The sequence below is a fragment of the Algoriphagus lacus genome, assembly GCF_003583985.1.
GTDB classification, from domain to species: Bacteria; Bacteroidota; Bacteroidia; order Cytophagales; family Cyclobacteriaceae; genus Algoriphagus; species Algoriphagus lacus.
The window spans coordinates 1-115,343 of sequence record NZ_QXML01000009.1 but is presented as its reverse complement, the minus strand read 5'-3'; the positions used below and the strand labels follow the sequence as shown (position 1 = coordinate 115,343).

Sequence of the window (115,343 nt, the reverse complement as noted above, 5' to 3'; positions counted from 1 at the left end):
CATACTTACAAACAATTACGAAAAAACGCATTACCAAATCATTGACTGCTTTTTACGCTACCAATTAGTCTTGCCGGTTTTTCCCAAAGTCGTCAAGCTATTCCCGGGAGGAGGGAATTTAAAATGAGTACGATATAGGTATCCATTGTTCCTGTGGAGATGGGAAGGAGTCGGATCATTGACAGTAAGGTAATCCTAAAATTTAATGAATTAATAACCTAAAACACTGATATTAAAAGTGATACACCGCAGGAAATAAAACCAAACATTGAAAGACAAACCAAATCGAAAAAACAGCATGGTTCAACTTTTATAGTTTGCCTTGCATCCATATTGGAAACTTAGCCTCAACTGATGCCGGCTAGGATCTAAATCCAACAACCTTTTAACTAAGGGATGGACCTTTCACATGATCGCTTCAGGCGAAAAAAGTGATTTAGGAAAGGTTACTGGGATAGGAATCTTAATCACAAGATTATTTTCAGTAGGACGTTATAAACTCTCCCGACTGGAATGCCTCAGGTTTCTGGGCTTGTTTCTTTTCTGGAAGATTGGCCATCAATGTAAAAACCAAAATGAATCATTTTTCCCAAATGGATATGTAGCGATTTAATGTTCAGAGTACGTTTTAAAATAAACTAAACCACTATTATGTCGACCCTAAAAATTTCAGTGGTCCTGCCCAATTTCAACGGCAAGGACCTGTTAGAATCTTTTTTGCCCTACACTTTTGAAGCGCTTCGTAACAGTCAGGTTGACTTTGAATTCATTTTGGTGGATGATGCCTCAACCGACGAATCAGTACCATGGACAAAATCAAGCTATCCCGAAATAAAAATCATTCAAAATTCCTCCAACAGAGGATTTTCCAATTCCTGCAATTGCGGAATTGAAGCCAGTCAGGGAGATCTGGTTTTGCTTTTAAATTCAGACATCCGGTTATCTCCGGATTATTTTCAAAACCAGCTCAAATACTTTGACGATGAAGACACTTTTGGGGTGATGGGTAAAATCCTGAATTCCCATAACCGTGAGTTGGAGATAGGCGCCAAAATTCCGAGAAGAAGCGGCATTTTTCTAAAGTCAGACATTCAGTATATCCCAAAAACCGCTGAAAGTTGGGCACCAACTCTTTTTCTATCCGGGGCAAACGCATTGATTGACAGAAAAAAGCTGATTGCCCTAGGAGGATTGGACGAGGTTTTCAGTCCTTTTTACGCTGAAGACCTTGACTTATCGGTAAGAGCCTGGAGAATGGGATGGAAGTGCTATTTCGAAAAAGAATCTGTTTGCTACCATTTGGGATCCAAAACCATCAAATCAAACAATCCCAACCCCAGAATAAAAGCCACCTATTTCAGAAACCGGATGATCTTTCATGCCATTCATCTGGAACCTAACCAGCTCAACAGCTGGAAGCTGCAAACCTTAGTTTTGGATGTTTTGCCAAAACTGCTCCTGGGAAAATTCTGGATTTTAACGAGTTACCGGGAGATGATCAAACTTTGGCCCCAGATCAAAAAATCCAGGCAACAACTTTCGGAAATACTCCAGGTCCAATCCAATCATCCCCTGACTTTGGAAGATGTGGAGCAGGAAATTCTTTACATGCTTCCAAAATCCTTAGAACTCCAAAGCATCTGAAATGAGTACCTATTTCCGCATTCTGGGTTTTGCAAAACCCATCTCCAACTATGCGCTGCCTTATTTTGTGCTGATTGCATTGGCAACTTTGTTCGGAACCTTAAACCTGGCGCTTTTGGCACCACTCCTAACAGCGCTTTTTTCACCTCCCGGAACCAAGACCATAGCCGCTCCGGAATCTTCGGTGGATATCATGGCCTGGTTTGAATATCTGACTTATCGAATTCAGTCTGAAACAAGCCAGGAGCAAACCTTGCTTTGGATTTGTGTCTCCATTTTGGTTTCGGTTTTCCTCAGTAATCTTTTTCGGTATGCTTCATTTCGGGTCATGGAAAACTTCAGAATCCATACCCTCCTAAATCTCAGGAAAGCCCTTTTTAACCGGGTAATGGAAAAGGATTTAACCTACTTTACCAATCAGCGAAAAGGTGATATCATTTCCAAAATTGCTTCCGATGTTCAGATAGTCCAGTTTTCGGTTACCTCATCGCTTCAGGTTTTGATAAAAGAGCCTTTGCAGTTGGGCGCATACTTGCTGGTATTGTTCAGTATTTCGGTCAAACTGACTTTGTTTTCGGTTTTGGTTATTCCGGTTTCTGCCTGGGTCATTTCCAAAATTGTTCGAAGGCTCAAATCCCAGGCAAAAGACGCTCAGGAGCGATTCGGGAATATGATCAGTTATTTGGATGAGGCACTCAGCGGCATGAGGATTATAAAAGCTTTCAATGCCACCGAAAGAATCAAAAGCAAATTCCACCAGGAGAACATTGCATTTTCCGAACTGGGTAAAAAAATGGCCTATCGCCAACAATTGGCCTCTCCAGTTTCAGAATTTTTGGGAGTTGCCATGGTTGCCATACTGGTTTTGTATGGAGGAAATCTTGTATTGCAGCAAAGGGAAGGGCTTTCAGCCTCTGCTTTTATCACCTACATCGCCATATTTTCTCAAATCATGCGGCCGGCCAAGGCTATCACGGAATCCTATAGTCAACTTCAATCCGGCCTGGCCGCAGGGGAACGTGTCTTGGAAGTTTTGGATGAGAAAGATCCTTTCAAGGAGCCGGAAAACTGTGTTGAGCTAAAAGAATTCAAAAATAGGATAAGCTTCCAGGAGGTTTCTTTCGCCTATGAAGAACGAAGAGTACTCCGGGATATAGACTTAAGCATTGAGAAAGGAAAAACCATAGCCTTGGTTGGTCCATCCGGAGGCGGGAAATCGACACTGATGGATATGGTTCCCCGGTTTCTTCGACCGACGTTGGGGAAAGTTCTGATTGACGACCTGGACCTGAATCTAGTTCGGTCCACTTCCCTGCGCTCTCTGATAGGATTTGTAAATCAGGACAGCATCCTGTTTCATGATTCCATTCGGAATAACATAGCCTTCGGAAAACCGGATGCCAGTTTGGAAGAAATTCAACAAGCGGCACGAATAGCCAATGCCCATGATTTCATTCTTGAAACCGCTCAGGGATATGACACCTTGATAGGTGAAAGAGGAACAAAACTCTCAGGGGGACAAAGGCAACGACTTTGCATCGCCCGTGCGGTACTCCAAAATCCACCCATTCTGCTTCTGGATGAAGCCACCTCAGCGCTGGATACCGAATCTGAGCACTTGGTTCAGGATGCCCTTCAAAACCTGATGAAAAACAGGACTACCCTGGTGATTGCTCACAGACTGAGTACAATTCAAAAGGCTGATGAAATAATCGTCCTGGACCAGGGAGAAATCAAGGAACGCGGAACGCATTATGAACTTCTGTTTAAGGAAGGGATATACAGCCGGTTAATTGACAAACAAAGTTTTCATACCGCATGAAATCACCCCTTATCTCTGTTGCTGTATGCACCTATCAGGGTGAAAAATTTTTGAAGGAACAGTTGGATTCACTGATTTCACAAACCTATCATCCCTTTGAAATCGTCATTCATGATGACCATTCGAATGATGGCACCTGGGAAATTATTGAATTGTACCAATCCAAGTTTCCAAACTTGATCCGAACCCATCGGAACAGAACCCGACTTGGGATCAAAACCAATTTCCAACTGGCATTTAACGATTGCAAGGGTGAGCTGATTGCTCCATGTGATCAGGATGATCTTTGGCATCCCAAAAAGTTGGAACTGATGTCAACACGGATAAAGAATCATCTGTTGATTTATCATGATTCTGAGCTGATTGATGCTTCGGGAAACCGGCTAGGAACAAAAATTTCCGACAAATTCCGGTTCATCAAGGGTAGCGACCCGACTCCATTTCTTCTTTTTAACTGTGTTTCGGGTCACAGCATGCTCTTCCATCAATCCCTGCTAAAAGATGCTCTTCCATTTCCACAGGTGGGATACCACGACCATTGGCTGGTTTATATGGCAGCAGAGAAAGGAAGTATTGATTACATGGAGGAATCCCTTGTTTTTTTTCGACAGCACGACAGAAATGCTTCAGGTTATGGAAAAAGAAGAAAATATAAAAACAGGTTCACGGGAGCAAAAAACCGGATGGTAAGAGAAAATCTCTGGCTTCAAGCCTGCAGTGAACTGCCAAAACGAAAATCCAGCAATTCCCTGGAATCCCGGATCTTCGATTTAGCCTACTCCAGGGAAAAAAGCTATGTAGTTCCAAAACTGGGATGGACAATATGGAAAAACAGAAAACGCTTGTTTGCCATGTTTCCTTACAAGTTACTAAAGCATCTGGCCATGTCATTTAGATACTCCTGGGGACTAAAAATTAAAAAACTGATATACCTGAGTGCATGAAAGTATCTGTTATTATTCCCTGCCACAATTACGGCCACTTTCTTCCGGAAACCCTGAATTCACTGGTACTGCAGACCTATCCGAATTGGGAAGCCCTGATCATTGATGACGGTTCGGATGACTGCACTCCCCATGTAGCTTCCAACTGGATGAAGAAAGATCCCAGGATTAACTACTTCAGACTGGAAAAAGGAGGAGTTTCCAGAGCAAGAAACCATGGATTATCCTTATGCCAGGGAGACTTTATTCAGTTTTTGGACGCTGATGATCTTTTAAGCCCTGAAAAAATCGAACTCCAACTCGCAGCGTTCAGAAAATTTCCTGACTTGGATCTCACCTACACGGAGAATTACTATTTCCCTGACGAAGAGCCTCAACTGCGCTACCTGGATCAGGAATTCACCAACCGAATTTGGTTGAGGAAATTCTCCGGATCTGCTGCCTACGCATTGGAAAACCTAATTCAAAACAACCTTGCCGTAGTCAGCAGCCCAATGATCCGAAAGGATTTGGCTCTTGCTACCGGAGGATTTTCGGAAGATTTTGCTTTTTGTGAGGATTGGAAATTTTGGTTTCAATGTGTGCTTTTAGGTGCCAAAATCCGATTTGTCTCCCACCCCGATGCCTACACCCTCATTCGGGTACACAAAAAAAGTGTGAGTCAAAACCTTAGGTCCATGCAATACGGAGAAATGAAACTACGGGCATGGTTGGAAGATCAACTTAAGCAGAATCAATACCTCTCCCAAAGGGAAAAAAGACACCTCCTTCAACTCAATAAAAGCAGGAAGTCACTTTTAGTAAAGCACATGATTTATCTGAGCCCCCTTTCAGATCTCGATCATTTGATCGAAATAGGAAAGTTGATCCCTTGGTATCAGGTTCTCCTTTATTACCTCAAAGCACTGAATCGTAAACGAAAAAACAACAGAAAAACCCATGCAATTCATCGACATAATCATTCTGTCCAACGCACAAAATGAATCACTTCGGAAATTGACCATGGATTGCCTTGAATCGCTTATTTCCTCAGAAGATGAAGACGCTATCCGGTTCAATATCCTTGTCATTGAATCGGCGAATACAAGTCCATATGACTTTCCAAACTGCCGTACCCTTTTTCCGAAAATGTCTTTCGGATATAACAAATACATGAATTTAGGAATAAGGAAAAGCAGCTCACCGCTTGTTTGTCTTTGTAACAATGACTTATTGTTTCAGCAAGGTTGGGCTTCAGCAATTCTTAAGGCATTTGAAGAAACCCCGGGTCTAAAAAGTGCTTCCCCCTACTGTAGGCTCAATCACCCGGCCCGAAATATTCCATCCCACTCCGGAATCAAGTTTGGTTATGGTGTAAGAGATGAAATTTCAGGCTGGTGCATTCTTTTTAAGCGGGAAATACTTAAAACAACAGGACCATTGGATGAACGCCTGACATTCTGGTATTCTGACAACGACTATGCAAAAACTCTTGAAAAATACGGAATACTACATGCATTGGTGACTGACTCATTTGTTGACCACTTGGAGAGTCAAACATTGGCCATCCGAAGCAAGAAGGAAAGGCTAATGATGACAGGAGGAGAACGGTATTACTTTGAATACAAATGGGGAACAAGAAGTTACTTCTCCTTCCTAAACCATAAACGAAAACAATTTTTTAAAAGCCTCTAATTTCCCACTAAATGAACCCTTTAATTTCAGTTGTTATCCCGGTATTTAACTGCGATAAATTTTTGGAAGACACCATTTCTTCAGTTTTAAACAGTGACTATAAAAACCTGGAAGTGGTCCTGGTTAATGATGGGAGCACCGACAATTCGCTTAGCTGCTGCAAAAAGTGGAAGGAACTGTTTCCGGCAAAGGTTCAAGTAGTTGACCAAAGAAATCAAGGTCCCTCTGTTGCCAGAAATACAGGCATTTATCAGGCTAAAGGAAAATACATTCTGCCTTTGGACGGAGACGACCTAATTCATCCCCAATACATTTCTGAGGCTGTTCGGGTTTTAGAATCAGATTCAAGCATTAAAGTGGTGTATTGTAAGGCTGAAAAATTCGGTAAAAAAACAGGTGTCTGGAATTTGAAACCCTTTTCCTTACAAAGTCTGGCAAAAGACAACATGATCTTTGTTTCAGGGATATACAGAAAATCTGACTGGGCCAGTATTGGAGGTTACGATCACAGATTTATTTGGGGTTGGGAAGACTGGGAATTCTGGATTAATATGTTGAAAAAAGGAGGAAAAGTAGTTCAACTGCCTTTGACAGGTTTTTTTTACCGGATCAGGGATAACTCCCGAAGAAAGTCAACGAACAGGCAGGGCAAAAAAATGACCTTATTTCTTCTGAATAAAAAACATCCAGAATTTTTCCAAAGGTATTTGAGAGGGCCTATAAGAAATCCCCGTGGCGTATCGATCCCTCTCAATGCAACACTGCACTTAATTAAACACATGAAAATGCGTTGTCAGGTTGAAACGAAACTGCTTCAGAAGCTTATAAAATCATCAGAGGGAAAAATCAAAAACTAAATCTGCAAGTTTTTATTCTTTCCAACATCTTTTATTCAATTTCTCCTGGATCAAAGAATTTTAACTCGAGAAAGACTATCCAATCCAAAATTCAAAAAAGATCAGGGTCTCTTCTTTAAAAACGGACTTTAAAGCTCAAAACCGAAAAACAATACCTGATTCATTCTTATGGATTCAAGATTCCAATAACTAAAAAAACATTTTTGAGGGCTAAATCAAATCTGCCATTTTCCCCGGAACTTCTTCCAAGTGACAGGTAATGAGCGTTTTGATGCAAATGGAATCATGTTACCAATAACTCCCTTCGCATGAATTACAAAAAAGTCAGGGAGAATCAGTAGAATAAATCAAAACCAGTGTAACAAACTGAGTAGAACGGCATCTAAAGGGAAAACTCCAGAATGAAACTAAAAAAGATTTTCCTATTGCTCCTAATCAGTCTGAGTTCCCCCTTTATTTTCGCTCAGCAATCCTATAAAGTCTCTGTTACAGGATCCGGTAAACCAGTTTTGTTTTTCCCTGGGATAGGTTGCCCCGGAGAGGTTTGGGAAGAAACTGTTTCCGAATTATCCAAGACATACGAATGCCATGTATTTACTTTTGCGGGATTTGGAGAAGTTCCTCCTGTGGGTACCCCATGGTTGTCAAGAATCAAAGAGGAAATCCTGGAATACGCGGATTCCAATAACTTGGTTGCCCCAACCCTTATCGGCCATAGCCTTGGTGGCACCTTATCACTTTGGATGGCCACAACAGATACCACCCTATTTGAGCAGGTGATTGTTGTGGATGCACTACCGGCAACAGCTGCCTTAATGATTCCCAATTATCAGGGACAGGAACTAAAGTATGACAGCCCACAAAATAAAATGATGGTGGAAATGGATCAGAAATCATTTGAGGAGCTTACTTCAAGGAACTCTTCTTTTCTCAGTTTAAACAAAGAAAAGCATAGCCAAATTACCAAGTGGATCACCGAGGCCGACAGAAAAACCTATGTCTATGGATATACCGAAATGTTGAACTTGGATTTAAGGGACCAAATAGCTCAAATAAAAACACTTGTGACCGTAATAGCCGCAACATTCCCGGATAAGGCAACGATTCAAAAAAACTACTTGGACCAATACAGGAAACTCCCTTCCACCGAATTTATATATGCTGAAAATTCCGCACACTTTATCATGTTTGACCAAAGGGATTGGTTTATTGAGCAATTAAAAAAACTACTGGAGAAAGGTGAATAGCAGAGCGGAGTTTATCAGGATCTATGAACAATTTCACCCCAAGGTATTCAGACTTTGCAAAGGTTTCTTCAATGGAAATGAGGATTTGGCTGCAGATTATACCCAGGAAATATTCATTAAAATCTGGGAAAAAAAAGACTCCTTTAAAAAAGACTCCAATGTAGGGACATGGATCTACAGGATTTCAGTGAATATGTGCTTAATGCAGATCAGAAAAGAAGCACGAGAGAAAAAGAAAAGTTATTCCACCTATTTTGAGTCCGTCACAGAGACATATGACCCAGAGCATGAACATCGACTTAAAACGATGTACGAGTGCATTCATCAACTCAAGGAGAAAGACCGACTTATCATATTGATGGTACTGGAGAAGGTACCCTATTCCCAAATCACAGAAGTTATTGGAATTTCTGAGGAATCATTAAGAGTCACTATTCATCGAATTAAGAAAAAACTCACATCCTGTGCTCAACATGGAAAACTTTGAAGAATTCAATCAGCTTTGGGAAAGTCAACCTATCCTAACTCAAACTGCAAATCCGAATGAGACTCTGGAAAAGGCTGAGAATCATCTTCGGTATTTAAAGAGAGGAAAAATCTGGACTATTCTGATTTTGGGTTCACTGATGGTCGGTCTTTTCCTTTATTTAGGGTGGGCTATATCCCATGATTTTACCGGGATGATTTCCGGTTTGGGGTTGATGATCTCAGCCATCAGTATACGACTGGGCTTGGAATTTATAAGTACTTATCGGTTTAATACCATTAGTCTGGAAAGCTCTCTTACTGCATTCCACGACCGGGTAGTTGCTTTTTATGTTTGGCAAAATGTGGTCAACAAAATTTTCATCCCCATACTGTATTTGCTGTACCTTGTTGGGTTTACCATGCTACTCCCCTATTTCAAACAAAGTCTTTCATCCGGGATGTATTGGTACGTTTTGTTCAGTGGCTACGGTTTTCTATTGGGTTTCACCTGGGTGATCTGGAGAAAAATAAAAATGGAAAATCGGATTTTGGAAACCCTAAAGAAAATCTCAAGCGAAGAAGGAACAGGTTGAATTCCATTTCTGTAAAATTCAATGCTGTAACTCCTTTCATTAAGGAGAGATCCAAACTCATCTTTACAGGAAAAATATACTCCCAACAACTTAAGATCCTATTCAAGAATCTCCCTGAGAAGCATCCTCCATAGAACAAGACGGTTATTCTCTTTAAATATGCCGAAATGGCCAATGCTTTTATATCCAAAGTCATAAGGATCTAAATGGACCCGTTTAATCTGAGCCTTTGAGAACCGATCAGCCAACCAATTCACAGCATCAATTGGGGCAAATTTATCATCCTCAATACTTATGCAAGTAACCCGAGTGACAATGGATTTAAAGTAAAGGACATCTTCATTAAATTCCTCCAAAAAATAATCAGGACTTCTGCACCATTTACTCCATTGCAATCCAACCTCTTTCGGTAAATCCTCCATTCTTGAAAAAGATTTGGCAGGAAAATACCGATAGATTTTAAGTAAAGCCGGGAATAGAACATGCCAGGTTGCCCACATTTTCAATTTTTCACTCCCTTTCCAAAACCCCCAATAGCCCGATTGGCTGCCTATTAAAATAATTTTTTCCAAATCGACTGAAGATTTTGCAAATCCCAGAAGTTGGCCTCCTATGCTATGTCCTAAGACAAAAATCTTGGACAAAGAAAATCGGACTTTGGAAAACTCAATAACGGATTCCAGATCATGAACTCCCCATTCGGAGGCACTGGTGGAGACAGTTTTTATTGAATCCGCCAATGATTCACCTATACCGTGAAAATCAAAAGTAATGACGGTGATTCCATTTTCATTTAGGTAGTTGGCGAAAGGATGGTAAAAAGACTGCTTAACTCCCGTTGCCGGGGAAATAATCAAAACCAAAAAAGAATCCTGAGGAAAAACAGAAGCTGAGATCCAATACTCTTTTCGGGTTTTCAGTTTAATTAACTCCATTTTTCATATACAATTCACCAGTTCAATTAAATTAAACTTTACACCATGGTACCCATGAATCCCATATCCTTCAGTTACTGAAATAATTTAAAGACATAATCAATTAAACCACTTAAACACCTTTGGTTTTAATTAAAAATTGGACATAAGTCATTGAATTGAACATCCTTCTTGAAAGTGTATTTTCAAATCACTCACGATTGACATCTAAAGGCATCTTAGAATATCACAACGGATCGGGCAGGATAACAAATTATTCCCTTAAACTTAGGATCAATTAAAGCCATTTAAGGAAAAGGTTAGGTGTATTGAAAATTCAATGAGGCAAATTTAATTGAAACCAGAAGGACGGACTCCCTAACCTCTTCAATGCTCAATTTTATCCCCTACCTTGGTTCCTAAACCTTCCTTATACCTGATCTGAATTCCATCTTCAGTCTTTTTAAAGGAAACTGAAACATCTTCTCTAGGTATAAAAAAGGAAGTTTCAGATTCTGGGTAGAAAGTTTCCATTACTCCATCGTTGATTTGAAGCAATAGATTCCCTCCTTCTTCAGAAATAGTAATTTGGAGTTTATCGGATATTTGATAAATACCTACCCAACGATTCAAAATTTCCGCATCAACGGTGACTCTAGCCTTTTCCTTTGGGAATTCCGGAAGTTTATTGTTTAAAATAGAATATATATTCCATGATATTCTTTCCAGCATAGTGGATGTGGTGTTGCTCAATAGAATTATACAGATATCATTTACAGGGTCCCAGGCAAAAAAGCTAGTTGCCCCTTCAAGATTCCCCCCATGGTTAATCACTGAGACTCCTAATTTATCCTCAACAAACCAACCGTAGCCATAGGAATCGTTCTTTTTGGTAAAGGAAACACTTGCCAAATCTTTTGAAAGCAACTTGTTGTATTTCAACCCTTGGTAAAACTTAAACAAATCTGCCAGGGAACTGTGAAGACCACCATCAGCTAGGGTAAGTTTAAAATTCCACGAAGGTGCAAGCTGTGTTTTTCGGGGAGAAAGCATGGAATAAAGCACCGACTTATTTTCATCCAAGAGATTTGAGAAGTCAAATCCAGAATTCCTCATCTCAAGAGGATCCAAAATATAGTCCTGCATTGCCTTTTGAAATGGGACTTGCCTCAAATTTTCAACAATAGCGCCCAGCAAAATAAAATTGGAATTAGAGTAAGAAAACTTCGTCCCCGGTTTGAACTTAAGATCAGCTTTTTCAAAAAGCCGGATCACCTGAAGGATATTTACTGGAGTATCCGTAAATAACCAGTTAATATATTCCTCGTATTCCAGGGCATCCGGAATTCCGGAGCTATGGGAGAGCAGGTGGGAAACGGTAATTTCTTCTGAAATTTCCACGCCATTTAAATAGTTTTTGGCAGGTGCATCCAGATCAATTAATCCCTCCTGATGAAGTTGCAAAATCAAAATTCCGGTAAAAGATTTGGTAAGTGAGCCAATGGGAAAAATACTTTCCGGGGTATGCAATTCACCTAACTCCTTATTTTTAAATCCATATCCTGCCAGATGAACAATTTGTTCATTTTTCGAGATCAAAACGGATCCATTAAACTGATTTAAGTCTATATACGCGCTAAGTAGACTGTCAACCAGGTCATGACGTTGGGCCGAAAGGGGATTGGAAATCAAAAAAATCATTGAGCCTATCAAGAAACTGAAATACTTGAGCATGGGTAGTGAATTTGTTAATGGTACATATAAAGTAATTCGTTAGTCACAGAGCTATGACCCTTAGGAACTGGCAAGAAGTCCATCCCTTCCCATGTGATTTTACAAGAATTAAACCGTGGACGATCCAGTCCTTAGGATAGCCTCCAGAAAAGCACTTTATGGACAAATGTCCATTAAACAGTCCAAAAAAAGATTCCTTCTGCAAGTTACCCAGTTAAAGGACTGTTCAATATTGATCAAAAATTATAAGGAACGTCCAAAAACAAAACAGTTCCAAAATTTAAATAAAATTAAATTTTCAAACTCAATATACAGGATATACAAAACAAAAGACTGACTTACATTATTTTTATTTCATCCCACCTCTTAAACTGTAAGCTATATTTATTTAAGGATTATACTGAAGAGAAAAAATACTTTTTTGGACCTATGTCTAAACCATCAAATGCAACTCCAAAATCACAAGAAGAACAGCAAAAATAAGTAGCATTAAGCATGAGCATCCCGTCATATAAAAAAACAAAAATTATATGAATCAAATAAATTCAAGAACAATTCTATTTATTACAGCTCTGTTGTTTTTTTTCAGTGGATGTGTTGAAGATAACGAATTCAAACCCATCAAATCAGGCCCCTTAACCTTGGTCAATCATGAACTGAACGGCATATCAGTTAATGAGTTGGTAATTGCCGGAGACTGGATTTTTGCGGCAACTACCGATGGGGTATATGGTAAGCAACTGAATGTACCCAGTTCAAAATTCCTTCCATTGGGACTTCAGAAAAATGATGTAAGGGACATTCATCCTTTTACAGTCTCTGAAATTCTTGCTTCGGTGGTCAATTTCACTACAGCGGCAACGGAAGTCAAAATTTACAGAACCTCGAACAGGGGAACCAACTGGAATGTATTTGATACGAATTTTGGAGGGTCTGATGAGCGGTTTAAAGACGGATTAAGTGATTTTGAAGCCGTTCCCGGCGAGCCTAATCAGTTATATGCCAGTGGTCAATTAGTAGTTGCCAAATCGCTGGACAAAGGAAAAACATGGACTCCTATTTGGGGAGATTGGGGAATGACTGCCCAACCACTTATGACTTTGTCAGTAAATCCATTAAAAACTGATGAAATCTGGGTCGGAGGTCAGGGATCAATAGAAAATGGCTATTTGATTAAATTGAAAAATGAACAAGAAGAAAAATCGTGGTATGACTTAGTACCGAATCCGACTACGGTTAAGGAAATAGTATTTGACCGGGATAATCCACAATCCATCTATGTGGGCTGGGAAGGAGAATTATCTAAATCCATTGATAATGGGAAAACTTGGCAGACTTTGATTAACGCTCAAGAAAACTCAGATTTCTTCCATGGAATAGGAATAAGTCCAACTAAATCTTCAAGGGTTTATGCCGGTAGATGGATAAAAGCTCGCGAAGTACAGAAACTTGAAGTATACTACAGTGAGGACAGAGGTGCCACTTGGAAGACAGAAGAGTTTCCCCAAATCGCTCAAGGTGGTGTATGGGACCTCAAAGTCATCAAATTAGGCAACAAGGACAGGATATTCATGGGTTTAGACAAAGGGGGAATTGTCGAGTTGGTCAACGATGAAAATGCCGTTACCACCAATCAATAAATCGATCCAAGTCACAATTCGATCATCTCTCAGGAATAAAAAAGGAAGTCAATTGACTTCCTTTTTTATTCCTTTTCCAGTCCGATTCTTAGAATTTGATTTTCGGGAAACCTTGTTGAAATTCAGGAAAACAGCCAGTAAATAGTCAAAATCAGGCTTATTCCTGTATCCCCGAGAATTGAAATAACAATATCCTTTGTAACACTCTTTTCTTTTCATCAACATAGTTTCATATCCCTCTCGCAATGAGAGCGACTCCGGTAAAGCCGGATCAAATCGAAGCATCAGTCGGTCACCACTTACACAAATACCCGTTTTTCCGTTAACCAGGAAATTCAGAACGGCAAACATCTCTTTTTCTACGACCGCAATACCTTCTAATTCAGCCAAATAGATTCTCACTCCATTGGCAAGTGTTGCGTTGTAAGCCATGAAAAACCTGAGGATTAATTTCTGGAATGTAAACCAAAGGTACTGCCCTCGCTGTCAAGGAAAATTGCCACGAATCCAAATTCCCCTATATTCATTTTAGGCTATACCATCTTTACACCGGCCATTTCAATTCTCAGTTCAAGCAAAGATCAATCTTCCGTTTCAAAGTATACAATGGTATTGCTCGAACATGGCTTCCAATCGGTTTTTTCTACAATGGCCCCGGAACTATTTGGGCCATGCGGCTTAAAAGGAAATGCGGCTTGCCTCCCCCATTCAACTGGCAAGTCTGACAGTTGAACTTCAAACACTTTTTCTTAGAATTGTTTTGCTCTTTCGAAGCTGTTGACAAATGTACAATTCAATCTTAATCCTCTCAGGTTAAGATACCCAATACTAATGGATCCGCTTTTTCCGTGATTGGCAAAGGAAGTTGTCCAAGTTAAATTCTTCCATTGAAGGGTTTCCTATTCAGTCAGCACTTCAATTTCAGAATCAATGTGGAATTTCGAAATGAAATTTATTTTTAACTAAGTTCTGAACTGGAGGTAGATAAAAAAGATCAAAAATGTTCTTAAAATCAAATTAGCGAGGTCTTTTTTCAAACGCGTTGGCGATTTGAAATAAAAACCTCTGGGATAGTATCCCAGAGGAGTAATGAATTCCTATTCAAAATAAACTTCGATAGGCAGGTTGGTTTTTGGAATTTTCAACCAAAGATTAGGATTGGTTATTACCGTCAGCGTAACTCCTGACTCGACTTTTTCTTTAATTCCGACGACCAGCTTTCCATTTGACTCCCAAATTTTGGTTACCTCAAGGGTATACCCTGAATTGGAGCGGATACCGCTGAATACAGCAATTACCGTTTCCGATTCCAGGTTGACCTGAGGAAAATCCAAGGGATTTGTTGAGTGCTGGGCCCAAATAGCGTTCAACTCCGGGGAACTGTTAGCTGTCATCACGCTTCGCTTTTCGACCAAGGTATACAGCCCATTTTGAATGACTGTATGAGTTATTAAACGGGCATTGGAACCCACCCCGACTGAAGTTGGAATTGGAACGCCTGAGGAATTAGAGAAACTTTTACCCATCAATTCCAGTGCTCTGGGAGTGTCAGGCGTCTGTTCTTCTTCACAAGAAGCCAAAATTAAGGTGGCAAAAAGTGCCAGGATGAAAGATAATGTTACTTTTTTCATAGAGTTTTTATGGTTTTAAAATTTAAGATCAAAACGGTGCTGTATTTCACCTTGCTACAGGAAAAAATGTGAATAGGTCACAATTCAACATATATTAGACATAGGTCTAATAAATTGATCAATACTAAAGGCGTTTTTCAAGGACCAATCAGTTTCTGCAAATTCGCAACAAAAAAAAGACATCCAGACACCATTAATTTTAATCATTATCAGATCCCTAGTTCTAATTTTTATTCAAGCTACTATCAGTCTGAATTTGTTTGCTCAGGCTTTAGATCAGCATTTCGAAAATGCTATGTTAAAATCAAACTATAAGTTGATCCTCAACGAAACATTTGAAGAACCTCAGCTGAATGAGCAAGTATGGATTCCTTATTATTTATCCCATTGGAGTTCACGAGAAAAAACAAAAGCCAGGTATGAGCTCAAAGATGGATTACTGCATCTAAAAATAGACCACAATCAGGAACCCTGGTCGAAAGAATTTAATGGAGACATCAGGGTTTCTTCTTTCCAAACCGGAATTTTTTCAGGTCCGCTAAACAGCAAAATTGGCCAACATCGGGTTCATCCTACCTGCGTGGTAAGGGAGGAGCAGGTAAGCGAAAGGAAATTCCTAATGCATCACGGCTACATTGAAATTCGGGCCAAAGCCTCTGCCCACCCTACCAATGTTTCAGCACTGTGGATGATAGGCTTTGAAGACAAACCGGAAAATTCCAGTGAGCTTTGTATTGTTGAAATTAAGGGCTGGAACATTGAAAGCAATAAGGCAATCATTGGATACGGAATCCGGAAATTTCAGGATCCCAAGCTAAAGGATGAGTTCTATGAAGATCCTTTTGAACTTGATGTCACTGAATTTCACACCTATGGAGCAGAATGGAGTCCGGAAAAAGTAACGTTCTTTCTTGATGGGAAAGTAATCAGAACGATTAATCAATCCCCTGACTACCCAATGCAAATGATGTTGAACATCTATGAAATACCAAAGGCTGAAAAAACTCGGAATCCGGAACATTATCCTCAGGAATTCATAGTGGATTACATTCGAGTCTTTGATCTGAAAAACAGCAATAACTAAGTGATGAAAAATAAAAAATGGCCGATTTTGTAAATCGGCCATTTGATTTATTGATTGTTCGATTTTAAGGCATTGTGCTCAAGTAGCGTTTTACCTTCCTTATCCTCTGCTTTTAGCCCAACAAAATCTTCCTTTGAATTAAAGACCCAGCCATTTTTCGGCCCGGAACCCAGCAGTAATCTTCCCCCGGGGTGGGCGATTTGCAATCCTCTGGAACCGTCTTCCAAGATGAACATGTGCATGGACTCTCCCACTTCAGGATCATCCATTCCCAATACTGTTCGATATTTTCCCTCTTTGGTTTTGGAAAGTCCGAAGCCTGCATATTCATGGCCTTTTTCGTCAAAGACTGCAATACCGGCAGACTCAAATTGTCTTACTCCGGCACTGGGGTCAGGCAATCTTTCTCCGATCGCCATCCGGTCATATCCCGCTTCATTAAGGAAAACTATTCCTTCCGCCTTGTTATAAAAATCATTTTTATACCGATCAGCGAATTCTGCACCTCCCCTTTCAGCAGCCCATTCCTTAATGACTCTTTCCGGATTATCCCTGAAGCGATGCTTTGATTCAGGAATTGGATAGCCGATCAACATCCTTTCCCTACCGGATTCATCCACTATCACCAGACCTCTCACTCTTAAAAGGTCATCCACCGATGGTTTGAAAGAGGAAAAGAAGACAAAGCCCAGGAGTAAAAGATTGACCGTTAAAAGCAATTTCATCCAATGGAGCTGATTTTTTAATTCTTTTGTTTCGTTTTGCATAATGATTGTTTTATTAAAGATTCATCTGGAGGGATGCACCTGTGAAAAAAATGGTTGCTTGAGAAAATGCAGAAAACCATTGTCAGTAAGAGAATTAGACCTGTGTCCATTATTTGGGAGATGGGACTTTTGGATGGCATGAGTTCAAAGGGAATTCAGAAAAATTTTTCAGCAAGATCATATCCCCCATTTTGCGGTATAACAAAAAACCTTATTATCCAGTAAGTTGCATTGTAAATCAGATGAAAATGGAATTTCAAAAACGGGTAGTATTAATTGAAGATGATCGGGAATTAAGAGACTGTTACAAACTGATGATCAAATCAGTTGATAAATACCTGTTCATAAATGCCTATGATAGCTGTGAAGAGGCATTTGCCAACATTTCAAAAGACCGCCCTGAAATCATCTTGATGGATATTCAGCTTTCCGGAAAAATTTCGGGAATTGAAGGGACCAAATACATCAAATTAAAACACCCACACATTGAAGTGGTGATCATTACGGTCTACGATGATTCTGAACTGGTTTTCGAAGCATTAAGAGCTGGAGCCAGTGGCTATTTGACAAAAAGTTACAATTACCTTGAACTGGTCAATTCACTGGATGAACTTACCAAGGGTGGGGCACCGATGAGCGCAAAAATCGCCCGTATGGTCATAAACAATTTCCACTCCAATCCCAACTCTCCTTTGTCGGAAAGAGAAAAAGATGTGCTTAAACTGATAGCAGAAGGGAAGTCCTATTCCCAGATTGCCGATCTTCTTTTTATTTCCAAAGAGACCTCCAAGACCCATATCAAAAACATCTATTCAAAGCTCCAGGTAAATTCCAAATCCGAAGCCATCGAACTGGCCAAGTCTAAAAGATACATTTAAACCCTTTCGGGGATTTCCCAATTCATCCCCAAATTCCTGTAATCATTTTAACACCACAAGGCCAATCCCCTTCTTTAAGGGGTACTTTTTTATCATTATTCCCCCAAATCAAGTGATAAATTAACTTAGGTTAATTTTTCTCAGACTTTCAACCCATAGTTTTGATTTATATGGAAACAGAATCAACAATGTGATTCAAAAGTCCACTTTTATCAATCTTCCAATTAATTCAACTATGCAGACTTTTCAAAAACCAAAACTTTTTCCCCTCCATCAGGAAACTAACCTCCTGTTCAGAGCCGCTTGAAGAAGACTCCTGATCCTATTTGTAAAGGTAAGGGAACCTTACTTTCGGATTTACTCCTGTAAGCAGTTCTGTTTTCATTTGATTGTAAAAGGATCAGGTTGGCCTGAGCCAGGAACTTAAGGAGGAAAACGCAGGCCTTTTCCTGTTCCATCTATTTAAACTAAACCACTATGAAAGAATCAATTAATCTCCAATTCCAACAAGGATTTGAAACAGAAATTCTGTTTTTCAGAAAATCTCCCGGATTCAATCCGGCCAAGCAAAATTTTTCTTCCAACCAAAACGAATCCAACCATGCTGACGGCTCCCATAAACCAACTGGATTTGAACTTAAAGAAGGTTATTTAGGCATAAATGAAATTCTGGTATTGGTACTTGTTTCCAAATCAATTTCTACACAAACAGAGCGGCTGAAATTTTCAAGAAACAGGAAAAGAATCAGGGTATTTTCAGGAATAAAGAACCTAAATCCAAGAATTGAAACTAAATCAGAGATTGCTTTTTCTGGAATAGTTATCAGAAAGGGTAAACAGGTAATTGAATTTCAAATTGGCGATGAAGTCCTAGGCTTTGTGAAGATTTCCAAAACCTCTTCCGGATCCCATTTAAAAATCGGCGATTTGGAACAGGTTTTCCACAAACCTTCAGATTTAACTTTCCAGGACTCGGTTTCTATTTTGGCTAAGGCAAGTCTGCTTGTTGACCTGTTCAAAAAAGCAGGGAAACTGACTTACCCAAATTCCAAAACCTTGATTCTTTTTGGGGAAAAGCTACAAACACTTTTACTGTTGAAAATCTGTGGACAGTATCATAAGCAAGTTTGGACAAATTTCCCATTGGAAGAACTTGATCCGGAAGATCTGCTCAGGGAATCAAAGACCATATTCTTAGGATCGATTGAAAACGATTTGTACGCAGAAAAATTCAATTTCATTTTTGATTTAAATGGAATCCTCCCAAACCAAAAAGTAAAGGAATTACTGGAGACCCCAGGAGTCTATAGCTGTCCTTAAGAAACTAAGGAAAAACTTCTGGAATGGTCGACCAAAAATAGAAGTGGCAACACAAGCATTCAATTCTCAATTTGATCAAGCTGCCTCAATAAGATTGAACAACCCTTAATTTTTAATCCGAAGAGGAGACCGGGTTAATTCCAGCTCGATGAGTCCGATTAATCAATAGGAATCAGGATTCCAATCAGGGTCCCACGCTCCTTTTCCCGAAAGACAATTGTTCCACCGGACCGTTGTGATCTAAACTGAATATTTCTGAGTCCCCGGCCTTTTCCAAAATCAGACCGCGACAAACCAATCCCGTTATCCAAAATCAGGAAATAGATGTTCCTACCTTGTTTTCTTACAAAAAAATCACATTGGCTTGCTTCAGAATGCTTTAAAACATTAGTCATCAGCTCTTTCACCACTAGCAAAATGTCCCGAACCCGATTGGGCTTGATGGGAATCGGAGAAAGGTTACTGGAAAAATAATTAAAGGAAATGGCCGATCCATCAAAGAGTTGCTCTCCAAAATCTCTGATCTGAATACTCAATTCATCCAGATTATTGTTGGTTTCGTCCAGTGACCAGATGAAGTCTCTGGTGTCCCGATAGAGATTTTTTGCGGTGACTTCCACTTTTTGAATGGTGGTTTCAATTTCAGACTTAGAGGATAATTGGATTTTGGCCATGGAGACCAAGGCAATAATCCTGGCAAGTTTATTCCCGACCTCATCATGAAAATCTCGGTAAATATTTCTGTATACACCGACAAGTTCATTTTTCAGACTTTCCCTCTCCGTGACATTTCTAAGATTTAAAACATATCCGGAAAGGTGAGAGCGTTCATAATCGAATACTTTTTTACCGACAATTTCCACTGATATCTCTTCATTCGTCTCCGCATGCTGGAAGGGAAGTAATATTGACGGATTACCGGATTTTTCAGAATCGGATTGATTTAAATAATCAATCAATTTACCCACTTCAAGTTTGTCACTAAAAATTTCATGTATACTCTTCCCTTGAACTTCCCTGGCGGATATCCCCAAAAAATCCTTGATGCTATCTGAAATGAGGTTTATTCTAAAGGAGGTGTCAATGAGGCAAACGATATCATAGGTATTTGAAGAAATTATTTGCTCATTCCGTTGAAACCGATTCTTTTCCCCAATGGTCTTGAGCAACTCCAGATTTTTGTTTTCCAAATCAAAAGTTCTTGACTTGATTATATTTTCGAGGTTCTGGTTTATTTCCGCAATGTCTTTTGTTCGATCTGCTACAAGTTGGGCCAGTTTTTTGTTTTTCTGAATATTCCTTCTTTCAAAAAAGTGAAGCAGGAAAAAGAAAAATGCCCAAATCGTTAGAAACGCAAGTATTAAACCTACTGGAGACCTCCAAAACGGCACTTTGATTTGAACTTTCAGGGGCAGTTTTTGCTCCAATAGTTCACCGTCCAAATACCTTACCCTAACGGACAGGGAATAATCTCCGGGCGGAATATTTGTAAACTGAACTGACTCTCCGGATTGCCAGGGTCCCCAGGCATCTGAAAAGCCATTTAATTTAAAACTGTATTCAACTTCCTTTCCGTTTTGAAACACCACATGATTGATGGTAAAAAGCAAGTTGTTCATTTCCGGCTCCAGAGTTAATGTGGAATTGGCGATACCACCCAACTCCGGTCTGGCTGTAGGTAACTGATCATTTACCTGTAGCGACTCCAAGAATGGCATTGACTTTTTTCTTGGCCTATAGGAGTCTTTTACCAAAAACAGCTCGTTTATGGTGCCCAACAAATAATCTCCGTTTTTAAAGAAACGGAAGGAGTTAAAGGGAACTTCGTAAGCTTGAAGTCTTTCATCATATACTCTGTATGAACTGTCCTGAAAATACAACTGAGGTCCAATTTCAGTTGCAAGAAGAAGCTGCTTTTGCGGTCCAAAACCAATGGATAAAATAAGTTCTCCAATTCGGGAGGGAATTTTCATGAGAACCTTTTCCTGAATGAGATCATATAAAAGTGCTTCACCGTTTGAATTTCCCAACCAAATCTCTCTGGAATTAAATGGGGTATGGTAAACAATTTGTCCCTGAATTTCCGGATTTGAAAATTTATAGATTTGCCCATTTTTCCAAAGGAAAAGATCCACCGAATTTCCGAATAGAATCAAGTCTTCATTTAGATAGGATATTTGTGAGATGTTGGTGGGCCTGATTAGGTCATTTTTGAATACTTTCCTGATATTCAGTTTACTGTCCAGCAAGAACATCCCGTTCAGTGATCCAACCAAAAGCTCTTGATTTGGTAAAGGGACAATTCTTAGGACTGAACCAAACAATAGCCCATCAACCTCTACCTTTTTAAATTTAGGATCTCCAAACTTACCGGTATAAAAAACCTGCCGGCCTCCCAAATAAATCTTTCCTTCTTTTGTAACGGCTCCTGCTTCAAAATTTGGGAACCAGGGCTTATCCGGTATCTCAAATTCTTTAAGTGATCCTGATTCATACATCCAAGCTGAATTCATGGTCACTACAACGGTAGAGTTTTCTTTAGCCGGATTTGCAAGAAGGTTGGTGACATACCCTAAACTCTGTCCATTATTTCGGATTTTCAGAATGTCCTGATCATACAATTTAAACAGCCCCTCTTGATAGGATCCCATCCAAATGGTACCATCGGGAGTTTTTAGGATTTTAGTAATCTGAGAATTTGCCAAGTCCGACAATCCGGGAACCTCAAAAACACCTTCATCTTTAAGTTGAAAAAGGCCTTTTGGACCTGACATCCAAATCCTGTCATTTTCTTCAAGAAAGGCATAAAAGCGCTGATCCGGTGTTAAGGAAAAGCTTTTAATGGGATTCAAGTTCAAATCGGTAAACTCAATTTTGCCAAATCCATAAAAAATGAGCTGTTTATTAAAAAAAAATGCCTTATCGACCGAAAAGCCTAGATCAATGGGTTTATCCAAAACTTTTGTCTTGGGATTATAAAAATAAACTTTCCCCTCCATATCAATCCCTAACCACATCGAGTCTGAAATTTCCAGGAACTCCTTAAGCGGAAAGGGAAAAGGTTGAGTCGCTTTGGAATATTCACCCTCCTCATCTTTTTCCAAAAGAAGAGATTGTTCACTATTTGACAGGATAACCCTTTCTCCCGACAATTCTCTGAGCAAATACACCATGAAATTTCCTGAAAAGGCTTCTTTCGGGTACTCCCAACCGTATTTATAGTGCCATACCCCAGTATGATGAACGAAGAGAACCTCATCATCAAAGGCCACAATACGTCTTACAACCGGAAAGTCTGAGACAGAATCCGGTAAAAGGGGTTTAAATCGCTTACCATTATAGACCAAAATCCCCGATCCATAGGAAGCCAAAATTAATTGACCCTGATTGTCGTAAGCAAGGTCATAGATGTAACTGGGGATCAAACCCTGGCTTCTGTCCAAACGGATAATCGAGTTCAGTTCAGGTTTGGTATCCGACTGAAAAGCGGAAGCCGTCAGGACTAACAGGGAAAATAGAATTCCGAAAAGTACTATAGATTTTTTCATCGCAGCAGGCAGGTTACAAAGTAAGGGGAATAAACCTTTCCATCAGATCACCCAATTTAAGGTATTGAAACTCACCAATCAGGCCTCATCAAATTAACCAGACATTGCATTTGGTCACCGATTGTTCCTTGGGGTTTTCGAATAGCTAAAAAAAAGACGTGAAAGCTGATACAATTGGCAATCTCTCAAAAAGAAGGTGGAATTTAAAAGCATAAAAGGGTGAAAAAGTAAGTAAATCCTATCAGGAAATCCTCTTGGAAAAACTGATATCTCTTTAAAATTTAACCCAATTTGGGGGTTTTGAGCCCTGATTGCTCAACCTACTTTTACCCTCTCAATCCTGGCTAAGCCGAATTTAAGAATAGTTCGAAAGCTTTTCAACAACGTCCGAAACCAGGCAACTCTTTTATGGAAACGAACCACTATGATAAAAGCTAATCATTTGAAGCTTTTTGAGACCTATCTAAGAAGTCTTAACCTTTTCAAGGAAGAGGAAATTCAATTTCTTAGCGAAAGAACCAGACTTAAAAGATTCAAAAAGAATGAATTTTTTATCAAGGAAGGAGAAAAGTGCGAGGACTTTCTATTCGTTACAAAAGGCATCTTCAGATCCTTCTTTTCCCCAAATCAAAGTACATCCATAACCCATGGCTTTACTTTCGAGAATAATTTTCTCACTTCCCTATCCTCCTATTTAACGGGGGAAGAATCAGAGGAAAACATTCAGTCCATTGTCAACTCAGAGGCAATCGTATTATCAAAGGCTGAATTAACCATTCTGGAAGAACAACATTTAAGCTGGAATAAATTTTTAAAGATTTACTCCGAAAAGCAGTTTTCCCGGATGGAAAAAATTATCCGGATAATATACCAGGAGGATGCCGAAACACGGTATATGAACTTAATCAAGCATCAACCGCACTATTTCCAGCATTTACCACTAAACCACATTGCCTCCTATTTAGGCATTACCCAGAGACATTTGAGCCGAATTAGAAAAGGCATAATGACAAAGGAGAAAAAAATGATCCTGGTAGAAAAACAGGCTCAAAAAACAATAAACTAAACACTAATTAATTAAACCAATTTACTACTCAAATGAAAAAAGCAACTTTTGTATTAATCCTGTTTTTCAGCGCAATTTCTTTTGGAAAAGCTCAAGATTTAGGACACCCTAGATTCGGTGTCGGATTCCAATCGAGCTTCCCATCTTTTGGACTAAGTGGAAAATATGATTTCACTGAAAAACATTCTGCCCAGGCGGTCTTAGGTTTTTCAGGGCCTTTTACCTCGATCTATGGTCGATACCTTTATAATTTCCAGGAAAAAGGAGATTCATTTGTATACAAGCCTTATTTACTTGGACAACTAGGGACTTACTCATACAAATACACCACATTTGATGATCAAGGTAATCCGAGAAGTGAAAGGGAAAATCATATCGGATTTGGTGTGGGTGCCGGCATTGAATTTCATGTACCGGAAATCACAGATGCAGTTAGACTAAATATTGAACTTGGATTTAATCAGGTGGGATTCGAATTCTACGATTACAGCGGCTTTTTAATAGGTATAGGCGGCCACTATTATTTCAATACAAAGTGATCAAAAAAAAGGGCTTAGGCCCTTTTTTTATGGTATTTTATCAATAAACAAGTCTTCGGCATAACAAAAAAAGAAGACTCTAAATCCTATGACACAAGGTATTCATACCTTCAAAGGAAAAATAGATTATCCCAATATCATATCTGTCTTATTTGACTTAATCAAAACCATATAAAATGCTTCAACACCATAGTTTTCTTTGTGAAGAAGAGAAAACAAGAAGAAGCACCAATAAAATGGTCAACCAAATTGGCTCAGGAGAAAAAAAATAAAAAAAGAAGTACATAAATTAATATTGCTCCGAATGCTGATTGTCCCAGTTTTTTTATACTCGGTTTATACATAAACTGCTGTTCTTCAGATTAATTTACTTTACCTAAAAAAATCAAAAGGAACAATTCCTATTCGTTTTGAAGAAATTCCTATTTAAAATTAAAGTCTCAAGGAATAAATTCAATGGACCAGTGACAAAGAGGAAATATAATTAGACATAGGTCTTAGTGATTGACATAATTTTTTCTCCAAAAAGAAAGCTGTCTTTGGAAACAGGAATAGAAGCTTTAATAAACTGGATGATAATTGAATGGTAATAACATGAAAATTCCAAAGTCCCGTTCAATCCGGCATTGTTAATTGGAATTGAATTTATTTTTCTTTCCTCTAAGCTTAAATCCAGATGGATGGCCTGACCTCACTCCTATCCAAAAAATGGAGGGATCTCTGGGTTTGGGGGGCTAATTCTCGCAGGACATTTGGACATGGCGATAATGGATTTTAACCCATTGGGCAGAATCCTCCCAAAAGCTTTTGACTCCATAAAAAAACAGGCTTAAATTCTCATTCAGGTAAACTGAAAGTGGTATTCAAAGGACCTAAATTGGATCCTTGTCCCTATGCTACAAAACCAATACAAAGAATAAACCGCCTCAATTTCATTATCCATTTATTGCACGCCCTTTACCTGATTGTTTCTTGCATGGACAGGAATCTTGAAAATTTTAATCCTGCAGTTAACAAAGAATGGATAGAACTGGCAATAAGAAACCAGGAAATGAGATCCCGAAACGTGAATGGAGTCCATTCAAGAATACCTTTGAATACCGAAAAAAAACAATTGTTTTCTCAGCTGGGAGAGAAATAAAATCCCCTAAAGGAATGTTCAATGCTTTCGTGATTCCCAAGAAAACCCTTTTTCCCTATTGTGAAAAGATTGATCTGCGAAAGTGCATAGAAGTATGATTCAGTAAATGTTCTATCCCAAATGGCCTGAAAGGAAGGTTATTTGGAATCTGAACCAACAAGGGCTGCGAACTTGGATAAGAATATCTGAAAAATAAAGAGATCTAAAAAACAGTACTTAGAACGTGTGCCTCAAAGAAGTAGAAGTCTTAATTGGGTACAGACTGAGAGGTTTGGATAAAGGAGTAGAAAAAGATCCCTATGGATTGGCTACACCTGAAGAACTTTTAAAAGAAACTGCCATCAAATCCAATTCCTTGGAAAATCTTCCATGATGTTTACCAAAAAGATATCCGCTCCAAACCTCTGAAGTAAGAATTTGGAGCGGAAAATTAGCAATACCGGAAAATCAAGGTTTAATTAATCTATCGGCAAACGGAATGAACCCTCAGTAATGACAATCGATTGATTGGAGTTATTTTCTCTAATCAGAGTACCACTAAAAGTACCCTGAGCAATATTATTGCTTAAAGAGGTAATCGTAATAACAAAATCAGGGTTTGTACCGATTTGAGAATTGTAAATTTCTGTTCCGGATAAAGTATATCGGAACACCATGTCGATCCCTGGATCAGTCTCCTTAAACTCCCCGGTAGCAATTGCCACATCCTCTATTCCGAAAGAAAATGACGGATACTCGGAAGAAGGGGTGTTACCTGCAAAACCAATGAATAATCTAGGCTCCCGAACACTTGTGGCTGATTGGGAAAATAAAATTTCCTGACCGGATATCTTTCCTTTGACAAAAAACTCTCCCGTAGGTTCTTCATCCTTTTTTTCGGAACAGGAACTAAACAACCCCACAACAAGTACCATTAAAAACAAGGAACCCAAGGTTGCCATACCTAGGTTCTTAAACTTCTGAATTTTTATAATTGTCTTCATAAGACAAATATCAACAGGCCTAGATTCTTTAAGAAGTCAAACCCGAATCCAGTGTATTTTTTTGGACCTGTGTCTAAAAGGCTTCGCTTCAAGAAGAAGTAGGGAATTTTAGTGGTTTTTTTAAGTGAAGAATATGATACCTTCCAAAAAATATCCGGTCCTCATGAAATCAACCAAGGTATTCTTTTTCGTCTTTCTTGGATATCTGTTTCTATTGCCTGATGCATTCTCTCAGGAACAGCCAGCGTTGTCAATTTTGGATTCCATGGTGAGTAAACTCAAGTCTCTGAATTACTTTGAATACCAGGCAAAACACCAGCAAAAATACTTCGACAGCAAGGACACCCTAAGAACAGATTGGTACAGCATCAAGCTGCAGAAAGTACCAAACGATTCAACCTTAAACTTCAATTTAAAGATGACTCATTCCAATGAGAGTCGCATCTACGATGGAGAAAAACTAAGTTTAGTTTGGCCACAGGAAGAACTTGTTCAACAATTCCCTGTCTCAAACACTAAAAAAAATTTCTTTACCAATAATATCCGAAGAGAGCTAATTCCCAGATTTTTTTATGAAGAGTTACCGTTTCAATCTTACTTGGAAAGGGGAACCCTTACTCAATTTTCGGAAACTGAAAATCAGGGTAAAAAGTATTACAAGCTCCAGTTCGACTTCCCTGTGGACGAAGAAATCACACGTTTACAACGAACGGTATATATCAATTCAAAGACCTACCTCCCTGAGGTAATCGAAGGATATGCCGAATTCATGAAAATTCAGCAAGAATGGTCTTTACTCGAAATCAATTATGAAAAAACATCACCTGGAAAAGAGAAATGGGAAGTAGAAAGCTATCCGTTTGCATACAAAATTGAATATCCCAACATTAACCAGAATCCAACGGTGAACTCCCTTTCAGTTGGTGCACCAATTTCTGAGATCAGAACATTCAAACTAAATGGAAAGGAATTCCTTCTCAACTTTCCTCAATCAGACAGTACGCTTTATCTGGTCGACTTTTGGTTTGTTGGCTGTGCTCCTTGTATAAAGGCCATGCCCGAGCTGGAAAAACTGCATCAAAAATACCAGGCATCCGGACTACAAGTAGTGGGGTTAAACCATTTAGACCAAGGACGGTCAGAAATGGTTACTCAGTTCAAGGAAAGACTTCAAGTAACCTATGATTTATTTTTTGTTCCCCAGGAGATCCCCGAACAGTGGCAGGTAAGAATATTCCCCACCATCTATTTAATAAAGGGAGGAAAGGTTGTTTATTCCAAAGTTGGCCATAGGGATGAGGATATTCCTGTTTTGGAGGAACAAATCCTAACCCATATACCAAAACATTAAATACAATTCCAGAAGAACAAAATCCACCGGGTATTCACTAGTAAGAAATTCAATTTTCCGATGAATACTAATCCTTAAATCAAGCTAAATCAATTCTTTCCAAAGCAATTGTCATTGCTGCCCTTATTTTCTAAGGATGGACTCCAGCATCTTCTTGGAATCCAGTCTATCATACTCCATCATAAGGTCAGGCTTCACCGGATCCAATGGACTCGAACCACTTGGCCTAACCAAGTAGAAACGAGGAGCAATCATAGGTAGACCGGAGTGAGGCATGGATGAGAATTGAATCGCTCCTGTTTGACCACTCTTTCCACCAGTAGGTTCTCCAACGAGTCTTCCGAAACCATAATCCTGGACTGTATTTGCAAATAAAATTGCAGAGGAGTAAGTATAGGGGCCAACAAGAACAGACACGTCACCTAAAAATCTATTGTCAAGTTTTGGCGCAGGCTGAATCAATGTATCAATTTCCCCTTCTATTACAGTACCGATTACCTCTCCGGGGTCTCTAAATCTTCCCAAGATTTTCTTTTTATAGCTAGAACCCCATCGGTAAGGTTGATCAGCGATGTACTTCAGGATTCCATTCATCCAATATTCATCATCTCCTCCCCCATTTTCTCTAACATCAATAATTAAATGATCAATCTTTCTTTGGGTGAGTGTGGTAAATACAGAATCCATGAAATCATAATAATCTTTTGAGTTTTCCCACCCAAATTCATTAACAGTCACTACTGCATTTTTTTCATCAAGAATTTCAAAAGAAAAAACCTGATCGAACGTCGCAGAATGGTAGAATTTGGGAAGAGCGGAAATTCCATTGGCCTTGATCATTTTCACGTCACCGCCTTTTCTCAATTCAACCTCATAAAGCTTACTTTCTCCATAAAAGAGCATATGAAGGAGTGCAAACTTTCTTTGAAGAAGAACTTGCCTATGTTTTTCAGAATCACCGTTAATTCGTGGAGTCAATTCATTAAGAATATCTGTTATAGGCAGGTTATTGATTCTTGTAATGGTATAGCCGGCAAACTCGGTAGGCTCACCAGCCAGCTTACTTTCAATCACTAAGTCTCCCTTGTCAAAAACAACTTCAAAAGGAAAGAAAACACCACCTTTTGAAAGGTAATCCTTTACGACACCACCGGTGATATGTCCCACAATTAAATGACCATCTGATAACTGACTGTTAAGGGAAGAAATTTCCCTCCAAAATTCCAACACGGTCATTGGAGCGGTAATACCACTTTTTATCCGTTCAACTTCCTCGTAAAAGTGGTCAATGTCTTTAACGGTATAAGATAGATCAGGATGAGTAGCATGAAGCCAATCCATCCACACATCCACATCATTCTTTAGCTGCTCAGCCTGGATTTCCTTACCCAATTTTTCAAAAGGACTTGTTTGAGCCAAGGAATCGGATAGTATGCTTAGGAATAAGGATACAATTAATATGCTTTTTTTCATTTTCTCTTGATTGTTTTACACGTTTTCTAAAAACTCAGTTCACAAAAAATCCTAGAACAAAAGTGCTTCAACAGAAGAACATGATTGCGGGAAACTCTTACGATACCTTTGTGATTCAATTACGGACGAATCTTCAAAAACTTCTAAAGATCGACCCCGGCGGATTTAAATAAGGACTTTTACAAGAAGCACCTCTCACTTACTGCTGCAAATATCCCGAAGATCTCTTGATCAAAATTCCCCCAAATTGCGGTATAATAAAATCAATGCGGAACCTGCAATCAAAAATCACTTTACTTGTAAATAAGTCAAACGTTTAATCCATGACTTCACAGGGACATCCTTATTGTTCAAAACTCTTTTCTGATAAACAAGCCATGTGCATCTATCCATTCAGTACTGGTATTGACCCCTTCACTATAGGTATATTGGCCAAGGTCCAATCCATAACCAAATTGAAAGGATCTGTAATCCAATCCTATGCGTAAGGACTGCTCACTTACATTATGACGCTTAAAATTAAAATTTGAGGAAGCGATTAATTGGATAAAGACACCAATTTTATCATTGACTTTAGGACGGAATTGGATAAAAGCAAAAAGATCAGCATTAGGACTGTCTTGTACCTGAATACCAGGAAACAAACCAATCAAACATTTCTCAGACAGGTAAAAATAATTGAGGGCAATAAGTGGAGCGAATCCATACTGGGTAAGGAATCCTCCACCCGAAATCCCCAGATTCTTCCCCAAGGTATAATTTACAGTAGAATAATTCAGGAATTGGGAATTGGCTGAATTTTCGAAATTGATCCGAAATCTGTTGAAACTAAAGAAACTGAACCGGGAACTATCTGCAAATGGTTTTGACCACCAGACTTCATGGTTCATGTAGTTCTCAGTGGCGAAAAACTCACCAACAACTTGGGCATGGCTTGAGGAAACTGAAAAGGCAAAGAAGACAAGAAACAGGTAGTTTCGCATAGGATAGCTTAAGGTAATTTTTATTGCAAATCTACCTGTCCAGGGACCGAAGGTTCATTGAACTAATTCAATAATGTAGATTGAAGTAGTTTAAAAACGCGCGAAAAGTTCTAGACAACACCTCCCCTGCGTTGCCTTATTTTGCTCAAAAATTCCGGGCTGACACCCAGGTAAGCCGCGATTTGGTATTGAGGAACCCGTTGGGCAAGATCCGGGAATCTGAAGACAAATTCCTCATACCGCTGTTCAACCGTATTACTAAGACTTTCAAAAAGGCGGTGCTGAAGAGATGAATAGGATTTCTGAAGATAGATTCGAAAGCTTCTTTCAAACGCAGGAAAGGTCTCAAGTAACATGTTGGCATCCTCCTGATAAATTGAAAAAACCACTAAATCCTCCAAAGCTTCAATCGTTAAGGATGCTGGATTTCCTGACAAAAAACTTTCGTAGTCGCTGGTCCATTCGTTCTCCTTCACAAACCTAAAAACAAATTCTTTCCCGCTTAAATCGGTAAAATATTCCCTGACCAATCCAGAAACAATAAAAAAATCAAATCTGCAAGGTTCTTTTGCCTGAATCAAAAATTGCTTTTTCTTAAAACGCTTGATTTTCAAAAATTTGGAAAAATAATCGGCCTCTTCAGAAGTAAGCGGAGCAAATTTTCTTAAGCTTTCTAATACAGGTGAGTAATCCATGTCACATAAATAATTAAAATGCGAAAAACAATCTCTAGTGAAAGATTACTTCTAACCCACGCGAATTGGTCAAAAGTTCATACTGGGTCTGCCTACTTTAACCATCGCTAATTTATTTATCCTACTCTCAATAGCGTTTTTAGCCTGCATAATATAAACTACTGCCAGCTTATTAGTGCAGTATTAATTGAAACACTTATTCGACACACCCATTCCGATCGGGAAATCTTCAGAGAAGGGATCAACGGGGCAGCATCTGATTTCTCATGGCAAACAATGCACCTACCACATATTGATTCAAGGATTAGGATTTCAAACCTCCCTATATTACAACGTGGGCTATTGAAGAACAGACAAAATAGCTACCATCGCGGAGAGAATCACTAACCAATGAATGATTATATTAACTGTAAGTGATTTAAGCCATAAAAATAAAACTCCGAAAACGAGCCCCCACACGAAAAACCACCAGAATTGATCCAAAGATTTCAACCCATGCTGAAAAATAAAAGGGATACTAGCCAGCAAAACAGCTAACCATTTGTTCAATTTCTGACTGATCAGGGATTGAATTGCATAGCCCCGGTAAACCAGTTCCTCCGCTATGCCGGCAAACAGCCCCATAAAAATGAAAATCACTCTTGCTGTGGTGGTCTTTGGGCTCAGCGATATTATGGAATTCAATTTCTCTATATCTACAGCAGAATTAGCCAAAGCCAATTCAATAAATCCCATCAGGGAAAAAGCAAAAACCAAATATCCCAAAACCAAATAAATGGTTTGCTTTTTGGAAAGGGTGTAGCCGATATCCGACCAAGTCCAACCAGAGGATCTTAAAACTCTTGAAATCAAGAAAATCTGAATGGCGTACCATCCGGTAATGATCAACCAAAAGGCATTAAAAAAATCAAATCCCAGATCTGTAATTAATGTACGCTTCAATAACAACAGCGAAATTAATGTAGCGATCAAGGGAAAACCTAGAAGTACGCTTAGAATATTAGGGTAAGAAATTCGTTGGGCTGATAAAGAAATCTTCATGGTACAGTAGTGTTGGATAGTTTGTCGGCAAAATTATCCAACCTTACTGCAATTCGAGTTACCAAAGGGTAATTCTCAAATTTTTCCTGCCCGGATCCTACTTAGACTCTGGGGTGTAATTCCCAAAAATGAGGCTAGGTATTTTAAAGGAATTCGATCCAGGCCAGGCCTTTTCTCGAGCATTTCCAAATATCTGGTTTTGGCTGATTTGGTTAACAGATCGATTTGTTGCTGCTGCTTATCATTAATTGCCTCTTCACTTGCCAAAAGGGACACCTTAAGTCCAAAATTTCCAGACAGCATTGTTTTCTGAAAATTCTGATAGGAAACCCTAAAAATTTGGGAGTCTTCAAAAAGTCGAACCTCAATTGGACTGGGCTTTTGTGAGGTAAAAGACAAGTAATCATTCAAAAATTCGTTTTCCAAGGCGATGTCTACACAAACTGAATTTCTTTCAGTCGAGAGAATAGCCCCTCCACTACCTTTCAGGATCAAATTAAAATACCCTTCTACCGAATTTGACTGCTTTAGTATGCTTTCTTTGGGTAAATCACTAACTGAACCAAGATTTTCAAAATTCTTCCAAACCTGGAGATCCAGTTCAATAATGGGGTCAAATACCTTCTTTAAAATAGGTGCAACCATTGAAATCTACTCATCATTCCTTTTTTCAGTCAACCAAGCCAATGCTGAAAAGTAACCAAGAATAGGAGAAATCCCATACCCCATGATCAATACGGGGAAATTTCCAAAGGAAGCACTGACCAGTAGAATTAAAAAATAAACTCCTATGGCATACGAAAGTACTGGTAAATCCCTTCTTGGAACCAAGAAGAAAGGAAGAGGCACAAAAATAAGAGAAACCAAGGCCAACCCCATCCAAAGCGGATGCAAGGAATAAGCCATCCCCAGGATGCCCTCCACATAATCCACTGGGGCAAGTTCATCTAAATAAATCCAGGAGTAGGCAGAAGCAGCTAGACTTAAACCAACAAATAATAAAACAAGGGATTTGTGTTTAGCTTGAGCATGGAGTACCATCAATGATGCCCCTCCAAAGGCAGTGACTTGGGATGCATCAGGCTGGAATAAAAATATCAACAACACGAATCCAACCGTAAAAAATGAAATCAAAGGCCGTTTAAGTTTTTCTATCGCTATCAAAATCATGGGACCGAAAGCCAAACCGATGTTCAGCTGAAAACCAAGTACATTAATCCATCGATTCACGCCTGAAAAACTATCCTCCACTAAGGTTAATCCCAGCAATAAGAACCCAACAACAAGAAAGAGCAAAGGATTAACTCGATCAAACAGCTTTCCCTTTTGATTCCAAAATATCAGGCTCAAACCTAAAACTAACCCAACCCAGTTGGTAATTGCAAAAACAGAAGCAACGGAAAAATAGGCCATGGTAATGGACCCCATCAGCGAGAGCCAAATTATTCCAAGCAATAAAATCAAAATAAGACTAGTTGGAGTTCTTGACTTGGAGATCATTTTACCGGAGAAGCTAAACATAAATCAAAAACCTTGGAGGTAGAAAATGACTTAAGGAGACGAAACTGTTAAACTACTCCCTATCAAACCTTCTCATCTTCAAATTCCTTTTCCGGCAATTTAGAAAATCCACTTCCAACATAAGCTCATAAAACGATTCCTGGCAACTTACTTCAAGCTTTTCAGCATTTTTTTAACCTCAGCCAAAAAGGAAATTAAAATCAATGAGGTAGCCATGCCAAAACCAAAGACTCCGATATTAATTCCCAAAACAGTTTTCTCCGTTCCATCCTCATACCTCATATCCCCACCGTAAGTATCCTGTAAAAGAAAGGCGATTAAAAATCCACCCATAACCAAAATGCTTAAAAAAGCACTCAGTTTAGTTTCGTTCTTACCCCAAACCAAAAACAAACAAAACAATCCGATCGTGGAATTAGTGATTAGCTGCCAAACCTCATGGATCCTTGCATGAGGAGTCCAATCCGGACTAAAAACATGAGTGTCATTAATCTCCAAATACGGCACAATTACAGCATATAATATCACAGATAGGGAGATTGCAATTTTTTTCATGGGATATTTAGAACAAAGACATTTATCAACAAAGAATACAGATAGGAAAACCAGTAGAAAAAGTGACTAACTTCTCTCTTGCGTGTAAATTAAAGATGATTAAGCATCTCTAAATGCCAAACAGCATCTAAACTACGAGATACAGGAATAATTAGACTTATGTCTCAATGTCTAGCTTGACCTTTCCCAATCGCTACTGTCATTCAATAGAATTAGCTTTACATATAGGCTATTTTTTTTAAACCGAGAATTACCTGAGTTTGCTTGAGTACTTAGGCATTGTTTTTAGTTTTTCGAATTTGCGTAGAAGTCATAAGTGACTTTAGCTATATCTGCAATGATCATTTCATTGACTTCGAAGCTTTCTTTGGACTCAGTAACAAAGACACTAATGATAAAGTACTCTCCATTGGGCAGAAAAACGATTCCGATATTATTCACAGCAGCTGTAATACCGGTCTCTTCATTGGTTCCTGACCAACCTGTCTTGTGGGCTACAATGGTTCCCTTTGGTAGCTTACCTTTAATCCTATTCTCACCGGTTGAGGTTTCTACATTTGTTCTCCAAAAAAACTCATGGCTGCTTTCTGACAGTAAGTTATCCGTATTTTCATAAAACAGGGCCAGGGTCTCACTCGCAGCTATGGGGGTAGTCCAATTTTTGAACATGTTGTCCCAGTTTGCTTGCATTTCCTTTTCATTAAAAGTAATCTCGATATCCTGGATGCCGTTTTTCTTAAAATAAGTTTCCACATCCTTTGGCGTTCCGATAAGACCAATTAATAGATCACAAGCGGTATTATCGCTATGAGAGACCGTGTATTGAATTAATTGCTTAATGGTAAAGCTTCCGCCTTCTGGATTTTCATCCCTCAAAGGACTCCAAAAATCCTGGTTTAAAAGCTCCTCTTTTTTGATTAAAACTTCCTGATCTAAGGACAAGTTACCCTTATCTACTTCCGATAAAACTGCCAATGCAATGTGAAACTTAAATACACTTTGCATTGGGAACCGCCTTTCACCATTTATTGAAAGCGTATCCTTTCCATCATTTCCAATAATTGAAACCCCGACTAGCGCATTTTTTTCGGCCAAATATTCGACTATTGTTTCTCGTAGCGCATCAGTCCTATTCGTTTTAACCGGGGCTTGGCAACTCGCCAAAAGGACTGAAATTACTCCGATGAATTGTACCAATTTTGGAATTTTAAACATAAAATCAATCTTATTATTGCTTTTATCTGCTTTGCCCTATTCCGATGATCCTTGTCCAATTTGAGCTTATTAAGCAAATAGGCCAAATAAATCATGGCCATACGGAATTCCCAAAACATCCTGACAGAAGTTGTTGTCTGAATTCAAGGGAAGCGAACTGTGGTTTTGACATGTTTACTGAACATTTACAGAGAAAAATCCAATAAGAAATCAAGATCCAGGGAAATACTGCTCACGGGCTACTTGTTCCTATTGCGGAAAACGCGCCTACATCTCGCAAATAAAACCCATTCTTAATCTTTGAACTATTTCTACTTGGGGGATTATTAGGGGGATTTCAAACCAATAAAAGAATAAAATTAACTACATGTTACCGGAGACTTTCCAATTTTTTATGCTGCTCACTCTACTCGGGATTTCTGTTCCGAATCAATGGAATTCAAAGTCCCCTTTCTAATTCTACTCAAAGCTTGAGGAGTAATTCCAATGTAGGAAGCAATCGATCTTAGGAAGAGAAAAATGAATTAGCAACTCCAGCTGTATAAAAGTAAATAAACAGAACCGAACTTACATAATTGGACTTACGTCTATCCTAAAGTCTCTCAATTCATGAAGAAATACTTATCCCGAACAATATAGTACAATAAATTGCACTATTGAGACAAGAGAATCACAGAAATCTATATTGAAGAAAAGACCAGACAAACCATTTCTCAGATCTAGTGAATCAATTATTCTTCCCTTCAAGTAAACTCTGGGGTAAAGGAAATCGACTCTAGAATTTGTTTATCCTGTAGGTAAGAAAAGTACAACCTGTAATTAATTGACTTCCTTTTAGCTAGAAAAAAATACAAAGACAACAAATCGTTTAAACCTGATAATATATAAAAAACTACAGGCATTGAACACCTATAGCTTTTTATATTTGACTCAAGATAGAAGGAAAACCTATTATTGTCAGTTCCTTCACTTACTCAACACTTATTTTTTATAAATTTTTATAATCAATTTATTCCATTAAGGATTTCCTCAGCTTTATCTGTAAGTAAACCCTTATAGATTAACTCCTGTAGTATCAATTTAGCTTTAGCCTTCTCTTCTACTTTAAGATATGCTTTTGCAGTTTCCATTGCCAGATGTTCATTGAAAAAATATGGGGAAACCAATTCAATTACGGAAAGCCCTCTTTTGATCACTTCTTTATTTTCCATGGAATGAAGCAATTCATAATAACCATAAACAGCAATCAATTCCAAGTCATAGGCAGATTGATTTTTTGAAATTTCATTTTTTACCCATTCATATTCTCCATTCAGGGCTCTCCTGACCAGAAACATACTTTTAACGTCGAAATATTCATCTCTTGCAGCAACTTCCACCCCCAAAGACTTTAAAAAATCTTCAACCACAAGAGAAGTAGAATATGGATTCTGGCCTGTTACGAAATGAGTATCCGTCACTGCAAAAGGAAGCATGTCAAATCCTTTTTCATATACTGCACCTCGTTCTAAAAGTTTATTCTCTAAGAGAAACTGAAATTCACCGACCCATTTTTTACCGAATTTCTCTTCTTCCGAATTACAGTAACCAGTTAATTTTTGATCCGCTATAATATATTTATCATCTACTTTGATGTTGACAAATGCTGCGGCCCCATGACAAACTGCGCCAATTTTTCCACTTTCTTTAAAGGTTTTGGCAATTAGATCCTGAAGAGAAGGATCCACAGGCAAATCGAACATGGCACCTTTACCTCCGATTACAAAGATTCCATCGTAGCTTTTTTGGACCAATTCAGCAGTTGAACGAGTATTTTCAAGGAGTCCCATAGCCTCTTTATCCTCCAAAAACCTCAAGTTGTAAGGCTTTTTTGGATTGAATTCATCCGGAGTTACTTTTCCTCCTTTTGGACTTGCTAAATCAATGGAAACATTATTATCCTTTAAGATCCAATAAGCCTGACTTAATTCATCCAATTCGAAGCCAGGCCTCGATTCTCCCCCATCTTTGCCATAACTGCTCACTACCAACAGAATCCTAAGCTTTTCATTATTTAACTTTTGACCATATCCGTCCAAGGTCAAAAGAGCTAGAAGTATTAGAATAAGAATTTTTTTCATGATATTTATTTTAATTATTTAATTTTTCAAACTTAATTACACACTGTTCCCCGTTCGCTACTAAATATTTTTTTCTCTAATGCTAAACCATAAATAGAATATATGGATTATATATAATATAGTGCTTTGCCATGTATAAATCAGCCTATAATGATAATTGCGCGGGAGGAATTATAAATTGGATCATTAAATATTTTAATTCAGATCCCTAGCCTGAGACTTTCAGGTATAACACCTATTTGTGATTACAAGAATATTCGAATAGTCCACTTTTTTTCACCTAAGCCTATGGGGAAAGCTTACTATTTACATCCTTTTAGAAGATCATTCAAATTAGGAAAACCAAGGACTTTAAATACTTACAGGGACCTATCATTTAAGACATTGATGCCAAATTCTAGAATCCGATCCTCTGATGTTAAAGTAGAGTCAGAATTTAGGATGATAAAATCAGGGACTACAGGATGTATAGATTTGTCCCCGTTAACTCTTACAAATTTCCTAGAAGGCACATAGACTGTTAATTTGGAGTTTGGTAATTGAAAGGACTCAATATTTCCGGTTTGATTCGCAAAACCACCCGTGGGCCGTCCAACCGTTTTTGCGATTTTATGATCCTGAACTATGGTGATAAAAATAATTCCTGCAGAGTAGGTCATCTCATCAAAGAGCACTACTGTTTCTCCTTTGAATTGCTTTTCAGGCCTATTAGGCTTGATCAACTCACCTGAACCCATGCTTACTTCTTTTAGATCACCTGGGTTTCCCCTGTAGTTAAATATTCCGGCATTCTCCTCATGGATTCTGTCAAACATTTGAGATACCTGAGATAATTTTTTATCGGTCAAGTACTTAAGCACCAGTTCACCTGCTCCAGATTGTCCTCCGGTATTTCCTCTAACATCAATAACAAGTTTTTTAACACCCAAACTCGAAAGGCTATCAAAGGAATTCTCTATAAAATCTTCGTACTGATTTTTGTGCTCATCGACATCAAAACTTCCTAGTCTCAAATAACCAACGTTATTATCCAATATTTCCAAGCGATTAAATTGGACTACGTTACGTTCCAAGCTATTCCAAATATCATCTGAATCAATTCGTAAAGATTTAAAATCCTGATTGAACGTGATTTCAAAATCCCCAGACCATCCAAAAATTGAGAACAGCCAGTCCGAAAACAGCAAAGTCGTCATATGCCTTCTCAGAGTTTCGGTTTCCCCATGACTATAGTTTGCAATTGAGTCTATTAAATCCTCAGCTTTCACACCATTTATGGAAGAGATGCTCCAGGATTTATCAACAAAGGCGCCATCTGATGCTCTTTTATAGCTTCTCTCAGGTCTCAAAATCCAATTCTCATCTAAAATTACATGAAACGGAAAAACAGAAAAGCCTGCTTCTTTTTGAAAAGACGCCTCCTCTCTTAGAGGGAAAACAAGGCAATGTGCATCATTGAAATAGGGGTTTATCCGTGCTATGATCTTATAAAACTGATTTCGATTCAAATCTTCGGTAATCGAATTAAGAATTTGATTTTTAATCAGCAAAAGGGAATCCTTGTTAGCACGTTCATATAGATCGACATGTCGTTTTTCGACTTCTTCTATCAAATAATTCAGATCTTCAATCAATAATTCTTTTGCAATATTTTTTGATACCATCTCTTCTGTTATTCCTGAATTACAGGAAGCAAAAAGGAACGATGAAAACAATGTAATCACTTGAATTAGGTAAGTGTTCGGATTATTTCTCATTGGAAAATATGTAATGTAGTTTGGTTATGTTGACAAGAAATACCGTACCATAAATTTAATAACCAATTTGACAACCGATAATTGCATCAAATAAGATCTATTTAAAGCTAGGGCTCCAGAAATTATAGACATATGTCCAAAAAAAATAAAATATTCACTCTAAGGTTTTTCTAACTTGTAACCAATAGGGATAAAACAATCCGTAATCCAGTTTAAAAATGAACAGTAAGTGTTCAAAAAAAGAACAATGATGTATCAAATATTAAAATTCAGAACTTTCGATTTGTGGTTTGATAAAACACTAAGTTAAAGTTTGCTATCACAAATAGCCTTAAAAAAATCATTTGATCAAAGCTCAAAAAAATTGGGGTAATCCTCATCAAGTTAAAGACGAATATCATCATCTCACTTCATTTTTCCATCCGGTTAATCCTGAAAATGCAAATTGGAGATTATAAGAAGGCTTGTGAGCGTATCACCACATCAAAAAACACCGGCAAAATCCCCGATTTTTTTAAGGGTTTTCTGGGGCGTATAGTTTTTCAAAAATTCTGTCTGCCAAATGACCAAGATCCGTTTGAGCGGTGGTATCAGCTTCATTTGTAAGGAGAACAATAGCAATACCAAGCTCAGGATAAAGTACACCATAACTGGAAAACCCAAAGGTCCCTCCGCTTTGCCAGATTTTCTTGTGATTTCCAGGAGTGAGTACTTCTTGCCAATTTAAGCCAATTGCATACCGAGTAAGATCTCCAACTGTCACTTGATGAGATAGTGAAACCACTTCATTTTCTTCATCCAAATGGAACTTCAAGTATTCCAACATATCCGAAACAGTAGAAAATATTCCACCTGCAGCATCAAGATTCTCGGGAATGTAGGGAGTCAACCTTCCCTTACTATTATATCCTTCTGCCAAATTCTTTAAATCTACCCTTTCGAAACTTGAAGTGGTAGCCTTCATCTTTAGCGGCTTTAAAAGGAACCGCTTTAGAAGATCATTAAAGGACATTTGATACACATCTTCAAGAATATATTTTAACAACTGGGGACCTGAATTGGAATAGTTAAACTTATAACCCGGAATGGTATCGAGTTTAACTTGATTCAAATCATTCAGAAAATCTTGTTTGGTATACTCATTCAGCACTCTGGAAAGGACAAAAGGCAAACTGTCCTGACTGGTATTTTGGAGCAGGCTTGGATTATCGGGTAGAAAGTTGGGAAGCCCTGAAATATGACTGACAAGATGGGATAATCTGATTGGTTGCCCCTGAAATTCTAAATTGGGATAATCCTCCTTAAGATATAAACGAATATCATCGTCTAACTTCATTTTTCCATCCAGAACAGCTTGCGCCAGTAAAGTGCCGGTGAACGTTTTGGAAATGGAACCAATCTCATAGACGGTCTCATTGGTTGGAAGCTGGTTCTTTCCTTTATGAGTCGTACCATAGTGATAGGTGGCTAAGAAATCAGGTCCATAGATCCCAACTGATAACCCTGCTCTTGAAGCCTCTCCCAAATACAAAAGAGCGGATTGATGGATCATAGAATCCATGGAAGTCTTGAACTGGTTTTCTGTTTGAAGGCCCTTAATTCCATTCTGTGCTTTGCCAACAAATGAACCAATGAAAAGAAGGAAAATGAGAATATATCTATTCATACTATTAGAAACTACCTAATTATTCAGAAATTAATTTTTCCAACATCCTTTTACTATTCTTATTGTCAGGATTCAATTGCAATGCTATCTCATAATTTTTTATCGCCAGCTTCTTATCCCCGCCAACAAGATATGCCTCTGCCAAACTGTCAAACGCATTACTGCTCCTGGGAAAGTTTTCCACATTCATTTTAAAATAAACCATTGCCTTAGTAAGGTCCGTGTGGGTATATAAAAATTGATATCCCAGATAATTTACTAAATCCTCCCTTAGAGGAATCTTAACTCCCAACCGTTCTGCAAGCGCATCAAACTTCACTTTAATCAATTCGGGTGAATTATACATTTCATCATAATTGATCATATGACCTCTAAAAATGTACTTCATCCCATCGATAAAAGAAATTAGAGGCATAGAATGATGGTTCTCTTCTTTGTATTTATATTTTTTCATTCCAAGGCTTACATTTTCAGGATGCCTTTTCTTAAATGCTTTCATAAATGTCCAGGTTGCATTCACTTTTGAAGTGTAAACATCATTCACAACTCTTTCTTCGGTAGCCATAAATAGATCAATCGGCTTTTGGCTAGAATAATCCTCTAAAAAAGAATTGAATTTTTTTAGCATAAACTGATCATCCCACCAAGCACTAAAATCGATCACTAAATAGGAATTAAATAGATCCTTTTGTGTAAAAAGCGAATGAAGTACCGGTAATCCGGTAAAGGAATATCCAACAAAAGTTCGGTATGAATTTGTCCGGTAAGTACTGTCGATGTGGGGTATTAGTTCCTTTTCAATAAACCTTAAAAAATCATCGGCTCCACCGGTAACTTCCAATCCATCTTCCTTTATTCCCCTATATCCAATCAATGACTTTGAAGGAGAAGCATCTCTAAGTCTGTTTTGAGATGTATTGATTCCAACTACAATCATTTCGGGGAGTTGTGGACTCGCATCGCTGCTTAATCTATCAACCACACCAGTGAATGAAGTAAACAAGGTTCCACCATCCAATAAATAAATTACAGGGTAGGTTTTATAATTGTTATTGGTATATGAGATTGGCACATAAATAAGCAGCGATGCGAGTCCACAACTCCCCGAAATGATTGTAGTTGGAATCAATACATCTCAAAACAGACTTAGAGATGCTTNGAGATTGGCACATAAATAAGCAGCTCCCTTCTTTCATTTAGAATTTTGGAGAACACATTCATTTTTTTTCCAATCACGATATTCTCGTTATCAATTTGACCAAAACTCAAACTTGAATTCAATAAAATGGCAAGGATTGCCAAAAAGACACTTTTCATCATTTTTTAATAGTTGGTTTAATCGTAGTTGGTAATGACTATCAATTCATTTAAACAAAAATCGCGAAAGACCCAAACGGAAATTGGATATAGGAATTGTTTGCAGTAAATGGTAAATCCAGGTCCCCGAATTTTATATATAATCAATTTTATAAAATTCTATAAGCAAGCTGGAAGATCTACTTGGATTTGAAACTTGTTTCTAAACTCAATTATCTAAAGAAGCGGGCATTCACAATAAGCAAGACACTGGTAATCAATAAATTTAAGTAATAAAAAAATCTACATCTTTTTTAATTCCTCCAGTTTCTTTTTGGCATTACTATTCGTGGGGGAAAGCTCAAGAATCCTTTCATAGCACGATTTCGCTTTATCGTAATATCCTTTGACTATAAAGGCATCCGCAAGGCTATCCCAGACATTCAATGAATTGGGGTAATTCCTGGTGTTTAATTCAAAAATGGAAATTGCTGCATCCGGGATCTGTCTGTCATATAGGGCGACATAGCCTATTCTATTGACAAACCATTCGTCAGGTTTAATTTCCAATAACAGCTCCTCTGAAGTCTTCTTTCTGTATTCCTCAAGAACAGAAGGATTTTCGGTAACCTCATTAAGGTCAATTTCATAGGGTTGGAATAGGTATCGAAGTCCGTAATACGTTGCCGGAATGGGAACTGTCAAGTGTTTTTCATCTTCAAAATACTTGAAAGCTTCCCAGAGATAAGGGGATGGATTCTTTTGAAGGAGATCAAAAAACTCTACTCCCCACTGATAATGCCGTTTATCATCTTTCAGATTATTGGCTAAACCAATGAAAACTCGGGCTTTTAAATCTGTTTTTTGTTGCAAAACCTCCTTTCCTCTTTTCCCTATGTAGTTATGATCCCAAAACCAGGAAGGATCAATAATGAGGTAATAAGTAAATAATTCCGGGTTTTCTAACAGGCAATGGAGTGCAAACAAGCCCCCTGCGGAATGTCCAATAATTAAATCTTGATCATGGGTTCTATACTTTGAATTAATCTCAGGCATTAATTCATTTTCTATGAACGCCATAAAATTAGCTGCCCCTCCACTAGTTTTGAATGCAGCAATATCCTCACGATCCAAATAATTCGTGGAATTAGTCGGTGTGAAGTCTCTGGTTCTGTCTATGTTTTCTATAGAAACAATGATCAATTCAGGAATCTGCAACTTAAGGTCTTGTACTGAATGCATGGATTGGGCTATCCCCGAAACTTCCAAAAATTTGTTTCTTTCCCCGTCCAACACATAAGCCACTACGTACTTTTGCTCGGGTCTATTCTTATAGGATGCCGGCAGATACACGGAATAAGTCCTTTTTTCATTAAGAATCTTGGATTCAATTGTAAAGCGCTCACCCACTACAATTTGATTATTAACGGATTGGGCTAAAGAAGAATTAACCCCAAACAAAAGGATTATCACCATGATGTAGCCAAGAAACCAGTTAGCCAAAAAACCGGAACTGTTTCGATTCAAATTTGAATTCATTTGTTTATTAATTTATATACTGAACTAAGCCTGTTTATTATCGGTACCATTTTACTTAAAATCACTGTCGGTCAAATTCCAATAAGAAATGAATCCTGCCTTCGATTCAAATAAGAAATTATGAGTCGAATCCGGAAAAGAGCGGGAATTGAAAGAAGAGAAATGAGGGATGTAATTTTCGAATAGCTTTCCTTTCAAATTTTTAATTACTATCGGTTGATCCCCATTCCCTTTAACCATATTCATTCTGACATCGATATTAGGCGTTGAAAACGCAACTGCTCCACCTTCATTTTTGAAGTAAATTTTCTCCTTTTTACTGGTTAAAATAGAATCAAAGTGACCTATGTTTACCACGTTTAGGATTTGTTCCACGGCAGCCTTTTGCTCATCCGTAGTAGATTCTGAAAAATAATATTCTCCCCATTTGCCGACTGATCCGGAAAGTATCACCTGCACACCATTCAATTTAGTATCCTGATAACGACCTTCCTGAATATCCAATAGGCTATTCAGCTTACAATAAGAATTGGTCATAGGCAGGCCAAATGGACAAGGACAGGGAGCATTGCAACTGCAACTCTCATGATAGGAAGCCTTGAGAAACCACTTTGGCTCATCACTGGTTGGCTGACAAGCCATTAAAACGCCTATCGAAATAAGGGATATCAAGCTTTTAACCGCCTTTACTCCGAAATTTTCACAGGTTTTTTCCACACTGTAAAAAAACTCAGAAAATACTCCCGGCCATTTAAGGGGGGTCAGATCATAAAGTGTGGTTAAACCATTTCTTTTCTTTCGGTTAAGGATCATTTTTTCAAAATTCGTTGAAGTTGCCTAGCTGACTTAAATCCACATTGAGCAGCTATATAGTCAATGGTATATTCTGGATTACTTTTCAATGTCTTTGCCTTCTCCAATCGAAGACCGGTCAAAAAATCCAGGATTGTAATTTGGGTAGCCTCCTTAAAAATTCGGCTGAGATTCCTTGGACTGGTATTGACCATGGACGCCAAACTCTCTATGGTAATTTCAGTTGACAAATTTTCTGTCAAATAATCCTGAATCTGGTGGACTTTAGGGTTGATATGGTTACGATAATCGAGGTAAATATTAGCCTGAGTATGTTGATGGCTTCTCCGATGGTACACCACAAGCCCTCTGGCCACCTTGTTTACAAAAAGTGGATTTGTCAATTCCTCTAAGACTGAAAGAGCCAAATCAATACCAGCGCTAATTCCTGCACTGGTATAAATAGTATCACTTTTCACAAATAATACATCGTTCAAAACCTTGGCTTTTGGAAAAAGCATTTGCATCAGTTCCACTCTTCGCCAATGAGTAGTGCATTCACGATTATCGAGTAATCCGGCCTTACCCAGAAAAAGGGCAGCATTGCAGACAGAACAAATAATCACTTGCTTTTGGTAACAATTCGCCAGCCAATCGAAAAATATAAGTTCAGTTTCCAGGAGCTTTTCCAGTACCTCAAAGTCAACACCCGGAATAAAGAGGAAATCACCCTGCTTCAGTTCTGCTTCAAGAAAGCTAGGGATATTTCCGAAAGGCAACCCTACTGCGCTGGAGATTGAATTCTGAAGTGAATAAAATTCAAGTTCAAGTTCAAAGCCGTAAAACTTCGCTTCCTCAAAAACCTGCATCGGGCCTGCTAAATCCAGTAGCTCAACTGCAGGAGGTATCACAAAAACAATTTTTCTTACCATAAACATGGACATAAAAGTGAAACAAAGGTAAATGAAGGGTTCATATCCAAAAAGGACAAGATGGCGACATAAAAGGCCAAAATCCCTTAACCTTTAATGTGACGTGGAATTTATGCATGACCGGAATTGGCATAAGTAATCGACAAAACAAAAACACACAATTCAAATTGATGAAAATCCCCAAGATCCTGAACTATGATCATTTCACCTGTTCGACCCTATCTGATTTTAGAGCCAAAAGATTTCCTTCCTTCAGGTCCTTGGGATTCCATTCTCCAATTCAAGAATTTAGATCATTGGAGTTAGAATTCCACTCTCAATACTTTCAATTAATAGGTAAGTCGGGGAAGGTTTTCCTCCTCCGACTACAAAGGCCACCCTAAACGAACTGAGGATAGGTTAGCCTATCTGCCAACCTCATTCGTCAATAAAAGAGACAATTAAATCATGCAACCTGGAACATTTTCATCTGAAGGTGTAATCGTCATAATTGATTCACTATTTGAGGGCATTTCAAGTAAGTTTCCTTACACTGGATCAACCATGATTGAAAGGAAGTCGGTAAAAATCAGGTTTAACCTAACAAAAATTCACCAAGTCAAGCGATTTAACCTCATCGCATCTTTTTTCCCTGAAATCCCTCTTTTCATATCGTAACCTCGGCACCCCTTAAATAAAACAGGGGAACCTCGATTATCGAAGTCATGACAATACCTAGTAACCAAGCCTAAAGCAAGTCCTTTGAAAAAAAATCAACTGCCTTATTCTGTAACCCTGGTCACGAACAAATTGGAAAAATGAGCTTCAGTCCCTGGTCCAATCCATAATCCAATACTTCCCTCCTGATCTGCGCCATGCTTCAGATCATTGATGATCAATGTAGGTTGTGAGCTTCCATGTACAAATAGCTTAGCCTGGTTGCCAACCACTTCAATTCGAATTTTAGTCCAAACTCCCGGCTCTAAATCGACATAGGATTCATATTTTTCCGGAAAATCTCTACGCAAAGTTTGCCAAGGGAAATCCGGGTAGGAAATATACTGCACGGAATGATTGCGGCGAACTTGATCCAAAGCTCTACCATTTGTGGGACGGAGGTAAATACACTCAAATTTCGAGTTGTCCTCATTGATCCGGAAGGCAATACCAACAAATCCCCGAGCCTGTTCGGAGGAGGATTCTGCGGGTTTACCTGACACTTCTATTTCAATAATTCCATCCTTAAATTCCAGCTGGTCAATTTTCACAAATTTCACTTCGGTATTTTCTCCGGCGTCAACTACTTTCAGAGCATTTTTCCCCAAATATTTTTCCTGTGATGTTTTGACCTTGACAGAAGTCAAGTTTGCATTATTGAAAAGAGAAACTGACTCCCTTTTACTTTGGGCGGTTATTGGACTTGCACCAAAAAAGATCAAGAAGAGTAAAATGCAGATGGATTTCATGCTTTTTAGAGTAGGGACGTTAAGGGAGTTGGATTTGCAGAAATACGCGGGACAATTCATTTTTGGCTGTATTGAATTTAAATTATTAGGAGCTGATTTTCAGGATATACCGAAGGGAAATTTACCATTCAACATAAGCTGATATTTATGTTGAATGGTACTTAACAATACGGAATTGACTTGGTCAAAATTGTAATGGGAATGGCAACAAACCTAGACAAGGCAGCCTAAAATTCTATCCCCAATATTGGGGGATTAAGGATTAGGGAATCAGGTATTTTGCCATAAAATCAAAACATTTATAAAAATTTCAGGACTAAATTTCAGGTATTACTTATCGGTTGGTTTCGATTTTCGGTGGATTGTTTCAAAAGCCTTGCTGGTAAAACAAGCAAGATCACGAATTGGCTCAGGAATAAAATCCATGAAAACATTGCTGGACAATTCCTGAAAAGAATTGATGGTCAAACACTATTTACCATCCACCTTTAAACTGAATTTAGCGTTAAAAATAATTTCGCCGACTAACAAAGGAAAAAACTGGCCATGAGACAATTCAACTTTGAGCCAAAAAAATATGGATTTGAGTTGATGATGGATCTGTATTCTCTGGAAGATATCGGAAAGGATCATTTCGAAGCTAAGCCCCATACCCTGGATTTTTTCGAAATACTTATCCTTGAAAATGGTACTGGAACACTTTCTGTCAACCAATTCTCGACACAATTACAACCTTTTACCTTGGTATTTGCTTCGCCTGGTCAGGTAAAACGAAATGACATTCAAACCAACAAAGGATTTCATCTTGTGTTCAAAGAGGATTTTCTGGCCACTTTCTTTTCTGACAAATTATTTGTCCACCGGATGCGGTATTTTTTTAATACCAACCATCCCCAATTTTTCTCAGTCAAACCGGAGGACTATGATTTACTGAGAATCATTTTGAGTGAACTTCAACGAGAAATCCAAAATTACAAGACAGACAGCCCGCATTTACTTCGTGCTTTGCTTTACTACCTATTGGCAAAACTCAACAGGCTTTATTGCGAGCATTTTGGAATTTTAGACCAAGAATTCATCCATGATGTTTATCAACTTAAGGAAGCAATTAATCACTCTATCAGAAAATTCCATACCGTGAAAGAGTATTGTCATTTGCTTGGAAAAGATCAGGGCCATTTGAACAAAATTATCAAGTCTGCAACCGGTCAAACCATCAGTGAATTAATACGAGACCGATTAATTCAAGAAATCAAATCTGAGCTACTATACAGTAAGAAGTCAATCTTTCAGATCGCCCTGGACTTGGGGTTTAGTGAACCCAATAATCTTTCAAGATTTTTTTCCAACTATACCGGAATGAGTCCAAGCGTGTTTCGAGAGCACTCAAATTGATAGGAAATTGAGTGGATTTGATAGGTAAAACTATTAGGCTGTCCTCAAACTTTGTCGCCTAATACCTATCAAGCCCATGAAAATTAGCTACCTGATTTTTCTCTTGCCCTTCCTGGTTTCAGTTCAATCATTTGGACAACCAACACCAAAAGTAATTGTGATCTCTATTGACGGGGCTGCAGATTACATTCTTGATGAACTTCTTTCCACAAACAAATTGCCTGAAGATGGCGCTTTCTCCAAGCTGTCAAGAAAAGGATTCCATGCTGATGCTATGATTCCGGTGAATATTGCCGCTACTGCAGTTGCCCATACAGCCTTATTTACCGGTGTTAGTCCCGGAAAAAATGGAGTTGTGGGCAACTCCTTTTTGGGCTCGGATGATTCAATTTCCAAAGGCAAATCCTCTTCCGGCTTTAGCTCTTCAGTTTTTTCAGAAAGTATTTGGTCTTCGGCTGTGCGCCAGGGAAAAAAAGTAATCAACATCAACACGGTTGGAATGGATGGGATTTCAGAATCCCGAAAAGGAACAAAAACCGTTGCCTACGGGGAAAGATTGGTTCAGTCAGCAGTTTATAAGGTCAAGCCCTTGGAAAATGAAAAATCCGAATTCTCCACCAATAAACAGTTTGAACAATTGACACCACTTTTCAGTGAGGAAAACCTTCACTATTCAACTTTAAAAGGAGAAAAAATCCCTCTCTATGTATGGGCTGCTGATCAAATCATCAATGGAAGCATAGAATATCAAGGGATTGCTATAGACTTTGATTCAAACCCGATGAATGGGTTTGCAGGTTTCTTAAAATTAAATGAGTGGACCGAAATTCGCTTTGATGTAAATGGAAAACAAGTTTCTTCCTGGAGTACTCTTATGGACTTTAATTCAAGTGGGGAGGCATCCATTTACCTTGGCTCAGCAGGGCATCAGCAAATTTTCCCGAATGAGTTTGAAGAAAAGTTGAAACAACAAATCGGGTCTTGGCCGGATGAACAGGATAACCGAAAGCTAAGCCAAGGCTTAATCACAGAAAAAATGTGGCTGGAACAGGCAGAAAGACAAGCTGTTTTCTATAAAGAGCAGATTGCAACAGCGATCGAGGAAGAAGAATGGGATTTAATTTCAGGATACTTTACCCTGATTGATGATGTTCAGCATCGATTTCTCCTTACCGATGAAAGGCAGCTTGACTTCACGCTTGAAAATGGAGTCCGAAGACAGCGGTATAAAGAATATGTGGAATGGGCTTATCTAACAATTGACCGCCTGTTACTGGAGTTACTTGAAAAAGCGCCCAAAGACATCAATTTCATTTTGGTTTCCGACCATGGCATGGCCCCAATTCATTCCATAGCGCTTCTCAATACCTATCTTCAGGTGAATGGAATTCCTACAACCGGTTCCAATGCGAAAGCAAGAGCCTACAGCACAGGACCTGCGGCACATATTTATATCAATGCCAAAAAAAGGTTCAAGGACGGGCTTATTGACAACAAAGAATACAGGACCCTAAGAAAAAAGATTTACGAGCTGTGTTTGGAATTAAAAGATCCCCAAACTTCTGAACAGGTATTCGAGGTTGTGGCAGGAAAGAAAAAGATGAAGGAATTGGGACTTTTCCATCCAGAACGATCGGGAGATATACTTGTAAATGCCAAAGTGGGTTGGTCGATTAGTGCAAGAAATCCTTCAAATGCGAACTATGTCATCCCGAATTCATTCAACAAAGATGCCTACCAAAACCTTCCAGAAGAAGAAAGGAAATTTCTCGACGCAGGTACCATGAATGAAACAGGCCTTGGAGTACATGGAAACCTGGGAAACACCCGAGAAATGCATGCAATTTTTCTTGGAATCGGCCCGTCACTACCTCAGAAAAGAGTTGGTACTGTTCGTGCTCTTGATTTAGTACCATCCTTGTCTTTCCTATTAGGGATCCATCCACCAAAGGGAACTGAAGGAAAAAACATCTTCAATTGATTTAGTTAAGAAAAGAATAGAAGATTCCCATTAAAAAAAGGAAATGAAGTTGGTTCCTGTTAGTCCTATTTCAAGTGAGGGTATTTTTCCCATCCACATCATTTCAAAAAAAGCCCTGGTAGGTTCGCAGATTCGCGATGTTTGAAACAGGAGAATTTTACTTAACACATAGTTCTCCAGTAAAGCCCAACCGGGAAAATCACGAATAAGGCACTAAGAATTCCTCGTTTCACCTTCAAAATCAACAAGTAAACCCCGTAAGATCCCATCATTGGCGAGCTTATCATCTTGCCCTTAGCAATAAAGCTGTTGCAGCAGCAGCAATTATGATACGATGCTCATCCTTAGATTCCATCACACTGAAGGATTGATTGTACATATCCACTATTCCGAGAGTTTTGTTGTTGAGAACAAATTCATAACCTCCAATAATCTTAATGACATCGGCATACTGACCGTTATCTAATTTCCCTCCTTTAACAAAAATCGGAGAAATGATAATCGTATCGATTCCGTTGGAAATTTGACCTGTTTCAATGGCCATCCCTTCACTAAGAAAGGTCTGAATAATACCCTTGGGGGTTTCTCTTTCATAATGCATCTCCAGATTCCAAGGAGAAGTTAATGAATCAGTCAAGGAAATAAACCTTGCCTTGAAATCAGATCTCTGAGCATTTCCTCTTGAAAAATTGACTTCATTGAAAAAATCATAACTGGTACTTTTACCTTGATACAATTGGAAACAAAATCCAATCCATTCTTGAGAAGAGTCAGATAGATTAAACTGGAATCTATCAGATGTTTTTGATGAGACTTGATCAATTTTTACCCCAAGATTGTAATAGATGGATCTCTCCATGGTCTCCTGTGAAAAAAAGCCCCCCGGTGTTTTGTCTATAATATCGGAAGTAATGGTCCAGCCTTCTTTAAGTTTCCCTTCATAGAGTTTGTCATAAAGGATTGTTCTTTTGGTCCCCACCAGGCTTTTTCCTTTGGTCTTTTTCACAAGGACCGTATTTTCCTTATTGATCTGGTTCTCAGGAAAATCCAGAACCATATTACTTGTGGAAGTGCAGGAAGACAACAGGGAGAACACGAAAATTAAACAGTTAATTTTCAATACCGTTTTCATTGTAACTATTGATGGAGCGTATAGAAACCAGGCAACCTTATCAGGTATTTAGGTATTTACCTGGTTATATTCCTTGTTAGGGTAAAAGGACTCAAATCGGCTCAGCCAAAGAATTTGACCTGAAAAAACCATTATTGTATAGGGGAAGCCAAATTATCTCTGTCCATAAAAACTCTTCCTGTGCCATTGGGTATCCAGATTTTATTGGGGTTTCCAAAATTATCCAGCATCAGGTTCGCAATTTTAATGTCAGAAATACCCTCGCTAGTTTTTTTCCCGGAAATAGCATAAAGTACTTTGGCTCTGGCCCCTGTGTTTGTATTCAGTTCGCTGACTTCTACGAAAATTGAAAATTTATCATCAGCACCCACAATGTAACTACCGATATCATTCCCCTCTTGGCTTTGTTGTTTGAAATCAACTGTAATGGTCAGCTCTTTCTGATCATATAAATTCAAAAAGAAATCCCTGGTAGAAATCCCTTGAATATCTCCTGCTGTGCTTTTGGCGATGTAGCAGGGACTTACTCGAAATTGACCGGACAGAATTGGAGGAGTACCCCCTCGGTTAATTACAAACCCTAAATCCACTAGGGCATCCAAATATTCCTGAGACACCAGTCTGTTGATCTCAGGAGTTAAACCATTTTCATCTAGCCGAGGTCTTTCCTCACCGGAACCGCAGGAGAAGAAAACCCATGAAACAATAAATAAGGCAATTAGTGATTTTAATCTTAGCATGATAGTAACGGAATAAGTGAAGTTTATTTTAGAGACTGTGTGATACATTTTACCTTGATTTCATTTCATCCAGTTTTCTATCCAAGGCGTTAAAAAGCGAAAGACTTCGGATTAGATTAATCGGTCGGAAAACAGGAAACGAACCAAAAAATCGAAAATCACCAGGCTGTTCTATTTAGTAAGCCGAAGCTTGGATACTCCACAAATAGACGGAAATAAGGGTGAAGGAAGGGAAATGGCATTGGGGGATTTTTTGGGGGATTTACAAGGGCCATACTGGAGGTTCAACACCTAGAATTCCAGCCAAGTCATTTCAGATATCCCACCTAAAAGAAGGGCTTTAGCAATTCCGTTTAGTATACCCTATTGATTACAAGAATTATACTGACCGAAAAAATGAGCTTTTTGGGTAACCAACTTACAAAACGGAGTTTAAATCAGTTACGAAAGGCCATGAAGGCAAAAACAGAAAAGGAGGGGTACTCTATATTGAATCCCTCCTTTCTTAACTGATATTAATTCAACTCTATTTATTCAAATAAAGCAATTTCATTTCCCAAAATACCCACCTAAGCTAGGCCACAGCTGTTTTTTAGCCTCATTTGGGTTTAAATCAAATGAAAACGAAATCCCAAAAACACCCGGCAACCGAAGATTTAACGGTATACCCAAACAAGTCACCTCAAACTGCAAATTCATGGCAAAACCAAAAGGCCTAATCTTTAGAAAACAGCCTATTAGAGCTCCGATTTTGAAAAGCCGGTAACCAGGATTACTCCCAGTAGGATCAATGAGATCCCGACCAATCCAATCCAATCAATCTTTTGATGGTACATAAAATAGCCAATTAAGACAGTGCAGACGATACCAACGCTGGCCCAAACCGAGTAGGCAACCCCTATAGGGATTTGTCTTAAGGCTCCCGATAAAAAAAAGGCCGAGAAGGTATAGCCCACCACAGAAAGTAAACTCGGAAGCCATACGGTAAACCCATCAGCCTTTTTTAAACTGGCTGTAGCAAATAGCTCCGATACAATAGCAAGAATCAGATAAATATAATGTTTCATTGTCCTTAGTCTAAATCATTGATAGATCCTTAGGGCTTAAGGCATTCCCAAATAAAGGAATACCTCAAGCCCAGGAGATCATTTTATGTTGAGCTTATGCCATCAAATACCAAAAATCAAGATTCATGGACTCCAAATCTGCCATGCTCATCAGTGCCTGCCCAGATTCAATGTCATAATACCCATAACATTCTTGTTTAGTCTTAGCATAGGTCTTACCGATGGATATTTCAGAAACGAGATCCTTGTCAAGCTGACCTACAAAATGCCCTAAGTGATTTTCAAATTTGTTCAGATAATGCTCTTCAATAGCATTGGAAACGTTGATTAGTTCGTCAATACCGAAACCTTCTTTCAGCCTGAAAGTCCCGTGTTCCACACAGGCAAATCCTTCGGGAACCACAAAGTCTTTCTTTAAAATCCTGTGAAGTTTCATTTGCACGGAACCCATATCAATCAAAGCTAAAAACTCCTGAGCCTCAGGATAATCGAAAAGTTCCTTGGTTAGTACCTCAAGACGGGCCGGGTCATCAACAAAAAGAACGTTTGCATAGCTATTCGCCAGGTTTCTAACCAAGCAATGGAAAATTACCCCAGACTGTTTAGCCAAAACAGATTCCAACTTGTTTACTCCTTGGAAAAGTTCGTCATCTGACACACCCTCCTTTTTTTTGAAGCTTGTAAATTCCATTGCCCCAGCAAAATTTCTGTTTACTCTAATCATTTTTTTGTGGTTTAAATTTTAACTGAAGCAAAAAAACGAAGGGGTTGTGTCAGCCTTTTGTCAGGGGTACCAATTAATTTTCACACATTTCAAAATATTCTCTCAAGGTTAATTTATGCGGCTCAAATCGCTTAGACAGCACATTTAACTGTTTAATCCGATCCAATCGAAAGGCACGGAATTCCTTTCTTAACTGGCAAAACCCAACTAAGACCCAGTTATCTTTTGTATTGTAAATGGAGAAGGGCTCCACGGTTCTTTGAGAAAGTTCTTCGTTCCGGTTGGTATAGATCAATTCGACGCAGTTAAAATTTGTCATTGCCAGTTGAAGGTTGGACAGATGATTGAAAGATCCACCTTCATTTGGATTTTGAATAAAGGCGATATGATTTGAAAGCCATTCAGCCTTTTCTTTTAACCCCTGCCTAAACACTGACTTTATTTTACTAACCGCTTCACTGAATTCTTTTGCGAAGGAGGAATCACTATTTTTCAGAACAAGCTGTTCTGCTGTGATTAACGCATTGACTTCGGATTCGGTAAACATGGTCGGGAAAATCCTGTACCCTTCCATTAAAAAATAACCTTTCCCCTCTTCCACAATCAGGGGTACTCCTGCTTCTTCCAAAGCTTTCATATCCCGGTATATTGTCCGATTGCTTACACCGAATTTCTTTGCCAAATCAGTAGACGTCACCAGTGATTTGGATTGAAGTTGGACCAGGATCGAAGTCAATCTTACCAGTCTTTTTGAGTTTTCATTCATCGTTGCAATCCATTCTAAACCAACAGCCAATTTATCTTCTCAAGCGGGAAAAGCTGATAAAATCTTCCTCCAAAACAGCAAAGATGTTTTACTAAGGTAAGTTTGCTAACTCCCTTAAATCCTCATGTAGATCAATCAAAATAAGCAGTTGCAGATTTGACTTTGGATTGCTTAAAATCCAGTAATCTACACTCAAAAGTGACTGCTGGTTCTGTTTTAGAACAGCGCCACAATGCAATCGAAATTTCAATTCAATATTTCTCAAATTTCTTTAAATGCAATTCCAGAAATCTTCGGGATCGTACTCGATTTCATCTAACTTGTTTTCTGGTGACCAAGTAGCCTAACAATTCTACATCGAAAGCCTGGGGAATTGTCAGGTAAGAATTACTGTGCCTCCCCCCTTTCTATCGCTCCAAGGAAAATTCACAACCAAAATAAGAGATTGAAAACCAAATTTTTCCTGTACTCCTACCTGTAGCGCACTTGCAGAATTGGGTATTTTTTGGGGTAATCTTGCGTTCAGGATTCAAACATAAATCATCTTTTTACCAAGAGATGCCTTTCCAGTAACTACCTAAAACCCAACACACCTCCTGGTTAAAACATCTTCTACTTTTCCCTTTTGGACCTGCTTCCTCTTTGAAAATCAGGAAGAAGAGAAGAGTAAAATTAAATTCAAAATACCTGGGTTAAACCGAAAGTCGAGAAGGGATTTATCAGATGAGGTATAGTCCTGTTTTGGAGAAAAGGGAAGAAAAAATTCCATTCTGATCTCTGCTTCCCTAGGCCTTAATAGCTGATGAACTCCTGCAATTCGCTAACGGGAAACCCAAACAAGAATTCAATGAATGAATCAGATCAGTAACATCTTTTAATCCACTTACCCTCGAGAGTTAAATAGCCTTTCATCGCATTCGCTGTCATACAAGAATGAACAGGGAGTATTAACAGGGTGTCTCCAATTTTGAATTGACCAATTAGCTCCGATGGCACAGCAACCTTACCATGTTCCTGAGATAAAGCAGTTACATACATACCGGAAATTGGATCTCCCCAACCTTGAGGTTTTTTCTCAACTACCCGACCGAAATGAAATCCATTTTCAAAATCCAATCTATCTTTGGAGAAGTGAACTCCTCCTCCATAAATGATCAATTCACCCCGGTCTTTATGTATGGATACAATCGGACATTCCATTGCAACTGCAATAGTTGACACTGAATTAGACCCCATTGCATGTTGGGTTAAGTCATAGAAGACAAAATTCCCGGGTCTAATTTCATCTAAATCCGTAAAATTCTCAGCAAGGCTACAACTTGGTGTGTCCCCTAAGGAAATTATCAATCCGGGAAAACGGGAGCTGAAGTATTCTTTTAACTGCCGCATCATGGCCAAACTGAGCCGGTGAATCATCTCAATCCCTATGGCATTTCTAAATCGGTAAGTATGCCCGGCATGCGCTAAAAACCCTGAAAATCTGAGAAATGGACTGGATTCAATAAGCTGCAGGATTTCTTCAATTAAATCCAGATTTCCAGGATCAATTCCAGTCCGGTGGTATCCTACATCAATTTTCAGAAATAGATTAACCCTGAAATGAAGGTGTTTGGCAAGAAAAGTTACGCTCTCTGTATTTTCCACCAAGAGATTAAGAGTAATTCGATTTGCCAAAGAATTGATCCGATCAATCTCAAGGATATTCACAGGAAAAGCCACTGTAATGTCATCCCACTCTGAGGCAAAATATTCAGCCATAACCAAAGAAGACACGGTGATTTTGGAAACTCCTTCCGCTTTAAACCACTGACCAATTTCCAAGGATTGATGAGTTTTAAAATGGGGACGAAATATTAGGCCATGCCTTTTGGCTTTACTGGCCATCAAATTGATATTTCTCTTGCACTTTTCTACATCGAGAAGCAATGTGGGGCTACCAGTCACTTTCCTATTCATACCTCTTTTTCAAATTGTTAACCAAAAAACAGTGGCTTAAAACGAATCATAAAGTGTCCCTATCCATTTATTTAAGAATTTGGAAAATTCAATAAAAGGACCGCTTGACCTAGGGACATCACTGACTCAGGAAATCGCTCTTCCGCGATCTAATGGAAGGCAAAAAAACAAAATACCTACCCCGATAAAATGACCCAATTGGTGGTATAATTAGAGACCAAAAAAAGGATGATAAATCCGAACGGCTAGAAAATTCAACCTTAGCATCTAATTAAAGAAGATTAGGTATAAACGACTAATTAATTTTTAGGAAAAGAAATATCCAGAACTTCCTTCAGTTTACCTTCCAGTTCAGTACCTCGAAAGTCTTTGGCCACAATAATTCCATCAGGATTTATCAAATAGGATGTTGGAAGTAACTTGACTTTGTAAATGGCCTCGCTAGGGAAATAATTCCCATCAGGTTGTTCAATTACGTTGGTCCATATTAGGGAATCAGCTGCCACAGCCTTTTTCCAAGCTTTACTATTTTGATCAACAGAATAACTGAAAATCTCAAATCCCTCGGAACGATAGCGCTTGTAGAGGGATAAAAGATTTGGGTTTTCCTTCCTACAGGGACCGCACCAAGAGGCCCAAAAATCCAACAAAATGAATTTTCCCTTCAGCGAAGCAAGAGAATGAATCTGACCTGATAAACCGATTCCTTGAATATCTAGAAATTTGTCTCCAAGTTCAGGCTCTTTTGAATTGGATGAACCTCCAATCTCTTTATTTGAAAGGAACACCTCCTCTTTTATTAGCTCCCCCTTTTCAAGATCCGAACTGCGGGAACATGAAAATAAGACCATTATGAGCAGGAAAAAACATTTAAAAATCCCAATCGAATTAATTCCAAGGTTTAAAAACCTTATGATCAACCTATCTTCCATTTAAAATTCAACTGACAATCAATGGTTTCAAAACTGCACAATCAAAAAAAGAATTTAGCCCTTGTATCCACATTGAAACTTCAACTACTGAAGCATAATTCCTGAACCACCAATCACCTTCCAGGCATTCTCCCTAGATTTTTTCCAAATTCGGATGTGCCGAAATTTTCCCTGAACAGGCTTTCCTGAATATTCAGCATTTAGATGTACCACAACAGATACAATTGAAACACCTTCAAATACTGAGATGATTGGCTCCTCTGATGAAATTTGATGCATCTTCATCGGAACTGATCGAAAATTTTCCAGATCCATTTCTTTGGTCATGAATTGTCCTGAAGGAATGTGGAATACCAATCTGCTATCCAGAAGTGAATCCAATAGAGCCAAATCTCCCGATGCCATTGCTCTTAAAAATTTTGCTTCACATATTAAAATTTGTTCCTTTTCTGTCATGGACATTAATCCAATTAAACATTTGGCAATTTTTCAGTGTGTTATCCTGGATAAAACAAGTTCAAATCCACTATGAGTTTTCTTTGAGCAAAAAACAATGAATTGAATTAGGTATCGCTTGGAAAAACCTTGACAAAAGTAAACACACGAAACTTTAAACGCCTGAACCTTACCAGGCCTTAACCATTCCAAACTGGGGGATTTTTTGGGGGATTTTTATTCAAGCCTTAATAGAACTCAATTTCTTTTTATTCAAACCGATACAATGCCATCTTTTGATCATAACAGGCTTCAGCAAATTCTTGATCAATTCCAATTCATGACCTTCAGTCACTACTAGGGATAAGAATTAAAAAGATCAAAGAATTAGAAGCGAACTACAGCCTTCAAAAATTGGGCACCAGTAAGATCCGGTATTCTTACAGCTAAGAAACCATGTCCACTTTTGATGAAGCTATCTGTTCCTTGGATCTACTGAACTGGCCTGGTCAAATCCACTCGACTTTACGGTAGCTAAATACTCCTTCAGATGCATTAAATCAGGATTTTTCTACTGACTTCATCAATGTATAATTGAACAACCAACACTGGAAACCCATAAATAAATGAGGGTTCGCACAACATTAGAAATCTTCTCCAACCTGATTTTCAGGCCATTAAACGATTCGAAATCAATGACAACAACTTTGTAAAACAACCATGAATTCGAACCAATCAGGGAAATCTCCATTCATACTTAGCTCATTTTAACTCCTGATCAAGTGCTAAAAGAAACATCAATTTCATCCCCTTCAACTTAAAAACTTCCTTCTTACTTCAAGTGTGGGAATCGCGCAGTCCATTTTTTTTCCAAACAGCCGGTACCGATACTTCGAAAAAATACCATAAAAAAAATCCCTAAACTCTTTGGGAATAATTCTCAAAAGAACAAAAACCTTGGGTAACCCTACCAAATCCTTTGAGATCTCAATCAATGCCGAGGTTTTTGTGTAGACTTTACCAGCTTTGATCAACACTACTGTGCTTAATGAATTTTCCACAAATCCCAGGTTCCTTAATAAATCAGTTCCTAATTCACTTTGTTGGGAAGCAAATCGAAACGAATCATTTCCGTCATATTTTATGATAAACATAGCTGTATCATTACAAAAATTACATTCTCCGTCTATCAACACGATTGACTTTTCCGAATCTTTCATGCCCTCTACCATTTAATTGTGATGAAATACTCCACTACTCTTAAAATCATAAATAAGGAAACTGACAATCCCAACACAAACACTTTATTCTTCCACGATTCATTAATCCTGTTCACCTGAATCAGACTTTTCCAAATCTCAATCAATCTACCCCTATTCATAAACAGGATACATAAAATCAGGAATTGGTACAGGATTGCGGCCCTTAAGGCACCAATATTTACATCATAAAAAATATCCTGAAGGATGACATTTACTAGAATCGTAGACACAAAAAGACATCCTACCAGCCGGGAGCGTTTAAAAAACATTAAAATACCTCCTACAATTTCAAGAACACCTAATGTTAAAGCGAAAGGTCTTGAATACCCATAAAATGCCCACATGAGTTGCATTCCGGTCATTTCTGAAACCTTTAAATCGGTATTGGCAGCTCCATTGAACTGAACCCATTTCCCTACGCCATAGGCCAGCATAGCTAACACTACAACATAACTAAATGCATTTTCAAGAATCTCAATTTTATATTTTCTAATTAAATTCATTTTCAAAGTAACTTTTAAGATCGATATATACTCATAATTATATTTCCTGGCGATAAGCCCCAGCGAACCACCACCTATTCCTTTATAAACCTAGAAACACATGGAAATCCGGTTTGAAATCCCCCTTCTTTCTACACCTATTAAATCTCAAGATACAATCTCCCGAATTTCAATAATTTAAGTCTGGGACATCGTTCTGACTAAATAAATCCTGATTCTACTCACAAACAAACCTGGAAATCATGCTCCTTAAAAAAGAAGTGTCCTGAAATTGTATGATAGGATTGTGAACGTACTTTAAGCCTAACCTTGCCGGAATTTTGGATCCTACCCTAGGGGGATTTTTTGGGGTATTATGATACCGAGGGCTCTCACAATCTAAAATACCATTTATACTAAATAAGAGTACTAAATGAAAAGATGTTATAGAACAAGTACAAAAACAGCATCAAGCAAAAAACAGATCTCAGTAAAAAACAAATTCAATTTTGGAACACTAAAAAACCAAATTATTTCAAAAGTAACCCGATTGATTTCATCCCAGAAAAATTCCTGATATCCAAAAGAAGATATCAAGGAATTTTAAGGGAAAATAGATTTAAAACAGCCCAACATTTTTGCAGTGCAATCACAGCAGGTGCTCAATTGGCTCAAATCGTTTCGGCTAAGCCTGTTTCGCTTCAAGCAGTAGTTGTTGCAGGTGCTGCATCAAGGGTTTAAGGGTTTTATCGTAGTTCTTTAACCGACTTTTTATTATGAAATGAATCAATAAAATGATCATCAAACTTACACCCAGATGGATTGCCCATCTAATATTCTCGGGTAAAGGGGCCAAGAAAACGAAATAAGCCAGATTAACTGCAATAATCAGCAACAACCCATAGAAATACATGTATTTTTCTGCTATCCTGTAGCGATGTTGGAGCTTTCTGAGCTGAGTTTCCACGTATTGCCGGTTGGACAAACTCAGTGAATCCTCACTGCTTAGAAGCTTAGACTTAAAACTCAGCCATGCCACCCAGGCCATTGCCAAACCGATCAGAAAAGGAGTGATTAAAACCAGGTTGCTTTCCTGTAAGGGCAAAACAAAAATTAAAAAAACAAAGGTTATCGGCCCAATGATCGCTATAGCAATTCGTTCTTTTCTTTGTTTCTTTTCTGTTAGCCGAAGGCCATGCATCAATGCATCCAGATCAAATGAAGAGGCTTTTTTACTTTGCCAAATCTTTTGCATATCGTTAAAGTTATTTTCCATGAGGAGAAGGATTAAGTTTCTTTGTGAGTAATGATTTAATTCTGTTGATTTTGACAGCTACATAGTTTTCTGAAATCCCCGTGATTTCAGAAACAGTTTTGTAGGAAGTTCCTTCCAAAAAAAGGGTTGCGAAAATCCGGTCTGAATCGGATAATTCACCGATGGCTTGATAAAGTAACCGAAACCTTTCCTCAATTTCGAAAGAGTGGTTTTCTGGCTCTCGGAATTCCATACTTGGTTCAATACCGGTATTTTGATCCAACCTCTTTTTTTCTTTTGAAGAAAAAGTAACGGCAGTATTGTAAGCAATTCGATAAATCCAAGTTCCCATTTCGGAATCCCCCTTAAACTGCTCCAGGTTACTCCAAATTCTTATCAGAATTTCCTGAAACAGATCATTGGCCAATTCCTTATCCTGAGCAAAGCTTATACTTAGCCGATATATCTGATCCTTGTAGGTTAAAAAGATGCGCTCAAATTCAACATCCCTTTTTGTTTTCATTTTAAAAACTCAGTAACATTTTCCAAAAACCAATCAGGATTGTCCCACATGATGAAATGGTATGCAGTGGGGGCCATTCTGATCTGGACATTCTTAGCCAATTTATATTGATTAGAAAAAGCTTGCTTTACACTTTCCTCTGTCATACCGTAATCTTTTCCGGAGGCCCATGCGCCCAAGACCAAAATTGGAGTGTTTACATCCGCCAATTCGTCCCTGAAATCAGAAGTCATCAGTTCATAAAAAGCTTGGGCGATGGTAGCTCTGTCACTTTGCATAGACCAATCGACCAAAATCGGGATTTTCTCCGAACTGGTGGTCATCATAGCCATAGTCATTTTTTGCTGGGTCTGATATTGTTCCTCACTTTGTGAAATCATCATTTCTTTGGCCTGGGTAGCCATGCCTGCCATACTTTCCTCCGTTGCTGACGGATTAAGGGCTGCGGAATAAAAAGGATAGGAATCTACGATAATGGTTCTTTTAATTTGCTTGGGATGACTTCTGGATAGTTTCAGAGAAATAAACCCTCCAAGGCTATGCCCTATTAAAGTAACTTGTTCATTTTGAGTAACAATGTAATCAGAAATCAAACCTTCCATAGTTTTGAAAAACCCATCTTGAATTTCTGTTGGCGGGTTGGTTCCAAAACCCGGAAGAGTAATCACATGGCATTCATAATTTTTTGACAGCTGAGTTACTGCCTGGTCCCAAACCTCTCCAGAAGAGGCAAGTCCCGGAATGAAAATAATCTTAGGCCCTTTCCCGCTTACTTTGACGTTAAGCTCCTGGCTGTAAAGTTGAGAAAGGTTGGATAAGATGAGGAGAGTAAAGAGAATAAACTTTTTCATAGATTTTGCTTTTTCTCTTTAGACTGGAAAGGCGACAAAACCTTACAGCATTTTCCAAACTTTTTTTAATTCGAATTAAAAATCCATTCATCCAAACTGAATAAAATATAAACTTGACTCCAATGATTACTCCGTATAGATGACCATAAAAACATCTAAGCTATTGAGGCACTTGCTAGGGCCAAAACATTCCTTTTAGAACAGAAATGTGCTAATTTTCAACTTCATCTGTTATTTTCCCCTCATTTTGATTTTGCGGAAAAAATCAGAAATCAATCAAATAGGAACTTAAAAAATGAAAGCCCCATCCTAACCTGGTCCAAGCAAAGTAAAATTGTCATATGCTTTGAAAAATTGCAAATTGAACAAAATGAAAGCTGTAATATTCATATAGGGTTTCACTAATTATACAATTCAGGAATTAACCAACGAAATAGATTTCTTAAAGAAGAGATCAAATATTACTGAAAGGTTCCTTATCCAAACAAAAACAAAAAAGATGGGAATGCCTTTAAAGCTTCCCATCCTTAAAAAAAATCTTAAAACTATCCAAGGTTCAATTTATACACATTCTTAAGGGTCATATAAGAATTACAAATTTTCACTACCTAATCCAGCTAATAAATAGAAGGTATTGGGGATGTAAGCTTAAAATAAGTAATTTAATCCAATTTTTATATAATAAGGAAGACTGGGACTACTTTTAAACTCCTCCGTTCTTAATAAACCCAACGATAAGGTCGCGTCCATTTTTCTCAAACTATACCCAGTATTGACCGAAAAAAGCTGACTATTGGACGCATTTTCATACCATCCATCCTTAGCACCTGAGAAATTTCCTTTATACGCTTCAGTATGCTGAAAATTTGTAACAATGGAACTACCTACTGAGAAATTCAGGTTTGCATACCACTTCAATTTATAATAACCAAATTGAAAACCTGATTCAGAACCCAAACTCTGCATTTTAACAAACGGATTACTATTTTGCCGATTAACAATTGAAACGTTGAATGAAAACTTCCAATCCTCAAATTGAAATAATCTCGCTAAGGTCCCGATCTTAAAATTGTAATCATCACCAACAGGATCACCTGAAGGAAAGGATACATCGGCAAAAGGTGCCCAAATAACCTTTTTCCCATTTAAAATTCTTCCATAGTGTAACCCAAATGCGAATGAATGGTCGAGTCCGGTATAAATCCTGGCTAGGTTATTAACTGAATCCAATTTAGCCCAATTATAATTCTGAGCATTTCCACTAAAACTTATTATCAAAATAATCAATCCCGTGAGGAAGCAATACTTTACTTTTTTCATACTAAATAGTCTTAAGGTAATTCAACACTGATGGCAAGGTTACAGAGCGCCATTTATCTGACTCAAGCATACCGGAATGTCCAACGCCCTCGATTTTTACTAATTCTTTATTTTTGTAGACATATGAAATTTTTCTAGCCCATTCATCGGAGTAAACCTTACCGGCACCTCCATACATGAAAAGTACCTTGTCTTGGAAGTTCTCAATTCCCTGACCCATGTCGGGTTTAAACTTCTGGCCATAATTAAAAGAAGTCAAATTGATTACTGAGCCAAATCTCCAGAAACTATCTTTCCCTGTAAGCGTCTCTAAAGTATTTGGGCTACCGTGGCTAGCTATAAGGGCAAATTTGTAGTCTAGAATCTCATGATTATCTTTCTTCGTAGAAACAAACTGATCTTGAAAAAGGATATCGTTCAGAATCTCGGACCCCAATGGAGCAGCCTGGGCCTTCTTTATATATTCCTCAATGTCATTCCATTTAAGTCCACCGGGTTCAATTAATATCATTCCATCAATTTCATTTGGTTTTTTCCCTGCATAAGATGTAGCCAAAATAGCACCCCATGAATGACCAAAAAGCACAACCTTTTGATTTGGTCTGGTTTTGTAAAAGTCAATTACTGCATCCAATTCATTCAAAAAAATATCATCCAAATCTTTACCTGAATAATAGTTTTCATTGAATCGCTGAGAAAGTCCTGAACCTACCTGATCATAAAATACCACCTTATAGCCATACTGAGCCAAATCCTTGGCCGCAAGCATGTAACGGTAATCAGCACCAGGTCCCCCATGTATACAAATAATAAGGGTGTCATCAGGATCACCAAACACCTCTGAATGAAGTACCCGATCGTTGATCTTAATTGAGGGAATGCTTGAATCCTGATCAGCTGTCTTAGGAACAAGGTGGTCAGGTTCATCTAATTTCTCGCACCCGACAAGCCAAGTGCAAATAGTAAAAAGCATTAAAAGCCTTTTCTTTTTCATAAATAGAAGAGTTAAATAATTCGATGCAAAATTATCGAGGATAAATAAACCGGGAGTCTCAAGTTCGGAGAATGGGACCTTTCAATTAGATCCTTAAACACCTATATATCAATTATTTAGAAAAATTGAGACTCCTTTCCCAAACTATTCTGGGAATACGGAAAAAATCATCAACGATGGAATCAAAAGTTAAATTCTCAGGTATTGGACTCTCTCGATCCCTGATTTGATTTCAAAAACTCTGATGGTAAGGTGCCCACGATTGCTTTAAAATTCCTGTAAAAGGTCGCTTTTGAATTAAAGCCAGAATCAAATGCCATCGCCATTATTGTATACTTTTGAGAATCCTCTGTCCTAGTTCTTCTAATGAATTCCTCAACCCTCATCTTGTTTATCAAGTCATAAAAATTAGCACCTGAAATTTGGTTTATAGCTCTTGACATCAAGTTGGGATGCACATTTAAAAGAATAGCCAAATCCAAAACTTTAAGCTCTGGATTTAAATACAATTTTTCAACCTTTATTAACTCTATTGACTTGTTATAAATCTCCTCAAAATATTGAATATTTGAAGACTCATCCTTTGCCAATAAGGTCTCAGTTAAATACTCCTTATTGTCACTGTCTGCAAGATCACTCTTGCTTTGAACAAAAAACAATTCTCGCTCAGTAAAAATCTGCGCCTGGCTGATGCCAAAAAAACCCAAACAAATTAAATAAATTGAGGATGAGCTAAATATGATTCTATCATCGGGAATAAAAATAACAATGATCCAGACTAATAACAGACCTATATTGAGCATAAGCATCCAATTGAAATTAATGCTATCTAAATATGAAAACTCAAACTTCAATCTTTTCCTATACGAATGAAGATAAAAAAAACATACTAATATATATACAATTCCAGAAACACATGTCGCTATAAATCTTAAAAAATTCTCAGTTTCAAACACCGATGACTGTCCCTTCAAAAATTCGATCTTTGAATCAAACGATAAGAAATAGAACTGAATAAAAAGCAAATTTGAGAGAACAAAAGGGATGAAATGAAGCAAATCAATTTTGCTGAAGTACAAGGGCTTTGTTTGGTATTTTATATAGAGATACATGAACGGACCCGAAAGCAAAGGGATTCCAAAACCAAGTACCGTAAGGGTAGGATAGTTTAAGTAGTTACCATTGTAAACCAACAGATACGAAAAAGTAATGTAACCTGATGCAAAAATCCAAAACAATAGAATAATTTCAGCTGTAGATTTCTCTTTCTTTTTGACCAATAGCAAACAAAGAAAAATAGAAATAATTATACCTGACTGTAAAATATATTCAACCATTTCTAGAAAGAGCATTTTTTGCCAGGCCCTTGCACAAGCTGTATTTTAAAGTTCCGAATTTCTATATCCTATCGAGTCCCAAAGACTCCCATAAAGACCCTTAAACACAGATAAAATCCCATAATCGGCCTTTATGGGTTCCATCGCAAATTCCACGCCCTTAGCGATAAAACTCTGAAAGTATCTCCAAAATTCATTAGTCTGAGAAAAATAAACACCCTTCCGCCTGACTGATTTCCGATAAAGAAATCTTCACCGTGCATCGAAATTCTTGCCAGTAACAAGAATGTCCCGTTCTAATTTTGAGGAGAAACAGTAACCCATCGTTCATTTTGCTCAGGCTTATGGATATTCTGGAGTAGTTTGAAATCCAGAATCTGAGTAAAAGACCGGATAGCCTCGTCGTAATCCTCCAACAGCAGGTCAATAGACTGTTTCATTAGGAGTTAATTAATAAGAGGGAGATCACTCCTTGAATTGAGACATTTTTAAAATGCAAGATTTCACTTGGTCAAGCCATGGACAAGATATTCCCGAAATAACAACGGCTCATCAATCCAAGAATTATGTCCTGCATCCGGAATCATTTTTAGCTCAACAAGTTGAAACTCTTTCAGCAGCTCCTTAAGGCTGGAAGAATTAAAATCCAAAAAATCATATTGCCCTTGGATAACTGTCGCTTTCAGTGAATTCAAGGTACTCCTATAATCATAATTCCAGTTTACAGATTCAGCCATGACCGAAGCATCCTGGTTATAATAGGCTTGCCCTCCTTTAAGTAACCTCCATTTGGAAATGTCATAAATATTAGCTTCAGCAAAGGAAATTCTCCAAAATTCAGTTTTTTCCTTTGCAGTGAGTTGAGACTTATGCGCTAGGTAATAGCTTTTTTCCTTCTTAACTTCTTCCCTGTTTGCAAGAAATTCAAGATTCTTCCCCATTTGCTCGGAAAAAATATCGGTAGAGCTTTGAGCTTTCGGGAGGATTGTCCCAGTTAAGACCAAGTTAGAAACCAATTCAGGATATAATCTGGCAAACTCCATTCCAACCAAAGTCCCCATGGAATGACATAACAATTTAACTTTCTTGATTTTAAGCTCAGAAACCAATTCAAACAAATCAGACACATTGCTTTGAAAGGTGAGTTTATCCAGTGGAGCCGGCGACATCAAGGAACCTCTTTGGTCGTATAGAATAAAGTGAAATTTGTTTTCAAGGCCTTGAATAGCATCTAGCATGTAATCATGATTGGCTCCGAATCCTCCATGAACTACAATCACGGTATCTTTGCTTTGAGACTTCATCTCCTTTACAAAAATTCTAGTGGTATCTTTTGTGAAAAAATACCATTCCTCATATCTCCTATCCTGAGCATTTGAAAAAAAGGGGATAAAAGAAAAGAAAATAAATGCGACAAGGACTTTATTCTTTAACATTTCATTAGGGACTTTACTATTCGACAATAACCTATACTATGCGCTTATTTATCCAAGTAATTCTCTAGATAAAACTTCTCCTTGAAGTACAATTCTCTCCAGTTAGGATTCAGTTTATCCAATATTATTTCCTCTGCAAATCCAAGCGCATAAAAAGTAACTCGCTGTTCAATTTCTAGATCGGTATTTATAAAATAATGACCTTTTTATTTTCTTTGATTTGAATTCTATTTTACCGAAGTGTAATAGGCAGAAAAAATGTGCCTTCAGTAATAGACATTGTCTGACCCTGGTTATTTTTGAATGTCCCTTTAAATGTCCCCCTTACTTTCTCATTGTTAATGGCTGTGATTTGCATTGAAAAGTCTTTCGGAGTTAATACACTACTCGCATAATAGCTTTCCTTACCTTCCCCTAGGTTATATTCGGCTGAGAGCTCTGATGAATTTACCGAGTAATCCCCTGAAGTAATTCGACCGGATTTTTCTAATACTATAGTGATTACGGGCTCCGGATTTTCACCTTCCCGACTAGCCCCACCTACTAATAGACTGAAAACACCTTCATTCTCGAAATTTCCGCAAAAAGTAAACGGAAAATTTTTCGACACACCATCAATTTTTGCTTTTACGTGATACTCGCCTGTCAACAGGTCATCATCATTACCGATTGGATCTTGATCCTCTGTTTGGCAGGAAAGAATTCCCAGAAATGACAAAAAACTAAGAATTACTAATGTACTTTTTTTCACTTTTCAGTTGGTTTAATTCAACTGCAAAGGAAATGGCTGGTAAGTGATTCGGAAATACCCCAAAATGAGGGATTTGAAATTAGCAGGCCTTGGAGTGATGAGGTATATAATCGCATTAAGGAATTGGTTTGAGGCAGCATAAATGCATTAAACAAAAAACAGGGATTCACTTGAACCCCTGTTTTCAAACTCACTTTAAACCTGTCCAACTATAAAACCTTAAATCATGAATTACTTTCTTGATAATTTAATGGGTATATCCGGTCTAACTGTTTTTGATTTACAGAATCAGGAGTTAATCGGATCAATGTTTTCATTAAGGACTTCAATCCTCCCGAAGTATTTGTCATTTGTGCAAATTTCCAGAAAGTTTCAGTGATAAAATCTGCTTTAGATTTCCTTTGTGATTAAAAAGCTGCTAAATAATCTTCAATAGAGAAATTGGAGTCAAGCTTTTGGGCGATGCCCCAAGCATCCTCAATGGCTTGACAAGCTCCCTGGCCTAGGCTGGGGGAGCGCATGAGCGGCATCACCCACCAAGGCAATCCTTCGATCAATCCATGTCAGTAAAGGCTTGAAGTCAAACAAATCAGTTCTTATGATGTTCCCAGAATCCACCTTCCTGATTATTTCCTTAACCAAATCAGGAAAATCCCGACAAACTCCAAGTAAATCTGATTTTAGTGTATTCAAATTTTTCTTTCCACCCGCTTTTTCCTAATCAGTAGAAAACCATAGATCTGTAATTCGACTTTTCTTGTTAATGGTTACTTACACTTTTTAAGCAAATTGAAATGCCGGAGATTTTTAAGTCCCCACTCAATCACAGATCAAAATTCTAACAATTCTTGCCTTAATTCATACCCCAAAAGGGGTGGAATTTCACGATAATAATTTGGACGCATTTCAAATTTTACGTTCTCAAAGTCGATATTCAACACAGAATTTATTCAGAATGCTCACCAAATTTTAACCTCCTTTTTTACTGTTGATTATTTAAGAACCGGAGGAATTCAAACTTATCTTTTTTCAGAGTTAACCAAATAGAAAATCCGAGGGTAAATAGTCTGGCAATAATTGAAGTTGTGTCTCCCAAGGCAGTCACCCCTACCTCAAACAATTCAAACCAAAAGTTCAATAGGATATGCAGAAATATTGGAAACCAGATATTTTTCCATTTTGAAAAAATCCAACTAAACCATAATCCCCCAAATGCTGTCAAGGCAACAACTCCAATCTGTTCGGAAAAATCAGATGCCTGATAAAAGTGGCCAATTCCAAAAACCAGGGAAGGCAGTATAGCAGCCCACCAAAACCCAACATTTAGATACCTATATATTAACCAGAACGCCAAACCCCGATAAAGAACTTCTTCTGCAAAAGGCGAAAGGACAGTATAAAACAGGATGACCTCTGGTTTCCAACTAAACTGGAATCCGCTTCCAAAAGCATAGGTTATTGCAGTCGGTAAGGTTACGATCATTCCAAAAAGGAAAGCTTTGACCAGAGACTTATTAAGCGTAAGCCTTTCAAGTCCCCCTTTGAAATTTTCCCTGAAAATTAAACAAACGGATAAAAGCACCACAGAAACTTCCAAAAGCATTCTTATCCCCCACTTGAAATACCCCTCCGTTGCAGGAAACAAAAAGGATACAAAATCATTGGAAAATTGATCCAAAAGGAAAAAAATTCCAAGAATCATTGAAGCAATTTTTAATCGCTCCACAAAAGAGTAATCATAGTTTTTCATTTGTGATTTAGATTAAGTTTACAAAGAGGAGGATGCTTTAGCTCAGAAAAAAGTTGCATCCTTATTTTACCTACTTCAATTAACTCAAGCTTCAATATTACTAGAAAACAACTCCCTATTAAAAATAAAATTAGAATAAAAATCACCCTATTTAAGGTATATTGTAGATACTCATTTACTTTAAAAAATGGTAATAAAAAAATCAAGTAGCGCGAAAATTATTTATGAATTACATCACTCATCCAACAAGTATGTAAGTCCTTGTTGAGAACAAAGAAACATTCACTTGATTATCATCCCCGTCAATCCCGGGGTATCCATCATCCGTTCCAACTCCTCCTCAATCAACTTCTGCACTTCAGACTTGATTATTCGATAGTTTTCCAGCACTTCTTCCCCATTCAGCTTTCTGACCTGAGGGATGGGCTGATAGCCTTTCTCTTCCAAAGCCAAAGACTTATGATCATTTTGGATCTCCGCATGGAAGGCCTTGAGTTCGATCTTTTGGGCAGGATCATCCGCAACTATTCCAACAAACTGCCCTGAGGAAAGCTGAGAGATGGTCGAGGGAGGAACTGCCAGGTCCAGTTGGGTAGAATGACTGATGGAAGTATCCCCCGAATTGATGGACAGACTTCGTTTGGCCTGATTGATCTTTCCGATACGGTCAGAAATCTGCTTAGCCGTATCCCCCAATACCTGGCCTGAAATAATATTTCCTACCGTATTCATAATCACTTCCGCCTGCTCCCTGCCATAATCCTTTTTCAGCTGGCTGTAATCCTGAACACCCAAGGTAGTTGCCACCCTATTGGATCGCGCAGTGGCAATCAGGGAATCAATCCCATTGAAATAGATGGTGGGAAACTCATCAAAGATCAAGCTGGACTTCAGGCAGTTTTTTCGGTTGACCAGTTTGGTGATCCGTGAAATATACAGGGAAAGCACAGCCCCGTAGACCTGTTGCTTTTGGGGATTGTTTCCCATGCAGATGACTTTGGGTTCAGCAGGATTATTCAGGTCCAGGGTAAACTCACTTTGACTGAGTACATAGTAAAGTTGTGGAGAAGCCAACCGGGCCATGGTGATCTTGGCACTGGCAATCTGTCCCTCCAGCTGTTCGGCCGCACCGTGAAGGAAGGCAGAAACGAAAGGATTGATTAAGACTTCGATCTCTGGTTCAGTCCTTAGGACGGAAAACAGTTTGGGATATTCCACCTGCATCAGTTCGATCACATGTGGAAGCGTGCAGAACTTCCCGTTCCGGTATTTCTTCAAAAACCAGATGACTGCCGTAACAAAATTGATCGGTGACTCCACAAAGAAATCTCCCTGCTTTTTGATCCATTCCCGGTTCAGCCCCAACATGATGGTTCTGGAGGATTCCGAAGCATCGGTAATATCCGTCATGGTGCTTGGCTCCAGAGGATTGCAGCGATGACTGGTTTCCAATTGATCAAAATTGATGGTGTAGAACTTGGGGAAAATGGAATACGATGCCCGGTTTTTGATCAGATTATTGTAAGCGATTCTGGACAAGTCATCGTATTTGAAGTCATAGACAAACATCGAGAATCCCTTGCTGAGGTGCTGGGTAATGATGTGCCGGATGACAAAATAAGATTTACCTGCCCCTGGAGTTCCCACCACCAGTGTAGCCCTAAAAGGATTGATGATATTCAGCCAACCCGAAAACACTTTCTTTTGCACCCTGAATCGGGTGGGAAGATTGACCGAATACTCATTTTCCAAGAGCCTTTGTTCTTGGGGAAAAGTTTCATTCAGGTGATTAAATACTTCGGCTGAAAACCCCTCCCGGATTACTCTGCTGAGCTTCCCTCCCATGGTCAACACACCTATCCAGGAAAGCCAAAGGCCTGTCAGGTAAATTTCTTTTCCCCAGTCCATCATCCGAACCGTCCATTCGGCAAAAACAAAAACCGAATTCCACAACAGAAACCAAATCACCAGTCTCTTCCAATTTAAGTCAGGGTCTTTTCTTCCTTTTGCTCCCAGCAATGAAATCCAGAGCAGGCCCAACGCCAGAATTCGGATCCGGTCAGTTCCCTGAAACAGCCCGGATTTTCCGATCTGAGCCAGTAAAAAGTCAATCCATTCGTGCGTCCAACCCCATGCGTTTAATTGGGAATAGCCAATCACATAGGAATGGATTCCCAATAACACCAAGGATCCCAGTCGGGTAAAATCCAGAATCTTTTTCAGGCCCTCCTGATTCTCACCGGTGTTCATGATTCTCTTGGTTGATCCTTTTTCTTTTTTTTCCGCCTCCTGTTTCCGGGAATAGGACCCTGGTAGGATGAATCTGAAAACCGAAGCAAATAATCTACATCAGGTTCGGTTTCCTGAATGAAATTTTCCCCAATTAAAGATTCACCCTTCCCGCCCTCTTTGCCCAAAGGCAATTCCTTTTTTGCCTTTGCTCCAGCAGCTATCAGCCCAAATTGTTCAGCCAAACCATGCGCTCCATATTCCTTTCCCAAATCCGACCCTTTAATCCCAATTCGATGAAGATGATCCACATAAGTAGCTCCGAACATTCTCCCCTCTTGAGTATGGTTTAGAACCAGTTGAATTCCATTCTTCCTCAGGTTTTCTGAAAATTGATCCAAAGATTTGCTCTTCTGAAGGATCTCCGAAACCCTGGCTTTTACTTTCCCGAGGAGCTCTTTTTTCTTACCCTGATCCCTTAAAAACCTACTCCCGAGCTTTTTCAGTGTGGGATTTAGGTGAAAACTGCTGGCCTTAATGGGAACGCCTTTCCTCCTCCCCTTTTCATCCAATAAATGATAAACCACCCCCCCTCGTTGGTAACGCTGAGAATCCTTTTCACCCCGGTAGGCCATCAATCCAAATCCTGAAAGAATGGCATTGTACTCACCAAGAGATGAAAAGGTGTAATTATTCCAAACATGGTTGAGGACTGTGCTGATGCTGGACTTGGAGGTTTCCTTCCCATAGACCAGTCTCCCCAATTCCGGAAGGCTGGGGCCAATCCTATTTTGCTTTTCGGCAGGGATCAATCCGAATTCCATCTCTATCGCCTTTCTGGCCAGCTCGGATTGATTCTTACCCAGATTATGGGTTTCGATCCGTTTACCCTGCCGGTCAATATTCACTGTCACCAAATGCACATGAGGATGGCCTGCGTCATGGTGCTGGTAAATCAAAAAGGGCTGGTCCCCAAATCCAATCTTTTCCAGGTAAGTCTTACTGATGACATTAAGCAGCTCCGATGAAAGTTTCTCACTGGGAGCAAAGTTGAGGGAGATGTGTATGGCATTTGTTTTGGTCCGGCGATTCAGAGCAGTCAGGCATTCAAATCGTTTGGCCAGCTGATTTGATGATAACCATTCAGCACCCTTGGAAAACCCCTGAAATCCGATCAACTCAGCCATTGACTGGTTCCGTTTGGTTTCATTGTATCGGATAATCCCCTGGACGGACTTACCCACGCTTATTCGGACAACCATCGAAGTTGTAGTTGGGACAGAATACCATCCAGTTTTTCCTGTTCATTTTCCAAATCTTTACTGAAAGCCAACAGCTTTTTCCCCAAAAGAAATTTCTCGATGGAGCTTGAATTCCCATGAAATTGTTTGACCACCTGATTGAGATTGATCCCGATTTTCTTCAGCTGGCCATCGATGGAAATCAGAACCTCCATGAGTTCGGATATTCCTTGCTCTCTGACCTGAATTCGGATGGGCTGATTTTGCAAAACGCGTCGGATCAGTTCACTCATCGTCAGGGAAGAATCCCGTTCCAAAATTCCCAGGAGCTCCTGATACCTAGACTCAGAAATCCTTCCTTCCACTCTTCTGGGAAAGCCTTTTGCACAGCGTTTTATATTAGTGTTGGACATGAAAATTAAAGGTTAGGTTCACTCAGAAATGCGACTCCGGAGCAGGTCCAAATCGGATTGTGGTAGACAATCCTACATCTTGCTTACTGCACCAAGGCGCAGTACTCCCCTTACAGGGGCTTGGTTTCCAAAACTTGAAAACAGCTGCCCCGACTGAATCAAAACGGCCGGGGCAGATGCATTAAAATCGGCAGCTTTGCATCCCATCCTTCAGTTTTCAAGATTCCAAAGCCATCGGGAAGCAGCTGCTCTCCAGTCCCTGATGGGACTTCCGTTTTCATTTGTCCATCCCATTCCTTGGTAGTAAAAGAAAAACACTTCACCTTCTTCTCCTGGGAAATCGCGGGTTGTAAAATAATCTTGAACATCCTCCAAACTCGGGGTATTGAAGGCAGGGCGCAGGTACTCTACTTGTTCATGTATCATGGTTAATAGTGGTTTAGTTGGACCATGAAACTGAAAAACATTTCAAAGAAATATTCAGTAGTAGCACACCTTCAGGAAAAAAATGGAGCCAAAAAAATCAATCCACCACCAATTAGACTACCTGCTTGGACACCAAAACTTCCGACCCGTTTTACCTTATTGGCTTTTACTACTGAAAAAAAAAGAAAACAACCCTTTAAGTTTTAGCCCTAATACATGACCAATGGAAATAGAATTGATTACCCGGGCCGATTTGGAGAATTTCAAAAGAGAACTCCTTACTGAAATCAAAACCTTGTTACAACCTCAAAATGAAATAAAGGAGGATCTGAAATGGGTCAAATCCAAAGATGTGCAAAAGCTTCTTCAGATATCTCCGGGAACCCTTCAGACACTAAGGAACCGAAAAATGATCCCGTTCACCCGATTGGGCGGAGTAATCTATTACAGCCAGGAAGATTTAAAGAAAGTCCTCGAGAAACGGGGGGATGAGGCGACTGATTTCTTTTTTAAGAAGAATAATCACCGCGTTAAAAAAGTCAAATCTCAATCAAGATTTGAAAAATAATGTTTTATTAAAAAACATCCAAGGAAATATTGAATCAAACAGAAGTTTAAAAAGACATCATAAAGGTTTGGAAATTCAAAAACACCAAAGACTTAACTACTTGTTTACTGAATTTCCGGAGCAATCGAGGACCATCAGAATTCAAGCTCCAAACCAGATTATAAGCAGTTCAGCAGGCTCGAGCTTTAATCAGTTTCTGCTACAGTTACCGGGACATATCCTTATCACAAGCAATTTCAAGGTATCCTCCTGAATCGTAGGCTTTAAAACCCATCAAAAATAAATCATCAGGTAGGGCGAGCTCAGTAGAATTTAGGATCGGCAAACAGCATTTGTGGTGAATAAAAAATCAGGATAAAGTCAAGCTGGTATAGAGAAAAACTTGTCAAAAAAAAACGAAATATAAGTGCACTTAATCCAATTAGCATTGCACCTACTGCGCAGAAAAAAATATCGTAAAAGTCAAAAATAGCCTTGTACCCTGCTGTATGTTAAAATAAAGCCCAACCGGTAACTTTCTAGGTTGTCTTATTCTCTTCCCTTCCTGCAGAATCAGGAACATAGGGCAAATTTAAAAAGGATCTCAATTCTCCCCAATGCCAAAAAATAAGCCCAAGATTAGCCAAGAGCATAGAAAAGGTTATTACCGGGGTAAAATTAAAATCCATAGAAATGGTAATTACAAAGACGTTGAGCAGGATTCCAAAGTTAATTTCTGCACCTAACTTGCTAAAATGATGAGTCATCAACAGGAAACCAGAAACTAGCTGGGCCCAACCCAAAAACTACCAATAAAGACCAGTTTGGTACATGGCCTCGAAAAAATTACCAATAGTCAAAGGCAGCATCCTCTCGACTTTCACTGGTCAATCGCTTGCCCTTAATTTTGATTAAAGATGCAAAAACAATTGCTGCACCAAGTGCATATCTGGTAAGTATAACCAATAACTGTAACCAGAAATTATTTTTATACCTCTTCCTAATATAATCATTTAACTGTCCATACCTGGTTACACCCTAAAACCATAAAAATCAATAAGACAAAATTCCTCCAAAAACTAAGGGCACTTATAATCAAGTGCCCCAAGGATAAAGCAACTCATCAACAATTAATCAAACCAAATAAAACCTATATTTCTGTTATACTTATAGACAAGTAATTCACAATGACTTAACCTTGAAACCCAACTCACCTACAATCAAAAAGAAAGTTTGGCAACAGGGATCTACTTTTCTTCCCAGATCCTTTCAAGAACCATCCCATTTCCCTCTTTATCCAAAGTTTCCTGTTTTAGAATATCCCTTGTTGATTTGGAGATGTAAGAGTTTGTTTGCTCTCCCCTTCCGATGGTATCGTATGATTTTACAATCCAAACTTCGGTTTTCTCACCCGAAGGCGACTCGTAAATTCCGCTTTCCACCGAGGTAACAAAAGCTTTCAAAGCACCTTGTTTTCCCTCGGGTTTAAAGTCAAATATTCCGATTTCGGATGGGGTTGAGAACGTCTCCAATGGCAAAAGCTGAAGAAGAAAGAGGTAAAATCCTGAGTCAAAAACAGGTGAATCCAAATCATAGGTAAAAGGTGTGGAAACGTTCTTCCGCTTATCCAGATAGTATCCACTGATGGATTTCGCGTATTCTATCAGAATATCCCGTTGCATATTGGTGGATTTATGTCTTATTGGAGCAAGAGTTTTTGAACTAATTTCCAATGAATCAATCCAACTTTTTGGGGGAAGACCGGGAAGAATTACATCTGTGATTATGTCATAATTGACTCCATCTTTTATCCAGGCATAATGAATCACACCCAGATCTCTGGAGTTCCCATTAGCGCGCATGGTCATGTTCATTTTCCAATTTCTATCAGTAAGCCACTTGGATTCAAAATCCGCTCCAGGCCTAATAATAGATTGTGAAAAAGAAAAACTGCTTAAGAGAAATAAAAGAAATGATATGTAAATCTTCATGGTGTTTTTTCTCAAAAATAAAGAAATAAAAAAGCAGATCACTAGCCCAAAATGGGTGAATTATATATCAAATAAGTAGGCAGGAAAAGTTAAAAGAAAACAAGCTCAACCTTATAAAATCAATAATTAAAAAAAAGATCCCTCATGGATGAGGGATCGATTTTAGGAGGGTGAGCAGCAACTTTGTCAAATCGTATGAGGAGGCAACAAATTAATTTTGAAACTTCACAAAGAAAATAAAAAATCAATCTATTGCCTCGATCATATTTAAACACCAAACAACCGTTCAAAGGTGAATTAAATTATCCATAAACCGAACACCCAAAATGGGTGATTTTATTATCAATATTATCTAACAAATCAATAAGCACTCTTTAGGGAATCAAGTACATGAATATAACTCCTGTTACAGACTGCATTTTGTCTCTAAACATAACTTTCAATCTTATCATCTAATTATTATTTATTAAACAAGGTATACGAAAGCATAAATTCTTGAATATTACCAGGGAGTAAATCACTACTTATTGATGGTATTTCATAAATATAACCGAACCTTATTTTCTTTACCTGGATTCCTGTTTGAATACTTGATGCATAATCGAACCGATGGCCAAATCCTATCCAAAAAGCATCTTTAAAAAGAACCCTGAAATTCATATCCAGAATATCTTTCCCTCCATTCCAGGTCCTGAACATAAAATCAGTGGACACCTTCATGTTAGGAGTAATGGAATTCCGGTATCCCGCCTGTATGATTTGTTCTCTCGGAACCAAGTCTATAAAATCATCTCCTGTTGAAATCCTTCCCGCATTTACTCTTTGGGAGGAAAATCCAATGTAATAATTGGCATGAGTCAGGGCAATTCCCAGATTTAGGTCCAAAAACTGTTGATCTGACACTCTTCCCTGCAGCGGGCTTAATCTCGGATCGTTTTGTTGTTCAAACGTAAGAAGGTTGCCATCCAAGCGAACAGCCTGATAAAATACCCCTGCACCCAATCTAAGATTCGCATTCTTTGAGATTCTTATTCTGGAGGAATAATTCAATAAGAATTGATTTTCCTTAAATGCACCATGACTATCCGAAAACAAAGAAAATCCAATTGCATTTTTCCCTTCCACATTGGAATCCGACTTTCCGTTTAAATCGGCAAAATCAAGATCAGCTCCTAAATAGAGCGATTTAGGATTTCTGTCCAAAGAGGACCATTGATTCCTGACCAATGATTTAAGCTCAGTTCCATTATAGCCTACAAGGGATGGATTGAAGTATCCCTGAATTTCCTGGAACTGACTAATAATTTTCCTTGACTGGGCACAGCTCACTAGGGGATCCCAAAACAAAATCACAAGGAGAAGAGAAACTATTTTTTTCATTTTTGAGTAATTAACACCTAATTCATTCTAACTATTGACTCATCGAATAAGGTGAAGAGTACCATTCCTCTTTTCACCCGTTTCCTTTATTTCAATTACCCACTGGAAAGTATCCGTAGCTAACTCAACGTCCTCAAAGGAGCCATCCCATCTAAAATCAGGGTTCTCGGTATAGAAGACTCTTCTTCCCTCCTTATTGAAAATATGTACCCGAACATTTTTGTAATACCTTAGATCAGGAACTCCCCAAGTATCATTGAAACCATCCCCATTTGGAGAAAAGGAGTTATAAACCTCCAGAGACTCCAAAACAACCCGCTCACGGAGAATTGTGAAATCTTTGATCAGGGTATTCCCATCCCTGTCTTTCACCTGAACTCTTATGGTAAATTGAGACTTACCCGAAGCTTGATCAGCACTGCTCCAGAAGAGAATATTCTCTTTAATTTCAAAGAATCCATTATCCAATTCCTTTTGAACCAGTGAAATTGAATGCACATTATCCACTGGATCTACCACCCTGAAATTGCCGATTGCCTGGAAGAAATTATCCGGATCAGGTATAAACCTGTTGTTACTCAGGATTAGATCTTCAGGTGAAGGTTTAGGAAGAACAGTAACCTTAAGTGTTGGACTTATACCTTCCGGATTTTTAATATCCCCAGTTTCAAGAATCTCACCTTTGATAAAATACACTCCCTTGGCGAAGACATTCAGCTCATTGGAAGCCCAGTTCACCGGAACTGAAATGATTCTGGCATCCTGTGTTACTATCTGAACTTCATCAGGAAATTCCGGCACAATACCCCATGGGGTTTGGATCTCGGCGAGCTCATTGTAAGCCAGAATTTCTACAGGAACTATTTTAAAATCAGCTCCCTCAAACCGGACAATGTAATTCTTTCCGAAGGACAGCGTACCCATACCTATCGGATAGGTACCTACAGCTTCTCCGGCAAGCCTATTCAACTTACCGATACCCAAACCAATTCCATCAGAAACCTTAAATCCTGTTGCGCTGTAGGACAAATCAGGGTCATTGGCTCCAAAAACCTTACTTGCAGGCTGAGCAGTGATGGTCAGCTTGGCAGGTAAAATCTCCAGTGCTCCCTCTTTGTATACCAAGCTGTAATTGGGATGACTACCCCCTGAAATTCCAATTGGATAAGTTCCCACCACAGAATTTTGGTTGGCATAAAGACTCAAATCAGGCCGGACGGTCAAGTCACTGTCTTTATTTACCAATCCTACAAGAGTATAGGTCAAAACAGGGTTAGGATCACCGTATTCCCGCTTTTTGGAATCCGCAACCACCTGAAGCTCCCTTGGCCTGATGGTAAGCGAACCATTTTGATAGGCTAATTCATAATTCCGGTCTGCCCCGCCCGAAACGCGAATCGGATAGGTGCCCACATTGGAGTTGGAAGAAGCATTGGTCTCGACAACTGGACTTGTTTCCAGATCCCGGTCACCGTTTACCAGACCAACATACTGATAGGTCAGACTAGGGACTTGGTCACCATAAACCATTTCCTGATCATTGGCTTTCACCAGAATGCTTCGTTTCAGCACCAGTAATTCACCATTGATCAACGTCAGAGAATAATTACGGTCCAATCCACCGGTCAATCTTATCGGGTAGATTCCTACAGAAGAAGACTGATTCGCGGAAGTGGAAATAGTGGGTAATTGATCAATCCCGGTGTCTCCATTAGCCAATCCTTCAAACGTGTAGGTCAATTCAGGATTCGGATCGCCGTATCGTTTCTCTTTGTTCCCGGCTCGAAGGATTAGAGCCTTTGGTTCAATTTTGAATACCTCATCTTTTAAAATCAGGCTGTAATTAGGTCCTGCAGACAGATTACCCAAAGTGAACTTATACGCATTCACATCCTCCCCTTGGACTCTTGAGATATTACCGGAAATAATTGAGGAAGGATCTCTTGGTAACAAACCGTTGACCCTGAATTGAAAATCGGGATCAGGATCTCCATATACCTTACGCTGATTACTCAAGGGAACAATTTCCAAACTCTTAGGCCGGATAATGAAGTCAGCTCCAACAAACTCAAACTGAATATTTGGACTGTTCAGATTGCCTTGATTGATGGAATAAGTCCCTACATTCTCACCCGGATTTCTTGACAGGCTTCCTGTCAAGGTAAATACCTGACCATTGGGAAGCGTACTTTCCGGTTGAATGCTGGAGGTAAATGTCAACGATGGATCATTCTCTCCATAAACCTTACTTCCCGCATTGGCAACAATCCTGACTTTGAAGGGATTGATTGTCAAAATTCCCGATTTAAAGTCTATTTGGTAGTTGGGATTGGTTAGACTGCCCTGTTTTATTGGATAATTTCCAACGTTTTCACCTGGTTCACGATCCAGATTTCCGAAAAAGGACACTACTTGTCCATTTTCCAGAATTGACCCTGCAGCAGGAACTGAAGCATAGGTTAATTGAGGATCCAGTTCCCCAAATGCCTTGGATTGATTGCTGGCAGTAACTTTAATTGGTAGAGGTTTAATCTCCAATTCGCCTCCAATGTAAGAAATCACATAGTTCGGGTTGGTGAGGTTCCCCAGCTCAATTGCATAAGAACCCACATTCTCTCCTGATTCCCTTGAAAGCTTCCCTGAAAATGAAAGGATGGATCCGTTAGGCAGAATAGCGCCCAAACTTGGAACCGATGAAAATCTGAATTCAGGATCTAAATCACCATAAATTTTCTGCTGGGAATCTGCATTGACCTTAACTGAAAGTGGAGTTATTTCCAAGTCAGCACCATTGAGTACCACAGAATAGTTTGGATTGGTGAGAGAGCCCAGTCTAATCGGATAAGTCCCTACTTCCTCCCCTGGCTCTCTGGTCAGGCTTCCTGTAAAGGAAACCACTTCCCCGTTTGGCAAGACCGAAGCAATAGCCGGAACGGAACTATAGGTCAGCGCCGGATCAATTTCACCAAACACCTTGGTTTTGCCCTCAGCGCTTACCACCACCTGTCTGAGGGTAATTTCCAATTCCGAACCCACATAGCGTAGGGTAAGGTTAGGGTGATTCAGAGTGCCCACTCCTATGGCATACCTCCCCACATCTTCTCCTCCTATTCTGTTCAGCGCTCCGGATAAGCTTAGGATTTCCCCGTTACTCAAAACCGTTCCCAAGGCTGGCAGCGTGGAATAGGTCAGTGTCGGATCCAGCTCCCCATAGACCTTGGTCTGGGCATCTGCCCGCACCTCAACCGACAACGGCGTAATCTCCAACTCACCGTTCTGAAATACAATATTGAAATTTGGATTGGACAGCGTGCCCCTGGAGATGACATAAGTGCCTACCGCTTCCCCAGGCTGTCTCTCCAATTCTCCTGTAAAACTTACCCGCAGGCCGTTGGCCAATTCCTCTCCTTCACCAGGAATGGAAGTATAGGTGAAGGCCGGATCAAGATCTCCGTAAGTCTTGGACTTGGAATCAGCTGACACCCGGACTTCCTTGGGAACAATGCTCAAAAGCCCTCCTACATAGCCAATCAGGTAATTCGGATTCAAATCCTTGATCGTGCCTATATCGATGCGGTAGTCTCCCACATCTTCCCCTGGCTCACGCTGCAGCGAACCGTTTAGCTCTACCCGAATGCCATTCGGTAGAACCGTGCCCAAAGCAGGAGCTGTGGTGTAAGTTAAAGCCGGATCCACATCCCCATACGACTTGGACAGAAAAGGCATCGTTACCTGAATCCTTCGCTGGGTGATCTCCAGGTTCCCCGGAACGAGTTGAACAGCATAATTGGCGGAACTCAAGCCCGAAACGACAACCGGATAATTACCCACATTCTCCTCTGGATCTCTGGAGAAAACAGGCGTTCCGACTACCACCGAAACATCATCCCCGAAGACAAATCCGGAATATTGAAGTGTAAATACCGGATCCAGTTCACCAAATACTTTGGTCTCCGAGGAAACAGTGATCCTCAAGTCTGCAGGGGTTATTTCACCGTCGGTTCGGGTAAACGGTACCGGAGCCAGGTAATTCGAAGCAGAATTGCCTGAAACACCATAGGTAAGTACGATCTGCTTCCCAACTCCAACATTTGCGTCCTCATACTGGGCAGAGCCCGTGACAACCACCTCATCCCCGGTAACCAGATTAAGCGGAGCACCCAAGACAAATGATGCCTGCCGGGTTCCGTCAAATACTTTTTGAACCGTAATCGAAGGATCTCCCATCAGCACTTGCCTTCTTAGAATATCGCCAAACCATACCGGAGGGAAAAGCTCATAATTGGAAGCCTCCGATCCTGAAAGTGAAATCCCCGTTACCCCAATCTCAATAGCTTGGCCTGCATTCGAGGTGACAAAATCATATTCGGGAGTTCCGGAAAGGGTAACATCATCCCCATCCAGGACCCCGGACAATACCGGGGTGCCGGTTACTACCGCATCAGTGGTCCCGTCATAGGTTTTCGAAGACGCTGTTAAACCGGTAATGGTTAAGCCCTTCTTTAATATGGAAGCAGTAGCGAAAGGGGAATTAGTCAAAGTCAAGGAATAATTTCCAGCATCAGGCCCGGTTAAGTCAGCAGATACTATCCTTACTACTTTTCCTATTCCTGCATCAGAGTCCTCAAATTCAACGACTACATTTTCAAGAATGACCTGATTGAATCCGGTTACCAATCCAGAAAGCTGCAGGTTGTTTGATTCAATTTCGGCACTTACCGTTCCATCATATCCTTTTGATTTAGTTGTAAAAGATCCGGAAACCACAAGAGTCAAGGGCTGTATTTCCAAGTCAGCACCATTGAATACCACAGAATAGTTTGGATTGGTGAGAGAGCCCAGGCTAATCGGATAAGTCCCTACTTCCTCCCCTGGCTCCCTGGTCAGGCTTCCTGTAAAGGAAACCACTTCCCCGTTTGGCAAGACCGAAGCAATAGCCGGAACGGAACTATAGGTCAGCGCCGGATCAATTTCACCAAACACCTTGGTTTTGCCCTCAGCGCTTACCACCACCTGTCTGAGGGTAATTTCCAATTCCGAACCCACATAGCGTAGGGTAAGGTTAGGGTGATTCAGAGTGCCCACTCCTATGGCATACCTCCCCACATCTTCTCCTCCTATTCTGTTCAGCGCTCCGGATAAGCTTAGGATTTCCCCGTTACTCAAAACCGTTCCCAAGGCTGGCAGCGTGGAATAGGTCAGTGTCGGATCCAGCTCCCCATAGACCTTGGTCTGGGCATCTGCCCGCACCTCAACCGACAACGGCGTAATCTCCAACTCACCGTTCTGAAATACAATATTGAAATTTGGATTGGACAGCGTGCCCCTGGAGATGACATAAGTGCCTACCGCTTCCCCAGGCTGTCTCTCCAATTCTCCTGTAAAACTTACCCGCAGGCCGTTGGCCAATTCCTCTCCTTCACCAGGAATGGAAGTATAGGTGAAGGCCGGATCAAGATCTCCGTAAGTCTTGGACTTGGAATCAGCTGACACCCGGACTTCCTTGGGAACAATGCTCAAAAGCCCTCCTACATAGCCAATCAGGTAATTCGGATTCAAATCCTTGATCGTGCCTATATCGATGCGGTAGTCTCCCACATCTTCCCCTGGCTCACGCTGCAGCGAACCGTTTAGCTCTACCCGAATGCCATTCGGTAGAACCGTGCCCAAAGCAGGAGCTGTGGTGTAAGTTAAAGCCGGATCCACATCCCCATACGACTTGGACAGAAAAGGCATCGTTACCTGAATCCTTCGCTGGGTGATCTCCAGGTTCCCCGGAACGAGTTGAACAGCATAATTGGCGGAACTCAAGCCCGAAACGACAACCGGATAATTACCCACATTCTCCTCTGGATCTCTGGAGAAAACAGGCGTTCCGACTACCACCGAAACATCATCCCCGAAGACAAATCCGGAATATTGAAGTGTAAATACCGGATCCAGTTCACCAAATACTTTGGTCTCCGAGGAAACAGTGATCCTCAAGTCTGCAGGGGTTATTTCACCGTCGGTTCGGGTAAACGGTACCGGAGCCAGGTAATTCGAAGCAGAATTGCCTGAAACACCATAGGTAAGTACGATCTGCTTCCCAACTCCAACATTTGCGTCCTCATACTGGGCAGAGCCCGTGACAACCACCTCATCCCCGGTAACCAGATTAAGCGGAGCACCCAAGACAAATGATGCCTGCCGGGTTCCGTCAAATACTTTTTGAACCGTAATCGAAGGATCTCCCATCAGCACTTGCCTTCTTAGAATATCGCCAAACCATACCGGAGGGAAAAGCTCATAATTGGAAGCCTCCGATCCTGAAAGTGAAATCCCCGTTACCCCAATCTCAATAGCTTGGCCTGCATTCGAGGTGACAAAATCATATTCGGGAGTTCCGGAAAGGGTAACATCATCCCCATCCAGGACCCCGGACAATACCGGGGTGCCGGTTACTACCGCATCAGTGGTCCCGTCATAGGTTTTCGAAGACGCTGTTAAACCGGTAATGGTTAAGCCCTTCTTTAATATGGAAGCAGTAGCGAAAGGGGAATTAAGCAAAGAAAAATTATAGCTGCTCGCGTCAGGCCCAGTAATATTGGCTGAGACAATTCGGACTGGTTTATTTATACCCGCTTCAGCAGTTTCAAACTCAACTACTACATCTTCAAGTCCAACTCTATTAAATGAAGGATTCAAACCGGAAAGAACTAAGCTGTAAAATGAAATTGTAGCAGTTGAATTACCATCATACGTTTTTGGAGAAACAGAAAATGATCCTCCTATGGACAGATTTAACGGAGCCGTGGTAAATGATTGTTCGTTTCCGTAGGTAACAGATCCCGTCGAATTTTCAACAAAAGCCCTTGCATAATAAACCGAATTAGGGCGAAGATTTAGTAGAAGGCCAGAAAATCCGGAAAGGGTAAATGGATTTACGTAAGCTACCGTTCCGTTGCCAATTTCAGGATTAGAGGTAGTTGAATAGACAAAACCAACTTTAGAAACGCATGATTCAGACTCTCCAAAACCGGATAAATCTTGGGTGGCACTGCCCGAAATTCTGGCAGAGGTGGATAAAACTTCAGTTGCAGAGTTCGTGCTGACCAGAAGCGGTAAGTTGGGTTCCCTAATGGTTACAGTTTGGGTCACCTCACAGAAATTTGCATCACGGATTAGAACCTGATAGGTTCCGGCTGAAACATTAAAAATTGCTGGTGAACTACCGCCGCTGGGACTCCAGCTATAGGTGTAAGGAGGAGTTCCACCGGAAACAGAAATCTGCGCAGCACCATTATTCCCTCCGATACAAGTAGCATCAGTTACTGAGGTAACCGAAGCCGAAAGCAATGAAGGTTCCGTAATAGTAAAATTTTGAACTGACTGGCAACCGGATTGGTCCCTTACGGTAATTGAATAACTACCGGCTGTCAAATTTTCAATCCTGCTTCTTGACTGACCGGCAACAGACCAAGTGTAAGTATAAACTCCAGTTCCACCAGTCACAGTTACCGAGGCGGCTCCATTAGATCCCCCGAAACATGAAACCTGCGAAAGGTTAAGGCTAATGTTTAAAGGAGCCTGTGCACCCAAATTAACAATAGCCGTTGACCTATCACCAGCTGAATCAGAAACTCGGATCGTATAAGTGCCAGCCGTTAAGTCGTTCCGGCTTGAAAGCGTACTATTATCAAATTCCCATAAGAAAGAATAGGGGGGCGTGCCACCGATAGCCCCGATTGAAGCTGAACCATCATTCCCATTACATGATTCTCCAGTAATCGATAAAATCTGGGCAACAAGCTTGGCTGGAGTAGTAAATGAAATTTGGTTTCCATAGGCTGTTCCAGCCGAATTAACTGCGAAAGATCTGACATAAACTGTAGAGCTAGCCGGAAGACCTGTAACAGTTGCTGAAAATGATCCGGATCCGGTACCCATATTGACTCTGTTTGAGGTAACAGTAGGGTTAGGTGATGTTGACCAAACTATTCCTCGAGCGCTTATCGTTGCCCCACCGTCATTGGTTACATTACCTCCCAATACTGCGCGGTCACTTAAAATTCCCGTAGCTGAATTTGTGGTCAAAGTCGGCAATACAGGTACAGCAGCTAAGGGAGATAGGGTGAGGTCATCAACAAACAGATCCTGGTTATCGACAAAAATATAGAGCATGTCTATATCATTGAAGCCAGCATAATTCGAAAAATTAATGGGATAATTTTGGGCATGAACCAGATTAGTCAGATGAATCTCCCCTTTCTGAACATTATTTTTAAAACCTCTTAAATAAACATTAAATAAGAGCTCATATGGAGAAGTAGGAAAAGCACGATAGGTTGAAGGAGTCAACAAAACAGACTCGGCATTAAATGAATCTCCGTTGTTTTTTCTTATTTCAAAAACTTTATCATAATTCTGGCTATTGCTAACCCCACAACCCAAAATTAAGAGCCTACCACCGGTCATGTATATTGTTGGTGATTCGCAGGATAGATCTCCAACCTCTTTCATTGTCAATAAAAGAGGATCCTTTGTTCCTTCTGTGTAGACTGTGGAAACTTCATTGGTTCCCATCATAAACCCTCCACCAACTTGCAAATTATTAGGAAACTGATAAGTCTGACCTAAAGCGATGTTTGAAATTAGACCCAAGACCAGAAAGGCAGGGAGTTTCCATCTCCAAAAAAAAGACTGAAAAAACTGAGTTAGGCACTCAAAAAAATTGAAGAGACCTTCAAATCCATTTTTAGCTGATTTTATAATCGACATGTGACTTTTAGAAATAGTTCTTTATGGGATTAATCGAGATTGTTGACTGGTGAAATAGCCTAAAAAAAATCCCATGGATATGTGGAGATCTGGATTTGTAAAACTTTTTGGACCTTTGTCCATGAATGGACCAGAGGGCAAAAAGAAGAATCAAAAAAATCCAGTTAAAGCCATTCCTGACCCTGATTGGGCAAAGTCAGACTTTGGACAAAACGAAATGGACTTTCGTGGAACAAATGGATTTTAAGGGACGGTTCAGACTGAAGGTTAAAAATCATCGGAGCTTGGATAGGTCCCACCTACCCTATTGGCCATTGTATTTTCAAAATCACAAGAAATACCAGCTCAGAAGATCAGGTGATTGGAGTACGAGTTAGAAAATAAGCGGTTGGAAAACTTCAATCCTGTAAAAATGACTCAATCATCTGACCAACAGTAAGGTCACTCGATCCACAGGAATAAATTAAGCGGAATTCAGTAGCTTAGAAATTTGTACCAGGCATGTTCGATTCATTCAAAAATGCAATTCTGAGTCTGATCCAAACCGATCAACAGGAGTTGGATCAGCTTATTTCCCTTTGCTCTTTTCAGAAATTCCGAAAAAACGATTTCCTCAGCCAACCTGGAAAAGTCCCACAGGAAGTGTTTTTTATTTCAAAAGGACTTTTGCGGGTAGTAGTTACCGATTCAAAAGGCGTGGAGCACACGATCCATTTTGCATCTGAAAATCAATTTGTAGCCGATTACTCCAACTTTTTGTTACAACAACCCGCCATGTATACGCTTCAAGCTTTGGAGCCCTTGGAGGCAGTGGTCATGACTCGTCAAGCAATTGATTGGGGATACCAATTCATGAAAGAAGGTGATAAATTCGGTAGAAAAGTAGCTGAGTTCTATTTTGTCTATCAGGACAACAGGGTCAAAAATTACTATTCCCGAACACCTAAAGAGCGGTATGAGCTGATGGAGAGCATTTTTCCACAAATCCACAACCGCGTGCCCCAGCATATGATTGCCTCCTATCTTGGAATCACCCCGGTACATCTCAGTCGTCTGAAAAAAGAGCGCTGAACAGGATTGGTCCTCCAAAGTCTAAACAAATGTTATCGTTTGGTGCCTGAGGTCAGGAATAGGAAAAGCTTTGGCATTGGAGCTTGGTAAAATTGGATTTGATGTAGTATTGGTAGGTCGGAATAAAGCTGCGCTTCTAGAGTTAAGATCAACCGACTCAGACAAGCAAACCATATTTAATTCTCAGCCTTTTTGGAGATGAAAGTCAGAGTTGATCTTGCAACCCCGAAATTTTCAGAAATTCGTACATGTGGAATGGACAGACAAGCCAGCCGAATTAAGGCCTGGTGATGGACACAATGCTCCAAATTATACAGCAACTCCCTGTAAAAGCTGGTTTTAACAGGCTGGGAATTTGGGAAATGATCTTGGAGAATTTTCAACTCCTTGTCTGGGATGTGGTTTATGGTTTGAAGCTCCCGGATTTTTTCCAACGCAAAATAGGGATCTGCTTCGAGTCTCAGATCCCTCCTTCGGAGATCATAGTTTATTTCCCCTTGATCGTATTGGGATATCAGGCATTCAAAAAACTCCAAAATATGCCTGACATGCTGGCCAATGGATGAGCTTTTAAATACCGGCGAAATTCCTGAATAATCTTCCGGTGAAAGTTGAAGAAGGAGCTCTGCAAGTTCTTCGAGTTGTTGGGAGCAGGCATCAGATAACATATCGATTTTTTATATAACTGATCAATTGGTTCTTCAGAATGATTACCTGTCCTACACAGGATAAAAAGCAGATTACAGCCAGGCCAAATAGCTTGCCTCCGTCATTATTAAAGATAATCCCTATGAGAAAAAAATGAGTAAACAATGCGCCAGCCATAATAAATACACCCAAAATCCCACCTAAAAGAGTTGTTCTCGGATAAAGGATCAATAGCGCAACCACCAATTCCACAATGCCCAAGCTAACCCGTCCAGCTGGTTCTACACCAAGCTCGGTAAATAACATAATTGAATCCGGATGACTTCCAAATTTATATACCAGTGATTGGGTTAAGATCATCGCTGCCAGGATACGGAATGTCCAACTGAGGGATCTGGCTGAGACGATGGCATTAGGCGGGAACCCTGGTCCATGTAGCATAGTCTTGGGTGATTTGGTTATTATTACCTCAAGATGCTGGAAATGGAATAAGGCAAATGTCTGGAAGATTACATTATGGAAAGATTCAGCCCAATGCTTTTAAATTATTGATCCTAATTTCCTTTCGGGAGTAGCTGATCAAGCCCTGCTGTTCCCAATCGTTGAAAAGTTGGGTAGTTGTTTGGCGGGAACTGCAAATGATTTGAGAGATTTCTTTTTGGGTGAGAAAGTTATCCAGACACACCTGATTCTCATTGATTTTCCCCTCCCTGTTAGCCCAGTCTTTCAGAAATGCTATCAATCGTTCTTTGGCGCTTTTGAAGAAAAGATTTGAGTAACTGTTTTTGACCCGCTTAAGTCGAAAGCCTACCAGTTTGGTGTAGGAAATCGCTAAGGTTGGATTCTCAGAAAGAAGTCGCTCAAAATCTGACACCCCAAAACTGCAAAGGACAACTCGGTCTGTCAAAACTTGGGCATATTCATAGCTGCTGTCATCACCTTCCACATTCAGAGACCCAAATAATTCTCCTTGTTGAATAATGTCCACGATGAATTCATTTCCTTGCTCATCCACCTGTACTAACTTGAGATTTCCTTTCTTCAAAAGGTAAATTCTCGAACTTTCCTTTTCTCCAAAATTGATCATTTCTCCCTTTTTCGCTCTTTTAAAATTCGTGATGATGCAGAGTTGCCGAACCTGGGAGTTGTTCAGAACCCAAAAAAGTTGGTGATTTCTAAGATGCCAAAATTTCACATCTTCACTCATGCGTATTTTTTTTAAGATGTTGGTACGATTGGAAACTTGATTTTAAGGCAGCTAGGGTTGGTTTTGGGAAAATGGAATTTAGATTGAACCGTGCGATTTGCGCCATTTGTGAAAAGAAATTACTGAGAATTCCGAGTGATCTAAAATAAGAAATTCCAGAAGAATAGATATGGATAGGCTCAGCATTTGCCCCATTGACTTCCAGGATTGAAACCAAATTTGGATCACTAAGCTCCAAACAGGAATTCACTTTAATGTCCAGTCTTCCATAGAAAAAGTCCTGAAAAGGTTGGCAGATCTTCGTAAAGGAGGAAATTACCTCCGGCGTAATAAGTTCAGACCGATCTACAAAAACAGCTCCTTTGCAATGGTTTCCTTTGATGCTAAGATTAAAAATTCGGTTAGGATCAGGAACAAAGGACATTAAGTCCTTCGGAATTTCCTGAATGTACCGTTTTGCTCGGGGGTGTTTTTGAACAAGCTTTTCTACAGAATCCAACCCGTTCCCCATGACTTGCAAGGGGATTTTTTGGGTGATTGACGGGATTTTTACTTTTCCTGTTTTGGGATCTTTCAGAATAAAAATCCCGTATTCCTCCTTTTTTGAAACAAAATCCTGCAGGATTACTGCTTCATTACGAAACGTCTTCAAATAATTTTCAGCGGAATGGGGATCAGAAATCAAGCTCACCCCCCGCCCTCTTTCTCCAATATCCGGTTTCAGGATAAAAGGAAATCCAATTCCCCTTTGGGCAGCACCGATCAACAACTGATCCAATTGATGAGGAGGCTTACTCAGAATACTTTCAGGGATATTTTCTTTTGGAAAATCAGAAAGAGATTCAAACTTGGAATAATTGAACAACCCTCCGTTGGTCATTCCAGGATTCACAGCAGGAAAGAAATTCAGGCATCCCAGACGGAATCCCTGATAAATTCCAAGCAAAACCATCGGAAGATGAATGGTCCAGGCTGGCCAGAACTCGAATGAATTTGTCAAAGCAGTAAGATCCGAGTCTGTTATGGCCCCTGATGATACTGACTCTATCGGAATTTCGATTTCCGTTTGATCTGGCATAGTTTAATTCTTTTTAATTGCCGGCCAATTGCTGTCAGCTTTTTTGATCAAAGCCTCTTTATCCTTTATCCAATCCATTTGGACATTCTGATCATAATTTAGGTAAAGTTTGTTGTTCACAATGGCCCAGGCATCAGGGGATATTTTGGCTTTATATCCCCCAGCAGCTCCAAAAGCGCAATAGCCGCCGTACTGAGGCGCGTAAGTATTAGGATTAGCTTGAAACAGTTTTTTGTTGGCTTCGGATGAAAAATACCAAACTGCTCCTTGGTACTCCAATTTGAACTCAGGTTTACCCATTACCGGCTTTTTCTCAGTAAAATAGGCCACAGGATCGTATCCGGCAATGGCCTTTCCACCAGCCACAAACACTTCGGATTTTTGGCCAAAGGCTACGCTCTGAAAAGTCAGCGCAAGAAATAAGATAAGAAGGGTTTTCATAGTTATTTTTATTGAGGTGTGTTTTTAAGTTGATAGAAAATTCCTGCACCAAAACCGGGGGCGTCTAGGACATTTTGCCCACGTAGAACATTGCTGGCGTAAGCTGAAATCCCAAAATTATTGGGGAAAAACCAACCCACTTCCAGAGAAGGAAGTAAGTACTCCAAGTTGTTGGAAAAGATGCCGTTATTCACATTTTCTGCGTTACCATTTTGTAGAGATTGAATGGCGTTGAGGTGAAATGCCACCAAAATTTTCTTTTTGTAATAACCCAGATCAAATCCGTATCTGATCTCATCCGAGAAGTCACGGGTTCTGTTGTTAAATGCTCCAAAGGCCGAGAAGTAAATTGAAACCGGGAGAGAGAAACTCACATCGGTTCGGAACAGTTGGTTAAATTCCGAGTCTCCGGTTTGTAGAATCCCGGATTCACCACCACCGGTTTTTCCTGTTGGAATCCCGAGTATCAAAGAAGTGGAAAGAACAACTGGCTTGTCCTGAAACCAACCATACTTTATTCCAAGATCAAAATCTCCGACAGCTGTGAATGAATCCCCCGGAATAACATTTCCACTTGGTTGAAACCTTACCTCATCCAGGGTATTGGTAATTAAAAAAGGCAGGTTGACAATGCCCGTAATTTGGGAATTGAATCCGTATTCACCATAAAGACCGATACTGTAAAATCCAGTAGTGGTGATCGAAATACTGCTGCCATCAGGAGAAAAATAGGTATCGGCCTGGATTCCGTTAGTTCCAAGTTTAAAATAACCCTCTCCCTGATTTTGGGACCAGCCCTGACAAAACCCGTTTCCTGTCAGAAGAAAAAGAATAGAAGTAACCAGTAAATTTCTCATTTCAATTCTTCATTTCGGCAAAACCAAAGGTAACTGCGGCAGGTTTACAAAATATGATCACGTATTTGTAGTCAGTAATCTGAACTTCCGGATGCTTTGAGGTAATGTCAAAGGTGTGAGGGCCGTTTGCTCTGATTTCAGCGATTTCCAAACCCGAGGAACGGATTTCCTGTCCGTTGGTCGAATTGGACAAGTAAACAAAAGTTCCAAGGGCAAAACTGGTTTCAAAATCCTGGCTGAACCTCAGAATCAATTTTTCATTTTCCTGGTTTAGAAAAGCCATTCCTTTGGCCCTGTATCCACCAGCCGGTACGAAAGTTCCAGAAAGTTGCTGTACTGCTACTGAAACAGTAACCGGATTACTTTTAACTCCTGATACTTTTGCGTGTATATCTGTCTTCCCAAGCTTCATTGCAGTGACCAATCCATTCTGATCAACAGTGGCTATGGTCTCGTTTTCGGAAAACCACTGAATGGTTTTCCCGGTCAGATTTTGCCCGGTCAGATTTTGAATGCTGATTACCATCTGGGTTTTTTGACCGGGAAAAAGCGTCCTCCTTTCAGCAGAGACTTTGACTACTGCCACTTCATTTGGATCACTGACCACATTAATTTGCAGAGATTTCATTGCCTTTTCTCCAAACCGGATTTGGACAAAGCCTGTTCCGGGGGATTTGGCAGTAATTAAGCCAGTGGAGTTTACTTCCACCAAGGCTGGATTGGAACTGGAATAATTAAATGAAACCTGTTCTTCCTGACCATATTCATTAAAGTATCTCGGTGAGAGCTGAATTTGCTCATCAATTTTCAACCCGATTTGTTCGGATTCCAATTCGATTAGTGGATCCACGATTGGATCATTTTGAAAATCTGTACCAATACAGGCAGAAACCAAAACAAAACACCAACCTACTGCTCCGACGTTTCTTAAAATTGCCATAACCAGAGAATTTGACCACAACATCCAATCTTTAAAGAACTCCAATTGTCAGGCATCTGACAAGCAATAAAAAAAGGGATAAATTTCTACAATTTATGGCCTAGAAATGCTGTAACTCTATTCAGTTCATTTTAAACAACTATTTCATTTTCATGACTTTAGTCCATTTTCAACAGGGTTGGTTTGGAGAAAATCAAGTCTAGAAAGTGATTCAAAAAAGAGATCCACACTACCAATTATTCAGTAAGGGAACAATCCATTAAATCTAAAATAGCATCACTTAAAGCTGAAAGATCAAAAAAACATTTTTATCCGAAAACATCCCTCCGCATTTATTATCTGGTTCTAAAAAAAGGAAATTTCCGGATAGTTGATTATTTCTGAGCCCAAATCAGAGACAATAGGATTTAAACTCAAGTAAATGGACTGCATGCTTATCCCTAACAATACCAAAACTCGAAAATCCTCCCAAACTGGAGGCACATATGACCGTATTCCAGTTTTCTCGGGTAAGCTATATGATTTTAACATAACTTACCATACCCTATCGAACTCCAATTTTTAGAAAAAAACAATATCCAAATCCACTTTCCTGAACAGTTGACTATCGGTCCTTGACTTGATTTAAATTTTTGGAAAATACCCCACCTTAATTTGTAATACATCAAGAAGATGAAAAGAATCCTAAAATGGAAGCATCCTCGTTGGACCAAATCCCAGCCAAAGAATGTACAGTTATAAATTTTGGAGAAAGATTTTTGCAGGAATCTCTTTCGTTCAAGGAGAAAAAGAAAGAGTCTATTCCAGAATTGATATGGAACTTTGATAAGATTTTTCAAACTATAGAGAAGCATTGGATAAATAGGGACAACAAAAAAAGATTTATCTCAATTTTGGCTGTTTCAGAGGCTCAAATGCTTTGGACAGCGCCACTTAATCTAAAGGATGAATGAAAATTAAGCAGTGGTTTAAATTTTAAAACGACATTTCTTACCAACATTACTATCACCACGCAATTAGACCTTTAGGTGGGAAAAAACTGGGACTCAAGCCTAGTTAATTCATCCATCAAATCTTCAAGGGTAACCCTATTCCAGTCTTTGGAGCCAAAAATCACTTCCAAACCTTTCCCTCTGTCCAGCAAGACCGCGGGCAAGACAATTTTATTTTCAGGAAAGGCTTCTTCCCATTCATCTTTATGCAAGAATATCATGTAAAGTTTGCTTTTTTCTCTAAACTCTTTCCACGCTGGCCGGATTTTACTCACTCCGTACGTAATATCGCAGAGTTGGCAAGGATAGGTTTTAGGTGAAATGACTTTATGAAGCATATCCAGGTAAGCATTAAACTTACCTGAATTTGCATTGTAGATAAAATACACTTTTGGTGTACCCGGATTTACCGGGTCGCTTATTTTTCCCACCATCCTTTGGAATTGATATCGTCTCCACCCATGCGGGTTACTGCTGCCTGATAATTTTCACGATTTACGGCTTGCTCGGATTCGGGGTAAAAATACCTTACCGGGTATCTTCCTTCATTTAGATTGTCAGGGCCAGGTTTGAGTGCAGGAATACCGGTCCGTCTGACTTGAAACCATGCTTCATGTCCGTTATTGATCAAAGAAAGCCATTTTTGGGACAATATTTTTTCCAGATTCCTATCCCCGTTTAGGGCTACAGAAGCTTGGCTGAGATAAGTAATAGGCAGTTCAGTTCGGAGGTATTGGAAATGAGCCCTGATACCTGCCTCATAATAGGCGGAAGCATTTCCACGGATAAAGCCTCGTTCCACGGCCTCAGCCAGGGAAAACTGAAGCTCGGAATAGAGCATATATTGCGCATCAACGCCATTGGGAACATCCCTGAAAATTGCTCCAAAAAGTGAAATATCATTCAGATTGATCCCCTGCTCATTAATCGTTTCCCGATTGAGGCCATTTTGCAATCCTTTAAACTGGGGATTGCCCAAAGTGACACTGGCTGCGGTAGGTTTGTACAAAATATTCTTTCGGGGATCATTCCAAAGACGCAAAACAGAATCTACTGTCAAGGACATCCGATGTTCCTGATAAAGTCCCAAAGCTGCCTGAGACATGGGCCATTGATTGGGAGCAGAAGCCAAATACGGCACAACTCCATTGTCCCCATTTCCCCGCATCAAGTCCCCTGAATCAGCCAACTGCTGCATTTCCGAGAAATTTGATAGCCGTTTACTGATTCTCAGTAAGTATCTAAACCGAAGAGAATTGGCAAATCTCCTCCATTTTCCCAGGTCATTTCCGAACATCATATCTCCCTGAATCCGGGAATTGGTAAAAGCTAAGGTTTCGCTGGCTTTGCGTAGTGTGGCAAGAATTCCCTGCTGAGGATCCGTATAGATAAACTCCTGCGTATCATAGGCTGGAGCGAAAATCCCCTCTCCAGCTTTGATGGCATCTTTATACGGAACATCGCCCCACATATCGGTGAGTTGGGAGAAAAGGTAAGCTCGAAGAATATCGGCAACTGCCTGATAGGCTTCGTTGGTTCCGGGGCTCTTTTTGATACTTTCCAGATCATTGATCAGGCGGTAGGTTCCGTTCCAATATCCGGCATTACTACCCATCTCGTATCGGTCGATCCGCTCAAATTCCACGCTTGCGGCAAATTGGGCTAGGTAGTTGGCCAGCCTAAAACCCTGCTCATAGGTATTTCGATCCGCAGCAACCGAAATAACATTGGAAAGCAAAAACTGTGGCCCAATCTGCTCTGGTGCATTCGGATTTTCATTGATATCTTCAAAACCTTCTGTACAGGATACTGCAATCAGGATTAATGCCAACAGGAAAGGAAAGGTAAATCGATTGATATATGACTTGTTCATGTTAAAATTCGGTTTTGATGCTGAATCCAAAACTTCTGGTAGACGGATAAGACATATCCTCCACGCCATAGGTCAATCGCTGACCTTGCATGGCATTGAGTTCGGGGTCAAAGTGTGGATTTTCAGTAAACAATAGTAGATTGCTTCCCACGAAGCCCACTTTCACCTGCTCGAATCCTATCCGTGAAATCCAAGCCTCAGGCAGGGAATAATAAATGCTCAGCTGCCTAATTTTGAGGTAACTGGCATTGTATAAGGCACTGGCCTCATTGCCTCGGTCAAAGAAATTGTTGTAGAAACTTGAAGCTGAGACCACCGTGGTATTGGGTACATATTGCGGATTTTCGGCGGTACCCACATTGACTACACCCTGACCCACGATACCTATCTCCCTTCCTTCCAAGGTTTCTTTTAACACACCGGATGTGGAACCTAAAGCGCGGGTTCGGCTGACGATCGTCCCTCCCTGTCTCCAATCCCAAACCATACTGATCTGAATTCTTTTAAAGCTCAGTCGATTTGTAAATCCCAAAATGAAATCCGGATTGTAATTCCCCAAAAGCCGAAGTGTAGCATCCTGAATTGGAAGTCCATTGGAGCCATAAAGTACCTGTCCTTCCACCATTCTGAAACCAGTCCCATACATATCCCCTATCCGCCCATTTTCCCGAGCGATATAAAAGACGGTGTTGGAACCACCGGCACCAGCAAATACGCTAGCCTCACCGGTCACGTATTGGGTCACTCCATCGGGAAGCTGAGTCACCACACTTCGATACGTAGAGAAATTAATCCCCATAGTCCATTCCAGGTCCTTTTTGGAAATTACGGATCCCGAGAGCGCCGCTTCCAGTCCACGGGTTCTTACCTCTCCCCCATTTTCAATCCGGTTGCTAAATCCAGTAGCAGTAGAAATCGGTCTTCCGATAATCTGATTGATGGAGGTATTTTGGTAAGCTGAGACATCTAGCATCACCCGATTTCTGAACCAACCCAAATTCAATCCTGCCTCCAGCGCGTTTAAGCGCTCAGGTTTCAATTGAGGATTATTAAGTACGGTACGATTGGTTACCCGAATGAACGAACCGTAGTTTTGATTGAATTGAAAGGTATTATTGAGCTGATAAGGATCGGTATCATTTCCAACACTGGCCGCATTAAAGCGGATAGCGGCATAAGACCATTTCTTTGGCAACTGTACTGCTTCTGACATCACATAATTCACCCCTCCTGAATAATAGGCAAAGGAATTATTGGAAGCCGGTAAGGTCGAGGACCAATCATTTCGCACTGTTAGTTCGACAAACAAATGGTCTTTGAAAGCCAGGTTACCGAAAGAATAAATAGAATTGATTCGCTTGGAAAATTCTTGGGAAGCTCCACGCAGCGGAACTCTCGAATTTTCCAGGTTGTAAATTCCCGGAAGTGCAAGTTGATTGGCTTCCGTGTAGGCATTGGAGATTTCCTGGTTCATACGATTGGCACCAATGGAGATGCTATAGGTCCATTGACTACCCAACCGATCGGCATAGGAAAGCAAAAAATCCGTGTTGATTTCCTGGAAACTGATTTGATCCTCCCGATACCCGCCAAAAACCCGTCTGTTGGTACTAAACGCCCGACGGAATGTCCGAATATCATCGAAAATATCAGCACCCAGACGAACCCTCAAACTCAACTTGTCTGTAAAATCATAGGTACCAGAGGCATTGCCCAAGAAGCGGTTTTTATCGAAGCCATTGGTATTTTCGAAAAGCGTCAGATAGGGATTGGTCGTCCAGAGGTAGTTGAAATCAAAATGTTGAATGCCTTCCTGACCAGCCTGCCAATAATCCCTAAGAGAGGCGATGTTGAAATTTCTTCCGGTCCAATTGAATCCATACATCACATTTTCATATCCATAGCCCAGACCAGGCCGATTATTACTTCTGCTATTTACATAGTTAGAAAAAAGATCGAATCGCAATCGATCCGTCAGCTGTCGATCCAGACTTAGGGAAAGACCGTCCCGCTTGAGGTCTGTATTGGGAAGAATTCCCTGATTTCTGAAATTGATGTATCCTGCCCGAAAACCGCCCTTTTCATCTCCTCCATTCAGGGCAATGGCTTGCTGAGAGGTCACCCCGGTCCGGAAAAAATCCTTTACGTTATTGGGTCTTGAAATCCAAGGTGTAGGCGTAATTGGTGTATAAGTTCCGTTTGGAAAAGTTCGGCTGAGCACATCTCCTGCCCTGACCGGGTTTCCTCTAATATCCACAGATGGGCTGTCAAACTGAGCTATGAACTGCCCCTCATTCAACCTGGGACCAAAGCTGCTGATTCCACCATCGTTTATCCCAGCACCGATCCCATTTTGAAAAGCATATTGGCCATTGGTGCCTCCACCGTACTCATTCTGATAAGCAGGCAGCGTGAGTAAATCTTCAAAAGTCACAATAGAACTGGTTGATACTCCGAGGCCTTGGGTTTTCCCTCCCTTTTTGGTAGTGATCAACACTACCCCATTGGCACCACGGGTACCATATAAAGCTGCCGAACCAGGCCCTTTAAGAATAGAGATGGAAGCGATATCATCAGGGCTAAGGTCAGCCGCTCCATTTCCATAATCCACTTCCTGAATATTGGCTCCGTCATTAAATAGCACCGAAGCGATCAGGTTATTTTGAATCGGCACTCCATCTACCACAATCAGGGCTTCATTATTTCCGGATAGGGAATTTTCGCCCCGAATGACAATTCTGGAGGACGAGCCTACCCCCGATGAGCCATTGGTCACCTGAACACCGGCCACCAGTCCCGACAGGGCATTGATCAGATTGGGTTGAGGCACATCACTTAGCGCCCGGTTATCCACCACAGAAACTGCCGAGGTGAGCGACTGTCTATTCCGCTCGATTCCCAAAGCTGTAACCAAAACCTCATTGAGCTCTGAGGTGGACTCGGTGAGTACAATTTCGGAAAGAGAAGAGGTAGAGGTAACCTCCACTTGATAGGTTTGAAATCCTATAAAACTTACACGAAGAGTAAAAGGTACGATATCAGAGCTAAAGGTAAATTTTCCTTCAGCATCGGTTATGCTTAGGGTTCGGGTACCCGATTCGGTTAAAGTGGCTCCCGGAATGGGAAGACCTTGGGAATCCACTACTTTGCCGGTAAGTGTAATCCCTTGGGCAAAAACAACCCCTGTCACCAGGACCATGATCCAGGTAAATAGTAATTTCATAGGTATTGATATAAGAATTAAGAAATGGATCCGAAATCCATGATTCCGGAATTCGAATTGATTGAGGAGTGGTAAACTAAATCTTGGAATTGGATCTGTTTCTATAAAGGCAAAACTTGCCTTATTTAAAAGAAACCTGAATTTCAGGAATAATTATCCTTACCACATTCATCCGGATGTCCCGGATAGCTCAGGATCAGTGCATATACGGTGTGATTTGAGGAGGTGCCCTTCGAGGACCGGCAAATAAAAGAGGGAGGCTATTCAGTTGGAATGTCCTATTGAACTCAATTTTTACCAAACTTTTCAGCAAGGCTCTCAGAAATTTTCTAAAAATAAAGTCTAACGCCTGTGTCATAGAATCAACCAAGGCCTCAGCAGAATCAATATCAACCAAATACTCCAGGCAATTGACTGGACTTGTCTTGGCAAATAGCAGCAGCAAGGCCTCGTGCAGACGGTCAGTTCTCCAAGGCATGGAGGCAAAGGATTTTTCCTCAAAAGCTGATTTAGATAGGGCTATCAGGTAGTCTCCCCCATCTCGGGATGGACCAAAAACCGTCTGTCCGCTATCCAAACCCTCTTTTGCAAGAAGAATATGATGCTCGCTGAGTGCGGGAATATCATTTCCGACTGAAATTACCTGATCGTATCCCAAACTGAAGACCTGAGTGAATGCAGCTGCATAGCGCTCCCCAAAGGTGGTCCCACGCTGCTGATGGTCATGAATAATCATCATGGGCAAACCGGTTTTGCCTGCTACTGATTGGATTCGTCCTTCCAGTCGATCAAAAAGTGTAACTGCGGCCTGCTGATTTCTGCTTCCAAATACATGCTTATCCCTTGCCTGCCGACTCGGGGCCAGGGAATAAATCATGACTAAGGTACGGGTGGTTTGCATGGAGCAATAAACGAGGAAAGAATTCGGATTAGATGTCGGAAAGCTTACAAAACATGGGAAGATTTTGCGGATAAAGTAGCCATATCAAAATGCTTGGTGAAAAACTCATCACACCAAAGACAGACGTTTTGCAAAGCCTCAGCCCGCTGTCTGCCATATTCTGTGGAAATACCTATACTTTCTCCGATTCCGAAAATATCTCCCTCATTGAGCTTTTTCATCACCGGGGAATCTGCAACCCGACTGAGAATGGTTGAGACTTTTTCTACTCTGGCATCTCCCAAGGGATCTTTGGTCCCCGGGCAGCAGGGATTGACTTGCCAGAGTTGAATCGAAATTTCCTGAACCATATCCACTTCCGGGTTTCCCAGAAAGGCAACAGCACCGGAAGGAATCTTGCAGAAATTATGAGTTCCATCCTTTTTCCAACTATCATGCTCCATGGCTCGACCTCGTGCCCAATTGCCACCCAACCACATATCTTCCGTGGCTCCAAAGAAGCTATAGGTCAATTCATCCCGGGTTTGGCTGTTGAGTTCAGACTTGCTTAGCAAGGGCTGACCCTGCATGTATCGGATACCAAAAGATTCAAAGAGCTCGGAAAGTTCTTCCTTTCGCTTGCCTTCATTTTTATGGTATCGATCTATACTGGCTATGGAAAATCTGTCCACTCCCTTTTCGATCAGGGTCTTCAAAATTTCCGGAGTGAGCAAATCCCCATTGAATTGCAAGGCGATATACAGCCGGTTTTGGTACTTTTCCCTTAGCCCATCCAGAATCCGGTACAGTTTTTTCCTTTCTGCCAAAGGTTCACCTCCACTCAGGGTGAGCCTTTCCAATCGATCGGGCAGATTGTCGATAATGGCCATACAGTCCTCTTCGGTGATTTTGGCACCTTTAGGTCCGCTGTTGTTGTAGCAATGGATACACTGGTCATTGCAGAGCTGGGTAAAAACCCAATAAATCCGTTCGATTTGGTCAAAGTCTTTTTCCATGGGCTGAGCCGTTTTAGCGATTTACGAAGTCAAAGTCCAGGTGGCTTGATCCATCAGTGAAATTCTTTCCTCCAGACTCAGCGTGAGCGGTAATTGGGCAAGTCCTATCAAGCGTCGGAGTACCTCCACCGCTGCAAAACTTTGGGCCAAGCCTTCGTCCAGAGGAGACTTTTGACGATAATAGGCCAAGGCAAAATCCTGAGCAGCTTCGGATTGTGCACTTAACTTCAAGTGGGCCAGCATCACGCCCAGTTCAAATTCCCGAGGACCAAAAAAACAAAACTCGGGATCAATGATCCGAATCCCCCGGGGAGTCTGAAGCCAGCTTCCCGGAAAATAATCTCCATGAAGCAGGCAAGGGCCATCTGCCAAATACTGTTCTCCCAATGCTTTTACCCGATGCTTCAGTTGAGAATTTTGGCGCACAGGAGCCGCACTCTTCTCCAATCCGGGCAGGATCTGATCGAGATCCATGCCGTTTTCATTGACAAAGGGATAATGAAAAATATGCTCGTGATTGAGCGTTCGCATCGCTCGATTGGTGATGCGCTCCGCTTTGGGAAGGGCTTCAAAGGAATCGTGTAAGACAAGGGCAAAATCCAGCAACTCGCTCACATCTTTTGTTGAAAGTTGCTTGTTTCCGGCATACATCCCCGTAAAATCCGAACCCACTCCCAGGTCTTCCAGCTGAAGAACAGACTGTTCCTGATCTATTGCCAAAAGTTGGGGCGTGCGGGCTGCCAATTCTGGAATACGGGCAGTAAGCCCATAAAATTCTCCCTCTCGCAACACCCGGTCAGCCGGAGCGGGCACTTGGGGATATTTCTCCACATAGGGTCGACTTTGCTTGAGGATAAAGGACCGTCGGTTGGTCTTGACCCGAATCGTGAAATTCATATTTCCTGCGCCGGGAACTTCGGTTTGCTGAACCTCTTCCTCAGGGAAAAGCCAGTTTTTTTCAACAAGAAATTGCTGGACTGAAATGGGGTCTAATGAAAGGCTAAACATGGGTCATTGGAAGGTTTGAAGGAGACGCTGATGATAGTCCGGAACCACATCGTAACAATACTTAACCGGATACTGCCCAACATCCCGACAAAGCAAATAGGATTTGAACTGTCTTCTGGGATTATCCAGCAGGGTATCGTCGAGGTGGATTTCCAGAGAGGCAAGCCGGGGTTCGGAGATAATGTCATCCGGAGCGATCAGGTAGTGAGAGGCCAACACATCAAAAGGATTGAATCCTGTGGCTCCCTGCTCGATCCATTGTCCAAGCCATGGACGGGATTCCGAGGCCAGCCATTGCGTGGCGGGATCCAATTGATCCATATTTTTAAGGTCCTCCTCCGTAATCCAGACCTTGCTGGAGATTTCAAATGGGCAAAGTGTGATCGGAACTTTGGCCTCAAACATAATCCGGAAGGCGTCATTGTCCAGGTCAAAATTGAGGTCTTGAGCCCTTCTGCCCTGATTGCCGATGGAGAAGTAATCGGTCTCTTTTCTTCGTCCTGCAACGAGGACCACTTCCAATATTTGGCCGGCAAGTTCGGGATAACGAAGTAAAAGCAAGCCCACATTGGTAGCCGGGCCAATGGCCATGATGTGCATTTTTTCCTTTTTAAGGGCGGCCGCCAGGGCTTCCACCGCATCATTGGTCTGCACATTAGCCAGCTGAATGGCTTCTCCAGCCCCTTTGAATACGCCATATTTTCCACCTGCAAAGTCACGGTTCATCTGCTCGCAAAGCATAAAGGCATTGTCAATGGTGGTATTCCCAAACACCGCGCTGATGCCTGTGATTTCGATTTGGTCGGATTTCATCAACTGCAAAACGGCATATCCATCGTCCACATCACAATAACCCGGACGGCGGTGTCTGATCATGCCAACTGACAGATCGGTGTCGATCCATACTTTTTTCTTTGGGTTCATATCAATAGTTAGGTTTTAACAAGGATTCCCAAAACTCGATTTCCGATCGGACTCCGGTCAGAGGATCGAGTAAAAAATCCTGTTTATCAAGGTAAACTTGAAGACTTCCTTTTTTCATCAGCCCGATATCATCGCCCATCAAGATCGCCTCCTTGAGGTCATGAGTGACAAAAAGCGAGGTAATTCCATAGAGAGCGGTCAGCTCTTTAAACAACTCCTGCATCCGCTGACGAGTCCCTACATCCAGACTTCCAAAGGGCTCGTCGAGGAGCAAAAGTCGTGGATTAGTGATGATCGCCCGGCCAAAAGACACCCGCTGACGCTGACCACCGGAGAGCTGATGGGGCATCTTGTCCCCTTGCCCTTGCAGTTCGAGTCGCTGGATCATCAGGTCCACCTGCTCCTTGATGTCGGAGGCAGGAATTTTTTGGAGTTTTAGTCCAAAACCGATATTTCCCCGGACAGTCAGATGAGGAAAAAGCAGGTCCTCCTGATAGAGGTAGACTATTTTTCGCTCGGCGGGAGTTTTGCCGGTCATGTCCTCCCCATTCACCCGGATACTTCCCTGATCGGCAGTTTCCAGACCGGCAATCAGCTTGAGCAAGGTAGTCTTGCCACAGCCCGACTTCCCCAAAATGCTCAGGGTGCGGTATTGATCCAAAGAAAGGGAAAGCCGGTCTACGATCAAGTCATTTTGGAAGGATTTTGAGAGCTGTTTGATTTCAAGAAACATCAGACCAGGCGGTTATAGACAAATCGTTTATTCAAATACAACAGGAGAACAGGAGGCCAGACCAAGAAGCAACAGGCAATGGCTCCGTAGTAGAAATTGGCTTCCTTGATATATAAAAAGACTTTGACTGTTAATGTTTGAACTTTTCCCACTCCCACCAGTGCCGTGAGCCCGTATTCAAACCAGGAAATCAAAAAAGTCTGAAAAAAGCAGACCAGAATCATCCCTTTGGCCAAAGGTAAAATCACCTGGACAAATGCCTGTCGGGATGAGCCTCCCAAAGTGAGCACCAGTTGTTCAAACTGTCTCGTGCGATGATTCCAAAACGCCTGAAAAAAGATGACCGAATAGGGAAATGCGACCAAATACTGCCCCAAAACCACGCCTTGCCAAGTGCCCGAAAGACCGGATTTGAGGAAAAAGAAGTTCAGGCAAGCGGCCAATACAACCGGAGAAAGCATGTAGGGAAAATAAGCTAAGACTAACCAGGTTTCCTTCTGGGAATGGTAGGCGATGGATTTGCTCCAGATAAATCCTGTACCCGTACCCAAGGTCGCAACGAGCAAAGAAATGCCTAAGGAAGAAATGAAACTAAGGCCCATTCCGGATTCGGAGTTCAGGATTTCTTTCCAGTTTTTCAGACCGAAATAGCCGGGCAAAACCTCCGGAAAAAACCATTCTCCCGAAAATGACAGCAGCACCAAATAGGTAAATGGAAAAAGAATCCCCAGTCCCAAAACCAACAGCGCCAAATACTTGAGCTTATTCATGAACCTGAACCTCCTTTCTTCGGAAAACCAGCAAAGCCGCGATGGCAATGACTACCGTGTAGGCTACTGCCACCACATATCCCTCCGGGATTAATTTCAGATCAAACTGCTTCAATTCCCGGATGATCAACACGGAAAGCATTTGGGGAGACTCCTGCCCGAGGACCAGGGGAATCTCATACGAGCCCAACAGGAAAATGAAATACAAAATCATGATCCGCTTGGTTTTGGAAAAGAGGATGGGTAAAGTCACCTGCCAAAATACCTGATTGCCACGGGCCCCCAGGGAATAAGCCAAGGTGGATAGCTCTGCTATGCGTTCGTTTTGATACACATTTGAAAAAAGAATCACGAAAAACGGAGAAACGATCAGGACGAAAGTCAGGATAATTCCAATCCCATAGCTGTCATTGATCCAATCCGGAAACTCCTGCAGCCTGTCAATCCAGCCGAGTTTCATGGAAATACGGGAGAAAAATCCGGCTTTGGAAAGGAGCTGTATTGACAAAAAACTGGCTACCATACCGGGAATCGCCAAGGGGAAGTACATCAGCAGACTCCAAAACCGATGTTGCAGGGAGGTCCGCAGCCCCATACTGATCAGTAAAGCCAAGATCACCGAGAGCGATACCCCGGTACCGGCCAACAAGGCACTGTAAAGAAAAGAACCCAAAAGCTCACCGGACTGAATCACCTGCTGCCAGTGGGTAAGACTTACCCCTTCGCTCAAAATCCCAACGATACCCAGACTGTACAGCAGGGCATAAACCAGTGCCGCTGCAAAGGGTAAGAGTCCCAGCAGGAAGAAAAAAAGAAGTCCAAATGCGGATTTACTTTTCAATGACGTATTTTCTAAAATCTTCAAATAAGCGAAGCATGTACTCCGGAGCAGGTTCTTGGATGGAATGGGGTTCTAAGGATTGCATAGTTGGTCCATATTGCCGCTTTGTAGCCTGCTCAAATTTTTGTCTCCACTCCTCTGGCAAACGATTAATCTCCAGCACGGTATTGGAATTCATGCCCTTCACATCCATCTTGACCAGTTGAGCTTCGGGGGAAAGCATGAAATTAATGACCTGAAGAGCCCCTGCCCGATTGGGGGAATTGTAGGTGATCCCAAGGTAGTTGGAATTGTGAACGGTTCCGTTTTTCCAGGCATAGCCTCGGGTGGAGGTAGGAAAAAGTCCCTGAAGCACCTTGTCTTCGATCCCCCCTTCATTGAACCCATAGGAAATCAGCAATTCTCCAGAGGCGAACATTTGGTCCATCTTGGTATGCTCCCGAGGGAAAGTTTCTCCGTTTTTCCAGAAATACGGCTTATGGGCATTGATCCAATCCCAAAGTTGGGCGGAGAGCGTCTGGTATTTTTGTTCGTCAAAGGGCCCGTTGAGGCTACCCGGTGAGCCTCCGAGTTCGGCAAGCATGGATTTGAGCATGCTCATTCCGCTGAAATCGTTGGAAATGGTAAAGGTCCCGGGCTGGATTTTTACAAACCGGCTGAGCTCATCGAGCGTCCGGGGTGGACTCGGAAGCTTGATGCTATCATAGACCAATGCAAATTGGGTGTTGCCCCAGGGGGCCTCCATTCCATTGATAGGCTGTTGAAAATCTATTCCAATATAGGGATCTTCAAAATCGATGTATCGCGCATTTGGCAGCTGTTCCGCAAAAGGCCCCCAAAGCCCATCGATCTGTCTGAGCTGAAAAAAAGTCTCCCCATTGATCCAAACGATATCTACCTGTCCTGAACTCACTCCCGCTTGCTTTTCTCCCATGAGCAGTTGGACGATTTCGGGTCCTTGGCCTCCGGAAATTTTCAGATCGATGCCGAATCGCTTTTTGACTTCAGGAATCAGGAAGGAATTGATGTATTTATTGACTGCAGGTGAACCCTGCCACATCATAAAATGAACGGTGGTATTGCGGCTAAGGCTATCGATTGAATTCCAGTCTGAGAGGTAGATTTGATCAGAAGATTTTTGCTCAGAGCAACCAGTATAAAACAAAACTAGGGTAAAAATCAGGTAAAGGAACGCGAAACGCTTCATTGGGAAAGTAACTAGTTAGGAATGTTTTTTTATAAGGAAATTGAGGTGGAAAAAGCCCTTGGATTTATAAACAGAAATTAATTCATCCAATCTATTTACGAGTAGAAGAAAAAAATTGGATTGAAGAAGGAAACCATCAAATGAGAAATCATTCAAAACCGCCTCTCATTTCTGGAAATTTGATCATGATTTATGAATTAAACGAATTCAGCTCTGATTAAGAAGAAAAGAGTTCCAGACTGGTTAAAATCCAAGGTTACAGGAAGGAATTATTCAAGAGTGATTTAGCAAAATTCAATCAGAAATCTGTTGGAAAAACTTGGTTGTTCACTTCCTATTTCAAAGTTCATCAGGATTAAGGATTTACTTTTTCAGGTTTTCAGCAGTTGATTTCAACCTTAAAAAAGTTTAAAATTTTTGAATATTACCATGTGAACAAACTGGAGCTACTGGGGTCAATAAGGAATGGGAAAGGATAAAGATAGTTCGACTGATTTAGTGTACCAAGAAATTTTACTTTGTGAGCAATTTGCAAAAAACCTAGGAGAACCAAAGTGAAAGAGATATCTAAATTTGGTTTATACGAATCCTAATTTATTGGGCTTTTTTAAGCACTTTGTTGTTGATATTCAAGAAAAAGGACTTTTTCAAATAAAAAAATCAAAAGCATCTTACCCGATTAAAATTGACTAGTTTCAATCCAACGTTTTAATCCTGAAAATATTATCCAAAAAAAGTTTGTTCTTTATTTGGAGAACCAACAGAACCAAATTACTTTTGATCCGTTCTTAATTCTGACTAACCATAAACCCAAATGCTGAACGAAAATAAATTGGAGTTGATTGAACGAATCGGAGTGTTTCATGAACAGCGTGGAATGCAGCCCCTCATGGGACGGATCGTAGGATTACTTCTGGTTTTGGATGAAGCTGAGGCCACATTTGATGAGATTGTGGATTATTTGAATGTAAGCAAGAGTGCAGTCAGCAATGCGTTGAATATCCTTCAGCTTCAAAATCACATCGCCTACAAAACCAAACATGGGGAGCGAAAAAGGTACTTCTACATAACTATGGACAGGTGGGAAGAAGCATTGGAGAAAGAGCTTTGTGATATTTCCGAAATCAGCACCTTCATGAAGGACGTTCTAAAGGTAAGAGGAGATGTAAAGCCGGAATTTAATCATCACATCCAAAATCTGTGCAGCTTCATGGAGTTTCTCAAAAACAAGATCCCTTCCCTTTTTAATGAATTCAAGAAATCCAAGGCTTAAAAAAATTTGCATATTAAGTTCTGTTTTTACAGAACAAATAGAATTAACTACCTAAACCAATTATTACTAATATGTTCAGAATTTATGTTTTTAGTTTCATGATGTTTTTTTCCTTTCCTGGACTAGGTCAGGCAAAACAGGAGAATCCCAGTCCCTCAGACACTCTTGACCTGAAGGCCTGCCTGAATCTTGGATTGGAAAACAGTCGAAGCATCAAAAAAGCTTTGATGGATGAAGAATCAGCCAAATTTTACCGCAATGAGGTAAAGGCCGGTGGGCTTCCGCAAATTTCCGCTTATGGGAATTACAACAATTTCATTGATGTTTTTCCTCAGGCTGTTCCAGGAGGTTTGTTCGGTCCAGGAGATGCGGATGATGTTGCAGTGATCGCGCTAGGTGTACCTCAATCCTTAAAAGCCGGTGTAACAGTTAACCAGCTCATTTTCAACAGCTCCTACTTAATCGGATTGAAAGCCGCCAGGACTTCAGAAGAGTTTTACAAAACCCTTTCTCTGCAGACCGAAGAACAGGTCATCTATGACATCGCGATGAATTACCTCGGGGTAACCCAAATGGAATTACAGCGGGAAAATCTCCGGGCCAATGTGGATCAGTTGAAAGGATTGGAGCGGATACTGGAAGCTCAAGTGGCCAATGACCTGGTGCGAAAAGTTGACCTAAACAGAGTGAAGGTGAATTTATCCACTTTGGAAAGCGAAATGGAAAATCTTGAAACTGAGATTTTCAGAGGACTAAGCTATCTCAAACTGATCATGGGAATTCCGGTGGACACACCCATTGAACTGAAAAAATCAGAAGTAAACCCGGAGACGATCGCCAATTTCCAGATGACCGATTTAGATCCTGAAAGTCGAACAGATATTCAAGTTTTGGATATTCAGAAGACCTTGTATGACTACGAGTATAAAAACATTAAGGCGACCAACCATCCGAGTTTGGTCGGATTTGCAGATTTCAACCGAAACTCCTTCTCAAACAACTTTGACTTTTTGAGTGAAAGCAAAGTTTGGTACCAAGGCTCCCTGATTGGTCTGAAACTCCAGGTCCCCATTTTTGATGGCTTTGCGGTTAAATCACGGGCAGCACAATCCAAAATCCGCCAACAGCAATTGTTGGAAGACCGAGCTCAGGCTTTGGATGCGGCCCAAATGGAATATAACAACGCGACTAAAAAGTATTTCAATGCCCTTCAAACGCTCAGGGCAAATGAGGCAAACCTCAAACTTGCAGAAGATGTGCTTAAAGAAACGGCTTTACTATACCGGGAAGGCTTAAGCCCCCTGACGGATCTGCTTGAAGCCGAATCCACACAAAGGCAAGCAAGAGCAAATTTCAACAATCAACTTGTTCAGGTTAGGATTGCCCAGTTGGAAATCCTGAAATCCACAGGTCAAATCACAAGAATTACAAGCTAAACCAACCCATTCTTTTACACATGAAAAAGTTACTCATCATCCTATTGTTAGTTGTTTCTGTTGGAGCAGTGGCCTTCACCCTGTATTCCAATAAGGCAGAAATGGAGGCAGCAACTGAGACTGCCATGAAATCCAGTGAATATGTACCGGTAACGGTTGAAAAGGTGCAATCAAAACTGATGGATCTGAGCTTCGAATCCAACGGGATATTTGAAGCACATCAAGAGCTCACCCTCATGGCGGAAACAGGGGGTGCAGTGGTGAAAATCCATAAGCGAAAAGGAGACTTTGTGCGTGCCGGGGAATTAATCCTTCAAATTGACGATCGGTTAATCCAGTCCGAATTAACCATTGCCAGACTCAATTTGGATCAGGCCAAAAAAGACCTCCAGCGTTTTACCAATCTGATGGAAACGGACGCAGTGACCAAAAAGCAATACGAGGATACTGACAGGGCATTTAAAATAGCAGAAGCCCAGCTACAGGCCATCCAAAAGCGAGCTGAGGATACCCAAATCAAAGCCCCCATTTCCGGCTACATCAATGAGGATTTTTACGAGCCGGGAACGCTGGTCAGTCCAGGTATGCCATTGGCAGAACTGATTAACAAAAATCCTTTAAAATTAAACCTTCAAGTCTCTGAGCGGGAAGTGGCTACAGTGAACTTGGGTCAGAAAGTTCCGGTTCAGGTGAACGCGCTTCCCAATGTGACCCAGGAAGGTGTGGTCACATTTATTTCAGACAAGGCGGACGGGTCGTTTAAATATGAGGTGATTTTGGAACTCAAAAATCCGTCTTCGGAAATCAAACCCGGGATGTTTGGCACAGCGACCTTTGCCAGCACTGATACGGCAAACCGACTATTGATCAACAGGAAATCTCTTGTTGGCGGATTGAAAAATCCCGGTGTATTTACCATTGAAAACGGACTGGCTGTCTATCGATCTGTTCAGGTCCAGCCAATCAATGAGTCTTTGGTTGAAGTCACGGAGGGGCTCACCGAGGGAGATGAAATCATCGCCTCCGGCCTGATCAATGTGAAAGAAGGTATCTCTGTAAAAGCCCAATAAGATGCAGATTACCAAACTTTCGATCAAAAGACCGACCCTGGTAGTCGTAGTCTTTACCGTGCTCACCCTGTTGGGATTGTTTTCATATTCCCAGCTTTCCTATGAGCTTTTGCCCAAGTTTGCTTCCAATATTGTGACCATCTCCACGGTTTACCCAGGAGCTGCGCCGGCTGAGGTGGAAAATTCCGTGACTAAGAAAATTGAGGACGCGATCGCATCACTTGAAGGAATCAAATCCATTCAGTCTACCTCCTTGGAAAATATTTCGATTGTCACGGTAGAACTTACAGATAAAGTGGATGTGGATGCCTCCATTCAGGACGCACAGAGAAAAATTAATGCAATCCTGGGTGATTTACCCAAAGAAGTAGAACCACCAAGTCTGGGAAAGTTTGACCTCGGTGATTTGCCAATCATGCAGATGGCCGTAAATTCCAACCTGGAGTCGGCAGAATTTTACGACTTGGTAAAAAACCGGATCCAGCCTGCATTGTCCAAGATTCAAGGCGTTGCCCAAGTAAATATTCTTGGGGGAAACGAACGTGAAATCAAGGTAAATCTGGACCGAAATAAAATGGATGCCTATGGAATATCTCCCCTGGCAGTGGCACAGGTCATCGGTACCGGTAATCTGGATTTTCCGACAGGAAGATTAAAAAATGACGAAGGTCAGGTCTTGATCCGACTGGCAGGAAAGTTTTCCAGCCTCAAAGAAATCGAGGAATTGGTGGTGGCTTATCGGGAAAATCAAGCACCCATTAAACTCAAAGAGATTGCCGAGGTGCAGGACGACTTCAAAGATGCCAGCATCATCAACCGACTCAACGGAAACGATGCCATCGGTCTGACGATCCAAAAACAATCCGACGCCAACGCAGTGGAGGTAGCTCAGATCGTGGAAAAAACGCTTCATGAACTGGAGAGTTCCTATGTTGCCGAAGGCCTTAATTTCCAGGTATCACAGGACAGTTCGGAGTTTACACTTGAAGCTGCGAATGACGTGATCAAAGATTTGCTACTTGCCGTTTTGCTGGTAGCCTTGATCATGTTACTGTTTCTTCACAGTATCCGAAATGCTGTCATTGTCATGGTAGCGGTTCCGGTTTCGATCATTGCAACATTCACCATCATGTTTTTGGCAGGGTTTACCCTGAACCTGATGAGTTTACTGGCGCTTTCTCTTGTGGTTGGTATCCTGGTTGATGATGCGATTGTGGTCATTGAAAACGTCTACCGACACTTGGAAATGGGCAAAAACATCATGCAGGCTTCCTATGACGGGATCCGGGAAATCGGTGGAACGGTCGTTTCGATCACGTTGGTGATCGTCGTGGTATTCGTTCCACTGACCTTGACCGGAGGACTAATTTCAGGGATTTTAACCCAGTTTAGTATTACGGTAGCTGCGGCGACACTGATCAGTTTGCTGGTAGCATTCACCCTGATTCCTCTCCTAACTTCCCGCTTTTCCAAGTTAGAGCATTTGAATCCAAACACCTTCTTGGGGAAAGTCATTTCTGGTTTTGAAAAGGCAATTGACAGCTTTGTTGATTGGATTATCGGGATTTTAAAATGGAGTTTTGCCCATAAGGCCATCACACTTGGGTTGACCCTGGTGTTGTTTGTTTCCTCTTTTATGCTGGTAGGATTTGGCTTTATCGGAAGTGAGTTTGTATCCGAAGGTGACCGTGGAGAATTCATCGTCAGGATCGAGCTTCCTAAAGATGCCACCATAGAACAAACCAATTTTCAAACTCAGGAAGTTGAGAAATACCTGAGATCAAGGCCGGAAGTAACCGAAGTCTTTACCACGGTAGGTATTACCAGTGGTTCTATTTCCGGATCTCAGTCAGTACCCTATACCTCGGAGGTATCAGTAAAGTTGGTTCCGAAAGAGAATCGAAACTTGACTGGGCCTGAATATGCCAGAGAAGTGGAGCGTTACCTGGAAGAGAATTTAATCGGTGCAGAATATACTGCCGTTCCGATATCGATCCTGGGAACTGCCAATGATGCGCCTATTCAGGTGATCGTTTCCGGCCCGGACAAAGACAGTCTGAAATATGCTTCCGATAAAATCATTGCAGCGATGATGAACATCAGAGGCATCCGAAAAATCGAAAGTTCTCTGGAAGAAGGTAACCCTGAAATCAAGGTAGAAGTGGATCGGGACAAAATGAATGAACTTGGTCTTTCTCTGGACGCAGTAGGTGGTACCATGCAAGTCGCTTTCAACGGGAACGATGATTCCAAATACCGGGATGGGGAATTTGAGTATGACATACTGGTCAAACTGAATGAATTTGACCGAAAATCCTTGTCAGATGTGGAAAGTATCACCTTTACCAACACCCGGGGAGAGCTGATCAAACTCAAGCAATTTGCTGCCGTGACTCAATCCGAAGGACCAACCAAGTTGGAGCGCCGGGACCGAATTTCTTCTGTATCGATCAAATCACAGGTTGCAGGTGTTCCTGCGGGTACGGTGGGTGCAGAGTTAACTGCCCAGATAGCGGCTATGGATCTGCCAGATCAAGTTCAGATTGCCTATGAGGGTGACATGAAAAATCAAAGTGAGGGATTCGGGAGTTTGGGAATCGCCCTGTTGGCTTCCATTCTTATGATCTACCTGATTATGGTTGCTCTTTATGATTCATACGTCTATCCATTGGTGGTGATGTTTTCTTTGCCGCTTGCGATTATCGGTTCCTTCCTTGCTTTGGCTTTGACCAAAGGCACGTTGAGTATTTTCTCCATCATGGGTTTGATCATGCTGATGGGCTTGGTTGCCAAAAACGCCATTCTCCTGGTCGATTTTACCAATCAGTTGAAAGCTGCTGGGGTGGAAGTCAAATCCGCCTTGGAAAAAGCCGTAAAAATCCGGTTTCGTCCGATTTTGATGACCACTCTTGCCATGGTTTTTGGGATGATGCCAATTGCCTTGGCAGGTGGAGCTGGTGCCGAGTGGAAAAACGGTCTCGCCTGGGTAATCATTGGAGGGTTAATTTCTTCCATGTTTTTGACACTGATTGTGGTTCCCGTGATCTACTACCTCTTTGACCGAATTCTGGAAAAGTTCGGAAAAAACAAGAAGAAGGAGATTATCCTGGAAGACACTCCGATCAGTGAATTTGAATCTGAGGCTGCTGCTTACGTCTGACCCATTTTGGTTGATGATGAAGACTAAGCACGGGCTCGAATTCTCCAAACTGGGGATTCGGGCCCTGGCCTTATTCCAGCTTTATCTAGCCTATCTGGTTTTGATTGGAGCAGGGTTTGGGCTTGAAACATTGGAGTTTACGCTAAAAGCAGCAGGGGCTCTAGTGCTTGTTTTTCTGACTTATCTACTTTGGATAGGTTCGGGAGCTGAAGAACTTAAGGTTCGCATTCAGGTGGCATTGGGTTGTATAGGTGTGGGTTTGTTACCCCTGTTGGCCAATTTAACTGAGCTAATCCTGGGTAATTGGACCCTAAAGGAATGGATCCTTTTAGGCTATTTCCTGACGGGCTTAGGAGCTATTTTGGAGATTTACGGAAAGGATTTGAGAGAAAAAAAATAAAGGGATGAAATTGAAAGGGATGAATATATCGAAAAAACTAGTCCGGGTTTTTGAATCTTATGGAATAAACCTGAAGGGAAAACAAGGAAACATGCATCTGAAAAATGATCTCCACATGGATGAGATTTTTATCAACGGTTTGATCTTTGAGCTGGAGTATGTGTCAAAAAAGAATCTGGAAAAAGAATTTAACGAGTTTGAGCTAAGGCCTATTAGACTGATTGAAGAATTTAGCTCTCAATAACTAGTCACAGGTTGTTTGATTACCCATCCGGATTGACTGTTCAATCCGGATTTTTTTAGGCTCTCACAGAATTTAACAGAAAACTAGAGTGACTGGGAGAGTTTCATTCGAATGACTTTTACAACTCATTGATTTACAGTTGTCTTATCTTTAGTAAATGCTAAATGGTGGAATTAAGAATGTGATCTCAACTTGTCTACCAAATAATCACCTCATCCCTGGTTCTCCGCTCATTCGGACGAAACAGGTTCAGTGCCAGTGTAAACTCATGGATTCCTCCGGGTAAGAGGTAGCTTTCCGCCATAGGAAATTCATACACATAGCCGATGCGAAGCTTTCCGGTGATAAATCCCAACTGGACATTGGTCGCATAATCCACCCGGTGACCCATCCCCAACCAAAAACGGTCCATCATCAGGAGCTTCAGGTTGAACTCCATGATATCCGGAAGATCTTTTCGAGACCTGAAAAATCCGTTGGCCGCAATGGCCAGATTCTCATTCAAGGCTTCCCGATATCCAGCCTGAATCATCTGCTCTGCCGGATACCCGTCCATGAACTCGTCCCCACTTTGAATCCCCCCCCCGTTGACCCGATGGATGCCATAGCTCACGTAGTAGTTGGCATGTGTCAGGGCCATGCCAATGTTGAAGTCAATAACGTTCATGTTGCTGAAGGTGCCGATGTATTGGCCAATCGTTGGATCGTTGGCTTCTTCCGTCGTCAGGGCATTTCCATCCAGCCGGATGCTTTGATAGCTTACTCCGGTGCCCAAACGCAGGTTGTGATTCTCGGTTAGGCGTACCCTGGCCGCATAGTTGACGGTCAGTTCATTCTCCCTGAATGCCCCGTAATTATCCTGAAGCAGGTTCACCGAAAGGGCATTTTTCCCCATCAGGGCCGGATCCACCTCTCCCGAGAGTTCCCCGAAGTCAAGTTCAGCCGACACAAAATAGGTCTTTGGAGCGCCTTCGATTCCTCCCCACTGATTGCGGACCATTCCTCTCACCACGCTTCCTTCATATCCGGTAAGTGCGGGATTAAAATACCCCTGAAAATGGGAAAACTGACTGAAGAATTTCCGGGACTGGGCCTGGAGA

97 protein-coding genes are annotated in these 115,343 nt (G+C 40.5%); 29 read left to right on the top strand and 68 right to left on the bottom strand.

Annotated features, from left to right (window positions below; translation table 11 throughout):
• Positions 1-651: 651 nt before the first annotated feature.
• The 9 genes from D0X99_RS16595 to D0X99_RS16555 all read left to right on the top strand — a co-directional run bounded on the left by D0X99_RS16595 (position 652) and on the right by D0X99_RS16555 (position 9,249).
• Positions 652-1,644 carry a glycosyltransferase family 2 protein gene (locus tag D0X99_RS16595; RefSeq protein ID WP_119478977.1) on the top strand — a complete coding sequence of 331 codons (993 nt, stop codon included), beginning with the start codon at positions 652-654 and terminating at the stop codon, positions 1,642-1,644.
• Between the two features lies 1 nt (position 1,645).
• Complete coding sequence (locus tag D0X99_RS16590) at positions 1,646-3,466, top strand: ABC transporter ATP-binding protein (RefSeq protein WP_119478976.1); 1,821 nt, start codon at positions 1,646-1,648, stop codon at positions 3,464-3,466.
• Positions 3,463-4,410 (top strand): glycosyltransferase family 2 protein, encoded by a 948-nt coding sequence (locus D0X99_RS16585; protein ID WP_119478975.1) that lies wholly within the window; start codon positions 3,463-3,465, stop codon positions 4,408-4,410. The genes D0X99_RS16590 and D0X99_RS16585 overlap by 4 nt, the downstream gene beginning before the upstream one ends.
• The gene (locus D0X99_RS16580; RefSeq protein WP_119478974.1) at positions 4,407-5,393 is read left to right on the top strand and encodes a glycosyltransferase family 2 protein; all 987 of its coding nucleotides are present in this window, start codon (positions 4,407-4,409) and stop codon (positions 5,391-5,393) included. Before D0X99_RS16585 ends, D0X99_RS16580 begins: the two co-directional genes overlap by 4 nt.
• Entirely contained in the window at positions 5,350-6,084 is a 735-nt protein-coding gene (locus D0X99_RS16575; protein WP_119478973.1) for a glycosyltransferase family 2 protein, read from the top strand. The genes D0X99_RS16580 and D0X99_RS16575 overlap by 44 nt, the downstream gene beginning before the upstream one ends.
• An 11-nt stretch (positions 6,085-6,095) precedes the next feature.
• Entirely contained in the window at positions 6,096-6,941 is an 846-nt protein-coding gene (locus D0X99_RS16570) for a glycosyltransferase family 2 protein (RefSeq protein WP_119478972.1), read from the top strand.
• A gap of 401 nt (positions 6,942-7,342) precedes the next feature.
• On the top strand, positions 7,343-8,188 hold the full coding sequence (locus D0X99_RS16565; RefSeq protein WP_119478971.1) for an alpha/beta fold hydrolase: 846 nt from the start codon (positions 7,343-7,345) through the stop codon (positions 8,186-8,188).
• Positions 8,181-8,675: an RNA polymerase sigma factor gene (locus tag D0X99_RS16560; protein WP_119478970.1), complete on the top strand. Its 495-nt coding sequence runs from the start codon at positions 8,181-8,183 to the stop codon at positions 8,673-8,675. Before D0X99_RS16565 ends, D0X99_RS16560 begins: the two co-directional genes overlap by 8 nt.
• Entirely contained in the window at positions 8,662-9,249 is a 588-nt protein-coding gene (locus D0X99_RS16555) for a hypothetical protein (protein WP_119478969.1), read from the top strand. Before D0X99_RS16560 ends, D0X99_RS16555 begins: the two co-directional genes overlap by 14 nt.
• A 98-nt stretch (positions 9,250-9,347) precedes the next feature.
• On the opposite strand, the gene D0X99_RS16550 is transcribed toward D0X99_RS16555, so the two are convergent.
• Both D0X99_RS16550 and D0X99_RS16545 read right to left on the bottom strand, forming a co-directional pair.
• On the bottom strand, positions 9,348-10,184 hold the full coding sequence (locus D0X99_RS16550; RefSeq protein WP_119478968.1) for an alpha/beta hydrolase family protein: 837 nt from the start codon (positions 10,182-10,184) through the stop codon (positions 9,348-9,350).
• Positions 10,185-10,550: 366 nt separating this feature from the next.
• Complete coding sequence (locus tag D0X99_RS16545; protein WP_119478967.1) at positions 10,551-11,897, bottom strand: serine hydrolase; 1,347 nt, start codon at positions 11,895-11,897, stop codon at positions 10,551-10,553.
• Positions 11,898-12,427: 530 nt separating this feature from the next.
• Here D0X99_RS16545 and D0X99_RS16540 point away from each other — a divergent pair.
• Complete coding sequence (locus D0X99_RS16540) at positions 12,428-13,537, top strand: sialidase family protein (protein WP_147392247.1); 1,110 nt, start codon at positions 12,428-12,430, stop codon at positions 13,535-13,537.
• Between the two features lie 48 nt (positions 13,538-13,585).
• On the opposite strand, the gene D0X99_RS16535 is transcribed toward D0X99_RS16540, so the two are convergent.
• The gene (locus D0X99_RS16535) at positions 13,586-13,969 is read right to left on the bottom strand and encodes an RNA methyltransferase (protein ID WP_119478965.1); all 384 of its coding nucleotides are present in this window, start codon (positions 13,967-13,969) and stop codon (positions 13,586-13,588) included.
• A 665-nt stretch (positions 13,970-14,634) separates the two neighbouring features.
• Positions 14,635-15,168, bottom strand: coding sequence for a protease complex subunit PrcB family protein (locus tag D0X99_RS16530; protein ID WP_119478964.1), 534 nt, complete (start codon positions 15,166-15,168; stop codon positions 14,635-14,637).
• A 295-nt stretch (positions 15,169-15,463) separates the two neighbouring features.
• Between D0X99_RS16530 and D0X99_RS16525 the strand changes: the two genes are divergently transcribed.
• Positions 15,464-16,252 carry a glycoside hydrolase family 16 protein gene (locus D0X99_RS16525; protein ID WP_199708126.1) on the top strand — a complete coding sequence of 263 codons (789 nt, stop codon included), beginning with the start codon at positions 15,464-15,466 and terminating at the stop codon, positions 16,250-16,252.
• Positions 16,253-16,299: 47 nt separating this feature from the next.
• Here the strand turns inward: D0X99_RS16525 and D0X99_RS16520 are convergent, their stop codons facing one another.
• Positions 16,300-16,977 (bottom strand): hypothetical protein, encoded by a 678-nt coding sequence (locus D0X99_RS16520; RefSeq protein WP_158587722.1) that lies wholly within the window; start codon positions 16,975-16,977, stop codon positions 16,300-16,302.
• Between the two features lie 290 nt (positions 16,978-17,267).
• Between D0X99_RS16520 and D0X99_RS16515 the strand changes: the two genes are divergently transcribed.
• Both D0X99_RS16515 and D0X99_RS16510 read left to right on the top strand, forming a co-directional pair.
• Positions 17,268-17,897, top strand: coding sequence for a response regulator transcription factor (locus tag D0X99_RS16515; RefSeq protein WP_119479028.1), 630 nt, complete (start codon positions 17,268-17,270; stop codon positions 17,895-17,897).
• Positions 17,898-18,374: 477 nt separating this feature from the next.
• Positions 18,375-19,217 carry an MDR/zinc-dependent alcohol dehydrogenase-like family protein gene (locus D0X99_RS16510; RefSeq protein ID WP_119478962.1) on the top strand — a complete coding sequence of 281 codons (843 nt, stop codon included), beginning with the start codon at positions 18,375-18,377 and terminating at the stop codon, positions 19,215-19,217.
• Between the two features lie 158 nt (positions 19,218-19,375).
• On the opposite strand, the gene D0X99_RS16505 is transcribed toward D0X99_RS16510, so the two are convergent.
• Positions 19,376-22,765, bottom strand: coding sequence for a sensor histidine kinase (locus D0X99_RS16505; protein ID WP_119478961.1), 3,390 nt, complete (start codon positions 22,763-22,765; stop codon positions 19,376-19,378).
• A 424-nt stretch (positions 22,766-23,189) separates the two neighbouring features.
• On the opposite strand from D0X99_RS16505, the gene D0X99_RS20775 reads away from it, so the two are divergent.
• The 3 genes from D0X99_RS20775 to D0X99_RS20435 all read left to right on the top strand — a co-directional run bounded on the left by D0X99_RS20775 (position 23,190) and on the right by D0X99_RS20435 (position 25,884).
• A complete protein-coding gene (locus D0X99_RS20775; protein WP_119478960.1) occupies positions 23,190-23,831 on the top strand; it encodes a Crp/Fnr family transcriptional regulator in 642 nt (213 codons plus the stop codon).
• A gap of 32 nt (positions 23,832-23,863) precedes the next feature.
• Entirely contained in the window at positions 23,864-24,370 is a 507-nt protein-coding gene (locus D0X99_RS16495) for an outer membrane protein (RefSeq protein ID WP_119478959.1), read from the top strand.
• 1,364 nt (positions 24,371-25,734) lie between these two features.
• Complete coding sequence (locus D0X99_RS20435; RefSeq protein ID WP_158587721.1) at positions 25,735-25,884, top strand: hypothetical protein; 150 nt, start codon at positions 25,735-25,737, stop codon at positions 25,882-25,884.
• A gap of 85 nt (positions 25,885-25,969) precedes the next feature.
• On the opposite strand, the gene D0X99_RS16490 is transcribed toward D0X99_RS20435, so the two are convergent.
• Positions 25,970-26,494, bottom strand: coding sequence for a hypothetical protein (locus D0X99_RS16490; RefSeq protein ID WP_119478958.1), 525 nt, complete (start codon positions 26,492-26,494; stop codon positions 25,970-25,972).
• A 163-nt stretch (positions 26,495-26,657) separates the two neighbouring features.
• Here D0X99_RS16490 and D0X99_RS16485 point away from each other — a divergent pair, with 163 nt between their 5' ends.
• Positions 26,658-27,845 carry a TlpA family protein disulfide reductase gene (locus tag D0X99_RS16485; RefSeq protein WP_158587720.1) on the top strand — a complete coding sequence of 396 codons (1,188 nt, stop codon included), beginning with the start codon at positions 26,658-26,660 and terminating at the stop codon, positions 27,843-27,845.
• 123 nt (positions 27,846-27,968) lie between these two features.
• Here the strand turns inward: D0X99_RS16485 and D0X99_RS16480 are convergent, their stop codons facing one another.
• From D0X99_RS16480 to D0X99_RS16400, 15 genes are all read right to left on the bottom strand, one after another.
• Positions 27,969-29,318: a S41 family peptidase gene (locus D0X99_RS16480; RefSeq protein WP_119478956.1), complete on the bottom strand. Its 1,350-nt coding sequence runs from the start codon at positions 29,316-29,318 to the stop codon at positions 27,969-27,971.
• A gap of 350 nt (positions 29,319-29,668) precedes the next feature.
• The gene (locus tag D0X99_RS16475; protein WP_119478955.1) at positions 29,669-30,301 is read right to left on the bottom strand and encodes a hypothetical protein; all 633 of its coding nucleotides are present in this window, start codon (positions 30,299-30,301) and stop codon (positions 29,669-29,671) included.
• Positions 30,302-30,411: 110 nt separating this feature from the next.
• Entirely contained in the window at positions 30,412-30,996 is a 585-nt protein-coding gene (locus tag D0X99_RS16470; protein WP_119478954.1) for a Crp/Fnr family transcriptional regulator, read from the bottom strand.
• A 339-nt stretch (positions 30,997-31,335) separates the two neighbouring features.
• Complete coding sequence (locus D0X99_RS16465) at positions 31,336-32,037, bottom strand: CPBP family intramembrane glutamic endopeptidase (RefSeq protein WP_119478953.1); 702 nt, start codon at positions 32,035-32,037, stop codon at positions 31,336-31,338.
• 651 nt (positions 32,038-32,688) lie between these two features.
• The gene (locus tag D0X99_RS16455) at positions 32,689-33,558 is read right to left on the bottom strand and encodes a hypothetical protein (RefSeq protein WP_119478951.1); all 870 of its coding nucleotides are present in this window, start codon (positions 33,556-33,558) and stop codon (positions 32,689-32,691) included.
• A gap of 147 nt (positions 33,559-33,705) precedes the next feature.
• Positions 33,706-34,113 carry a hypothetical protein gene (locus D0X99_RS16450; protein ID WP_199708124.1) on the bottom strand — a complete coding sequence of 136 codons (408 nt, stop codon included), beginning with the start codon at positions 34,111-34,113 and terminating at the stop codon, positions 33,706-33,708.
• Between the two features lie 285 nt (positions 34,114-34,398).
• Entirely contained in the window at positions 34,399-35,328 is a 930-nt protein-coding gene (gene bla / locus D0X99_RS16445) for a class A beta-lactamase, subclass A2 (protein ID WP_119478950.1), read from the bottom strand.
• A 1,004-nt stretch (positions 35,329-36,332) separates the two neighbouring features.
• Complete coding sequence (locus D0X99_RS16440) at positions 36,333-37,448, bottom strand: type 1 glutamine amidotransferase domain-containing protein (RefSeq protein ID WP_119478949.1); 1,116 nt, start codon at positions 37,446-37,448, stop codon at positions 36,333-36,335.
• Between the two features lie 359 nt (positions 37,449-37,807).
• Positions 37,808-39,205 (bottom strand): S41 family peptidase, encoded by a 1,398-nt coding sequence (locus D0X99_RS16435; protein ID WP_119478948.1) that lies wholly within the window; start codon positions 39,203-39,205, stop codon positions 37,808-37,810.
• A gap of 514 nt (positions 39,206-39,719) precedes the next feature.
• The gene (locus D0X99_RS16430) at positions 39,720-40,871 is read right to left on the bottom strand and encodes a serine hydrolase domain-containing protein (protein ID WP_119478947.1); all 1,152 of its coding nucleotides are present in this window, start codon (positions 40,869-40,871) and stop codon (positions 39,720-39,722) included.
• Positions 40,872-40,890: 19 nt separating this feature from the next.
• Positions 40,891-42,000 (bottom strand): alpha/beta hydrolase-fold protein, encoded by a 1,110-nt coding sequence (locus D0X99_RS16425; protein ID WP_119478946.1) that lies wholly within the window; start codon positions 41,998-42,000, stop codon positions 40,891-40,893.
• 470 nt (positions 42,001-42,470) lie between these two features.
• Positions 42,471-43,706, bottom strand: a complete 1,236-nt coding sequence (locus D0X99_RS16420; protein ID WP_119478945.1) for an alpha/beta hydrolase — start codon at positions 43,704-43,706, stop codon at positions 42,471-42,473.
• A 51-nt stretch (positions 43,707-43,757) separates the two neighbouring features.
• Entirely contained in the window at positions 43,758-44,519 is a 762-nt protein-coding gene (locus tag D0X99_RS16415) for a DUF1326 domain-containing protein (protein ID WP_119478944.1), read from the bottom strand.
• A complete protein-coding gene (locus D0X99_RS16410; RefSeq protein ID WP_119479027.1) occupies positions 44,516-45,430 on the bottom strand; it encodes a GlxA family transcriptional regulator in 915 nt (304 codons plus the stop codon). Before D0X99_RS16410 ends, D0X99_RS16415 begins: the two co-directional genes overlap by 4 nt.
• Positions 45,431-46,191: 761 nt before the next feature.
• On the bottom strand, positions 46,192-46,875 hold the full coding sequence (locus D0X99_RS16400; RefSeq protein WP_147392246.1) for a family 16 glycoside hydrolase: 684 nt from the start codon (positions 46,873-46,875) through the stop codon (positions 46,192-46,194).
• Positions 46,876-47,421: 546 nt separating this feature from the next.
• On the opposite strand from D0X99_RS16400, the gene D0X99_RS16390 reads away from it, so the two are divergent.
• On the top strand, positions 47,422-48,270 hold the full coding sequence (locus D0X99_RS16390; protein WP_119478940.1) for a helix-turn-helix transcriptional regulator: 849 nt from the start codon (positions 47,422-47,424) through the stop codon (positions 48,268-48,270).
• Between the two features lie 76 nt (positions 48,271-48,346).
• Positions 48,347-50,251, top strand: a complete 1,905-nt coding sequence (locus D0X99_RS16385; protein WP_119478939.1) for an alkaline phosphatase family protein — start codon at positions 48,347-48,349, stop codon at positions 50,249-50,251.
• Between the two features lie 283 nt (positions 50,252-50,534).
• Here D0X99_RS16385 and D0X99_RS16380 read toward each other — a convergent pair whose 3' ends face one another.
• The 24 genes from D0X99_RS16380 to D0X99_RS16260 form a co-directional block, all read right to left on the bottom strand.
• The gene (locus D0X99_RS16380) at positions 50,535-51,257 is read right to left on the bottom strand and encodes a hypothetical protein (protein ID WP_147392245.1); all 723 of its coding nucleotides are present in this window, start codon (positions 51,255-51,257) and stop codon (positions 50,535-50,537) included.
• Between the two features lie 257 nt (positions 51,258-51,514).
• Positions 51,515-52,123, bottom strand: a complete 609-nt coding sequence (locus D0X99_RS16375; protein WP_119478937.1) for a hypothetical protein — start codon at positions 52,121-52,123, stop codon at positions 51,515-51,517.
• A 737-nt stretch (positions 52,124-52,860) separates the two neighbouring features.
• Positions 52,861-53,190: a DMT family transporter gene (locus tag D0X99_RS16370; RefSeq protein ID WP_119478936.1), complete on the bottom strand. Its 330-nt coding sequence runs from the start codon at positions 53,188-53,190 to the stop codon at positions 52,861-52,863.
• Between the two features lie 94 nt (positions 53,191-53,284).
• Positions 53,285-53,914: a hypothetical protein gene (locus D0X99_RS16365; RefSeq protein ID WP_119478935.1), complete on the bottom strand. Its 630-nt coding sequence runs from the start codon at positions 53,912-53,914 to the stop codon at positions 53,285-53,287.
• 73 nt (positions 53,915-53,987) lie between these two features.
• Positions 53,988-54,680: a helix-turn-helix transcriptional regulator gene (locus D0X99_RS16360; protein WP_119479026.1), complete on the bottom strand. Its 693-nt coding sequence runs from the start codon at positions 54,678-54,680 to the stop codon at positions 53,988-53,990.
• 861 nt (positions 54,681-55,541) lie between these two features.
• A complete protein-coding gene (locus tag D0X99_RS16355; RefSeq protein ID WP_119478934.1) occupies positions 55,542-56,636 on the bottom strand; it encodes an alanine racemase in 1,095 nt (364 codons plus the stop codon).
• A gap of 299 nt (positions 56,637-56,935) precedes the next feature.
• Complete coding sequence (locus D0X99_RS16350; protein ID WP_158587719.1) at positions 56,936-57,424, bottom strand: TlpA family protein disulfide reductase; 489 nt, start codon at positions 57,422-57,424, stop codon at positions 56,936-56,938.
• A 228-nt stretch (positions 57,425-57,652) separates the two neighbouring features.
• A complete protein-coding gene (locus tag D0X99_RS16345) occupies positions 57,653-58,024 on the bottom strand; it encodes a nuclear transport factor 2 family protein (RefSeq protein WP_262696739.1) in 372 nt (123 codons plus the stop codon).
• 791 nt (positions 58,025-58,815) lie between these two features.
• Positions 58,816-59,223, bottom strand: coding sequence for a thiol-disulfide oxidoreductase DCC family protein (locus D0X99_RS16340; protein ID WP_158587717.1), 408 nt, complete (start codon positions 59,221-59,223; stop codon positions 58,816-58,818).
• A 5-nt stretch (positions 59,224-59,228) separates the two neighbouring features.
• On the bottom strand, positions 59,229-59,768 hold the full coding sequence (locus D0X99_RS16335; RefSeq protein WP_119478930.1) for a hypothetical protein: 540 nt from the start codon (positions 59,766-59,768) through the stop codon (positions 59,229-59,231).
• 664 nt (positions 59,769-60,432) lie between these two features.
• Positions 60,433-61,023, bottom strand: a complete 591-nt coding sequence (locus tag D0X99_RS16330; protein WP_119478929.1) for a hypothetical protein — start codon at positions 61,021-61,023, stop codon at positions 60,433-60,435.
• The gene (locus tag D0X99_RS16325; protein WP_119478928.1) at positions 61,013-61,525 is read right to left on the bottom strand and encodes an RNA polymerase sigma factor; all 513 of its coding nucleotides are present in this window, start codon (positions 61,523-61,525) and stop codon (positions 61,013-61,015) included. The genes D0X99_RS16330 and D0X99_RS16325 overlap by 11 nt, the downstream gene beginning before the upstream one ends.
• Entirely contained in the window at positions 61,522-62,376 is an 855-nt protein-coding gene (locus D0X99_RS16320) for an alpha/beta fold hydrolase (protein ID WP_119478927.1), read from the bottom strand. The genes D0X99_RS16325 and D0X99_RS16320 overlap by 4 nt, the downstream gene beginning before the upstream one ends.
• Before the next feature lie 648 nt (positions 62,377-63,024).
• A complete protein-coding gene (locus tag D0X99_RS16315) occupies positions 63,025-63,696 on the bottom strand; it encodes a hypothetical protein (protein ID WP_119478926.1) in 672 nt (223 codons plus the stop codon).
• Between the two features lies 1 nt (position 63,697).
• Positions 63,698-64,690, bottom strand: a complete 993-nt coding sequence (locus D0X99_RS16310) for an alpha/beta fold hydrolase (RefSeq protein ID WP_119478925.1) — start codon at positions 64,688-64,690, stop codon at positions 63,698-63,700.
• Between the two features lie 197 nt (positions 64,691-64,887).
• Complete coding sequence (locus D0X99_RS20430; RefSeq protein ID WP_158587716.1) at positions 64,888-65,493, bottom strand: helix-turn-helix domain-containing protein; 606 nt, start codon at positions 65,491-65,493, stop codon at positions 64,888-64,890.
• Positions 65,494-66,323: 830 nt separating this feature from the next.
• Positions 66,324-66,467: a VOC family protein gene (locus D0X99_RS20530; protein ID WP_199708122.1), complete on the bottom strand. Its 144-nt coding sequence runs from the start codon at positions 66,465-66,467 to the stop codon at positions 66,324-66,326.
• 63 nt (positions 66,468-66,530) lie between these two features.
• Positions 66,531-67,463, bottom strand: a complete 933-nt coding sequence (locus tag D0X99_RS16295) for an alpha/beta fold hydrolase (protein ID WP_119478923.1) — start codon at positions 67,461-67,463, stop codon at positions 66,531-66,533.
• 232 nt (positions 67,464-67,695) lie between these two features.
• The gene (locus D0X99_RS16290) at positions 67,696-68,214 is read right to left on the bottom strand and encodes a hypothetical protein (protein WP_119478922.1); all 519 of its coding nucleotides are present in this window, start codon (positions 68,212-68,214) and stop codon (positions 67,696-67,698) included.
• 982 nt (positions 68,215-69,196) lie between these two features.
• A complete protein-coding gene (locus D0X99_RS16285) occupies positions 69,197-69,964 on the bottom strand; it encodes a CPBP family intramembrane glutamic endopeptidase (protein ID WP_119478921.1) in 768 nt (255 codons plus the stop codon).
• A 282-nt stretch (positions 69,965-70,246) separates the two neighbouring features.
• Positions 70,247-72,214 carry a conjugal transfer protein MobC gene (gene mobC / locus D0X99_RS16275; RefSeq protein ID WP_119478919.1) on the bottom strand — a complete coding sequence of 656 codons (1,968 nt, stop codon included), beginning with the start codon at positions 72,212-72,214 and terminating at the stop codon, positions 70,247-70,249.
• Positions 72,211-73,455 (bottom strand): relaxase/mobilization nuclease domain-containing protein, encoded by a 1,245-nt coding sequence (locus tag D0X99_RS16270; RefSeq protein WP_119478918.1) that lies wholly within the window; start codon positions 73,453-73,455, stop codon positions 72,211-72,213. The genes mobC and D0X99_RS16270 overlap by 4 nt, the downstream gene beginning before the upstream one ends.
• Entirely contained in the window at positions 73,440-73,847 is a 408-nt protein-coding gene (locus D0X99_RS16265) for a plasmid mobilization protein (RefSeq protein WP_119478917.1), read from the bottom strand. The genes D0X99_RS16270 and D0X99_RS16265 overlap by 16 nt, the downstream gene beginning before the upstream one ends.
• 210 nt (positions 73,848-74,057) lie before the next feature.
• Positions 74,058-74,273 (bottom strand): hypothetical protein, encoded by a 216-nt coding sequence (locus D0X99_RS16260; protein ID WP_119478916.1) that lies wholly within the window; start codon positions 74,271-74,273, stop codon positions 74,058-74,060.
• Between the two features lie 223 nt (positions 74,274-74,496).
• Between D0X99_RS16260 and D0X99_RS16250 the strand changes: the two genes are divergently transcribed.
• The gene (locus D0X99_RS16250; protein WP_119478914.1) at positions 74,497-74,841 is read left to right on the top strand and encodes a helix-turn-helix domain-containing protein; all 345 of its coding nucleotides are present in this window, start codon (positions 74,497-74,499) and stop codon (positions 74,839-74,841) included.
• Between the two features lie 1,226 nt (positions 74,842-76,067).
• On the opposite strand, the gene D0X99_RS16240 is transcribed toward D0X99_RS16250, so the two are convergent.
• From D0X99_RS16240 to D0X99_RS16230, 3 genes are all read right to left on the bottom strand, one after another.
• Positions 76,068-76,694 carry a DUF3108 domain-containing protein gene (locus tag D0X99_RS16240; protein ID WP_158587715.1) on the bottom strand — a complete coding sequence of 209 codons (627 nt, stop codon included), beginning with the start codon at positions 76,692-76,694 and terminating at the stop codon, positions 76,068-76,070.
• A gap of 576 nt (positions 76,695-77,270) precedes the next feature.
• Positions 77,271-78,191: a PorP/SprF family type IX secretion system membrane protein gene (locus D0X99_RS16235; protein ID WP_119478911.1), complete on the bottom strand. Its 921-nt coding sequence runs from the start codon at positions 78,189-78,191 to the stop codon at positions 77,271-77,273.
• A 39-nt stretch (positions 78,192-78,230) separates the two neighbouring features.
• On the bottom strand, positions 78,231-86,951 hold the full coding sequence (locus tag D0X99_RS16230; RefSeq protein ID WP_119478910.1) for an MBG domain-containing protein: 8,721 nt from the start codon (positions 86,949-86,951) through the stop codon (positions 78,231-78,233).
• A gap of 79 nt (positions 86,952-87,030) precedes the next feature.
• Here D0X99_RS16230 and D0X99_RS20425 point away from each other — a divergent pair, with 79 nt between their 5' ends.
• Together D0X99_RS20425 and D0X99_RS16220 are read left to right on the top strand one after the other, a co-directional pair.
• Positions 87,031-87,198, top strand: coding sequence for a hypothetical protein (locus D0X99_RS20425; RefSeq protein ID WP_158587714.1), 168 nt, complete (start codon positions 87,031-87,033; stop codon positions 87,196-87,198).
• A gap of 254 nt (positions 87,199-87,452) precedes the next feature.
• Positions 87,453-88,022, top strand: coding sequence for a Crp/Fnr family transcriptional regulator (locus D0X99_RS16220; protein ID WP_119477874.1), 570 nt, complete (start codon positions 87,453-87,455; stop codon positions 88,020-88,022).
• Positions 88,023-88,198: 176 nt separating this feature from the next.
• Here the strand turns inward: D0X99_RS16220 and D0X99_RS16215 are convergent, their stop codons facing one another.
• From D0X99_RS16215 to D0X99_RS16185, 7 genes are all read right to left on the bottom strand, one after another.
• Positions 88,199-88,690 carry a DinB family protein gene (locus D0X99_RS16215; RefSeq protein ID WP_119478908.1) on the bottom strand — a complete coding sequence of 164 codons (492 nt, stop codon included), beginning with the start codon at positions 88,688-88,690 and terminating at the stop codon, positions 88,199-88,201.
• Positions 88,680-89,111: a DoxX family protein gene (locus D0X99_RS16210; protein ID WP_119478907.1), complete on the bottom strand. Its 432-nt coding sequence runs from the start codon at positions 89,109-89,111 to the stop codon at positions 88,680-88,682. Before D0X99_RS16210 ends, D0X99_RS16215 begins: the two co-directional genes overlap by 11 nt.
• An 85-nt stretch (positions 89,112-89,196) precedes the next feature.
• Positions 89,197-89,877, bottom strand: a complete 681-nt coding sequence (locus D0X99_RS16205; RefSeq protein ID WP_119478906.1) for a Crp/Fnr family transcriptional regulator — start codon at positions 89,875-89,877, stop codon at positions 89,197-89,199.
• Positions 89,870-90,955, bottom strand: coding sequence for an ATP-grasp domain-containing protein (locus D0X99_RS16200; RefSeq protein WP_119478905.1), 1,086 nt, complete (start codon positions 90,953-90,955; stop codon positions 89,870-89,872). The genes D0X99_RS16205 and D0X99_RS16200 overlap by 8 nt, the downstream gene beginning before the upstream one ends.
• 3 nt (positions 90,956-90,958) lie before the next feature.
• Positions 90,959-91,396 carry a YHS domain-containing (seleno)protein gene (locus D0X99_RS16195; protein ID WP_119478904.1) on the bottom strand — a complete coding sequence of 146 codons (438 nt, stop codon included), beginning with the start codon at positions 91,394-91,396 and terminating at the stop codon, positions 90,959-90,961.
• An 8-nt stretch (positions 91,397-91,404) separates the two neighbouring features.
• Positions 91,405-92,253, bottom strand: coding sequence for a hypothetical protein (locus tag D0X99_RS16190; RefSeq protein WP_119478903.1), 849 nt, complete (start codon positions 92,251-92,253; stop codon positions 91,405-91,407).
• A 1-nt stretch (position 92,254) separates the two neighbouring features.
• Positions 92,255-93,193 (bottom strand): DM13 domain-containing protein, encoded by a 939-nt coding sequence (locus tag D0X99_RS16185; protein WP_158587713.1) that lies wholly within the window; start codon positions 93,191-93,193, stop codon positions 92,255-92,257.
• 704 nt (positions 93,194-93,897) lie between these two features.
• Here D0X99_RS16185 and D0X99_RS16180 point away from each other — a divergent pair.
• Positions 93,898-94,146: a hypothetical protein gene (locus tag D0X99_RS16180; RefSeq protein WP_147392243.1), complete on the top strand. Its 249-nt coding sequence runs from the start codon at positions 93,898-93,900 to the stop codon at positions 94,144-94,146.
• Positions 94,147-94,217: 71 nt separating this feature from the next.
• Here the strand turns inward: D0X99_RS16180 and D0X99_RS16175 are convergent, their stop codons facing one another.
• The 11 genes from D0X99_RS16175 to D0X99_RS16125 form a co-directional block, all read right to left on the bottom strand.
• Positions 94,218-94,619 carry a GTPase gene (locus D0X99_RS16175; RefSeq protein ID WP_119478900.1) on the bottom strand — a complete coding sequence of 134 codons (402 nt, stop codon included), beginning with the start codon at positions 94,617-94,619 and terminating at the stop codon, positions 94,218-94,220.
• A complete protein-coding gene (locus D0X99_RS16170; RefSeq protein ID WP_119478899.1) occupies positions 94,604-96,058 on the bottom strand; it encodes a SusD/RagB family nutrient-binding outer membrane lipoprotein in 1,455 nt (484 codons plus the stop codon). Before D0X99_RS16170 ends, D0X99_RS16175 begins: the two co-directional genes overlap by 16 nt.
• Position 96,059: 1 nt before the next feature.
• Positions 96,060-99,281, bottom strand: coding sequence for a SusC/RagA family TonB-linked outer membrane protein (locus tag D0X99_RS16165; RefSeq protein WP_119478898.1), 3,222 nt, complete (start codon positions 99,279-99,281; stop codon positions 96,060-96,062).
• Positions 99,282-99,477: 196 nt separating this feature from the next.
• Positions 99,478-100,182, bottom strand: a complete 705-nt coding sequence (locus D0X99_RS16160; RefSeq protein WP_119478897.1) for a TIGR04282 family arsenosugar biosynthesis glycosyltransferase — start codon at positions 100,180-100,182, stop codon at positions 99,478-99,480.
• A 44-nt stretch (positions 100,183-100,226) separates the two neighbouring features.
• On the bottom strand, positions 100,227-101,177 hold the full coding sequence (locus tag D0X99_RS16155; RefSeq protein WP_119478896.1) for a radical SAM protein: 951 nt from the start codon (positions 101,175-101,177) through the stop codon (positions 100,227-100,229).
• Between the two features lie 21 nt (positions 101,178-101,198).
• A complete protein-coding gene (locus tag D0X99_RS16150; protein WP_119478895.1) occupies positions 101,199-102,185 on the bottom strand; it encodes a phosphotransferase in 987 nt (328 codons plus the stop codon).
• Between the two features lie 3 nt (positions 102,186-102,188).
• Positions 102,189-103,109: a nucleoside hydrolase gene (locus D0X99_RS16145; protein ID WP_119478894.1), complete on the bottom strand. Its 921-nt coding sequence runs from the start codon at positions 103,107-103,109 to the stop codon at positions 102,189-102,191.
• Between the two features lies 1 nt (position 103,110).
• Positions 103,111-103,842 (bottom strand): ABC transporter ATP-binding protein, encoded by a 732-nt coding sequence (locus tag D0X99_RS16140; protein WP_119478893.1) that lies wholly within the window; start codon positions 103,840-103,842, stop codon positions 103,111-103,113.
• Complete coding sequence (locus D0X99_RS16135; RefSeq protein WP_119478892.1) at positions 103,842-104,612, bottom strand: ABC transporter permease; 771 nt, start codon at positions 104,610-104,612, stop codon at positions 103,842-103,844. The genes D0X99_RS16140 and D0X99_RS16135 overlap by 1 nt, the downstream gene beginning before the upstream one ends.
• The gene (locus tag D0X99_RS16130) at positions 104,605-105,453 is read right to left on the bottom strand and encodes an ABC transporter permease subunit (RefSeq protein ID WP_119478891.1); all 849 of its coding nucleotides are present in this window, start codon (positions 105,451-105,453) and stop codon (positions 104,605-104,607) included. Before D0X99_RS16130 ends, D0X99_RS16135 begins: the two co-directional genes overlap by 8 nt.
• Positions 105,443-106,660 carry an ABC transporter substrate-binding protein gene (locus D0X99_RS16125; RefSeq protein WP_119478890.1) on the bottom strand — a complete coding sequence of 406 codons (1,218 nt, stop codon included), beginning with the start codon at positions 106,658-106,660 and terminating at the stop codon, positions 105,443-105,445. Before D0X99_RS16125 ends, D0X99_RS16130 begins: the two co-directional genes overlap by 11 nt.
• A gap of 814 nt (positions 106,661-107,474) precedes the next feature.
• Between D0X99_RS16125 and D0X99_RS16120 the strand changes: the two genes are divergently transcribed.
• The 6 genes from D0X99_RS16120 (at position 107,475) to D0X99_RS16095 (ending at position 114,243) form a co-directional block, all read left to right on the top strand.
• Positions 107,475-107,933, top strand: a complete 459-nt coding sequence (locus D0X99_RS16120) for a GbsR/MarR family transcriptional regulator (RefSeq protein WP_233553743.1) — start codon at positions 107,475-107,477, stop codon at positions 107,931-107,933.
• A 71-nt stretch (positions 107,934-108,004) separates the two neighbouring features.
• Entirely contained in the window at positions 108,005-109,369 is a 1,365-nt protein-coding gene (locus D0X99_RS16115) for a TolC family protein (protein ID WP_233553742.1), read from the top strand.
• Between the two features lie 20 nt (positions 109,370-109,389).
• Complete coding sequence (locus tag D0X99_RS16110) at positions 109,390-110,439, top strand: efflux RND transporter periplasmic adaptor subunit (RefSeq protein ID WP_119478888.1); 1,050 nt, start codon at positions 109,390-109,392, stop codon at positions 110,437-110,439.
• 1 nt (position 110,440) lies between these two features.
• The gene (locus tag D0X99_RS16105) at positions 110,441-113,599 is read left to right on the top strand and encodes an efflux RND transporter permease subunit (protein ID WP_119478887.1); all 3,159 of its coding nucleotides are present in this window, start codon (positions 110,441-110,443) and stop codon (positions 113,597-113,599) included.
• A 13-nt stretch (positions 113,600-113,612) separates the two neighbouring features.
• The gene (locus tag D0X99_RS16100; protein WP_119478886.1) at positions 113,613-113,999 is read left to right on the top strand and encodes a hypothetical protein; all 387 of its coding nucleotides are present in this window, start codon (positions 113,613-113,615) and stop codon (positions 113,997-113,999) included.
• A gap of 19 nt (positions 114,000-114,018) precedes the next feature.
• Positions 114,019-114,243: an acyl carrier protein gene (locus tag D0X99_RS16095; RefSeq protein ID WP_119479024.1), complete on the top strand. Its 225-nt coding sequence runs from the start codon at positions 114,019-114,021 to the stop codon at positions 114,241-114,243.
• 196 nt (positions 114,244-114,439) lie between these two features.
• Here D0X99_RS16095 and D0X99_RS16090 read toward each other — a convergent pair.
• A partial coding sequence (locus D0X99_RS16090; RefSeq protein WP_147392242.1) for a PorP/SprF family type IX secretion system membrane protein occupies positions 114,440-115,343 on the bottom strand: 904 nt, incomplete at its 5' end.

Excerpts from the sequence above, each read along its gene's own strand:
- D0X99_RS16595 (WP_119478977.1), top strand. The coding sequence starts at position 652 with ATGTCGACCCTAAAAATTTCAGTGGTCCTGCCCAATTTCAACGGCAAG.
- D0X99_RS16590 (WP_119478976.1), top strand. The coding sequence starts at position 1,646 with ATGAGTACCTATTTCCGCATTCTGGGTTTTGCAAAACCCATCTCCAAC.
- D0X99_RS16585 (WP_119478975.1), top strand. The coding sequence starts at position 3,463 with ATGAAATCACCCCTTATCTCTGTTGCTGTATGCACCTATCAGGGTGAA.
- D0X99_RS16580 (WP_119478974.1), top strand. The coding sequence starts at position 4,407 with ATGAAAGTATCTGTTATTATTCCCTGCCACAATTACGGCCACTTTCTT.
- D0X99_RS16575 (WP_119478973.1), top strand. The coding sequence starts at position 5,350 with ATGCAATTCATCGACATAATCATTCTGTCCAACGCACAAAATGAATCA.
- D0X99_RS16570 (WP_119478972.1), top strand. The coding sequence starts at position 6,096 with ATGAACCCTTTAATTTCAGTTGTTATCCCGGTATTTAACTGCGATAAA.
- D0X99_RS16565 (WP_119478971.1), top strand. The coding sequence starts at position 7,343 with ATGAAACTAAAAAAGATTTTCCTATTGCTCCTAATCAGTCTGAGTTCC.
- D0X99_RS16555 (WP_119478969.1), top strand. The coding sequence starts at position 8,662 with ATGGAAAACTTTGAAGAATTCAATCAGCTTTGGGAAAGTCAACCTATC.
- D0X99_RS16550 (WP_119478968.1), bottom strand. The coding sequence starts at position 10,184 with ATGGAGTTAATTAAACTGAAAACCCGAAAAGAGTATTGGATCTCAGCT.
- D0X99_RS16545 (WP_119478967.1), bottom strand. The coding sequence starts at position 11,897 with ATGCTCAAGTATTTCAGTTTCTTGATAGGCTCAATGATTTTTTTGATT.
- D0X99_RS16540 (WP_147392247.1), top strand. The coding sequence starts at position 12,428 with ATGAATCAAATAAATTCAAGAACAATTCTATTTATTACAGCTCTGTTG.
- D0X99_RS16535 (WP_119478965.1), bottom strand. The coding sequence starts at position 13,969 with ATGGCTTACAACGCAACACTTGCCAATGGAGTGAGAATCTATTTGGCT.
- D0X99_RS16530 (WP_119478964.1), bottom strand. The coding sequence starts at position 15,168 with ATGAAAAAAGTAACATTATCTTTCATCCTGGCACTTTTTGCCACCTTA.
- D0X99_RS16525 (WP_199708126.1), top strand. The coding sequence starts at position 15,464 with ATGTTAAAATCAAACTATAAGTTGATCCTCAACGAAACATTTGAAGAA.
- D0X99_RS16520 (WP_158587722.1), bottom strand. The coding sequence starts at position 16,977 with ATGAAATTGCTTTTAACGGTCAATCTTTTACTCCTGGGCTTTGTCTTC.
- D0X99_RS16515 (WP_119479028.1), top strand. The coding sequence starts at position 17,268 with ATGGAATTTCAAAAACGGGTAGTATTAATTGAAGATGATCGGGAATTA.
- D0X99_RS16510 (WP_119478962.1), top strand. The coding sequence starts at position 18,375 with ATGAAAGAATCAATTAATCTCCAATTCCAACAAGGATTTGAAACAGAA.
- D0X99_RS16505 (WP_119478961.1), bottom strand. The coding sequence starts at position 22,765 with ATGAAAAAATCTATAGTACTTTTCGGAATTCTATTTTCCCTGTTAGTC.
- D0X99_RS20775 (WP_119478960.1), top strand. The coding sequence starts at position 23,190 with ATGATAAAAGCTAATCATTTGAAGCTTTTTGAGACCTATCTAAGAAGT.
- D0X99_RS16495 (WP_119478959.1), top strand. The coding sequence starts at position 23,864 with ATGAAAAAAGCAACTTTTGTATTAATCCTGTTTTTCAGCGCAATTTCT.
- D0X99_RS16490 (WP_119478958.1), bottom strand. The coding sequence starts at position 26,494 with ATGAAGACAATTATAAAAATTCAGAAGTTTAAGAACCTAGGTATGGCA.
- D0X99_RS16485 (WP_158587720.1), top strand. The coding sequence starts at position 26,658 with ATGAAATCAACCAAGGTATTCTTTTTCGTCTTTCTTGGATATCTGTTT.
- D0X99_RS16480 (WP_119478956.1), bottom strand. The coding sequence starts at position 29,318 with ATGAAAAAAAGCATATTAATTGTATCCTTATTCCTAAGCATACTATCC.
- D0X99_RS16475 (WP_119478955.1), bottom strand. The coding sequence starts at position 30,301 with ATGCGAAACTACCTGTTTCTTGTCTTCTTTGCCTTTTCAGTTTCCTCA.
- D0X99_RS16470 (WP_119478954.1), bottom strand. The coding sequence starts at position 30,996 with ATGGATTACTCACCTGTATTAGAAAGCTTAAGAAAATTTGCTCCGCTT.
- D0X99_RS16465 (WP_119478953.1), bottom strand. The coding sequence starts at position 32,037 with ATGAAGATTTCTTTATCAGCCCAACGAATTTCTTACCCTAATATTCTA.
- D0X99_RS16455 (WP_119478951.1), bottom strand. The coding sequence starts at position 33,558 with ATGTTTAGCTTCTCCGGTAAAATGATCTCCAAGTCAAGAACTCCAACT.
- D0X99_RS16450 (WP_199708124.1), bottom strand. The coding sequence starts at position 34,113 with ATGAAAAAAATTGCAATCTCCCTATCTGTGATATTATATGCTGTAATT.
- bla (WP_119478950.1), bottom strand. The coding sequence starts at position 35,328 with ATGTTTAAAATTCCAAAATTGGTACAATTCATCGGAGTAATTTCAGTC.
- D0X99_RS16440 (WP_119478949.1), bottom strand. The coding sequence starts at position 37,448 with ATGAAAAAAATTCTTATTCTAATACTTCTAGCTCTTTTGACCTTGGAC.
- D0X99_RS16435 (WP_119478948.1), bottom strand. The coding sequence starts at position 39,205 with ATGAGAAATAATCCGAACACTTACCTAATTCAAGTGATTACATTGTTT.
- D0X99_RS16430 (WP_119478947.1), bottom strand. The coding sequence starts at position 40,871 with ATGAATAGATATATTCTCATTTTCCTTCTTTTCATTGGTTCATTTGTT.
- D0X99_RS16420 (WP_119478945.1), bottom strand. The coding sequence starts at position 43,706 with ATGAATTCAAATTTGAATCGAAACAGTTCCGGTTTTTTGGCTAACTGG.
- D0X99_RS16415 (WP_119478944.1), bottom strand. The coding sequence starts at position 44,519 with ATGATCCTTAACCGAAAGAAAAGAAATGGTTTAACCACACTTTATGAT.
- D0X99_RS16410 (WP_119479027.1), bottom strand. The coding sequence starts at position 45,430 with ATGGTAAGAAAAATTGTTTTTGTGATACCTCCTGCAGTTGAGCTACTG.
- D0X99_RS16400 (WP_147392246.1), bottom strand. The coding sequence starts at position 46,875 with ATGAAATCCATCTGCATTTTACTCTTCTTGATCTTTTTTGGTGCAAGT.
- D0X99_RS16390 (WP_119478940.1), top strand. The coding sequence starts at position 47,422 with ATGAGACAATTCAACTTTGAGCCAAAAAAATATGGATTTGAGTTGATG.
- D0X99_RS16385 (WP_119478939.1), top strand. The coding sequence starts at position 48,347 with ATGAAAATTAGCTACCTGATTTTTCTCTTGCCCTTCCTGGTTTCAGTT.
- D0X99_RS16375 (WP_119478937.1), bottom strand. The coding sequence starts at position 52,123 with ATGCTAAGATTAAAATCACTAATTGCCTTATTTATTGTTTCATGGGTT.
- D0X99_RS16370 (WP_119478936.1), bottom strand. The coding sequence starts at position 53,190 with ATGAAACATTATATTTATCTGATTCTTGCTATTGTATCGGAGCTATTT.
- D0X99_RS16365 (WP_119478935.1), bottom strand. The coding sequence starts at position 53,914 with ATGATTAGAGTAAACAGAAATTTTGCTGGGGCAATGGAATTTACAAGC.
- D0X99_RS16360 (WP_119479026.1), bottom strand. The coding sequence starts at position 54,680 with ATGAATGAAAACTCAAAAAGACTGGTAAGATTGACTTCGATCCTGGTC.
- D0X99_RS16355 (WP_119478934.1), bottom strand. The coding sequence starts at position 56,636 with ATGAATAGGAAAGTGACTGGTAGCCCCACATTGCTTCTCGATGTAGAA.
- D0X99_RS16345 (WP_262696739.1), bottom strand. The coding sequence starts at position 58,024 with ATGACAGAAAAGGAACAAATTTTAATATGTGAAGCAAAATTTTTAAGA.
- D0X99_RS16340 (WP_158587717.1), bottom strand. The coding sequence starts at position 59,223 with ATGAAAGATTCGGAAAAGTCAATCGTGTTGATAGACGGAGAATGTAAT.
- D0X99_RS16335 (WP_119478930.1), bottom strand. The coding sequence starts at position 59,768 with ATGAATTTAATTAGAAAATATAAAATTGAGATTCTTGAAAATGCATTT.
- D0X99_RS16330 (WP_119478929.1), bottom strand. The coding sequence starts at position 61,023 with ATGGAAAATAACTTTAACGATATGCAAAAGATTTGGCAAAGTAAAAAA.
- D0X99_RS16325 (WP_119478928.1), bottom strand. The coding sequence starts at position 61,525 with ATGAAAACAAAAAGGGATGTTGAATTTGAGCGCATCTTTTTAACCTAC.
- D0X99_RS16320 (WP_119478927.1), bottom strand. The coding sequence starts at position 62,376 with ATGAAAAAGTTTATTCTCTTTACTCTCCTCATCTTATCCAACCTTTCT.
- D0X99_RS16315 (WP_119478926.1), bottom strand. The coding sequence starts at position 63,696 with ATGAAAAAAGTAAAGTATTGCTTCCTCACGGGATTGATTATTTTGATA.
- D0X99_RS16310 (WP_119478925.1), bottom strand. The coding sequence starts at position 64,690 with ATGAAAAAGAAAAGGCTTTTAATGCTTTTTACTATTTGCACTTGGCTT.
- D0X99_RS20430 (WP_158587716.1), bottom strand. The coding sequence starts at position 65,493 with ATGCTCAATATAGGTCTGTTATTAGTCTGGATCATTGTTATTTTTATT.
- D0X99_RS20530 (WP_199708122.1), bottom strand. The coding sequence starts at position 66,467 with ATGAAACAGTCTATTGACCTGCTGTTGGAGGATTACGACGAGGCTATC.
- D0X99_RS16295 (WP_119478923.1), bottom strand. The coding sequence starts at position 67,463 with ATGTTAAAGAATAAAGTCCTTGTCGCATTTATTTTCTTTTCTTTTATC.
- D0X99_RS16285 (WP_119478921.1), bottom strand. The coding sequence starts at position 69,964 with ATGAAAAACTATGATTACTCTTTTGTGGAGCGATTAAAAATTGCTTCA.
- mobC (WP_119478919.1), bottom strand. The coding sequence starts at position 72,214 with ATGAACACCGGTGAGAATCAGGAGGGCCTGAAAAAGATTCTGGATTTT.
- D0X99_RS16270 (WP_119478918.1), bottom strand. The coding sequence starts at position 73,455 with ATGGTTGTCCGAATAAGCGTGGGTAAGTCCGTCCAGGGGATTATCCGA.
- D0X99_RS16265 (WP_119478917.1), bottom strand. The coding sequence starts at position 73,847 with ATGTCCAACACTAATATAAAACGCTGTGCAAAAGGCTTTCCCAGAAGA.
- D0X99_RS16260 (WP_119478916.1), bottom strand. The coding sequence starts at position 74,273 with ATGATACATGAACAAGTAGAGTACCTGCGCCCTGCCTTCAATACCCCG.
- D0X99_RS16250 (WP_119478914.1), top strand. The coding sequence starts at position 74,497 with ATGGAAATAGAATTGATTACCCGGGCCGATTTGGAGAATTTCAAAAGA.
- D0X99_RS16240 (WP_158587715.1), bottom strand. The coding sequence starts at position 76,694 with ATGAACATGACCATGCGCGCTAATGGGAACTCCAGAGATCTGGGTGTG.
- D0X99_RS16235 (WP_119478911.1), bottom strand. The coding sequence starts at position 78,191 with ATGAAAAAAATAGTTTCTCTTCTCCTTGTGATTTTGTTTTGGGATCCC.
- D0X99_RS16230 (WP_119478910.1), bottom strand. The coding sequence starts at position 86,951 with ATGTCGATTATAAAATCAGCTAAAAATGGATTTGAAGGTCTCTTCAAT.
- D0X99_RS20425 (WP_158587714.1), top strand. The coding sequence starts at position 87,031 with ATGTGGAGATCTGGATTTGTAAAACTTTTTGGACCTTTGTCCATGAAT.
- D0X99_RS16220 (WP_119477874.1), top strand. The coding sequence starts at position 87,453 with ATGTTCGATTCATTCAAAAATGCAATTCTGAGTCTGATCCAAACCGAT.
- D0X99_RS16215 (WP_119478908.1), bottom strand. The coding sequence starts at position 88,690 with ATGTTATCTGATGCCTGCTCCCAACAACTCGAAGAACTTGCAGAGCTC.
- D0X99_RS16210 (WP_119478907.1), bottom strand. The coding sequence starts at position 89,111 with ATGCTACATGGACCAGGGTTCCCGCCTAATGCCATCGTCTCAGCCAGA.
- D0X99_RS16205 (WP_119478906.1), bottom strand. The coding sequence starts at position 89,877 with ATGAGTGAAGATGTGAAATTTTGGCATCTTAGAAATCACCAACTTTTT.
- D0X99_RS16200 (WP_119478905.1), bottom strand. The coding sequence starts at position 90,955 with ATGCCAGATCAAACGGAAATCGAAATTCCGATAGAGTCAGTATCATCA.
- D0X99_RS16195 (WP_119478904.1), bottom strand. The coding sequence starts at position 91,396 with ATGAAAACCCTTCTTATCTTATTTCTTGCGCTGACTTTTCAGAGCGTA.
- D0X99_RS16190 (WP_119478903.1), bottom strand. The coding sequence starts at position 92,253 with ATGAGAAATTTACTGGTTACTTCTATTCTTTTTCTTCTGACAGGAAAC.
- D0X99_RS16185 (WP_158587713.1), bottom strand. The coding sequence starts at position 93,193 with ATGGCAATTTTAAGAAACGTCGGAGCAGTAGGTTGGTGTTTTGTTTTG.
- D0X99_RS16175 (WP_119478900.1), bottom strand. The coding sequence starts at position 94,619 with ATGGTGGGAAAAATAAGCGACCCGGTAAATCCGGGTACACCAAAAGTG.
- D0X99_RS16170 (WP_119478899.1), bottom strand. The coding sequence starts at position 96,058 with ATGAACAAGTCATATATCAATCGATTTACCTTTCCTTTCCTGTTGGCA.
- D0X99_RS16165 (WP_119478898.1), bottom strand. The coding sequence starts at position 99,281 with ATGAAATTACTATTTACCTGGATCATGGTCCTGGTGACAGGGGTTGTT.
- D0X99_RS16160 (WP_119478897.1), bottom strand. The coding sequence starts at position 100,182 with ATGCAAACCACCCGTACCTTAGTCATGATTTATTCCCTGGCCCCGAGT.
- D0X99_RS16155 (WP_119478896.1), bottom strand. The coding sequence starts at position 101,177 with ATGGAAAAAGACTTTGACCAAATCGAACGGATTTATTGGGTTTTTACC.
- D0X99_RS16150 (WP_119478895.1), bottom strand. The coding sequence starts at position 102,185 with ATGTTTAGCCTTTCATTAGACCCCATTTCAGTCCAGCAATTTCTTGTT.
- D0X99_RS16145 (WP_119478894.1), bottom strand. The coding sequence starts at position 103,109 with ATGAACCCAAAGAAAAAAGTATGGATCGACACCGATCTGTCAGTTGGC.
- D0X99_RS16140 (WP_119478893.1), bottom strand. The coding sequence starts at position 103,842 with ATGTTTCTTGAAATCAAACAGCTCTCAAAATCCTTCCAAAATGACTTG.
- D0X99_RS16135 (WP_119478892.1), bottom strand. The coding sequence starts at position 104,612 with ATGAATAAGCTCAAGTATTTGGCGCTGTTGGTTTTGGGACTGGGGATT.
- D0X99_RS16125 (WP_119478890.1), bottom strand. The coding sequence starts at position 106,660 with ATGAAGCGTTTCGCGTTCCTTTACCTGATTTTTACCCTAGTTTTGTTT.
- D0X99_RS16120 (WP_233553743.1), top strand. The coding sequence starts at position 107,475 with ATGCTGAACGAAAATAAATTGGAGTTGATTGAACGAATCGGAGTGTTT.
- D0X99_RS16115 (WP_233553742.1), top strand. The coding sequence starts at position 108,005 with ATGTTCAGAATTTATGTTTTTAGTTTCATGATGTTTTTTTCCTTTCCT.
- D0X99_RS16110 (WP_119478888.1), top strand. The coding sequence starts at position 109,390 with ATGAAAAAGTTACTCATCATCCTATTGTTAGTTGTTTCTGTTGGAGCA.
- D0X99_RS16105 (WP_119478887.1), top strand. The coding sequence starts at position 110,441 with ATGCAGATTACCAAACTTTCGATCAAAAGACCGACCCTGGTAGTCGTA.
- D0X99_RS16100 (WP_119478886.1), top strand. The coding sequence starts at position 113,613 with ATGATGAAGACTAAGCACGGGCTCGAATTCTCCAAACTGGGGATTCGG.
- D0X99_RS16095 (WP_119479024.1), top strand. The coding sequence starts at position 114,019 with ATGAATATATCGAAAAAACTAGTCCGGGTTTTTGAATCTTATGGAATA.